Genomic DNA, 115024 nt, shown 5'->3' with positions numbered 1-115024 from the left:
ACCACGTCATGGGCATCCGCAGCGCTGACAAGGATGGTTACGCAGCCGGCGCCGGGGGAGTGTTCCTGCGCGGCCTCATCACCGGCGCGGGCATCATCCTGGCGCTCCTGGCCGCCGTGGCCATCGTCATTTTCAAGTGGTTCGATGTGGCTGTCTTTATCCTCGGACCGCTGCTCTTGGTCGGCGCGGTGTGGGCCGTGCTGGTGGTGGTTTCCAGCACCTGGGACCGCAACGGCAGGCTCCGCGGCTGGCATGACACCGTGGCGAAAACGCTGGTGTTCGACGTCAAGGACGGCCGGAACCCCATCACGTCCGGCGGCATCCAGGGCCCGTACACTTTCGCGCCCCTGGACCTCCCGCCTGTCCAGCAGGTCGCGTCGCCTGTGGCCGGGGCCGCAAAGCCGCCCCAGGTTGTGTCGGCCCAGCAGCCGCCGGTCCAACAACCCGTGCAGCCGTACGCCCCGCAGCCGTACACGGCTCAACCGGCAGCCGCGCCGCCGCCGTTCGCACCCCAGCCGGACGCGCCGCCGTCGTCCACTCCTTTCCAGCCGCATGTCCCGTACGCGGCCCCAGCGGTTCCCGCGCCGGGCGCCCAGTTCCATCCAGATGACGACCTCGACCGCACTCAGATGCGCGGCGGGGCAGCGTATGCAGCGCCCGTCGCCGTACTGCGGATAAAGCTCGACGACGGCCGGGACTTCCAGCTCGACCGCAACGTCCTGTTGGGCAGGAACCCCCTTGGCCAGGCGGGGGAGCAGCAGGCCCAGCTCCTGGCGGTCAGTGATCCCGGCCGCTCGATCTCCAAGACGCACCTCCACCTGCTGACCGACGGTGGCGGCATTTGGGTGACGGACCGGAACTCCACCAACGGCAGCGCCGTCACCACACCGGACGGACGGCGCACCCCACTGCAGCCGGGCGTGCCCGCTTTTGTCAGTCCGGGATCCACTGTCCACTTTGGTGACCGTTCCTTCCACCTAGGACAAGCATGAACTCACAGCCCGCCAGTGACCCAGCTGACGCAGACCACGGAACCGGCCTCAGCATGAGTTACGGCTACGGAACGGACCGCGGGCTGCGCCGGGAATTGAACGAGGATTCCTTCATTGCCTCCGACCCCGTCTTCGCCGTGGCAGACGGCATGGGCGGACACGAAGCCGGCGAGATTGCCAGCGGTATGTGCGTCCGCGCCCTGGCTGCCATGCCACAGCTGGCCACCGGGGAGCGCAGCGTCACGGCGGCAGTCCTCCAGCAATACCTGCTCCGCGCCGACAGTTCCATCCGGGAAGTGACCGGTGCCCGCGCCGGGACCACGCTCACCGGTGCCGTGGTGGTGGAACAGATGGGCATGCCGTACTGGCTGGTCATGAACATCGGGGATTCCCGCACGTACCGGCTGAGCCAAGGGCACTTTGAACAGGTCAGCGTGGACCACTCGGAGGTCCAGGAACTCGTGGATGCCGGTGAAATCACGGCCGAGCAGGCCATGGTCCATCCCCGCCGCCACGTGGTCACCAGGGCGCTGGGCACCGGGGACGAGATCGAAGCTGACTACTGGCTCCTGCCCGTTGAGGAGGGCGACCGGATCATGGTCTGCTCCGACGGACTCAATGGCGAACTCACGGACGAGCACATCTCCAGGATCCTGAGCACCGTGGGCCACCCGCAGGACGCGGTGGATGCCCTGATCCAGGCTGCGCTCCGCAATGGCGGACGGGACAACGTCACCGTCATTGTGGTGGACGCCAGGAACGTCATGAACGACGGCGGCATCGCCACCACTGCGCCCCGCCCCGCCGCTGATGCTGCGGAGGAGGTAACGCTGCCCCGGGGACAGATTGTTGACGCCAGCCGGCCGGCCGGCCAGGACGACGGAAGAGGGGAACACTGACATGGCCACCGCAACATACACCGCGGGCACGTGGCTCGGTGTTGTCCGGGCCAACACGGTGGTCCTGCTGGGGCCCGGGACCCCGCCCGCCCTGGTGCAGTCCCTGTGGGAACTGCTGGAGAATGCCCCGGAAGTCCACGAGTTGCTCCACGCCGTCACCAGCAGCTTCGGCGTTTCCCTGGCGCAGATACCGTCGTTCGGGATGGTGGATTCCGGTGACGCGCTCCGGATCTTCCTCCGCGGCGACCTGGACCTGACCGTACAGCTGCCCGGCGGCCCCGTGGACCTGAACGGGCGGGACGTCACCACCTGGACCGAGCGCCGCCTGGACACCCCCGAGTGGTACCGCCTCACTGCGGCCGGAAACGGCCAGCCCGGGGACGGCCAGGCCGGGGACGTGTTGCCGCTCAGCGAAGGCGTGGTCCTGCTGGAGTCTCTGACAGTGTCGCTCACCGGAATTCCAGTGGACCAGGTGGCGGCTCCGGCTGCCACGCCCGCTGACGTCGAGGCACCCACCGCTGCCGGCGGCGTCGTCCTCGTAGCGGACGCTGAACCGGTCACTGAAACGGCAGCGGAGCCTGACTCCGAACCGGCGCCGGAAGCTGAGCCGGAACCTGAACCTGCGTCTGAACCAGAGCTGCAACATGACCGGGAGGTCTCGGCGGAAACGGTGATGGGGCTCCTGGACGACGACTCCAATTTTGCTGCCGAAGCCCCGGAAACCGGGCCGGACCCGGAGCCGGCCCCGGAACGCACCGCCCATCCTGACCAGGTCCCGGCCCACGAAATGACCGGCAGCTACGACCACCTCTGGGAACGGACTGTTGTCCGCAGCATCGAGGACGCAGCCGTCCGGGACGAACCAGAAGAGGATCACGGAGCCCCCGCGCCACCTGTTGGCGCGTCTCGGGCACCGGTCGATGCGGCACAGGCGAACGCTCCAGGACAGCCGGAGGCAGCGGCCAGCCTGGCTCCTGCCCCGCCTGCCCACGAACCGGCAGGCCCACCTGCCACGCCGCCCACAGCCACGCCGCCTGCGGCCGCCCGGACGATCGGCGGGCTCATCGACTCGGTCCCGTGGCGGACCGGCGGGAGCGCACCTGCTGCCCAGGCTGCGCCGTCGTCCAATCTGCCGGCGTTGATTCTGCCGCCGTCGAACCTGTCCCCGTTGAATCAGCCCCCGTTGAGTCAGCCCCCGGCGGACGTCCGGGCAGAAGTGCACGCAGGGCAGCCGGAAGCAGACCCGGACGCGTTCGATGGTGACCACGACGGCCACACGATCATGAAGAGCGACCTCGCCGGAATGGCCGCGCATCCCGCCCCGGTTCCGGAGCCGGATTCGGCCGTAGGCCCCCTGGTGCTGGCCCGGGTCTGCGGTCGGGGACACGCCAATCCGCCCACCCAGGCGCAGTGCGCTGCCTGCGGCTCGCCGCTGCCCGCCGATGCCGTTCAGGTGGCCAGGCCACGGCTGGGCCGGATGCGGGTCTCGACGGGTGCACTGGTTGACCTTGACCAGTCGCTGGTCATTGGGCGGCAGCCGTCCGTTTCCCGGGTCCAGGGCGGTGTGATGCCGCGGCTGGTCCAGGTGGCCAGCCCCAGCGGCGACATCTCGCGCTCCCACGTGGAAGTGCGGCTCGAAGGCTGGCACGTGATGCTCTGCGACCTGAAGGCCACCAACGGCACGGTCCTGGTCCGCGCGGGCCAGCCGCCCCGCCGCCTGGCCCAGAACGAGATGGCCATCCTGCTCGACGGCGACATCGCCGAATTGGGTGACGACGTCTCACTGCGTTTTGAGGAGATTCTTTGAGTTCCAAACGGCCGGTTGCGCCGCCGCCCCATATTCCGGGGTTTACCTACATCAGCCTGCTCGGCTCCGGCGGGTTCTCGGACGTCTATCTCTACGAACAGGACCGGCCGCGCCGGAAAGTGGCGGTCAAGGTCCTTTTGTCGGATCTGAAGACCGAGGGTGCCCGGCGCAGGTTCGAGTCCGAGGCCAACCTGATGGCCCAGCTCTCCTCCCACCCGTACATTGTGACCATCTTCGAGGCCGAGGTGACCGAGGCCGGTCACTCCTACCTAGCCATGGAGTACTGCTCCAGGCCCAGCCTGGACGTCCGGTACCGCCGTCAGCGCTTCAGCGTTGATGAGGTGCTGGCCGTCGGCATCCAAGTGGCCTCGGCCGTCGAGACCGCCCACCGGGCCGGCATCGCCCACCGGGACATCAAGCCCGCCAACATCCTGGTGACGGACTACAACCGGCCGGCCCTGACGGACTTCGGGATCTCGGGCACGCTGGGCGGTGACGCCGACGAAGACGCCGGGATGTCCATTCCGTGGTCGCCGCCGGAACAGTTCGCGGACGGCCCCGTGGATGGCGTGATGGTGGATGTCTGGGCACTGGGCGCCACGCTGTACACACTGCTGGCCGGCAGGTCGCCGTTCGTGATGCCCGGGACCGATAATTCCCAGCGCGAACTGATCTCGCGGATCACCAGCGCGGCACTGCCGCGCCTGGGCCGGGCCGACGTTCCGGAGTCGCTGGAGCGGGCACTGTCCACGGCAATGGCCAAGGCGGCGGCGTCCCGTTACTCCTCAGCCCACGCGTTTGCCCTCGCCCTGCAGCGGATCCAGGCCGAACTGAACCTTTCGGTCACGCCGTTCGAGGTACTCGAGGAGCAGCAGCTGGAAGAGAACCGCCCCGATGACGGCTTCGAGGAAACCCGCGTCCGCAGTATTGCGGCCATCGATCCGGAGCGGACCGGCAGCGCCCCTACTTTCCCGGCACGCACCCGGCCGCAACGCCCCGGAACCGGTGCGCCGCCGTCGGGCTTTCCGGCCGGCGGATTTCCCCCGGCCGCTACGGCCACGGCAGCACGCCGGCCGCAGGTTCCGGGCAACCTGTTTGCCGGCCAGGACGGCCAACTGGACGACGGCGGCACGCAGGCTGGCAGCAACTCCGCAGGCGAGTGGGCCCACGCCACGATGCTCCGCGGCAGTGCACCGGCCGCCGATTACGGTTCCGCGCCGGACGCAACCGTCCAGCGTCCCGGGCCCCTTCCCGCCCAGGCCGGCCGGCAGACCGGCCTGCCCGGCCGCCGGGCCGGGCGGGCCGATCCGGAGATCGACGCGACGATCAGCCGGCCGGCCCCCGTCACCGAAACCGCCCCCGAGGCGGCGCCCGACCACGGCAGGCGCAACGTGTGGCTCGCCGCCGCGGGCGGAACGCTGCTGGTCCTTGCCATCATTGTCGGAATCGTGCTGGCGTCTTCGGCCCCGGCCCCGGCGCCGAAGGTCGAAGAGACCGGCCAGGTCAGCAAACCCCCGGCGGATGCCCTGGACAACGGGACAGTCCCCGACGTCGCCGATCTGGCGGGGACCGTGGACGCCGCCGGCAAGGCGACGTTCACGTGGACCAATCCGCAGCCGAAGTCGGGCGACGCCTACAAGTGGCGGGTCTATTCGTTGGGCAACCACGGTGAGTACCAGTCCACTGCCGAGCCAACCGCTCAGGTTGCGTTGAATCCGACGGAACCCACCTGTATCCAGGTGATGATCGTCAGGAGTGACGGCGCGTTCTCACCGTTGGAAGAGGACTCGATCGCCTGCATCCGCAAATGACGGCAGAGCAGACCGGAACAGGTAGTGAACGCGGGCACCGCCCGACGAGGAGGCACGGAAAATGGGGGATCTAGCAATAGATTTCTGTGGTGAATGGTACGAACCGTCCGATGAGGAAATCTTCAACATCGGCCGCGAAGGCGACCTTGAGGTGGACGACAACCCGTACCTTCACCGCCAGTTCCTGCAGGTGGCCCGCTACGACGGGATCTGGTGGCTGAGCAACGTGGGCGGGATGCTGTCCGCCACCGTCGCCGACGGTTCGGGCGGGATGCAGGCCTGGCTGTCGCCGGGGGCGCGCATCCCGCTGGTGTTCAGCCACACGAACGTCATTTTCACCGCCGGGCCCACCACCTACGAGTTCGCCGTCCACCTCAAGACGCCGTCCTTCCGCCAGGAATCACGCGAGGACGACAGCAACGGTGATACCACCATCGGCCCCGTGGTCTTCACCGACTCGCAGAAGGCCCTCATCGTGGCCCTTGCCGAACCCATGCTGCGGCGGGAAGGGACCGGATTCAGCGCCATCCCGTCCTCGGCCGCAGCGGCCAAGACCCTGGGCTGGGCACTCACCCGGTTCAACCGGAAGCTCGATAACGTCTGCGACAAACTTGACCGCGTCGGCGTGGTGGGCCTCCGCGGCGGCGGCGGGAAACTGGCCACCAACCGGCGCGCGAGGCTCGTCGAACACGCTGTCACGTCCCACCTGGTCACCCCCGATGATTTGCACTTACTGGAAAAGATGAGGGGCGTGGACGAAGGATGAGGATCCGGCTGACACTCCGCCGGGACCCGGCGGAAACCAAGGACCTGGCCGTCACCGTCGACGGCCTGGCCACGGTGGCGGATATTGCCACGCAGCTTTGGGTAGCGGACCCCGACCGCAAGGGATCGCCGCCACCGGAAAACCTCTCGCTCCGCATCGACGAGGCCTTTGTGGGCGGCGGCATGCGCGGCAGCGTCCTGACCCGCACGGACAACCTCCTGGAATCGGGCCTGCGGCCGGGATCCGTGGTGTCCCTGACCGAGGTCAGCGAACTCTTCAACGCGCCCGGCGCCAACCGCGGACCCGCCGCAGCCACCCTGCGGATCCTTTCCGGGCCCGACGCCGGCCAGGAATTTTCGCTGCCCTCCGGCACCAGCTACATCGGCCGGGACCGGGACGTGGACATCCGGCTCACGGACCCCCTGACCTCCAAACGCCACGCCCGCATCACCGTGGGCGAGGGCGTGGAGATCGTGGACACGAACTCCGCCAACGGCCTCCTGATGGACGGCCTGCCCGTCACCCGGGCCACCCTGAACTCCTCGGACACGGTGACACTGGGGGAGACCACCGTGACCGTGGTGCCGCTGGGCCGCAACCAGGCGGCAGCCCCGACGTCGCCCCTTGTCGATTTCAACCGCTCCCCGCGGGTGGTTCCCCGCTTTGAGGCGCCCAAGCGCGTGCCACCGGCCGGACCCAAACGTCCGGACCACCAGCCGTTCCCGTACATCATGCTGATGGCGCCGCTGCTGATGGGCGGCATCATGTTCGCGGTCACGCGGAACATCCTCTCGGTGGTGTTCATGATGATGATGCCGCTGTTCATTGTGGGTCACTACGTGGACCACAAGATGCAGACCAGGCGCCAGCAGAAGGAACAGCTCAAACAGTTCCGGGAGTCCATGGCTGCGTTCCGGCAGGACATCACCGAACTGCAGCACGTGGAACGCGCGGTCCGCCTGCAGGAAGCACCATCGGTCAGCGACACCGTGGATTCCATCTACAAACTCGGTCCGCTGCTGTGGACCCACCGCCCCGAACACACCGGTTTCCTGGGCCTGCGGTTCGGGCTCGGCACCGGTACATCTCGCATCCTGTTCGAGGAACCCCACAGCAACGACACCGAAGCTGAATTCATGCGCCAGATCCAGGACTGCCTGAAGCAGTTCAAGGACATCGAGGGTGTCCCGGTGGTCTCCCAGCTGCGCACGGCCGGGTCCTTCGGCGTGGCCGGAGCCCGGGGCCTGGTTGACGACGTTGCCCGCGGCATGGTCCTGCAGTTCGTGGGCCTGCACTCGCCGGCCGAGGCCGTGGTGACGGCCATAACGTCGGCGCAATCCCGGCAGCGCTGGGACTGGCTGCAGTGGCTGCCCCACGTGGGCTCCGGCCACAGCCCCCTCAACGGCGACCACCTGGCCGCCGGTTCAGCCAGCGGCTCCTCCCTCGTGGCCAGGCTCGAGGACCTGCTCGACGCACGCGAAGCCACGGCCAAGCGCTCCACCCCCGAACACCGGGGATCCGTGGACCCTGCCAAGGACGAGATCCCGGTCCCGGTGCTGCCGGCGGTCCTGGTCATCGTCGAGGACGACGCTCCGGTGGACCGGGGCAGGCTGACCCGCCTCGCCGAGCGCGGACCGGACTCCGGCGTCCACGTGATGTGGGTGGCCACCGACATCCAGGCACTCCCGGCCGCCTGCCGGGACTTTATGGTGGTTGACGGCGAAAACGGCACCACCACCGGGCAGGTGCGGCTGGGACGGCACACGTATCCCGTGAGCTGCGAAAGCCTTGACGCCGACCTGGCCGCGCAGCTGGCCCGGATGCTGGCGCCCGTGGTGGACGTTGGCAAGCCGGTCAGCGACGACTCCGACCTGCCGCGTGCGGTGTCCTACGCCACCCTGATCGGCAAGGACTTCCTGGACAACCCGCAGGCCGTGGCGGAGCGCTGGGTGGAGAACAATTCCGTCCACGCCTCCGCGGTTCCCAACCGGAAGGACAACGGGACCCTCCGCGCGCTGGTGGGTTCCAAGGGCATCGAGCCGCTCTACTTGGACCTGAAGAACGAGGGCCCGCACGCGCTGGTGGGCGGCACCACCGGCGCCGGCAAATCGGAGTTCCTGCAGTCCTGGGTCATGGGCATGGCCGCCGCCTACAGCCCGGACCGCGTGAGCTTCCTGTTTGTGGATTACAAGGGTGGGGCGGCGTTCGCCGATTGCCTCAGCCTGCCCCACACCGTGGGCCTGGTCACCGACCTCTCCCAGCACCTTGTCCGCCGCGCCCTGACCTCCCTCCGTGCGGAGCTGCACTACCGCGAACACCTGCTGAACCGCAAGAAGGCCAAGGACCTGCTCGGGCTCCAGCGCGAAGCCGACCCGGAGGCACCGCCGTACCTGATCATCGTTGTGGACGAATTCGCGGCGCTGGCCACCGAGGTCCCCGAATTTGTGGACGGTGTGGTGGATGTTGCCGCCCGTGGCCGGTCCCTGGGCCTGCACCTGATCCTGGCCACGCAGCGTCCCGCCGGCGTCATCAAGGACAGCCTGCGCGCAAACACCAACCTCCGGGTCGCCCTGCGCATGGCGGATGAGGATGACGCCACCGACATCCTCGGCGTGCCTGATGCGGCCTACTTCGACCCGTCCATCCCGGGCCGCGGCGCCGCCAAGACCGGGCCCGGCCGTATCCAGGGGTTCCAGACCGGCTATGCCGGCGGCTGGACCACGGAGAAGCCCCAGCGTCCGCAGATCGACATCGTGGAGATGGCCTTCGGGTCAGGGCCCAGCTGGGAGGCGCCCGCCCCCGAGAAGCCCGTCAAGGAAGCTCCGCCCGGCCCCAACGACATCGCCAGGATGACCGCCAATATCGTCAGGGCCGCGGAATCCCTGGCCATCCGGCCGCCGCGCAAACCGTGGCTGGACGAGCTGGCCAAGACGTACGACTTTTCCAAGCTCCCGAACCCCCGGACGGACGAACGGCTGCTGCTGGGTGTGGCGGATGATCCTGCCCGCCAGGAACAGCCCACGGTGTTCTACGAGCCGGACCAGGACGGCAACATGGCAATCTACGGCACGGGCGGCTCCGGAAAATCCGCTGCCCTGCGCGGCATCGCGATTGCCGCCGCTGTCACGCCCCGGGGCGGGCCCGTGCACATCTACGGGATCGATTGCGGTTCCTCCGGGCTGAAGATGCTCGAAGAGCTGCCGCACGTCGGCGAGATCATCAACGGTGACGACGTCGAACGCGTCGGCCGGCTGCTCCGCCTGCTCCGGGACATCGCCGACGAAAGGTCAGCCCGGTTCGCCGAGGTCAGGGCCTCCACCATCGTGGAATACCGGACCCTGGCCAACCGCCCGGACGAGAAGCGGATCTTCGTGCTGCTGGACGGCATATCGGCGTTCCGCGAAACGTACGAATTCAGCCGCCTGTCCGCACTCTGGGACGTCTTCCTGCAGCTGGCCACGGACGGCCGTCCCCTGGGGATCCACTTGGTGGTCACCGGTGACCGGCCGAACGCCGTACCGGCGACACTGCTGGCCTCCATCCAGCGCCGGCTGGTGCTGCGGCTGACGTCCGAGGACGACTACATGTCCATGGACGTCGCCAAGGACGTCCTCACCAGCGCCTCGCCGCCGGGGCGCGGCATGCTGGGCGGCTACGAGGTCCAGCTGGCCGTCCTGGGCGGCAACTCCAACCTGGCGCTGCAGGCCCGTGAAGTCCACAAGCTCAGCCAGGCGATGCTGCGCCAGGGGCTGGAATCGGCACCAAGAATCCAGCGGCTTCCCGAACAGGTGGACCTGGATGTGCTGCCTTCCGGCAGCCCGGACCTGCCCGTCATCGGCGTCGACGACGAAACCCTGCAGCCGGCCGAGATCATGGCCCAGGGACCGCTGCTGCTGGCGGGTCCGCCAGGGGCGGGCAGGACGGTGGCGCTGGTGACCCTGGCCTACGCGCTGCGCCGGTCCAACCCGGACACGGAGCTGGTGTACATCGGCTCCCGCCGGTCCGCGGTGGCGTCGCTGCCGCTCTGGAACCGTTCCGTGGTGGGTGCCGATGACTTGGCCGAGATCATCGAGGACCTCACGGAGCACTCTTCCGGGAACCCCGGGAAGCTGGCGATCTTCATCGAGGGCCTGACCGAGTTCACGGATACCGTGGCGGAATCGGGCGTTTCGCAGCTCGTGACGGCGTCCATCAAGGCCGATCAGTGGGTCATCGGGGAATCGGAAACATCAACCTGGTCCTCCGCCTGGTCGCTGTCGCAGCCCTTCAAATCCGGACGCCGGGGCCTGCTGATCAACCCCGGCGACATCGAAGGGGACAGTCTGCTCAATACGTCGCTGGGCCGCGTCAGCCCGGCTTTCATACCCGGCCGGGGCTACATCGTAGGACGCGGCAAGGCACGCAAACTGCAGATCGCGCTGCCGCCGGAAAACAGGGGCTGAGCCGTTGCTTCCCACGGGCCCGTAAATCCATTGGATTTGCGGGCCCGTGCCGCGTTGTAGGAGACTACCGGAAACACTGTTCGCTGCGGCAGGGGGGTGCCGCGTGCTGTCGAAAAGGTAACCATGATCCGATCCTCATCCGTGCTTCGCGACGTGTCCGCTGCTGCGGCCGCTGCGGTGCTGGCGCTCCTGGTTGGCCTTTCGGCGGCGGTCCCGGCGCAGGCCGAAGACGGCGAACCCACACCGCAGTGGTGCCTGCTGAACTGTGAAACCGCCAGCGCTGAGCCTCAGGATCCGGGCAAGGGCAAACCTGAAGTGCCGCCGGTAGTCCCGTCCCCAGTTGTCCCAACCCAGCCCCCGGCACCGCCGCCCGTGGCGCCAGCACCGGTACCGGTTCCCACCCTCGCCCCGGAACCGAGCGTTTCGCCGACTGAGGAATCGCCGTCGGACGCGCCCAGCACTATCATCCCCAGCCCGCCGTCGTCTGCAACCCCGTCCACGGAATCGAACTGGAACAAGCCAGTCACCAAGTCGGCCAAGCCCACACAGGCCGCCGCCGTTTCCAGGAACGACGGCTCCGGCCTCTTCGGCGGACCCGGCCTGCTGGCCATCATGGCGGGCGTGGTGCTGGTGGGAGTCGCCGGCCTCGCCTTCGCCTGGTGGAGCCGGAACCGCCCCGCCTCACACTGACCTTTGTTATCCGGTGATCGAGCTGGTCGCCGGCCCCGACCTACATGGGGGCTTTCCGTGCCCACCGGGCCCCGCGGCATTTAGCGGCGGGGGCACGGCGGTGCAGTGGGCGTTTGGGCGCAATGTCGGGGCGGTAAGGCAAGATAGGTCTGTGAGCACAGCACCGGTCCCCGCAGAGGAAACAGCAAACAGCACTGAGGAACTAACCGAGCCGGACGCCGTCCCCGCTGGGTCGGTGCGCGAAGAATATGAGAACCTGGCGGACCTGGTCAGGAAGTACCGGTTTGCGTATTACCAGGAGGACGAACCCCTGGTCTCGGACGCTGAATTCGACGAACTGTTCCGGCGCCTGGAGGAGATCGAGGCCCTGCATCCGGAGCTGGTAGCCAATGATTCGCCTACGCAGGAGGTTGGCGGGGAAGTCTCAGCCGCCTTCGCCGCCGTCGAACATCTGCAGCGGATGTACAGCCTCGAGGACGTCTTTTCCTTGGAGGAGCTGGAGGCCTGGATCACCAAAGCCGAGGCCGGCGTCAGCAAGCTGGGGGACACCGCCCAGCTGGCGTGGCTTACTGAACTCAAGATTGACGGCCTCGCGGTCAACCTGTTGTACCGCGACGGGAAACTGGTCCGGGCGGCCACCAGGGGTGACGGAACCACGGGTGAAGACATCACCCACAACGTCCTGACGATCAAGGAAATCCCGACGGAACTGACGGGCACCGGATTTCCCTCAGAGGTGGAAATCCGAGGCGAGGTCTTTATCCCTTCCAAAGCCTTTGCGGAGTTTAATGAGGCCCTGATCGAAGCCGGCAAGGCGCCGCTGGCCAACCCCAGGAATGCCGCCGCCGGTTCGATCAGGCAGAAGGATCCTGCGGAAACTGCCAAGCGTCCGTTGCGGATGTTTGTCCATGGAATTGGTTCGCGCGAAGGGCTTGAGACCCTGAGCCAGTCCCAGACCTACGCCGTGCTGGAAAAGTGGGGACTTCCCGTCAGTCCGTATTTCGAGGTTCTCGGCGGCCTGCCGGAGATCCTTGCCTTCATCAAGCGCTATGGCGAGCAACGGCACAGCCTGATGCACGAAATCGACGGCATCGTTGTCAAGATCGACGACTTCGCCACGCAGCGTGCCCTCGGCTACACCACCCGCGTTCCCCGCTGGGCCGTCGCCTACAAGTACCCGCCGGAAGAAGTCCACACCCGGCTGCTGGACATCCGTGTCCAGGTAGGCCGTACCGGCCGCGTGACCCCGTTCGGGGTGCTGGAGCCGGTGAAGGTGGCTGGTTCCACCGTGGCCCGTGCCACGCTGCACAACCAGGACGTGGTCAAGGCCAAGGGCGTGCTGATCGGCGATGTTGTGGTGCTGCGCAAGGCCGGAGACGTCATCCCGGAGATCGTCGGCCCCGTGTTGGCGCTGCGCAAAGGCCGTGAGGACGAACTGCGCGAGTTCGTGATGCCCGCCGAATGCCCGTCCTGCGGCACGGAGCTCGCCCCCTCCAAGGAGGGCGACATCGACATCCGCTGCCCCAATTCCAGATCCTGCCCCATCCAGCTGACCGAGCGCGTGGCGCACCTGGCCGGCCGCGGTGCCTTCGACATCGAGGCCCTCGGCGGGGAAGCTGCCGTTGCGCTAACTGATCCGGGCGAGCCCAGGCCAGGCCCGCTGGTGAGTGAGTCGGAGCTCTTCTCCCTTACCGCGGCGGACCTGGAGCATGTGCGGATCCTGCGCGAGAAGCGTTCCAAGGGTGTGGGCACCGGCGTCTTCGAGATGGTCCCGTACTTCTGGACAAAGGCAACGGCCAAAACACCGTCCAAGCCCACGGCGAACACTGCGAAGCTCTTCGTGGAACTGGAGAAAGCCAAGACCCAGCCGCTGTGGCGGGTGCTCGTTGCCCTGTCCATCCGGCACGTTGGCCCCCGCGCCTCACGCGCCCTGGCCACCGCATTCGGCACCATGGACGGCATCCGGAACGCCTCCGAGGAGGACCTGGCGCATGTGGATGGCGTGGGGCCAACCATTGCGGCCGCGCTCAAGGAATGGTTTGCCGAGGACTGGCACGTGGAGATCGTTGACCGCTGGGCTGAGGCCGGGGTCCGCATGGCGGATGAGCGGGATGAGTCCACGCCGCGCACGCTGGAAGGGCTGACCATTGTGGTGACCGGCTCCCTGCCGAACTTCAGCCGGGACGAGGCCAAGGAAGCCATCCTCATCCGCGGTGGCAAAGCTGCGGGCTCGGTCTCGAAAAACACCAGTTATGTGGTGGCCGGCGAAAGCGCCGGAACCAAGCTGGACAAAGCCGCACAGCTCGGAATTCCCGTCCTGGACGAGGACGGCTTCCGCGAGCTTCTTGCGAACGGCCCGGCTCCCGCTGCCGAAGTCACGCCCACACCGTCGCCCACAGAACCAGAAGAGGCAGCCGAATGAGCCACCCGGATCTCAACATCGAACTGCTTGCGGTGGCCAGGCAAGCAGCCGCCGCCGGCGCCGCCGTGCTGGCTTCCCGTAATGGCGAGTCTCTGGACGTCAGCAACAAGGGCGACGCCGGCGACTGGGTCACGGCCTTCGATGTCGCCGCGGAGAACGCCGTCCGGGATGCCATCGTGGCCGCCCGGCCACAGGACACCATCACGGGGGAGGAGCACGGCACCACCCGGCCCGCTGCGCCCACCGGTTATCGCTGGTCCATCGACCCGCTGGACGGTACCACCAACTTCATCCGGAACATCGTCTACTACGCCACCTCCGTGGCAGTGGCGGATTCCGACGGCGTCTGGCTGGCCGGCGTCGTCAACGCCCCGGCGCTGGGCCGCGTCTACTACGCTGCCCGCGGCCAGGGTGCGTGGCTGGAAGAAGGCGGCCGGGTGACCCAGCTCCAGGGTCCGGCGCCGGACCGCGCCGGGCAGATCCTCGCCACCGGCTTCAGTTACGACCCCGCCATCCGCGCCGAGCAGGCTGCACTGCTGGGCAGTCTCATGGATGGATTCGCCGACGTCCGGCGGCTGGGCTCAGCGGCGCTGGACCTCTGCCTGGTGGCTGACGGGACCCACGACGCCTACGGCGAACGCGGGCTCAACGAACATGACTTCTCCGCCGGTGCGTTGATTGCCGAGGAAGCCGGTTGCTGGGTCCGGCGTCCCCGGCTGGCCAGTCCGCTGGACGGCGGACCCGCCGACGAGGACAGGCTGGCCGCCTGGACCTGCGCCGGGACCTTGGCGCTGTCCGGCAAGTTTCCGCTGTGACGGTGCTGCGCCACTAACATTGTCAGGTGCAATCGCAAATAACCATCCGACCGGCCGTTGAGGCAGACTTCCAGGCCATCGCCAGGATCACCGTGGACTCGTACCTGGCAGCAGGGTATTTCGACAGCGCGGACCATCCCTATATGCAGCAGATCCAGGATGTTGCCGCACGTGCGGCGAAGGCCACGATCTGGGTTGCCGAGCGGGACCGGCAGGTGGTGGGTTCCGTGACGCTGGCACTGGCAGGTGAACCGTTCGCCGACATCGCCCTGCCGGATGAGCTGGAGTTCCGGATGCTGGTGGTGGATCCGGCGGTGCAGCGCAGCGGCGCAGGCAAGGCCATGGTGGAAGCCATCATTGAGCATGCGAAATCGCTGGAGGGCATCACGGGCGTGGCCCTCACCACCGGCGGGACCTGGGAGAGCGCCCATGGCCTCTACCGGAAGACCGGCTTCAAACGCGTCCCCGAGCGTGACTGGCTGATTCCGGGCACCGACATAAAGCTGCTGGTTTACCGGCTTGACGTCCAGCCAACCTAAAGTGGTGCCGACTCGTTTTCGGCACTGAAAGGCCCACCATGCGCAAAACATTCGGCACCGGCTCCGTCTGGGAGCAGACCCTCGGCTACTCCCGCGCCGTCCAGGTGGACAACACGCTCTACATTTCCGCCACGGCCGCCAGCGGCGAGCACGGCATTGTGGGCGAGGACTTCTACACGCAGACCCAGTACATCCTGCAGAAGCTCGGCGTGGTCCTGGCCGATGCCGGCTTCAGCTTCGAAGACGTGGTCCAGTCCAAGCTGTACCTGACGGACATCAGCAAATGGGAAGAGGCCGGCCGCGCCCACGGCGAAGTCTTCGGCAAGATCCGCCCCACGCTGGCCCTGGTGCACGTCCTGCCCTTCCTTGACCCGAAGATGCTCGTCGAGATCGAGCTCGTGGCCCAGAAGAGCGCCAACTAGGACGCTCCCGCCCGCCTGGCGCGAACTGGCAGCAGATACCCTCAAATCCGCATTTTGAGGGTATTACCTGCCAGTTCGCGCATGAGTGTGTGTTAACTGGCCGGGAGGCTGTAGCGGTGTTCCGGGCGTCCGGTGGTTCCGTAGCGCAGTTGGATGTCGACGGCGCCGTCGTCGGCCAGCGAGGACAGGTACCTTTGCGCCGTGGCCCGGGAAACCCCCACGCGGGTGGCCACTTCCACCGCCGAATACTGTTCGCCGGCAACCAGCGATTCCAAGACCGCGGCCTCGGTGGCGGAGCGGGGTTTGGCCGCCGGCGTCACGTCCCCGGGGATCAGCGCCCGTTTGGCCCGCTCCACGGAGCCCTGGTCCAGGGCCCCGGGCTGGCCCAGGAGCCTGCGGTACCGGGCATACGAACGTAGCTGCTGCGAGAGCGACTCGGCGGTAAAGGGCTTCAACAGGTACCCGAGGGCGCCGCGGCGGAACGCTTTCCGCAGCGACTCGGCGTCCGATGCGGCACTGAGGATCATGGTGTCCACGTCCAGCTGCTGCAGCAGGTCGAGGCCTGAGGCGTCCGGCAGGTAGACATCCAGCAGCACCAGGTCCGGGCGGAGGCTGTGGATCGCCTGCAGCGCCAGGGATGCCGACCCCACCGGCGCCAGCGCCAGGAATCCCGCCACCGAATCCACATACGTTGCGTGCAGCTTGGCCACGTGGAAATCGTCGTCCACAATCAGCACCCTGAAGTCCTCAGGCATCATTGTCCTTTCCAGCTAAATCCTGGGTCCCCGCAGGTGTCCCGGGGGTGGTCCCGGCCGTTGTACGTGGCAGGGAAGCCATAAACACGGCACCGGGTCCGCCCGGTGTCCCCGGCTCCAGCACGCGGACGTCCCCGCCGCGGCGCCGGGCCAGCTTCCGGGCCAGGGCCAGGCCCAGCCCCTGCCCGCCACTCCGTGCGCCACTCTGCCCGCCACTCCGTCCGCCGGCAGCCGCCGGAGCCGGCACTACTGGGCCGGCCGCCGTCGTAAATCCCTCGGCGAAGACCGCTTCCGCGTCCGTCCCGGCGGCCAGCCCGTCGCCGGAATCGGCGACGACGATGTGCAGCGTCCCGCCGTCGTCGTGCGGTTCATCCAGCACCTCGAGCTCCACCCAGCGGTCCGGGGCGGAGCCCGAGACGGCGGCGTTCACCGCGTTGTCGATCAGGTTGCCCAGTACGGTGGTCACGTCTTGCGGCTCGGTGACCTGGCCGCGGACCAGGGTTTCGGGGCCGATCCGCAGCGTCACGCCGCGCTCATCGGCCTCCACGCCCTTGGCGCCCACAAAGGCCTGCAGGTAGGGGTCCTGCAGCAGTTCCGCCTGGTCCACCGGGAACTTCAGGGGCCCCGTGGCGGCGAGCCCGGCCAGGTAGTCGCGGGCCTGCTGGTGCTGACCGATGCTCATCAGGCCGGCGATGGTGTGCAGCTGGTTGGCGAATTCGTGGCGCTGGGCGCGCAGGGCCGTGGACATGGTGCCCACGGCGTCGAGCTGCCGGGTGAGCTGCTGGAGTTCGGTGCGGTCCCGGAGCATCACCACCCAGCCAAGGTCCTCGCTTCGATGCAGGGCCTTGCGCGCGCTGGCCACCAGGACGCTGCCGCCGGCTACCAGCTCGATGGCGTCCGCCTCCGCAGCGTCCGGCCGGGTCAACGCCCTGAGCTGTCCGGGCACCGGAGCGTCGGCCCATGGCGTCCCGGAAAGGTCCGGCTGCTCCAGAAGGCGCTGCGCCGCTGCGTTGAACACGCTGATCCTGCCGTCGGCCGAAACGCCGATGACGCCGTCGTCCACGCCCTGCAAAACGGCAACCTGGTCGTGCACGAGCGTGCTGATTTCCTCGGGCTCCAGCCCCAGCGTCAGGCGCTGGAGCCGGCGCCGCAGCAGGAACGAGGCCAGCACGCCCGCCAACAGCGCACCCGCGGCGGTCAGCCCCACCGGGCCGATGTCGCGGGCAACGCTTTGGCCCACGCTCTCCATGGAGTACCCAACGCTGACCTCGCCCACAACCGTGCCAGCGCCGCGTGCGTAAACAGGAACCTTGGCGCCGGCAGACGGGCCCAGTGTCCCGGTGTTCCTGGTGGTGACCTCCTGGCCGGCGAGGGCCTGGGACGGATCGGTGCTGACCTTCTCGCCCAGCCGGTCCGGATCCGGGTGCGCCAGGCGCAGGCCGGTTTCGTCGGTGATCACCACAAACAGTGCCCCGGTCCGGGTCCGGATCGCCTCGGCGGCTGCCATCAGCGGCCCGGCGCGGAGCACGGCGGGCGGGGGAGTGCCCGCGCCCGCGCTGATCGCCAGCACGTCAGCCTGCACGGAAGGATCCGCGGCGACGGCGCGGGCCAGCGTCAGGGCCTGGTTTTCCGCCTCGCGGCCCACACGTTCGTAGGTCAGCCAGGCGTGGACGGCGGCGCTGAGCAGCACCACCAGCAGGACCACGCCCAGCTGAAGGAGGAGGGTCTGCGTGGAGAACCGCAAAGGCGGTGTGCGTGCAGAACGCGGCACGGTCCTCCCTTCCTCAGGCATTGGCGTGAGCACAATGCGCAAAATGCTTCGAATAAGCAGTATGCCAATCAATTGAGCCAAAGGCACGGCCGTGACCTCCGCCACCCTAATGTCTGTAGCACGCGTCACACTGCGGTGGCGTTGTTCACAAGAAGGAGCCGGCCGTGCTGGTATTACTTGGATTCGCAATGATCGCGGTATTCATGGTGCTGATCATGACGAAGAAGTTGACGCCAGTACTGGCGCTGATCATCGTCCCCACCGTTTTTGGCCTCTTCGCAGGCGCCGGACTGGGTATCGGGGACATGGTCCTGGAGTCGATGAAGTCCATGACGTCCACGGCCGCCCTCCTGATGTTCGCCATCATCTACTTCGGCCTGATGATCGACGTGGGGCTGTTCGACCCGCTGGTGAAGTTCATCCTCCGCAAGCTCGGCAATGACGCCGCAAAGGTGGTGCTCGGCACCGCGATCCTGGCGGCCGCGGTCTCCCTGGACGGCGACGGCTCCACCACCTTCATCCTCACCACCGCGGCCATGCTGCCCGTCTACCTGCGCCTGAAGATGAGCCCCGTTGTCCTCACCTGCGTGGCCGGCCTGGCCAACGGCACCATGAACATCCTGCCGTGGGGCGGTCCCACGGCCCGCGCCGCCACCGCGCTCCACCTGGACGTCAACGACGTTTTTGTCCCGATGATCCCGTCCCTCATCGCCGGCCTGGTAGTGGTCTTCGGCTTCGCCTGGCTGCTGGGCCTGCAGGAACGCAACCGCCTCCGCGCCACCTCACCGGAAATCTGGGGAACTCCGGACACGGTAGAACCCTTCACTGCTGAAAAGTTCGACGGCGGCGCTTCCGACGGCGGTTCGGGAACCGGTCGCGGACGCAAGGGAGCCGGCCCGGCCGGAGTAGCCCCCGCCGTCGGCGGTTCAGTGGCTGTCCTGGAACGCACCGAAACGCTGGTGGACGAACAGGACGGCGGGATGGCCGACACCGCCCTGGACCCCAACCGCTCCACGCTCCGCCCGAAACTGTTCTGGTTCAACCTTGGCCTGACGGTCGCCGTGATGGTGATGCTCGTGGCCGATCTCGTCCCGCTGCCGTTCGTCTTTATGGTCGGGTCGGCCATCGCGCTGGTAGTGAACTTCCCCAACGTCAAGGAACAGGGCGCGCAGCTGGTGGCCCACTCGTCGTCCATCGTGGCCGTGGTGAGCATGGTGATGGCGGCCGCAGTCCTGACCGGTGTCCTGACCGGCACCGGAATGGTGGAGGCCATGTCCGCGTGGCTGGTCCAGATCATCCCGTCCAGCATGGGCCCGTTCATGGCCGTCATCACCGGCGTGCTCAGCATCCCCATGACGTTCTTCATGAGCAACGACGCCTTCTACTTCGGCGTCCTGCCCGTGCTCAGCGAGACCGCCGCACACTACGGGATCAGCGCCGCGGAGATGGCGCGTGCCTCCATCACCGGCCAGCCCTTCCACCTGCAGAGCCCGCTGGTTCCGGCAATCCTGCTGTTGGTTTCGCTGGCCAAGGTGGACCTCGGCGACCACCACAAAAAGGTCCTGTGGCGCACCGCAGTGGTTTCCCTCGTCATGTTGGGTGTGGGAATGCTGACGGGAGCCATCGGGATCGGTTAGTCTGTACCTGCCTGTGGCCGGTCCCCGTGACCGGGACCACGGCACCGAGGTGCCCGTCTGACGCCCGCTGGGGGTCGTCAGACGGGCACTGACGTTTCCCCACTAGACTGGTTCGGAAAACAATCCGAACCTGCAGGGGAGATCCATGGCTGCGATCAACCGTGACGATGTTGCGCACCTCGCGCAGCTCGCTCACATCGAGATGAGTGCTGAAGAGCTGGACAGGATGGCCGGCGAACTCGCCGTCATCGTTGATTCAGTGAAGTCCGTGAGTGAAGCCGCCGGTGATGACGTCCCGGCAACCTCCCACCCGATCCCGCTGACCAACGTGTTCCGCGAGGACGTTGTGGGCCACACTTTCACCGCGGAGCAGGCACTCTCGGGGGCTCCGGATTCCGATGAGAACCGTTTCAAGGTCCCGGCAATCCTGGATGAGGCATAACCATGACTGACACCAACGAACTCATCCGGCTGTCCGCCGCGCGGCTGGCCGGCATGCTGGCCGCGGGCGAGGTCACCTCCGTCGAGGTCACGCAGGCTTACCTGGACCGGATCGCAGCTGTCGACGGCGGCGAACGCGGCGTGAACGCGTTCCTGCACGTCAACACCGAGGAAGCGCTCGCCGTCGCCGCCGAAGTGGACGCCATCCGCGCCGCCGGCGGCGCCGCGGCCGAGGAACTCCACGTCCTCGCCGGCGTGCCGATCGCGGTCAAGGACCTCATCGTCACCATCGGCCAGCCCACCACGGCAGGCTCCAAGATCCTCGAAGGCTGGCACAGCCCCTACGACGCCACGGTGGTCAAGCGCCTCCGCGCCGCCAAAATGCCCATCCTGGGCAAGACCAACCTGGACGAATTCGCCATGGGTTCCTCCACCGAGCACTCCGCCTACGGCCCCACCCGCAACCCCTGGGACCTGGACCGGATTCCGGGCGGTTCCGGCGGCGGCTCGGCTGCGGCCGTTGCTGCTTTTGAGGCCCCGCTGGCGCTCGGCACGGACACCGGCGGATCCATCCGCCAGCCCGGCGCCGTCACCGGCACCGTGGGAGTCAAGCCCACCTACGGCGGTGTTTCCCGTTACGGTGCCATCGCCATGGCTTCCTCGCTGGACCAGATCGGCCCGGTTTCCCGCACCGTCCTGGACTCGGCGCTGCTGCACCAGGTCATCGGCGGGCACGATCCCTTTGACTCCACGTCCCTACCCGACCCCCTGGCAGACCTCGTCGCCGCTGCCCGGGTGGGCAACGTCGAAGGCATGCGGATCGGCATCATCAAGGAACTCCACGGCGAGGGCTACCAGGCCGGCGTCGAGAACCGCTTCAACGAATCCCTGGAACTGCTGAAGCAGGCCGGTGCGGAAATCGTCGAGGTGTCCTGCCCCAACTTCCAGTACGCCCTCGGCGCCTACTACCTGATCATGCCGTCGGAGGCCTCCTCCAACCTGGCAAAGTTCGACGGCGTCCGGTACGGCCTGCGTGTCCTGCCCGAGGACGGGCCCATGACCATCGAACGCGTTATGGGAGCCACCCGCGCCGCAGGCTTCGGCGACGAAGTCAAGCGCCGCATCATCCTGGGCACCTATGCCCTGAGCGCCGGTTACTACGACGCGTACTACGGTTCGGCCCAGAAGGTCCGCACCCTGGTCCAGCGCGACTTCGAGGCCGCGTTCGCGCAGGCCGACGTCCTGATCTCTCCCACGGCGCCCACCACGGCGTTCAAGCTCGGGGAGAAACTGAATGACCCGCTGGCGATGTACCTCAACGACGTCGCCACCATCCCGGCCAACCTGGCCGGCGTGCCCGGACTGACGCTGCCCGGCGGCCTGGCGGACGAGGACGGCCTTCCCGTCGGCATCCAGCTGCTGGCTCCGGCCCGCGAGGATGCCCGGCTCTACCGCGTGGGTGCTGTCCTGGAATCCCTGCTGGAGGCACAGTGGGGCGGCCCGCTCCTGGACCAGGCACCGCCGTTGGTTGAGACCCTTGTTGACGCCAAGGAGGCAAAATAATGAGCACGGACGCAACCCTGAGCTTCGAAGAGGCCATGGAGAAGTACGATCCGGTCCTGGGTTTTGAGGTCCACGTGGAACTCAACACCAAGTCCAAGATGTTCTCCTCCGCGCCCAACGTCTTCGGCGATGAGCCGAACACCAACGTCAACGAGGTGGACCTGGGCATGCCCGGTGTGCTGCCGGTAGTGAACAGGGTCGCGATCGAGTCCTCGATCAAGATCGGCCTTGCCCTGAACTGCAAGATCGCTGAATCCTGCACCTTCGCCCGGAAGCAGTACTTCTATCCGGACACTCCCAAAAACTTCCAGACGTCACAGTACGAGGACCCCATCGCGTACGACGGCTACCTGGACATCGAACTGTCGGACGGGACCATCTTCCGCGTGGAGATCGAGCGCGCCCACATGGAAGAGGACGCCGGAAAGCTGACCCACATGGGCGGGGCCGCCGGCCGCATCCAGGGTGCCGACTACTCGCTGGTGGACTACAACCGTTCCGGCGTTCCGCTGGTGGAGATTGTCACCAAGCCCATCGAGGGTGCGGGTTCCCGCGCCCCGGAGCTGGCCAAGGCCTACGTGGCCGCCGTCCGGGAGATCGTCAAGAACCTTGGCGTGTCGGACGCGAAGATGGAACGCGGCAACGTGCGCTGCGACGCGAACGTTTCGCTGCGCCCGCACGGCCGCGAACGCTTCGGCATCCGCTCCGAAACGAAGAACGTCAACTCGCTGCGCGCCGTCGAACACGCCGTCCGCTACGAAATCCAGCGGCACGCAGCCGTCCTGGATGCCGGCAACCCGATCATCCAGGAAACCCGCCACTGGCACGAGGACACGCGCACCACCACCTCGGGCCGGCCCAAGTCGGACGCCGATGACTACCGCTACTTCCCGGAGCCCGACCTGGTTCCGATCGTTGCGTCCCGCGAATGGGTGGAGGAGCTCCGCGCCACCCTGCCCGAGCCGCCGGCGGCCCGCCGCAAGCGGCTGCAGTCGGACTGGGGCTACTCGGACCTGGAATTCCGCGACGTCGTCAACGCCGGCGTTATGGATGAGATCGAGGAAACCATCGCCGCAGGAGCCTCGGCCTCCGTGGCCCGCAAGTGGTGGATGGGCGAGATCGTTGGCCGCGCCAAGAACGCCGACGTCGATCCCGGCCAGCTGGGCGTCCAGCCCACCACCATCGTGGAGCTGAACCAGCTGGTGGAGAACGGCAAGATCAACAACAAGATGGCCACCGAGGTCCTGGACGGCGTACTCGCCGGCGAAGGCACCCCGGCGGAGATCGTGGCGAAGCGCGGGCTCGCCGTCGTTTCCGACGACGGACCCCTCCTCGAAGCCATCGACGCCGCACTCGCCGCGCAGCCCGACGTCGCGGACAAGATCCGCGCCGGCAAGCTCCAGGCGATCGGCGCCATCGTGGGCGGCGTTATGAAGGCCACCCGCGGGCAGGCCGACGCCGGCCGCGTCAAGGAGCTCATCCTCGAGAAGCTCGGAGTTGAGGGTTAGCCGAGGGCCGAGCCGCAGGCTAAGCCGCCTGATTTAACCCAACTGGGTCGCAGTTAATGCTGTTATGAGCACTCATAACGACATCTACTGCGACCCAGTTGGGCTTTAAGTACTCACTTCCCGCCCGCAAAGTACGCGTGTTCAGTGTGGCCTGCCGGTTCTAGACTGAAGATCCAGGGCGCCGTTGCCCTGCGTGTGCTGTGGGAGGAATGGCCATGTCGGTCCAAGAACCGTTGAGATTCCGCAAAGTCCTGCTGGCCGGCGTCGTAGCGCTGGCGCTGACCGGCACGGGTGTCGCCATCGCCTGGTCCGCCACGGACACGCCGTCCCAGTCGCCGTCCGCCTCCGCGCCGGGGAAGTCGGACAAGGCCCCGGGCCAGGAGAAACCGGCCAAGGCCCAGCGCCCGCAGCACCTGCACAGTGAAAGCGTGGTGAAGAAGGCGGACGGGACGTTCGAAACCGTGCTGGCGCAGCAGGGCACCGTGGAGGCCGTCAGCGAAACCTCGCTCACAGTCAAGAGCGAGGACGGTTTCAGCCAGACCTACGCCGTCAACGCGGAGACCAGGATCATCAAGTTCCCTGCCCCGGCCGCGGACGGTTCGCCGGCAACGGGCGACGACGGCAAACGGCTGAAGCGGTCAGAGGTCACCATCGCGGAAATCGCCACGGGTGAGGCCGTCAGGGTCTCCGGCGTGAAGAACGGTGACAACGCCACCGCCCGGCAGATCGTGGAGGGCGCCGGCACGGGTCCGGGCCTGGGCCTCGGAAAAGGAATGGGCAAGGGGCACGGCCACGCCAAGCGGCTTGCCCCCAAGTAAGTAGCGCCAACTGTCGTTCTGAGCCCTGAAAACGACAGTTAGCGCTACCCAGTTGGGCCTAGCCGCCCTGTTCCACCAGCCCGGTCATGATCGCCTGCAGCGCCTCGCACACAATCATCACCGAGCGGCGCTTCAGGTTCTCCGGCCGGGCCAGGATGTCGATCCTCCGCCGTGTGCTGATGCCCTCCAGCGGCCGCAGCACAATGCCGGGGTTGAGCACGGGCCGCGCCGTATGCCGCGGCAGGAGGCCCACCACACCCCCGGCCGCGACCAGCGCGGCCACGGTGGAGTAGTCGTTGATCCGGTGGACGATGTTCAGTTCCTTGCTGGAGACGGCCGCGACGGCGGACAGGACGTCGGCGGGGGAGTATCCGGTGTGGCTGGTCACCCAAGGTTCGCCCACGACGTCGGCCGCGGTAAGGGTGCCCTGGCGGGCCAAGCGATGGTCAGCCGGCAACGCAACATCCAGCGGTTCGTGCGCCAGCGGAATCACCGCGACCCGCTCCTCCGGCCAGCGCGGGCTGTGGTCCATCCGGTGCGCCAGCACCAGGTCGTAGCGCGCCGTCAGCGCCGGGAAGTCCTGCTGTGCCACGTCCTCGTCGGAAAGCTGGATCCGCGGCTGGCCGGGCGCGTCCAGCATGCGCGCGAGCGGCGCGAACAGCGCCTGGCCCGCGCTGTGGAAACCGCTGATGGTCACGGTGCCCACCGGCGAGCCGTGATAGGCGCCGATGGCTGTCCGGGCGTCCGCCATGGCACTGACGACGGCGGCACCGGCGTCGGCGAGCACCTGCCCGGCCTCGGTCAGCACCAGGTTGCGGCCCTCCTTCCGGGTCAGCGGAACCTCAACATTGCGCTGCAGCAGTGCCAGTTGCTGGGACACCGCGGAGGGCGTGACCATCAGCGTCTCCGCCACCGCCTTCACGCTGCCCAGGGCTCCGAGTTCGCGGAGGATTTCCAGCTGGTGAATATCCATCCGCCCAGTCTATGCATTAGTGAACACTTCATCGTCGATTGAGAGAATTCTGCTTGTGCTAATGCTTCGAAATGGCTCTAATGAAGGGAGACCACACCCGCAGGCCGCGGGTCGCTGCCAACAGTCAGGAAGCCAATGAAGGCACTCTACAAGTCCGGTGCACACGCCGGGTTCGAGCTGGTTGACCGGCCCGAGCCCGAAGCCGGCCCCAACGACGTCAAGATCCGGGTCATGACCACCGGGATCTGCGGCACTGACCTGCACATCCAGTCCTGGGATGCCTGGGCGCAGGGCATGATCGAGGCACCCCTCATCGCAGGCCATGAGTTCTACGGTGAAGTAGTGGAAATCGGCGACGGCGTCCGCGACGTCAAAGTGGGGGACCGCGTATCCGGCGAAGGCCACGTGGTCTGCGGAATCTGCCGGAACTGCCGCGCAGGCCGCCGCCATATGTGCATCCACACCGTCAGCGTCGGTGTACAGCGGGACGGCGCCTTCGCCGAGTACGTGGTCATCCCTGAGACCAACGTCTGGGTCCACCATGACCCCTCCATCACACCGGAACTCGGCGCGATTTTCGATCCGTTCGGCAACGCCGTGCACACCGCCCTCAGCTTCCCGCTGGTGGGCGAGGACGTGCTCATCACCGGGGCAGGACCCATCGGCCTGATGGCCATCGCTGTGGCCCGCCACGCCGGGGCACGCAAGATCGCCATCACCGATGTCTCCAAGCCACGGCTCGAGCTGGCACGCCAGCTCGGCGTGGACCTCACCATCGACGTCTCCACCACGCGCGTCAAGGATGCCCAGCGTGAACTCGGGATGCGTGAGGGCTTCGACATCGGCATGGAAATGTCCGGCCACCCCACCGCCCTGCCTGAGATGATCAACAACATGAACCACGGTGGCCGCATAGCCATGCTCGGCCTGCCCAGCCAGGACATCACCATCGACTGGGGCAAAGTGGTCACTCACATGCTGACCCTGAAGGGCATCTACGGCCGGGAAATGTATGAGACCTGGTACGCCATGAGCGCCATGCTCTCCTCCAACCCCGTGCTGCACGCCGGCATCTCAGCGGTAGTGACGGACAAGCTGCCCGCCGCAGAATGGGAAAAAGGCTTCGCCACCGCCCGCGCCGGCGTCGGCGGAAAAGTTGTCCTCGACTGGACCGAACTCTAAGGAGCACCATGTACACCTCCATCAAGGACCAGCTGCAGGCTGAGCTGGACGACATCCGTACCGCCGGGCTCTTCAAAACCGAACGCAGCATCAACTCCCCGCAGTCCAGCCACATCACAGCAGGGCAGATCGGCCAGCCCGGCGCCACCGTCCTGAACTTCTGCGCCAACAACTACCTGGGCCTCGCGGACCACCCGGACATCATCGCCGCGGCCAAAGCGGCCATGGACTCACGGGGCTTCGGCATGGCCAGCGTCCGCTTCATCTGCGGCACCCAGGACCTGCACCTGGAGCTGGAGGCCCGCGTGTCCAGGTTCCTCGGGACCGAGGACACCATCCTGTTCTCCAGCTGCTTTGACGCCAACGGAGGGGTCTTCGAATCCCTCTTCGGGCCGGAGGATGCCATCATCTCCGATGCCCTGAACCACGCCTCCATCATCGACGGAATCCGGCTCTGCAAGGCCCAGCGGTTCCGCTACGCCAACCAGGACATGGCGGACCTCGAGGCAAAGCTCGTCGAAGCGAAGGATGCGCGGCGCAAGATCATCGTCACCGACGGCGTGTTCTCCATGGACGGCTACCTGGCACCGCTGGAGGCCATCTGCGACCTCGCCGAGAAGCACGACGCCCTGGTGATGGTGGACGATTCCCACGCCGTCGGCTTTATGGGTGCCACCGGTGCCGGAACCCCCGAGCACGCAGGCGTGTCCCAGCGCGTGGACATCTACACCGGAACGTTCGGCAAGGCCCTGGGCGGCGCGTCCGGCGGTTACGTGTCCGGCCGCAGTGAAGTGGTGGCCATGCTCCGCCAGAAAGCGCGCCCGTACCTGTTTTCCAATTCCCTGGCCCCCGCGATCGTCGCCGCCACCGTCAAGGCCCTTGACCTGGTGGAGAATTCCGGTGACCTGCGGACCCGTCTCTTCGAGAACGCCCGGCTGTTCCGCCGCCGGATGACCGAAGAAGGTTTTGAACTCCTCGACGGCGAACATGCGATTGTCCCCGTGATGTTCGGGGACGCCGTAATGGCCGCCAAGGTGGCGGACCAGATGCTCCAGCACGGCGTCTTTGTCACCGCCTTCAGCTTCCCGGTGGTCCCGCGCGGCGCCGCCCGGATCCGCGTGCAGCTTTCAGCATCGCACTCAGCGGACGACGTCGAAGCGTGCGTGCGTGCGTTCGTCGCCAGCCGTGCCGCGGTAGCAGGTTAACCCAGCCGGGTTAACCCAGCGGGGCTAAACCTTACAGAGCAGGACCGGCGCGGCCGCAGGGCAACTCTGCAAGGATGGAGCCATGGCAGCACACTACGACGTCCTGATTGTGGGTGGCGGCATCGCCGGCCTGTCCCTGGCGTCCGCGCTCGCGGGCAGCTGCAGCGTGGCGCTGGTGGAGGCGGAGCAGGAGCTGGCGTACCACACGTCCTCCCGCTCCGCCCGCCAGCTCATTCCCAGTTACGGCCCGGACGTGGTGCGGGAGCTCACGGTCCGGACCCTGGAACTGATCGGGGCCCGGGACGCCCAGCTGCCTGAACCTGTCCTGACGCCGCGAAGTTTTATGCTGATCGGCACGGAGGAATCCGTCCGCGCCGAGAGCAGCGGCCACATGAATGCCATCACGCATGAACGGGCACTGGAGCTGTGCCCTGCGCTGGTGCCCGGGTCTTTCTCCGCCGCAGGCCTGGACACCGGATCCTTCGGCTGCAACGCGCCCCTTTTGCTGGCAGACCACCGCCTGCGGGCTGAGGCCGCCGGCGCCGACATCATCACCGGCGCACGCGTACATTCCGCCCAGCGGCTGGGCTCGGGCTGGGAGGTCGGCGCCGGGCAGGAAGCCTTCGAAGCCGGTGTGCTGGTCAATGCGGCCGGCGCCTGGGCCGATGAAATCGCCGTGATCAGCGGCGTGGAGAAGCTCGGGCTGCAGCCGTACCGGCGCATTGCGGCGATTGTCGACGTCGAACATCCACTGCCAGGGCACAGCCCCATGGTGGCGGCAGCCGACCACACGTTCTATTTCCGCCGGGAGGGCACCGAGGTGCTGATCTCGCCGTCGGAAACGGTGCCCAGCGGACCCGAGGACGCCAGGCCGAGGCCCGGCGATGTCGAGCGGCTGATCGTGAAGCTGAACGAGCTGACCACGTTGGGAATCCGCGGGGTTCGGAGCGCGTGGACGGGGCTCCGGACCGAGGCAGCCGACGGCGTCCCGGTTGCCGGTTTCGACGCCGAGGCCCCCGGGTTTTACTGGCTGGCCGGTCAGGGCGGTTACGGTTTCCAGACGTCATCGGCCATGGCGGAGCTCGCCGCCGCGCAGATCCTGGCCGGACAGGGCACCGGGCGCCGGGCGGCCGCTTTGGCCCACGATCCGGCATCCCGGACAGCGGAGGCGCTGGCCGCCACGCGCTGGTCCGTCCGGCGCTGAACAATGGAACCCATGAGCACCCTGATCACCAACATCGCCGAGCTGATGACCCAGGACCTGGAACACCGCGTCCTTAAGAATGCCGCCGTGGTGGTCGAGGGCGAACGGATCGCCTGGCTCGGTTCCGCCGCGGACGCGCCGGCGGCCGATGACGCCGTGGACGCCGGCGGCCGGGCCGTATTGCCGGGCTGGGTGGATTCGCACACACACCTGGTCTTCGCCGGCGACCGCACGGCGGAGTTCGAGGCGCGGATGGCAGGGGAGTCGTATTCGGCCGGGGGCATCGCCGTCACCATGGACGCCACTCGGCGCGCGTCCGATTTCGACCTCACCCGGCTGGCGATGGCGCGTGTGTCCGAGGCTGTATCGCAGGGCACCACCTACCTCGAAACCAAGACGGGCTACGGGCTGGATATTGAGCACGAGGCCCGGAGTGCCCGGATCGCCTCCACTGTCGTAGACGAGGTCACCTACCTGGGTGCCCACCTTGTCCCCGCGGGCACCGATGCGGAGGCCTACACCGATCTCGTCTGCGGGCCCATGCTTGACGCCGTCCGGCCGTACGTCCGGTGGGCGGACGTGTTCTGCGAGGAAGGCGCCTTCACGGCGGAGCAGTCCCGCCGTGTGCTGGAGGCGTGCCGGGCCGCCGGACTGGGGATCCGCGTCCACGGCAACCAGCTCGGCGAGGGTCCCGGCGTGCAGCTGGCGGTGGAACTAGGGGCAGCCAGCGTGGACCACGTGAACTACCTGTCGTCCCGTGATGTGGCGGTGCTGGCGGAAAGCTGGTCCGGCTGGAATCCGGAGAGCGGCACGGGGGACCGCGGAACCGTGGCAACCTGCCTCCCCGCGTGCGATCTCTCCACCCGGCAGATGCTGGCCCCGGGGCGTGAACTGCTGGACGCCGGCGTGCAGGTGGCGCTGGCCTCCAATTGCAATCCGGGTACCTCGTACACCAGTTCCATGGCGTTCAACGTGGCGACGGCCGTGCTGCAGATGCGCCTGAGCGTCCATGAAGCGGTGCGCGCCGCAACGTATGGGGGTGCGCTGGCGCTGCACCGGGAGGCAGGGCACGACGCCGACGGCGAACGGGCGGTGGGTTCGCTCGCCGTCGGGCATCGTGCGGACCTGCACATGCTGAACGCCCCCTCAGCAACGCATCTCGCTTACCGCCCGGGCATGCCGCTCACGTACGCCGTGTGGCGGGCCGGTGTACGGGCACGCTAAGCAGGGGCCACACTTTGTGATTGCGATGTGATCATTTGTGCCTGTTATGATCAGATAACGTCATATTTTGGTGACTGTTTGACGCTGAGAGGCCCCCATGACCCGCACTGACCGCCTGACGGCCATCCTGGACATTCTCGCCAAGACCGGCCAAGTGGAGGTGGAGGAGATTGTCTCCCAGCTTGCGGTTTCGCCGGCCACGGCGCGGCGGGACCTGGACAGCCTGGCCAAGCGGCGGCTGCTGACCCGCACCCGGGGCGGGGCCACCACCGGCGCCCTGGCCTACGACCTCCCCGGGCGGTACAACCGTGACGACCACGCCGAAGCCAAGGAGCAGATCGCCCAGGCCGCCTCGGCTCTGATTTTTCCCGGCGCTGTGATCGGTCTCTGCGGCGGCACCACCAGCACGGCCCTGGCTCAGATCCTGGCCACGCGCGAGGACCTCAACGCTCCCGGCCACCAGTCCACCCTGACTGTGGTCACCAACGCCATCAACATCGCTGCGCAGTTGGCTGTCCGCCCCAACATCAAAGTCATGGTGACCGGCGGCATCCTGAACCCCCGCTCGTACGAACTCGTGGGACCGTACACCGACATCATCATGCAGAAGGTGGTCATGGACATCGCCTTTATCGGCGTGAACGGCATTGACCCCGAGGTCGGTCCCACCAACACTGGGGAGGGCGAAGCCTCCGTGAATGCCCTGCTGGCCAGCCGGGCCCGGATCTCGTACGTGCTGGCCGACTCCTCCAAAGTGGCCGTCAGAGCCTTCGCCACCATGGACGGCTACGCGTTCACCCGCCTGATCACTGACTCCGGAATCTCCGCCGAGGACAAGGCAGCATTCGAAGCCAATGGCACTGAAGTGATCGTGGCCCCGCACTAGGCGAGCAGCAACAACCCCTAGAAGATCACCGGCGGCGCATCCAGGACGGTCTCGTCCACCCGGCGGTCCACCCACTGGCTGAACGGAATATCGAGTTCGTACTTGCCCAGGTCGGTGCGCAGGAGGGTCCGCACCGCGGCATTGTCCGGGTTGTTGAGCGATTCGAAATACTCCACCGACCAGTGGAACCAGCGCATGCAGAACAGGCGCATGGTGAGCCCGTGGGTCACCAGCAGGGTGTTGGGGGCGTAGTCAGGTTTGGACCAGTGCCGGTACAGCGTCTCCATAAAGGATGAGATCCGGTCGTAGACGTCGGAGCCGGATTCGCCCTCCCGGAACCGGTAGAAGAAATGGCCGTAGGCGTTGCGGAGTTCCTTCTGGTCCTCGATATCGCCGGTGATCTGGAAATTGGCCCAGTCCTGCTCGCGGAGGCGCGGCTCTTCGATCACCCGTTCCGTGAGATTGCCGAGGTTGAGTGCCTTCAGGGTCTGGTGCGCCCGCAGGTACGGCGACACATAAACGCAGACCTGGCGGCCGTCCAGCTCGCGGCGGATCCGTTCCCCGGCCGCCGTGGCCTGCGCCAGGCCCAGGGGAGTCAACGGAATCCGGTAGTCCGGGACCCTGTTGTAGATGGACGTATCGACATTGGCCGCGGACTGGCCGTGCCGGATCATGAAGATTTTCCCTGGCGCGCTCATAAGCCCCAAGCATAGGTGCCGCCAACCCCGGACGCTCTCTCACTTTTGGTGCGTTTTTGGCGAACGCTCTCTCACTTTGGTCAGCCCCAGCGAGCTGGCCACGCCCCAATCAGCGAAGAACCAGAAACTACGGGCAAGATGGAACCATGTTGGTTCCCTCCCGCCGTCGGCTGCGGATTGAAGTCTGGATTGTGCTGGGCCTTTCCCTGGGGCAGTCCGCCGTCTACTCGGTGGTGCAGCTGCTGGACAAGATGACGCGTGCACCGCTGGCCGAAGGCACGTCCACGCTGAACCGGTCACAGAGCCCCCGCGAATACTTCGACCTCACCTACCAGCTGCTGGACATCATTTTCGCCCTCGTGCCCGTGCTGCTGGTCATCTACTTCCTCACGGACCAGCGGCAATCCGGCGCCGGAGTGAGCCCCCAAGGCGGGTCCGCCTTCCGGAAGCTGGGGTTCAACTTCGCCCGGCCGGGCCGTGACCTGCTGCAGGGCTTTGGCCTCGCGGCGCTGATCGGGATCCCGTCGCTGGGCCTCTACGCCGCGGGACGTGCCCTGGGGATCACCACCGCCATCATCCCCAGCGCACTCGACTCGTACTGGTGGACAGTTCCCGTCCTGATCCTGTCCGCCCTGCGGCACGCCGTGGTGGAAGAAGTCATTGTGGTGGGCTACCTCGTGGACCGCTTAGGCAAGTTCGGCTGGAGCATGCCCTTGGCCATCTTCACCAGCTCGATGCTCCGCGGCAGCTACCACCTTTACCAAGGCTTCGGGCCGTTCATCGGCAATGCAGTGATGGGTGTGGTCTTCGCCTGGCTCTACACGAAAACCAAGCGGATTATGCCGCTGGTCATCGCGCATGCGCTGTTGGACATCGTTGCATTCGTTGGCTTCAGCCTCTTTGGCCGGGCTGTGGGCCTGGGGTAAGACGGCCGTGGTTCCCGTGCCGCACAGGTGAACTGAACCGGGTCCGGCCTTAAAAGGATTCGGCCGCCATCGGTGGGTGGCATCATTGGCACCCGCTGATGGCGGCCGAAGCTATTGAACGTGCAATCAGATGGTGACTGCTCCCGTAGCGGTTTCGAAGGTTACGGACAGGATGCCCGGGGTTCCATGCGGAGCCACCCAGTCAACGGCCACATCCTCCAGCGGCTTCTCGACGGGTTCGCCCAGCCATTCCGTCACGCGTTCGGCGGAACCGGCTATGGTCAGGCAGCTCATCTTGACGTTGCTCTCATAGGCGTTGGACGGGTGCAGGGCGGGGTCGCCCTCCCACTTGAGCATGTACGGGACCTGGGGGTCCGCGATCAGGCCCAGGATGCCGATCTGCTTCCAGACCAGCTCGCGGCCGTCCGGGAACTTGCGGTTGCCGTTGACGGCGGCACGGCCCAGGCGGTCTTCGAACGGAGCGAGGTCGTCCACTTCGACGCACCAGCCCATCCAGCCGCCGCCGGCTTCGGACCGGGCCCGGACAGCCTGCCCGAAGGGAGCCTTGTCCGATGCCGGGTGGTTCAGGACCTCCACGACTTCCAGGTACTTATGGCCCGCGAGGGGAATAATCATGTTCCGGGTTCCAAACCGGGGGTGTACGCCACCCTTCACGGCTTCAACGCCGAGGGCGGACGAAATACGTTCGGTGGTGGCAACGAGGCCATCTTGTTCACAGGCGTAAGAGACGTGATCCATGCGCATGCCATCATCTTGGCACTTTGTGATCCGGCTCTCAGCTAAGGGTAGCCTTACCGGATTCCCGTTGCGTCACGAGTGGACATTTCCGGGCGGCCAAGGGCGCGGCGGACCCTGGCAGGGACGCGGCCGGCTGGCCGCAGAAGTGCTCCCGCGAAGTCATAACCAGTCACACGCTTAGCAATAGACCGGGGCGGTTCGTACACTCGAAGCAGGTCATGAGTGCCAGCGACAGCCCCGGCTTGCTGGCCGGCAACCCTCTTTTGCGGTGGGGTGCCCCGGGTGAGGACCTGGCCTGCCGGTCAATTGACGGTGGGCAAGCGCATAGAAAAGGTCCTGCCATGACGATTACGATTTCCCGTACTGCAGCACCCGGAAACGGGGTGGTCCGGTACGCCAGCATCGGCGGACTCGAGCTCGAAGCCGGCGGTTACCTCCCGGAAGTCACCCTCGGCTATGAAACGTGGGGAACCCTCAACGCGGACGGCTCCAACGCCGTCCTGATTGAGCACGCCCTGACCGGAAGCACGCACGTGACCCGCGGCGACAGTGACGAGCCCGGCTGGTGGGAACAGCTGGCCGGACCCGGTGCGCCGGTGGACACGGACCGGTTCTTTGTGGTCTCCATCAACATTGTGGGTGGCTGCTACGGTTCCACCGGGCCGTCCTCGGATGCCCCGGATGGCAAGCCGTGGGGGTCCCGATTCCCTTTGGTAACGCTGCGGGACACCACGGCGGCCGAGGCCAGGCTGGCTGACCAGTTGGGCATCCCGAGCTGGTACGCCGTGCTGGGCGGCTCCATGGGCGGCGCGCGGGCCCTGGAATGGGCGGTCACCTACCCGGAACGGGTTCAGCGGTGCGCCGTTATCTCCATCGGTGCCGCCAGCACCGCCGAACAGATCGCGTTCGCCCAGGCGCAGACGCTCGCCATCCGACAGGACAGCAATTTCAACGACGGCGACTACTACGGCGGTCCGCTGCCGGAGGACGGCCTGGCCCTGGCACGGCGCATCGCCCACATCACCTACCGCTCCGCCGAGGAGTTCCATGGCCGCTTCGGACGTTCGGCCCAGCACCCGGAATCGCCGTTCCAGGCGGCAGCGCTGGGGGAGCGGGGCCGCTACCAGGTGGAAAGCTACCTGGACCACCAGGGCAAAAAGCTGGTGCGGCGCTTTGATGCCAACAGCTACATCGCCATCACCGACGCCCTGATGAGCCACGACGTCTGCCGCGGGCGGGGCTCGCTGAATGAGGCCTTGGGCCGGGCCACCGCCAGGTTCTTCGTGGCTGCGGTGGACAGCGACCGGCTGTACTTCCCGTCCCAGTCCCGTGAACTGGCTGACGCGCTCCCGGGCGACGTGGACGTGCACGTTATTGAGGCCCCGATCGGCCACGACGGCTTCCTGACCGAGATCGGCCAGCTCGGCGTCCAACTCCGAAAGACCTTCCTCGTCTAAGCCCGAACGGACACTTGAGCCCCTTGCTATTAAACGCGAGAGGACACTTGAGCCCCCGGAATCAGGGCCTCAAGTGTCTGTGAGGATTTTAGTGGCTGGTCTGGGACTGGCTGGCAGAGTGGGTATTGGCCGTTCAGCCCCGTGGGATGTGACTCATTAAGTGTTTGGCCCTGCAAGGGGTGTCTTTGAATGGATCTGTCCATCCGCGGGGTGGCGGCCGGTACCACCCGGCCCACCTCGGTAACTTGATCAGAAGGTTGTCCGCCTCTTTGGGGGCGTGGCTCGTCACAGTGTTGTTCCGAAGTGACCTCTACCCGGACTGGTACCGGCCGTGTACGGCCCTGACCATATCCGCGAATAGAGGAAGGTGCCAGAACCGCTATGACTATCGTTGCTCATTCCCGCCCTTTTGTCGTCGGCGTCGATACGCACGCCAAGAACCATGTCTACGCCATCATCACCGGCAACACCGGTGAGCTGACCGCCACCCGGGACTTCCCCACCACCGGGGCCGGCATTACCCGCGCAATCGCCTGGGTCGCGCGCCGCACCGGCGCTGATCTGGCGACCTTGTGGGTGATCGAGGGTGCTGCTTCCTACGGCGCTCTGCTGGCCGGTTCCGTCGACGCCGCCGGCTACACGGTCGCCGAAGCCGCACGCATGGATGCCCGAGCCCATCACGGGGTCGGCAAATCAGATCCGCTCGACGCGCACCGGATCGCCGCAGCCGTCCTGCCCCTGGATGAGCAGCAACTGCGCCAGCCACGGCTGAACGAAGGAGTCCGAGCTGCCCTGCGGATCCTGGTCACCGCACGGGAATCCATGACCACCGACCGTACCCGGGGCGTGAACGCGTTGACCGCCCTGCTCCGGGTCAACGACCTTGGCCTGGATGCGCGCAAACCCTTGACCGGAACCCAGATCACCGAAGCCTCCCGCTGGCGGGCCCGGGAAGAACCGCTGGCTCAGTCCGTTGCCCGCGCCGAAGCAGTCCGGCTGGCCAAACACATCACCGAACTCGACGCGGACATCAAAACCAACAACGACCAAATCACCGGACTGGTCGAAATCAGCGAAGCCGCACCCCTCCTCAAGGAGACCGGGATCGGTCCCGTCACGGCCGCCATCTGCCTGAGCGTCTGGTCCCACCGGGGACGCGTCCATTCCGAGGCCGCCTTCGCGTCCCTGGCCGGAGCCAGCCCTATCCACGCCTCGTCAGGGAACACCGTCCGGCACAGACTCAACCGCGGCGGCGACAGAACCCTGAACAAAGCCCTGCACATCATCGCCCTGAGCCGGATGACCTTCGAGCCCGCCACCATCGACTACGTCCAGAAACGCCAAGCCGAAGGACGAACAAAAAAGGAGATCCGCCGGTGCCTGAAACGCTATCTCGCCCGACGGATCTACCGAATACTCAACGCCGCAAACCCAGACCCCGGCCACGCTTGACAACCATAGAAGGATCCTTTCGCGCTGACTAAGCGATCAGCCGTTCATGATATCGGAGCGGCGCTTCATGTAGTCCTCCATGGCCAGCTCGCCGTTGCTGTACTGCTGGTCGAGTTCGGCCAGCTTGCGGGCACGGTATCCCTGCGGGCCCGACGGCGGCAGGGGAATGCCGGGGGCGGCAGGCTGCTGCGGTGCTTCCGCGCGCTGCTCCGGCACCGGCTGGCCGTTGGGTTGCGGCTGGCCGTACGGCGGGAACTGCTGATCCGCAGAAGGAATCGGCTGCATGGGCGGCAACGGCTGGCTCGGTGGCAGGGGCTGCGGGCTCATGATCTGCCGGAAGCCGCCACTCATGTAATCCTGCTGCGTGTAGCCGTCACGGGGCTGCTTGTTCTGCGGCCCCGGGTACTGATCGCTGCCCGGGTACTGGCCGCCGCCTGGAAACTGCTCGGGGTAGCGCCCGGAAAAGCTCTGCTCCTGGTTCCGTTTGTTCACGGATTTCCGGTACATCCGCATCGCCATCGGTATCACGAACGCCAGAATGATGATCCAGAAAAACAAGCTGTTCACGGTGTAGCGCCTCTCATATGTGTCCTTCCAGCTTAACCCCGGAGCCCACACGCGCGGCCGGGATCCCCAGGAAGGCCCCGTACCGGTCCACGGCGTCCTGCACGGCATCTTCCGTGGCCCGGTCCGCGGCAGCGGACAGACGGATATCAAGCTCACAGCGGCCGGAGAACATGGTGTGCCGCCAGCAGCCGGCCATCCGCCCGTCCAGCAGCACCACATGCATCGGATCCCCGGCGACCGGGAACGCCGGAGCGCTGCCGCCCAGATAGTGCCGGGTTGCCGAATAGCCCATCACGTATTCGTCGTAGCACTGGATCAGATCGATCCGCGGTCCTGCCGCCGGCGTGGCATTGCTGGCCTCCGTGCCGGCCTCCGAACCGCCGTCCGCGCCGGCGTCGAAATAATGCTCGACGCCGTCAATCACCGACGTTGCCAGCGTTTCGGGAGCAGCCGCCAGGGACTGTTGGAGGCCGAGCCGCACGTCGGCCATGGTGAGCCCGGACCAATCGGCGCAGTCCTTGACCGTGGCCGGCCCGCGGCTGGTGAAGTAGCGCCGGACGAGCTCGCTGAGCGCTTCGGTCCGGGTCAGAGGAATGGCCGGGCCGGCAGGGACACGCTCGTCAAAAAGGGCGTAGGTCTGCTTCAGGGCCCCGCCCCTGCTGCGCACTGGCGACCCGCTGGTCAGGATCCCGCTGATCTCGGCGTGCATGATCAGGTAGGCCAGCCCGAAGCCGGTGGCCCCGAACCCTTCGTCCTGCAGCCGCGCGGCCAGCTGTTCGCGGGTCAGGTGTGACCCGCCCCGGACGGCTTCGGCCAGGACCTGTCCGCTCCGGTCAGCGGCGGCGGCATCAATCCCGGTCTGCCGGTACATGCCCGCGTTGCCCTGGTGAAGCCGCGGCGCGGACAAGGCCGTCAGCCAGCGAAGATCCTCGCGGTGCACAAAATGCCAGGTGGGCCGCAGGATATGGGTGCGCAGGATACGACCGTCGGACACCGCCTCCTCCACCTCCGCGGCGGTGGCTACCGCAGCCTCGGCAGCAACCCGATGAGACGGGGCCCCGACGGCAGCTCCAGGACTGCCGGTCCTTTGCGCCAGGCTCCAGCGGGCGTACGGAAACTCCTGCGCCTGGACAGCCAGCAAGTGCCGGACGGCGTCCTCCGGGGAGCCCAGGCCGGGCCCGCGCAGCCGTTGGGCGTGAAGCCGGCGCCGCACCACCTCATCCGGATCCATGCCTGTCCGGGGGAGTTGTCCTTGGGTCACGCCGTGCCGCCGGTCACGCCGGGCCGCCGCTAGCGCCGGGCCTCGGTGGTGCCCAGCGGCCCCTCGCCGGAACCCAACGGAACGCCCGGGCCGAACACAGGCCCCGGCGTCGGACGTTTTGCGGTGATGCCGTCGCCGGAAGAGCGGTGGCGCAGCCGCCGCACCACCCACGGGACAAAGTACTCGCGGGCCCACACCAGGTCCTCGGAGCGGGCTGCCCGCCACGTGGGGACGGGCAGGGGCTTGGGCCGGAGCGGCTCGAGGGTGTGGTTCACGTTCAGCGAATCCAGCACCATGGCGGCGATGGTGTGGTGTCCCAATGGCGAAAAGTGCAGGCGGTCCTCGTCCCACATCTGCGGATCGTTCAGCTGCTTGAGCGACCACATGTCGGCGATGATGGCGTCATGGCGGGCGGCCACGGTGCGCAGGTTCTCGTTGTAGATGGCCACCTTGCTGCGGATCCGTCCCAGGACCGAGGAACCGGTATCCGGGCCGTTGAACAGCACCACCGTGGCACCGCCCATGGCCAGGATCTGGACCACTGAATCAAGTTTTTCGGCGAGGGCGTCGGGGTCGCCGCCGGGCCTGATGAGATCGTTGCCGCCGGCGGAAAGGGTTATCAGGTCCGGCTTCAGCGCCAGGCACGGAGCGAGCTGCTGGTCCACGATCTGCTGCAGGAGCCGGCCGCGGACGGCCAGGTTGGCGTAGGCGAAGTCCGACTGGCCCCGGCCCAGTTCCTCGGCCACCCGGTCGGCCCAGCCGCGGAAGCCGCCGGGGCTGGTGGGGTCGGGGTCGCCGATGCCCTCGGTGAACGAATCTCCCATCGCCACATAGCGGCTCCAGGGGTGGGCTTCCGGGGCCCTGGGCGGGCTCTGCATGGCTTTTGCTTCATTCACGGTCCTATCCTGCCTCCTTGCTCACAAGCTACGCCACCGTAGGTAGTTACCGCCGGGTAACTGTAAGAATGGAAACCATGACTGACGCCCAAGTATTTCCCGCCCCCGTTGTTCTGTGGTCCCGGCCGGAGGACCAGCGCTCCGGAAGGCCGCTGCTGGTGCTGCTGCACGGCTACGGCGCCAACGAACAGGACCTGCTGAGCCTGGCGGATATGCTTCCCGAAGATTTTGTGGTTGCCTCGCTCCGGGCGCCCCTGGCCACGGGCCCCGGGTTTATGTGGTTCCCCCTGACGGCCTCCATCGAATACACGCTCGACGCCGTCAAGGCTGGAGCCGATTACGTGCAGGACTGGATCGACACCGTCAAAGCCGACCACCCGTCCGTGACGCTGCTCGGCTTCTCCATGGGAATGGCGATGGCCACCACGCTGCTCCGGCAGCGCCCCGCTGACTACGCCGCCGTCGTCGGGCTTTCCGGTTTTGTGGTCAACGCGGACGGGGACCCCACGTTCAAGGACGGCGAGCTGGACGGCACGGTGCCGCTCTTCTGGGGCCGCGACCAGCAGGACCCCGTGATCACCCCCGACAAGATCGACTACACCATGGGCTGGGTGCGCGGGCACGTCAAGCTCACCAAGGTCCTCTACACGGGCATGTGGCACGGCATCAACCAGCAGGAAATCGGGCACGTCTCCGAGTTCCTGACGCACGAGGTGCTGAACAAATAAACGTACGACGGCGGCCGGCGGCACAGTGCCGCCGGCCGCTTACGCGGTCCTGGCCGACTGAGGCTGAGCCAGGCCCGTTAGATCAGGCTTCGGGGGCCACAACCTGCACGGTCTGCCCGTTGACGGTGACGGTGTCGCCGTTGTGCAGCTGGCGTCCGCGGCGGTCCTCGATCTCGCCGTTGACCTTGACGAGTCCGTTTTTGATCAGCTCGGCGGCTTCCACGCCGTCCTCCACCAGGCTGGCGAGCTTCAGGAGCTGGCCAAGACGGATCATGCTGTCGCGGATGGGGATCTCTTGAATGTCCTGGTTGCTCATACAAGCAATAATGCCTGACGTAAGGTGAATCCAATGACCCACACCCCACGGCTGCCGCGCTTCGCGGGGCTCCCGCTGGCCGTCGGCGCGGGACTGGCCATTCCCGTCCAGGGCCGGATAAACGGGGCCCTCGGCGTCCGGCTCAACGACGGCATCGCCGCGGCCGTGGTGGGTTTCAGCACCGGCCTGGTGGTGATGATCCTGATCTCCCTGATCCTGCCCAGCGGCCGCGCCGGTCTGGCCAGGATCCTGCCGGCGGTCCGGACCCGGGCTTTCCCGCCCGTGTACGTGCTGGCCGGCGGCATCGGCGCCCTATTTGTCTTCGCGCAGTCCTTCACCGTGGGCATCCTCGGCGTGGCACTGTTTACCGTCGCCGCCGTGACCGGGCAGACCCTGAGCGGGCTGCTGGTGGACCGGCTGGGCATCGGACCGGCCGGCAAGAGGGCAGTGACTCCCATGCGGATCATCGGCTGCGTGCTGACGGTCGCCGCCGTGGCGTGGGCGGTTTCGCCGCGGCTGGCCGGTTCCCCGGGCTCCCCGGGCGCTCCTGCGGACGGTGCAGGCGGGCTGGAAACCTTGATTCTGCCGTTGATCCTCCCTGTCCTAGCCGGGTTCCTGATGAGTTTCCAGCAGGCCATGAACGGGACGGCCACGGTCCACTACGGTTCGCCCGTCGCCGCCACTCTGGTGAATTTCGTGGCCGGCTCCGTGTTCCTGTGGATTGCCTTGGCCATCAAGGTGACTGTATTTGGGCCGGGCAATCCGTTGCCGGCCGAGTGGTGGTACTACCTGGGCGGGCCTATGGGCTGTGTGTTCATCGGCCTGGGTGCGCTGCTGGTCCGCAGCCTGGGCGTGCTGGTGACCGGGCTCGGCATGATCGCCGGACAGCTCCTTGGCTCCCTGGGGCTGGACCTCCTGGTGCCGGCCCCCGGAAGCGTCGTGGCCCCGGCCACCGTCCTGGGCACACTGCTGACGCTGGCCGCCATCATCCTGGCCACACTGCCGTGGCCGCGGGGCGCCTTCCGGAGGCAGGCAGCTTCCGGAGGCAGCGGCCGGTAGGCTAGGACACGCAGTTCTCTGCATCTCGTTCCTTCGCCCGCCCCGCCCGCACCCAGCGGTGATGCACCCACGTGCAGCGGGGCCAGATACCCGCGGACCGCACCCAGCGGCCCTGTAGAAATTGGAGTCCACCATGGCAGCAAAATCCGTACTCGACCAGGTCATTTCCCTTTCCAAGCGAAGGGGTTTTGTGTTCCAGGCCGGTGAAATCTACGGAGGCTCGCGCTCTGCCTGGGACTACGGACCCCTCGGTGCCGAGCTGAAGGAAAACATCAAGCGCCAGTGGTGGCAGTCCATGGTCCGCGGCCGCGAGGACGTGGTGGGCCTGGATTCCTCCGTCATCCTGCCCCGCCAGGTATGGGAAGCCTCCGGCCACGTTGATGTCTTCTCGGACCCGCTCGTGGAGTGCCTCTCCTGCCACAAGCGCTACCGCGCGGACCACCTCGAGGAAGAGTACGAGGAAAAGAAGGGCCGCCCCGCCGAGAACGGCCTGAAGGACATTGCCTGCGTCAACTGCGGCACGCGCGGCGAATGGACCGAACCCCAGGAGTTCTCCGGCCTGCTCAAGACCTTCCTCGGCCCGGTGGCCAGCGACGAAGGCATGCACTATCTGCGCCCCGAAACGGCCCAGGGCATATTCGTGAACTTCAGCAACGTCCTGACCACCTCCCGCAAGAAGCCGCCCTTCGGCATTGGCCAGATCGGCAAGTCCTTCCGCAACGAGATCACACCGGGCAACTTCATCTTCCGCACCCGTGAGTTCGAGCAGATGGAAATGGAGTTCTTCGTCGAGCCCGGCACGGACGAAGAGTGGCACCAGTACTGGATGAAAGAGCGCATGTCCTGGTACACCGGCCTGGGCATCCGGGAAGAGAACCTGCGCTTCTTCGAGCACCCGCTGGACAAGCTCAGCCACTACTCCAAGGGCACCACGGACATCGAATACCGCTTCGGCTTCCAGGGCTCCGAATGGGGCGAGCTCGAAGGCATCGCCAACCGCACCGACTTCGACCTCTCCACGCACTCCAAGGCTTCCGGCCAGGACCTGAGCTACTTCAACCAGGCCACCAACGAGCGCTACACCCCGTACGTGATCGAGCCGGCCGCAGGCCTGACCCGTTCCTTCATGGCGTTCCTGGTGGACGCGTACACCGAGGACGAGGCACCCAACGCCAAGGGCGGCGTCGACGTCCGTACCGTCCTGCGCCTTGACCCGCGCCTGGCCCCCGTCAAGGCTGCGGTGCTGCCGCTGAGCCGCAACGAGGACCTCTCGCCGAAGGCCAAGGACCTGGGCGCGCAGCTGCGCAAGAACTGGAACATCGACTTCGACGACGCCGGCGCGATCGGCCGCCGCTACCGCCGCCAGGATGAGATCGGCACCCCGTTCTGCATCACCGTGGACTTCGACACCCTCGAGGACCAGGCCGTGACCATCCGTGAACGCGACTCCATGAGCCAGGAACGCGTCTCGCTGGACAAGGTGGAAGGCTACCTGGCCGCCCGCCTGATCGGCGCCTGAGCATGGCCATCGAATACCGCGAATGGCGTGAGGGCGATGACCTGACGCTGCTGGAAATCTGGGGTGGCCCGGAGACCGAACAGGCCCGGCAGTTCCGCGGTGCCCTGGCCGTCTCCTCGGCCGGCACGGACGGCGCCCCGTGGCGCCGCTGCATCGTGGCCGAGGACGTCATTGACGGCGTCGGCATTCCGGTGGCGGCGGGCGTGGTTTACGAGGCCTCGCTGCACCCGGAGCGGCTGTGGACCTACATCGAAGTGGCGCGCGATCACCGCCGCGCCGGCATCGGTGCCACGCTCCTGACCATGCTGCGGCGCGAAGCCGGGCAGGCGCCGTCGGGCGTTACCCGGCTGCGCGCGAAGGTGCAGCCGGGCACTCCGGGGGCCGCGTTCGCCGAGGTGTTCGGGCTCGCGCCCATCCAGCGTTCCCGGCTGGTGGTGGTGGAGCCGGGCGCCCTGAAGCTGCCCGTGTTCCCTGCGAAGAACGACGGCGGCGGGCTGGCCAACGACGAAAACGCCGGTTCCGACGTCGTAATGGATCTCGCTACCGGTTCCGTTGAGCTGACCGACGTCGTGGGGCGGTATTACACGTCGATCCACGGCTGGGATTCGCCGGGCGTGCTGTCGGTGGGGCAGGTGCAGAAGCTGTTCCTGGATGATCTCACCGGCGCCCACGGTGCGCTGGTGCTGCGCGCCGAGCCGGGATCTGCCTTTGGTGCCGGGGTTTCCCCCAGCAAGAAGGGCCGGATCCGCGCCTTTGCGGTGAGCTATGCGGAGGCAGCCCAGGACCCGGCGACGGATGCGTCGGCCCAGGGCGCTAAGGCCACGGATGTGTTTGTGGGCCACGAACCCGCGCTGGAGGCAGACGACGCCGCAGCCGCCGTCCGTGACCTGCTCTCGCTCCTCGCGTACCAGCACCCGGTCATGCTGGAACTGGACGATTCAATGACAGCGCTGCGCGCCGCCGTCGAGCCCTTGCTGGAAACCGGCAAGGCGCGCCAGGCGGGTGCCGAAACGCTGATCGTCGCGGACTGACCCCACCACCCCCAACTGGGTCGCAGCAGATGTCGTTACGAGCCGTCATAACGACACCTGTTGCGACCCAGTTTTGTTGGCGGGGAGTTACCGGTGTTTGGGCGGCCACGGGATGAAGCCGCTGGTGGCCTCGACGTATTCCCGGTAACCGGGCCGTCCGGACATCGCCTTTTCCGTCAGGGGCTTCCCGGTCTTCCCGGCGAGCGTCCACACCATCAGTGCCGGGGAAAGGATGGTCAGGATGCCCGGCCAGGAGTCTGCGGCTATGAGGAACAGCCCCGTCCAGATGGCCGCATCGCCGAAATAGTTGGGATGCCGGGTGTACCGCCACAAACCGGTCTCCAGCACTGTGCCGCGGCGGGACGGATCCTTCTTGAAGCGGGCCAGCTGCCAGTCGCCCACGGTCTCGAACACAAACCCCGTCACCCACAGCAGGACGCCGAGCCCGGCCACCCACCCCACAGGCCCGGTGGCGAACATCCCCACCTGCAGCGTCAGGGACACAAAAAACATCACCACGCCCTGCGGCAGGTAGACGCGGCGGAGCGCAAACGCGTTCCTGGATCCGGGCGCCGGGTCCAGCAGGGCCCTGTAACGCGGGTCTTCATGTCCGTCGCGCGCCCGCCAGCCAATATGGCCGCCCAGCCGCAACCCCCAGACCGCCGTCAGCAGAAGCAACAAGGCGCGGCGGGTGTCATCGCCCGATCCGGCCGACAGGAACCAGGACACTACGGCCACCGCAACGAAGCCGGGGCCCCACGCGACGTCCATCACTGAGTGCCGGCCCTGCCGGACGGCCACACCAAACGTCAGCGCCAGGACCGCCAGGACTGCCAGTGCTGTCCAGGGCAACGCCGCGCCGAACGCCGGCCAGGGAAAAGGGCTCACAGGGCCACTTCGGCGGCGGACCCGGGCACCAGCTCAGCCAGCTTGTTCGAGGCCTGGTGTGTGAACCGGATGCGCTCGGCGAAAGCCTTCATCACAAAACCGGTGGCCAGCGTGTGCCACAGCCGGCCGCGGCGGACCATAAAATGACCGGCACCGTGCAGCGAAACATACTGCATGGAGGCTGCTGTCCCGGTGGCTCGGCGCGCAAACGCCAAGGACTGGGACGGGCTGGTCATATGGTCTCCCGTGCCGTGGACAACCAGGACCTTGCGTCCGGCGAGCGGGGTGGCGGGTGTCTCCGGGCTGAGCCACGGGGCCAGCGCCACCACGGCGTCCACCTGCGGATGGTCCGCGGCGGTCACGGCGGTGAGGCCGCCCATGGAGTGCCCCACCAGATACACGGGAACCCCAGGGTGCTGCGCACTGATTTGCTGGAGGGCCCAGCGGGCATCCTGCAATGCGGACCTGTCCGGCCCGTTCCAGCCACGCACGCTGTTCCGCAGGGACCACACCGCCAGCCCGTGGTCCTTCCCGGCACGGTGCAGGTGACGGGCGAACGTGACCATGCGCAGCGGGCTCAGGTGGCGGGCCGCCACGGGCTCATAGCTGTGTGCTTTGCCCCCGTGCAGGACCAGTGCCACGCCCCGCGTTGTCCCGGGGGCCGCCAGCACAGTGAGTGCCGCCTCCCGCCTCGCAGCAGGTTCGTTGGTGTGGAATTCAGTCCTGCGGTCCGTCACGCGTGGTTCCTCCCGGTTCCTGCCATTTACCAACCCTAAGGCGCCGGACGTAGAGTTCAAGGTATGAGGTTCAACTGCTGATGGGCTCCGGTCACACCCACGTCTCAACAGATCATTCGGAGCCGACGGCCCAGGCGATTGCCGCCCGCCGGAAGGCAAACCGCATCCTGGCCGCGGTGCTGGTGCCGCTGACGCTTCTGACCCTGGCGGGAATGGCCATGCTGTGGCCGTCCGGGTCCAAGGACGGCATCTCCCTCGCCAACCCCTATTCGGCGGCGCCCGGCGTGACGTTCGATACGGGCAAGATCCAGAGCGTCGTGGAAGAAAGCTGCATGCAGGGCTCCACCGCCCCCGGCCAATCCCCGGACACCAGCGGCCAGCCCGCCCCCGCCGGCTCCGACTGCATGTTTGCCTTTACGGAACCGGACCAGGGGGGCAGCCCCGTCAAAGTGGTGATCAACCCGGAAGTGGCACAATCCCATGGCGTGAAGCCGGGGGACCAGATCAGGTACCTGAACCTTTCCAACGCCCCGGGCGCCGCGGCGTCGCAGGGGTCCCCGGCCTACATCTTCGTTGACTTCGTCCGGACCCTGCCCATCGTGATCCTGGCGCTCCTCTATGCCCTGGTGGTCATCGCTGTGGCGCGCTGGCGCGGACTCCGGGCACTGCTGGGGCTGGTGGGCGCGTATTTCGTCCTAGCCGGCTTTATGTTGCCCGGGCTGGTGGAGGGCAAACCTCCGCTGCTGCTGGCCCTGGTGGGGTCAACGGTGATCATGATCGGGGTCCTGTATTTTGCCCACGGATTCTCCGCCCGCACATCAACGGCGCTGCTGGGCACCATGTTCGGCCTTGCCATCACGGCGCTGCTGGCGGCCTGGGCCACCGACGCCGCCAACCTCGCCGGAGTGGGCAGCCATGATGCCACCACCCTGATCAATACCTCGGCCAACATCTCCATTTCCGGGGTGATCCTGTGCGGCCTCATCATCTCGGGGCTTGGTGTCCTGAACGACGTCACCATCACGCAATCGTCCGCCGTCTGGGAACTCTACGAGTTGGCTCCCGGCACCAGCGCCCGCAAGCTCTTCACCTCCGCCATGCGGATCGGCCGGGACCACATCGCCTCCACGGTTTACACCATCGCGTTCGCCTACGCCGGCGCAGCCCTGCCCATCCTGATCATTGTGATGCTGTACGACCGGCCGCTGGGGGACACCCTGACCAGCGCCGAACTGTCCGAAGAAGTCATCCGCACGCTCGTCGGCTCCATCGGCCTGGTCCTGGCCATTCCCGTGACCACCCTGATCGCCGTGCTGGTGGTCAAGGCCACCGGCGTCCGGACGGCCGGACAGTCCGCCATCGGCGTCCCGGACGAAGACCGCCGCCCCCACGGCACCTCGGGCGCCGCCGCCATCAACGCGGACGACGTCGACGATACCGGTGCGCTCGCGGCGGCCGCGTTCGAGAGGCGGTCACGGCAGTCCACGGAAGATTCCGCCGATCCTGCCACCACCCGGAGGGGACGCCGGGCAGACCGCGGCTGAACGGGTAGCTGAACGGGCAGCTGAACGACGCCAGGGGACCCAAATGGGCCCGGCGCGCCGATTTGCCCGCCTTTGCGACAATGGACAAGTGACTGTTACCGCAACGCCTCCCGCCCCCAAGCTGGAACTCCCGCCCCTGAAGCTAGGCCCCATCACGGTGGACACGCCCGTGATCCTGGCTCCTATGGCGGGCATCACCAACTCCGCTTTTCGCCGTTTGTGCCGTGAATACGGCGGCGGCCTGTACGTGGCGGAGATGGTCACCTCACGCGCCCTCGTTGAACGCACACCCGAATCACTGCGCATCATCTCCCACGACGACGACGAAAAAGTCCGCTCCGTCCAGCTGTACGGCGTGGACCCGGTGACCGTGGGCGCCGCTGTCCGGATGCTGGTGGAGGAGGACCGTGCTGACCACATCGACCTGAACTTCGGCTGCCCCGTTCCCAAGGTGACCCGGCGCGGCGGCGGCTCCGCCCTGCCCTGGAAGACTGACCTCTTCACGTCGATTGTCCAGACCGCGGTCAAGGAAGCGTCCAAGGGCAATGTCCCGCTCACCATCAAGATGCGCAAGGGCATCGACGATGACCACCTGACGTACCTCGACGCCGGCCGGATCGCCCGCGATGCCGGGGTCGCCGCCGTCGCGCTTCACGGCCGCACCGCGGCGCAGTTCTACTCCGGCCAGGCCGACTGGTCTGCGATCGCCCGCCTGCGCGAAGCCCTGCCGGACATCCCTGTCCTGGGCAACGGCGATATCTGGTCCGCTGAAGATGCCGTCCGCATGGTCCGGGAAACCGGCGTTGACGGCGTGGTGGTGGGCCGCGGCTGCCAGGGCCGCCCGTGGCTCTTCGGTGACCTGATGGCTGCCTTCGAAGGAAGCGACGTCCGCCACAAACCGGACCTGGGCAAGGTCGCCGAGAGCGTCTACCGGCACGCCGAACTGATGGTCGAAACCTTCGGCGACGAGGGCAAGGCCCTGCGGGAGATCCGCAAGCATATCGCCTGGTACTTCAAGGGCTATGTGGTGGGCAGTGAGCTCCGCACCCGGATGACGCTGGTGAACAGCCTTGAGGAACTGCGGGCTGCTTTGGACGAACTGGACTCCGCGTCGCCGTACCCCGGCCTTGACGCCGAGGGCCCCCGCGGCCGCGCCGGCTCGCCGAAAACTCCGGCGCTGCCCAAGGACTGGCTGGAATCCCGTGCGCTGAACGCCGCGCAGTCCCAGGACATCTCCGCCGCGGAACTGGATGTTTCCGGTGGCTGAGACGCGCACCACGGCACAGGCCCTGCCCGGCTACGAGGCCCACGATTCCGCCCGCTGGGTGGAGGAACCGCCCAAAAACAACTACCGCTCCGACTTTGAGCGGGACCGCGCCCGGGTGCTGCACTCTTCCGCCCTGCGCCGCCTCGGCGCGAAAACGCAGGTAGTTGCCCCGGACACCGACGACTTCGTCCGCACCCGCCTGACCCACAGCCTCGAGGTTGCCCAGGTGGGACGGGAACTGGGCCGCGCCCTGGGCTGCGACCCGGACGTGGTGGACACGGCCTGCCTGAGCCATGACCTGGGGCACCCGCCCTTCGGCCACAACGGCGAGTCCGCCCTGAACGAGGTGGCCCATGCCATCGGCGGCTTCGAAGGCAACGCCCAGACCCTCCGGCTCCTCACCCGGCTGGAGCCCAAGGTCCTGGCCACCGACGGGCGCCCGGCCGGCCTGAACCTCACGAGGGCCAGCCTGGATGCGGCGGCGAAATACCCTTGGTCCGCGCTGAACGCGCCGGTCATCCACGGCCAGCGCACCAGCAAGTTCGGCGCCTACGAGGACGATCTGCCCATCTTCAACTGGATCAGGGAGGGTGCGCCGGAACGCCGCTCGTGCCTGGAGGCGCAGGTTATGGACCTGGCCGACGACATTTCCTATTCCGTGCACGACGTCGAGGACGCGATCGTGGCCGGGCACTTCCAGCTGCGCTGGATGGACAACCCGGACCACCGGGCCCGTGTGGTGGGCTACGCCAAGCAGTGGTACCTCCCGCACAACGACCCCGCCGCGATCGATGCCGCCCTTGCCCGGTTGGAAGCCACCGACGTGTGGGTCCGCGAGGCCGACGGCAGCCGCAAGTCCATGGCCGCACTGAAGGACATGACCAGCCAGCTGATCGGCCGGTTCTGCCAGAGCGCCCTGGAGGCCACGCGTGCCGTCTACGGCCCGGAAAACCTCACCCGGTACAGCGCTGAGCTGATGGTCCCGGACGAAACGGTCATGGAGATCGCGGTGATGAAGGGCCTGGCCACCACGTTTGTGATGACCACCGAACACCGCCAGCCCATCTACGAGCGCCAGCGCGAGGTGCTGCACGCCCTGGTTACCGCCCTGAACGCCACGGGCGACCGCCACCTGGAGCCGATGTTCGCGGCCGACTGGCGGGACGCGCCCGACGACGGCGCACGGCTCAGGGTGGTCATCGACCAGGTGGCGTCGCTGACGGACGGCTCGGCGCTGGCTATGTACGAACGGCTCGTGGGGAGCCTGCCGTCGCTGTGGTGACAGACGCCATAGCGACGCGTTCGCTGTCAGACCCCGGGACTAGGATGGCTCTGTGGCTGGCCTGATCAAACGTGAAGACATAGACGAAGTACGCCAGCGCACGGACATCAAGGAAGTGGTTGACGGCTACGTCACGCTTAAGGGTGCCGGGCTGGGGACCTACAAGGGCCTGTGCCCCTTCCACGACGAACGGTCGCCGTCGTTCACCGTGCGCCCCCAGGTGGGCAGGTACCACTGCTTCGGGTGCGGCGAAGACGGGGACGTCATCGCCTTTGTGCAGAAACAGGACCACACCTCATTCCACGAGGCAGTGGAAAAGCTGGCTGCCCGCATCGGGTACGAACTGCGCTATGAGGACGGCGGCACCGGCCCCAACCGTGAGGAAGTGGGCAAGCGCCAGCGCCTCCTGGATGCCCACAAAATCGCCGATGAGTTCTTCCGCGCCCAGCTGCTGACGCCCGGAGCCGCCGAAGGCCGGAACTTCCTGTTCGGCCGTGGCTTTGACCGCGCCGCCTCGGAGCAGTTCGGTGTGGGCTACGCACCGCAGGGCTGGGACGCGCTGCTGAAACACCTCCGCGGCCGCGGCTTCACGGACCAGGAGCTGAAGCTGACGGGCATGTTCTCCGAAGGCAACCGGGGCATCTACGACCGGTTCCGGGGCAGGCTCATCTGGCCCATCCGCGACATCGCCGGCGACACCATCGGCTTCGGCGCCCGCAAGCTGTATGAGGACGACCAGGGCCCCAAGTACCTCAACACCCCCGAAACCACGCTCTACAAGAAGTCCCAGGTGCTCTACGGGATCGACCTCGCCAAGCGCAGCATCGCCAAAGACCGCCAGCTCGTGGTGGTGGAGGGATACACGGACGTGATGGCCTGCCACCTGGCGGGAATTCCGACGGCGGTGGCCACCTGTGGCACGGCGTTCGGCACCGAGCACATTAAGATCGCCCGCCGCCTGCTGTCCGACGACGGCAGCGGGGGAGAGGTCATCTTCACTTTTGACGGTGACGCCGCCGGGCAGAAGGCCGCACTGCGCGCCTTCGAGGAAGACCAGCGCTTTACCGCCCAGACCTATGTGGCGGTGGAGCCCACCGGCGCCGACCCCTGCGACCTGCGCCAAAGCAGGGGCGACGCCGCCGTGCGGGACCTGATCGCCACCCGCCGGCCGCTGTTCGAGTTTGCCATCAAAGCCACGCTCAGGCGCCACAACCTGGACACCGTGGAGGGCCGGGTGGCCGCGCTGCGGGAATCCGCTCCGGTGGTGGCCCAGATCCGCGACGCAGCCATCAGGCCCGAGTATGCCCGGGAACTGGCCGGCTGGCTCGGCATCTCGGTTGAAGACGTCAGCCGGGCTGTGGGCGTCGCCATGAAGCGTGCCGCTCCGGGCGGGCCGGCTGCACCGGGAACGCCCGCCGGTGCCCCGGGCCAGATGGCGTCCGCCCAGTCGGGGGCCGTGCAGGCGGGTTCCGCCCAGGCGGGCGGACCCGGCGTGGCTGCCGGGCCGACGTCGGGCGCTGTCCCTTCCTACCAGCGGCCCGACCCACGGGACCCCGTGGCCTCCATGGAGCGGCAGGCGCTGGAAGTGGCGCTGCAGGAGTCCGCCCTCCTGGGCGGCGGCATCTGGGAGCGCTTCGCGGCGGCACGGTTCGTCACGCCGGCGTTCCAGGCCGTGCACGACGCCATGCGCGCCTCGGGTCCTGGACTTATCGGTGAGCCCCTGCGCTGGGTGGAACAAGTGATGCACGAAGTCCCGGAACCCCTGCGGCCGCTGGTGTCCGAGCTTGCTGTGGTGCCGCTTCCCGCGAGCACTGCTGAAGCAGTCCAGAAGTACTGCAAGGACATTCTGTCCCGGCTGTTCGAGCTCCAGATCACGCGGGTCAAGGCGGACAAGATGGGCCAGCTGCAACGGCTGGATCCGGCAGCGAACCCGGAGGATTTCCAGCGGCTCAACAGGGAACTGATGATGCTGGAAATGGAACGCCGGGCACTGCGCTCGGACGCCTGAAACGCGCCGATTTCACTCCTGATTTCGCTTCCAGCCGGTGTCTTTGTTAGGCTGGTACCCGCTTCATTCCTCCTTAGCTCAATTGGCAGAGCATTCGACTGTTAATCGAAGGGTTGCTGGTTCAAGTCCAGCAGGAGGAGCGCACAATCCCCGTTCCGGGTCTCCGGAACGGGGATTTTTTTATACCCGGGGAGGGTATTTCGTGGTGCGCCGCCGCCGATTTCACATTCCCGGGAAACCTTTGCTAATGTCATACCTGCTTCATTCCTCCTTAGCTCAATTGGCAGAGCATTCGACTGTTAATCGAAGGGTTGCTGGTTCAAGTCCAGCAGGAGGAGCAGACAAACAAAGAATCCCCGTCCTCTCTGTGAGGGCGGGGATTCTTTGCATTCACACAAAGTCCATTTCCACCTGCAGGAACCGCTCAGCCTCGGCTATGGCCGCGCGGAAGGCGTCCTGCTCGGTGGGGTACTTGCGGGGCTCGCGCGGATGCCATTCATGGGGTGCCGAGTACACGCGGACGAAGCCGGAGGCCGGTGGTGCGTAGAAGATCCCGAAGCGCTGCACCGGCCACTCAGGCGAGGTCTCCGGGGCCACCAGGAGGGCGGCGTTGAAGGCGGCATTGAACCACTGCGCGATGGGCCGCCGCCGGTCGTCGGTGAAGAGTCCGGCAGCATAAAGGGCTGCGGACTGCTGTCCGGTTTGGGCGCATAGCCGGTCCCACCACAAGGGCAAGATGCCTGAGTCGCAACGTTGCCATGTGGCCGGGGGCGGCGAGTGGAACTGCCAGCTGGGCACGGATTTATTTTATCGTGGGAAAGCTCCCGGGCGGCAGGGGTTGCCCCTCGCTCGGTGGACCGGGATTTGGCGCCGCGTCCCAACAGCTAGGGACGGTTCCAAGGGCCCGGGTTGACCCGGTACAGCAGGGCAGCACCTGCCAGGGCACCGAGGATGATGCCGATGGCACCGCTGCCGAACACGCGCCCCAGGAAGTAACCTGCGACGCCGCCGAGCACCGCCCCGAGGAACAGTCCCCGGGGGTTGCGGTGCGGTTTGCGTTTTATGGGTTTCATCAGTGGGTCGGCGGGGTTCAGTGGATCGAGGGCACGGTGCGGGGCCTGACGACCAGCCAGAGGCCCGCTATCGCCACCAGTATGCACGCGGCCTGCACGGCGCCCATGGGCGTGGAGCTGGTGATGCCCAGCCACCCCGCCACCGGTGAAACCAGGCCGGCCATCAGGAAGGTCGCGGCACCCAGGAGGGACGCGGCCGTCCCGGCCTGTGCGCCGTGGCTGCTCAGGGCCAGCACCTGCACGCAGGGGAACGTAAAGCCTGCACCCATGATGTAGAACCAGAGCGGAACCATCACGCCCCAGAGCCCCAGGCCGGCCTGGTCAAAGACCACGATCAGCAGGGCCATAAGGAACATCCAGGCCGTGGAACAAGCAAGGATCCATTGCGGCGGGACAGTACGGATGAGCCTGGAGCTGGTCTGGACGCCGGCCACAATGCCCAGGGAATTGATGCCGAACAGCAGGCCGTACTCCTGCGGCGAGAACCCGAAAATGTCCTGGAACAGGAACGGCGACGCGGACAGGTAGGTGAAGAGGCCAGCGAAGTTCATGCCGCCCACCACCAGCAGGCCCACGAAGATCCGGTCCGTAAAAAGAACCTTGTAGCGCTGGCCGGCGGTCATACCGGTCAGGCCGCGCTTCTCCGGTGGCAGTGTTTCGCGGACCAAAACGAGCGCGGCGATGATCACCAGGGTGCCGTAGCCGGCCAGGAACACGAAGATTCCCGGCCAGGGCATCACCAGGAGCAGCTGCGATCCGATCACCGGGGCCAGGATCGGTGCCAGCCCGTTCACCAGGGCCATGCGCGAGAACATCCGGACCATGGCATAGCCGGAGAACAGGTCCCGCACCATTGCCATCGCCACCACACCGCCGCCTGCAGCACCCACGCCCATGAGGACGCGGAAGAGGCCCAGCGTGGAGATATCGGTGGACAGGGCCGCTCCCACGGAGGAGGCGATGTGCAGGGCGGTGGCCAGGATCAGCGGGAGCCGCCGGCCGAACTTGTCGCTGAAGGGGCCCACCACCAGCTGGCCGAGGGCAAAGCCCACGGTGGTGCCGGCCAGGGTCAGCTGGACCTGGGCCTCGGTGACCCCAAGGCTCGCTTCCAGTGCCGGGAACGCAGGCAGATACAGGTCGATCGTGAACGGACCCAACGCGGTGAGGGCGCCGAGGAGGAGGATGTACAACAGTTTCCGGCGGCGGGTCAGCGAATCGCCCGGATTCGAGGGAGTGGTCACGGAGATCAATCCTAGGCCCGGAAGTTCCATCTTTCCGGGGTTGCAGGCGCGCCGTGCGGCCAACCCGGAAGTTTGCCCTGAACCTGAATGATAGTTTTGGGGGCGGGACCGTGCTGCCGCGGGCTCCCACAGCACACCGATGCCGAACCGACCAGGCAGCAGACTACGCAACAAGTTAGGCGGGAACCGATGAGCGGACGTCACACCGGGCGCACCAGCCAGGGATTGCGGATCACCGCGCTGCCCAGGACGCTGAAACTTCTTTTCCGTCTGGCCCCTCGCCAACTCAACGATGAAATCGCCTTCGCCAAAATCGAGCTCAAGCGCAAGGGCATCCAGGTAGGCGTCGCCGCCGCCTTCTTCGCGGTTGCGCTTATTTTTGTGGCTTTCCTGGTGGTTGGCCTGATCGTGGCCGCCATTATGGGCCTGGCCACCATCATGCCGGCGTGGCTCGCCGCGCTGCTCGTCTGCGCCCTGTTTCTGGTCATTGCCGTCATTGGCGGCCTGATCGGCGTCCGCAAATTCAAGCAGGCCATGCCCCTGGTCCCGGCCGAGACCATCCGCGGCATCAAACACGATCTCGGCATCGTCAAGGAAGGCTCGGACTTCAACGCCGCGCTGCTCGATCCGGCCAGCCCGGAGGCCAAGGCCGCCAAGGCTGCCAAGGACGAGGCTGCCGCGAAGGCCAAGGCCGAGAAGGAAGCCAAGGCCGAGGCGCACAAAAAAGAGTTCCCGCAGGCGTCCGAGCCCGAGCTTCACCGCCGCCTGGAACAGCGCCGGCGCCACCTGGCCCAGGTCCGCGACGAACTGGATACCGAGCTCGACATCAAGCCGCAGGCCATGTTCCTGCTGGGCGCTGCCAAGGAAAAACTGGGGGAGGGCAAGGCTGCCGTTGAACATGGCGCTGCCAAGGCCAGCCAAAAGTACGCTGACTTCTCCGGATCCCCGGACGGCGCCGGCCTCCGCTGGAAGCCACTTGCCGCACTTGCAGCCTCCGCAACGATCTTTGTGGTGCTCCTGCGCAGGCTGCTGCGGAACCCCTAACAACACAACACGTCACACTGGGCTCTGAAGTCACACTGGGCTCTAAGGAAGGGGGACGGATTGAGGTTCATCGGCGCTGGTGCGCGGCCCGGCCGCCCCCAGGTTGACCACGACCGCGTCTTTACCATCCCCAACGCCCTGACAGTGCTGCGCTTTATGGGCGTACCACTTTTTGTCTGGCTCGTGCTGGCCCAGAAGGAATACGGGACCGCCGTTGTGGTCCTGGTGGTCATGGCGGGAACCGACTGGATTGATGGCTACGTGGCCCGCCGCTTCGACCAGGCGTCCAAGCTCGGCCGCGTCATGGATCCGCTGGCTGACCGGCTTGCCCTGATCGCGGTGGCGGTCACCCTGGTGATTGCCGGCGTCGTCCATTGGCTGTACCTGGCCGCACTCCTGGTGCCTGACGCCGTGCTCCTGGTGCTGACGCTCTCCTACTTCCGGGGTCACCCGGACCTGCCAGTGAGCCGTGTGGGCAAAGTCCGCACCGGACTCCTGCTCCTGGGCACACCCTTGCTGGTCCTGTCTCGATTGGACACTCCGTTTGCCGGGCCGCTGTACATTGCAGCCTGGATCGTGCTGGGACTTGGGCTCACCGGCCACTGGATTGCCGCGTACAACTATTTCTGGGCCATTCTGCGGAAGGGCCGTCAGCAGTCCCATCACGACGGCGGCACCGCCTGATGGTATGGGTGGCGGTCCTGCTGGCGGTGCTTGGCGCATTCTGCCTTGCCCTGGGTGCGCAGAAGCAGGGGAGCGCCGTCAAAGCCGACACCGGCGGGCTGGCACTGAGTTCAAACGGCTTCCTCCGCCTGCTCCGCAATCCGCGGTGGGTGCTGGGACTTCTGCTGCTGAGCCTCGGGATGGGAATGAACGCGGTGGCCCTGGTCTCCGCGCCGCTGACGGTGGTGCAGCCGATCGGCGCCATTGCGCTGGTCATTACCACCGTGGTGAACGCCCGCGACCAGGACATCACCATCAACCGGGCCACCATGGTGTCCATCGCGGCCTGCGTGACCGGCTCCGCACTCTTTGTCCTGCTCGCCGTCAACGTGACGCAGGAGAACCACCATGTGAGCCAGGAGGACGAGCTCACCATCGTGCTGCTGCTGGCACTGGCCGTCGGCGTGTTCGGCACCCTGGCGGTCATGTTCCGGCACCGGATGAGCGCGTTTGTCTACATCCTCGGCGCCGGCGTCCTGTTCGGCTTTGTCGCGGTGCTGACGCGCATCATCGGCAAGCACCTGCTCGACCCGAACGGGCTGGCGCTGCTCAATGTCCAATGGTATTCGGTGGTGGCCATCGCGGCGGCCGGCGGCCTGGGTTCCTGGTTTGTGCAGAGCGCCTACTCGGGCGGCCCGCCGGACCTTGTCATCGCCGGGCTGACAGTCATCGACCCGATTGTGGGCATCGCCATCGGCATCGTGATCCTGGGCGAGCTGCGCCCGGACGTCCACGCCGTGATGGCGATTGCCATGGCTACGGCTGCTTCGCTTGCTATCGTGGGGGTGATCGCCCTTTCCAGGCACCATCCCGAGGTCACCAAGCGCAGGAAAGATGCGCGGAAGGCGGCGGGCAGGGCGTCCCACTAGCTTGTTACCCAACTCGCGCACTTTCATGACCAGCCGATTCCAAGAGGCCCCGCGCTACCGTGCCGGCGGCCAACCGGTGCGGCCAGCGACAGCTGCCCGTGCCGTGACCTTCAGGAGCTCTTCACGTGACAACGCCCTCTGACCAGCCTCCCCTGACCATCCTGATCGCCGCGGATACGTACCCGCCCCACATCAACGGGGCTGCGCAGTTCAGCTACCGTCTGGCCAACGGCATGAGCGGACGCGGCCACAACGTGCATGTGCTGGCTTGCCGTGCGGACGACGGCGCGAGCTTCACCGAGTTCCGCTCCGAGGCTACCGTGCACCGGCTCCGTTCCCACGGGGTCTTCACCCACGAGTACTTCCGTATCTGCTTCCCCTGGGAAATCAAGAAGGAGATCGGCCTCCTTTTCGATCGGATCAAGCCGGATGTGGTGCACATCCAGAGCCACTACATGATCGGCGAGCACGTCCTCTACGAAGCGGCGAAGCGGGGCATCAGGATCGTGGCCACCAACCACTTCATGCCGGAGAACCTGAACCCGTTCCTGCCGTTCCCGCAGTGGTTCAAGGACATCATCGGCAAGATCTCCTGGAAGGACATGGGCAAGGTCATGGGCCGGGCGGACGTCGTCACCACGCCCACACCGCTGGCCGCCAAGGCCATGCACCAGCACGCGTTCCTGCACAAGGTGCTGCCGCTCTCCAACGGCATTGACTCTGCAGCCTATGAGCTGCAGCCCGGCGAAGTGATCGAACCCCATGCCCACCCGACGGTGGTGTTTGCGGGGCGCCTGGCCGACGAAAAACACGTGGACGTGCTCATCAATGCCGTGTCCAAGACGCCTGCGGAGCTCAACGTCCACCTGGAAATTGTGGGCGGCGGCGAAGTCCGCGCTGCTCTTGAAGCGCAGGCGGAACGGCTCGGACTGGGGGAGCGGGTGAAATTCCTGGGACTGGCCAGCGATGAGGACCTCCGTGAGGCCTACATCAAGGCGGATCTTTTCTGCATGCCGGGGACCGCCGAGCTTCAGTCCCTGGTGACCCTTGAGGCGATGTCTGCCTCCACGCCCGTCCTGTTGGCGGATGCCATGGCCCTGCCGCACCTGGTGCGCGACGGCGAGAACGGCTATCTGTTCACACCCAACGACAGCGACGACCTCGCAGCCAAGATCACGCGGATCCTGCAGCTGCCAGCCGAGGAACGGGCGGCAATGGGCCAGGCAAGCCGGCGGATGGTGGAACCGCACAGCATCGAGGGCACGCTGCAGACCTTCGAGGACCTCTACCGGGGTGCAAGCTACGACGACAAGGCCCTCTGACGCTGGTCTCGCAGTGGCCCGCCCCAGCCTGCCCGGACCCCGGCGCCCTAACTGCGTGGTCCTGATGCCCGCCACTGTTTGCTAGAGTGTTTTTGCCCTGCTGAAGCCGAAGTCCTCCGCGGACCAAGCCGGCAAGGGCAGGGGGCTATAGCTCAGCTGGTTAGAGCGCGGGACTCATAATCCTAAGGTCCTCGGTTCAAGTCCGAGTAGCCCTACCAAGCACGACACTGCAGGAACCAAACCATCGTGGAACCGCGGCTGACGAGAGATCGTCGGCCGCGGTTTCTTTCGTTTTCCCGCAATCTGCGGTATGTTACTGACCAGTAACTTACCGTGCCGCTGAGTCCCGGCCTGTCCTGCCATGGCTGGCCTGTCCGCGCTGCTGATCTTTGCGAGGGAACCAAATGTCCAAAGCCTCTATTGACATCAACAACCTTCCGTACGCCGACGGCGACTTCTTCGCCTTCGAGCAGCTTCTCACCGCCAAGGAGCAGGACCGGCTCGCCGAGATCCGGGGCTTCCTCGCCCGCGAAGTCCGGCCGATTGCCGTGGATTGCTGGAACCGCGGCGAGTTCCCCATGGAGCTCATTCCCAAGCTGGCCGAAATCGACCTGGTGAGTCCGGTCAGGCGCCAGGGCTACTCCAACCTGTTTGCCGGCCTGGTCCATGCCGAGGCCACGCGCGCCGATACCTCCATCGCCACCTTCATGGGCGTGCACGACGGACTGTTTACCGGCTCCATCGAAGCCCTTGCCTCCCAGGAACAGCAGGAGGCGTGGCTCCCGGATATTTATTCGCTGAAGAAGATCGGCGCGTTCGGTCTTACGGAGCCGCTGGGAGGTTCCGACGTAGCCGGCGGCACGCGCACCACAGCACACCGGAACGGCGACACGTGGATCCTCAATGGCGCCAAGCGCTGGATCGGCAACGCTACTTTCTCGGATTGGGTGGTCGTCTACGCCCGGGACCTCGCCGACAACCAGGTCAAGGGTTTCCTCGTGGATACGGCGCTGCCCGGCTTCAGCGCCACCAAGATTGAAAACAAGATCTCCCTTCGGACCGTCCAGAACGCGGACATCGTCCTGGAGAACGTGGTGGTTCCGGACTTCTTCAAGCTGGCGGGCGCCAACAGCTTCCGCGACACCAACAAGGTCTTGAAGGTCACGCGGCTGTCCGTCGGCTGGCAGGCAGTCGGACAGCAGCTGGCAGCCTTTGACGTGGCCCGCCGCTATGCCGTGGAACGCCACCAGTTCGGCCGCCCGCTCGCGTCGTTCCAGCTCGTCCAAAGCCAGCTGGTGCAGATCCTCGGGAATGCCGTGAGCTCCATGGGCATGATGGTCCGGCTTTCCCAGCTGGAGGATGCCGGCCAGGCCAAGGATGAACAGTCCGCCCTGGCCAAGGCATTTACCACCGCCCGGATGCGCGAGAGCGTGGCGATCGGCCGTAGCCTCCTGGGCGGCAACGGCATCGTGACCGACTTCGAGATGGCCAAGATCTTTGCCGACGCGGAAGCCATCTACTCGTATGAGGGAACCCACGAGATCAACACCCTCGTGACCGGCCGCGCCATCACCGGGATCTCGGCGATCGTCTAGAGCCGTCAGCCGTCAGCCGTCAGCCGTCAGCCGTCAGCGCTCGGCGGTCAGCCAGTGTCCAGCCCCAGGGGCAGCAGGATGGACGGGCGGAGGTCGGTGACGAATTCCAGCGGATTGACGTAGGCGTCCCCCTGCCTGACGCCCCAATGGACGCAGGCAAGAGCGCCGCAGTGCCCGGGTTGCAGCGTTCCGATGATCTCGCCCTTCGCCACCACGGCCCCGGCCGTGAGCGGACTTTCGACGGGCTCAAAACTGCTGCGGAGACCGCCCCCGTGATCGATGGTGATCACGGGGCGGTCCACCACTACTCCCACGAAACTGACGGTGCCGGACTCCGGCGAGGTGACCGGGACGCCGTCGTGCGTTGCCTCAAGGTCCACGCCACGGTGCCCGCTCATCCACGGCTTGTCCGGCGGGTCAAAGGCGCGCAGCACCGCGGGCCTGGGGGAGAGCGGCCACTCCCAGGAAGCGCGCGGCGCTGTATCCGCTGGAGCCGCCGCGGCCGGCAATAAGAGCACTGCCGCGAGGGCAACTATTGCTTTCATAAACCCAGCTTTGCGTGCCGGATCCCTCAGTGGGAGTGCGCACCTTGGCCATGTGGAAAACGCCCGGCGAAGGCCCTCAGGTTGTCCTTCGGCTATTGGCTCCTGTTGTACACTTGGTGGAGCAGTTTGCTGTGCCCTCAACGCTTGCGTCGGCACGCCTCATTCAGGAATGCGGGGGAGCAGCAACTGACTACGCGCATCCAGCCCTCCAAATCTAAAGCTTCGGCTTTGTTCGAGGAGGATTGTGCCTCTTGCGGTCAGGGCCTTCGCGGTCCTGATGAGAGTCGCAATGGATGCCAGGAGCACGGCCCGCCTTGGGCCAAGCTAATCAACCGTCAACTATTGGCAGGGTAAGAGGGCCGCAAGGCTTTCTCATGAATGACCTGCCGGAAGGAGCGCCGGCATGCCCGTCGTAACTATGCGCCAGCTGCTTGACAGCGGCGTCCACTTTGGACACCAGACCCGCCGTTGGAACCCGAAGATGAAGCGATTCATCTTCACGGAGCGCAACGGCATCTACATCATTGACCTTCAGCAGTCGCTGTCCTACATCGACCGTGCTTACGAGTTCGTAAAAGCCACCGTTGCACACGGCGGCACCGTACTCTTCGTCGGCACCAAGAAGCAGGCCCAGGAATCCATCGCTGAGCAGGCTACCCGTGTTGGACAGCCTTACGTGAACCAGCGCTGGCTCGGCGGTATGCTGACCAACTTCCAGACCGTTTCCAAGCGCATCCAGCGCATGAAGGAACTGGAAGAGATCGACTTCGACGACGTCGCCGGTTCCGCGTACACCAAGAAGGAACTGCTGCTCCTTCGCCGTGAACTCACCAAGCTGGAAACCAACCTCGGCGGTATCCGCAACCTGACCAAGGCACCTTCCGTGCTCTGGATCGTGGACACCAAGAAGGAACACCTGGCCGTTGACGAAGCCAAGAAGCTGAACATCCCGGTTGTGGCCATCCTGGACACCAACTGCGATCCTGACGAAGTCGACTTCCCGATCCCGGGCAACGACGACGCCATCCGCTCCGTGAACCTGCTGACCCGCGTTGTCGCCGACGCCGTTGCTGAGGGCCTCATCGCCCGCCACAACCGCGCCACGGGCACCACGGAAGCTCCGGAAGAGCCGCTGGCTGAGTGGGAGCGCGAACTCCTCGAAGGCAGCAAGACTGAAGAAGCACCTGCCGCTGAGGCTGCTCCGGCTGCTGAAGAAGCTGCCGCTCCGGCAGCCGAAGAAGCTGCTCCGGTTGCCGAGGAAGCTCCGGCTGCTGCCGAGGCTCCCGCCGCCGACGCTGAGAAGTAACACTAGTAAATCCGGATTCTCCGGCGCTGCCTGCAGCGCCGGAGCACCTGACAGGATGGCGGCTCACCCGGTGAGCCGCTGTCCTGTCGGTCCGTACACCACATACATTTTCTAGACAGAGGGGTTCACATGGCGAACTACACTGCCGCTGATATCAAGGCTCTGCGCGAGCGCACCGGCGCCGGCATGATGGATGTCAAGAAGGCTCTTGACGAAGCCAACGGTGACGCCGAAAAGGCCATCGAGATCATCCGCATCAAGGGCCTCAAGGGCGCTACCAAGCGCGAAGGCCGCTCCACCGCTGAAGGCCTGGTGGCCGCAAAGGTCAGCAACGGCGTCGGCGTGATGATCGAGGTCAACTGCGAGACCGACTTCGTCGCCAAGGCTGACAAGTTCATCCAGCTGGCCGACAAGGTCCTGGCCGTGGCTGTGGAGTCCGGCGCTGCCGACCTCGACACCCTCCTGGCCATCGAAGTTGACGGCAAGCCGCTGTCCGAGGTTGTCGTCGAAGAAGGCGCAATCCTCGGCGAAAAGGTTGTTGTCCGCAAGCTGTCCCGCATTGAGGGCGGCACTGTTGACGCTTACCTGCACAAGACGTCCAAGGATCTCCCGGCCCAGGTCGGCGTCCTGTTCGCTGTTGACGGTGAAGGCGAAGCCGCTGCCACCGCCGCACACGACATTGCAGTGCACATCGCAGCGATGTCCCCGAACTACCTGACCCGCGAAGACGTTCCGTCCGACCTGGTCGAGTCCGAGCGTCGCATCGCCGAAGAGACCGCCAAGGCTGAAGGCAAGCCCGAGGCTGCAATGTCCAAGATTGTGGAAGGCCGCGTTACGGGCTTCTACAAGGGTGAGGTCCTGGTTGACCAGGCTTTCGCCAAGGACGCCAAGAAGTCTGTGGCGCAGGTCCTCGAAGAGGCCGGCGTCAAGGGCACGTCCTTCGCACGTTTCCGCGTCGGCTCCTAGTCGAATCCGCAAAGGGGTGGCCACTTCGGTGGCCGCCCCTTTTGCATGCACCGGCTAAACGTCCGATGAGACCTTTGGCCACCCGGCACGATAACCTTTTTCAGAGTTCACCAACGGGAAGGCACCCATGGAAGCCGTCAATTCTTCAAGCCAGCCAGAGAAAAGCAGGCGCCGCGTCCTCCTGAAGTTGTCGGGCGAGGTCTTCGGCGGCGGCAAGCTGGGCGTTGATCCCGACACCGTGCGCGACGTCGCCAAGCAGATCGCCGCAGCGGTCCCCGAAGTGGAAGTTGCCATCGTCGTCGGCGGAGGCAACTTCTTCCGCGGCGCGGAACTGTCCCAGAGCGGCATGGACCGCTCGCGCGCCGACTACATGGGCATGCTCGGCACCGTCATGAACTGCCTGGCACTGCAGGACTTCCTGGAGCAGGCCGGCGTTGAAACCCGCGTCCAGAGCGCCATCACTATGGGGCAAGTCGCCGAGGCGTACATTCCCCGCCGGGCCATCCGCCACATGGAAAAGGGCCGCGTGGTCATCTTCGGCGCCGGAGCCGGCCTGCCGTACTTCTCCACGGACACAGTGGCCGCCCAGCGCGCCCTGGAGGTCCACGCGGACGTCGTCCTGATGGCCAAGAGCGGCGTGGACGCCGTCTACACCGCGGATCCCAAGAAGGACCCCACTGCCGAGAAGCTGGACACGCTGAGCTACGACGACGCCCTGCGCCGCGACATCAGGGTCATGGACCAGACCGCAATGACCATGTGCAAGGACAACAACCTTTCCATGGTGGTTTTCGGGATGGAAGGCGAAGGGAACGTCACCCGCGCCATCCTGGGCGAAAAGCTCGGTACCCTGGTGACCCCGTAGCTGCAGCTAGGATGATCTGAGCACGGTTCCATGCCCGCAACCGGGCAACAATGGAACCAGGAACCATGAACCAAGATTGTGCAGGGACCCGGTACCCGGACTGCACTGATTTCTGAGGAGAGACAGTGATCGAAGAAACCTTGCTCGAAGCCGAAGAGAAGATGGACAAGGCGGTAGAGGTAGCCAAGGAAGACTTCGCCTCGATCCGCACAGGACGGGCAAACCCGGGCCTTTACAACAAGGTCCTGGTGGACTACTACGGTTCGCCCACCCCGCTGCAGCAGCTTGCCTCCTTCGCCATTCCGGACGCGCGCACTATCCTCATCACGCCGTTCGATAAGACAGCACTGCGCGACATCGAGCGGGCCCTGAGTGATTCCGAGGTGGGCGCCAACCCCTCCAACGACGGCAACGTCATCAGGATCACCATCCCGGACCTGACCCAGGAACGCCGCAAGGAATACGTCAAGATCGTCAAGACCAAGGGCGAGGACGCGAAGATCTCCATCCGCAACATCCGGCGCAAGGCCAAGGAAACGCTGGACAAGCTCGTCAAAGACGGCGAAGCCGGCGAGGACGAAGGCAGCCGCGCCGAAAAGGAACTGGATGGCCTGACCAAATCGCACGTGGACGGCATCGACGAGCTGCTCAAGCGCAAGGAAGCAGAGCTGCTCGAAGTCTGATGAGCCAGGCAGAGCAGGCCCCCACCCAAAGGGCGCGCACCAGGGGGAAACAGTTGCGGAGCAATCCGACGCCCAAGGCCGGCCGGAATCTGCCGGCAGCCATTGTGGTGGGCCTGGCCATGCTGATCGGCGTGCTGGGCGGCCTGGTTTTCCTCCCGCTCGGATTCGTGGCTGTCACCACCGGGTTCGCGGTCTTCGGAGTCTGGGAGATCTTCCGTGCCCTGGAGGCGAACGGGACCAGGATGCCCATCGTCCCGGTCATGGTGGGTACAGTCGCCATGCCATTCGCCGCCTATCTCGGCGGTCTTGAGAGCCTGCTTTTCGCCATGCTCCTGAGCTGCGTGGCAGTCCTCCTCTGGCGTTCCGTGGAGAACCCCGCCGGATCAGCGAACAGCATCTTTGCCGGCGTGTTCACGCTGGGCTGGGTCCCGTTCTTCATCAGTTTCGCCACGTTGCCGCTGCACGCCGTCGGCGTCGCCACCCCGGTGGGTCTCTGGCCTGGCGGAACCGTGCCGCCCGGGGCCTGGCAGGTGGCCGTGATGCTGCTGCTGGTGGTCTCGAACGACACGTTCGGCTACCTCGTGGGCGCATCGCTGGGCAAACACCCCATGGCCCCGAAGATCAGCCCCAAGAAATCATGGGAAGGCTTCGCCGGCTCCATTGCCGGGGCCATGCTGATCGGCGTCCTTGCCAGCATTTTCCTGCTGGGCAAACCCTGGTGGGTGGGTGTGATCCTCGCCGTGGGCGTCGTTGCAGCGTCCACCGCAGGAGACCTGGCCGAGTCGATGGTCAAGCGTGAACTCGGGGTCAAGGACATGAGCAGCATCCTGCCCGGACATGGGGGCGTCATGGACCGCCTGGACTCCATCGTCTTCGCTTGTCCCGTTGCATTTGTGCTGTTCGCCCTGGTTGCGGGCGTCTGACGCGACCCTCTCGGACCATCTCCGCCGGACCGCCGGCAGTGCCAATAGACTGGTGCGTAACCTGACCCAGCTGAAGCAACAAAGGAACAACAGTGGCATTGGACTTTCAACGGAAAATCCCCGCGTCGTTTGAGCGCGTGCGGGGCAACGAATTCGGGTACAACGCCAAACAGGTGGACCAGTTCCTCCAGCGGGCCAGGGTGGCACTCGAGACGCCGAAGGCCGCCATCCACGCCGTCACCAGCGCCGATGTCCGGAGCGTCTCCTTTGACCCGGTCAAGGGAGGCTACGCTGCCGCCGTCGTCGACGCAGCGCTGGACCGGCTCGAAGACGCCTTCGCCCGCCGCGAACGGGACGAACTGATCGCCGCCAAGGGCGAGGATGCCTGGCTGCGGGAGATCGGCAGCCTCTCCGGGATCCTCCGGGGCCGCCTCCACCGGCCTGACGGTGAGCGCTTCCGGCGCCCGTCAAAAAAGAAGGCCCGCAGTTACAACATCCTGGACGTGGACAATCTTTGCTACGACCTGATCGGCTACCTCGAAGAGGACAAGCCGCTCAGCGTGGACAACGTCCGCCGGGTGGTCTTCCGTCCCGCCGTGGGCAAGGACGGTTACGAAGAGACCCAGGTTGATGCCTTCCTGGACCGCGTGGTTGAACTCATGGCGGCCATCGACTGACTGCCCGTTAGCTGGTCACGGGACTCAGCGTTCGGTCACCAACGGCCGTTCGGGAGTGTGCAGCCGGGTCATGACGCGGCTCATGGTCCGCGGAATCCGGTGTTTTGTCCCCCGGGAGACAAGCACCATCACGGCGAAGGCGGCGGGAACCGTCCACGCCGCCGGCTGGGCCAGCCAGAAGGGCGTGCCGGAAGCGCCCAAGACCGTTCCCCACACCATGGCGCCGCCGCAGAGGACGCCGCCGGTCACCATTCCGGCAATGGCGCCGGCATCGGTGAGTCCCCGCCACCAGATGCCCAGCAGGAGCACCGGGCACACAGTGGAGGCGGTAAACGCGAACACCAGGCCCACACTGCCGGCCAGAGCCAGGGAATCAGTCATCACGGCAAATCCCAGCGGGACCACTGCGGAGACGACGGCGGCGAGCCGGAATCCCCGCACGCTGCCGCCCAGGACGTCCTGGCTGATCACGCCAGCCAGCGAGACCACCAAGCCGGAGGTGGTGGACAGGAACGCGGCGAAGGCCCCGGCCACCACCAACGCTGAGAGCAGGTCGCCCGCGGTTCCACCGATCAGCTGCCCCGGCAGCAGGAGAACCACCGCGTCCGCCTGCCCTGACCGGGCGAGTTCGGGCGCGAACATCCGCCCCACCAGCCCGTAGGCGGTGGGAAACAGGTAAAAAACGGAGAGCAGCCCGAGCACGATCAGCGTGGTCCGCCGTGCCGAGTGTCCGTCCGGATTCGTGTAGAAGCGGACCAGGACGTGGGGGAGTCCCAGCGTGCCGAACAGCAGCGCCACCAGCAGCGAGATGTTCTGGTACGGCCCGGCGGGGGCCAGCCCGGTGGGATTCACGACGGCGGGGGCCACGGCGGCGCTCCCGTCACCGGCAAGCGTGAACACGATGAACAGGACGGGCACGGCAAGGGCGGTGAGCTTCAGCCAGAACTGGAACGCCTGCACAAACGTAATGGAGCGCATGCCTCCGGCAACAACGGTCAGGCACACCACAACCACCACGGCCACGGAGCCTACCCAGGCCGGCAGCCCGGTGGTGATCCGGATGGTCAAGGCCGCGCCGTGGAGCTGAGGCACAATGTACAGCCAGCCCACCACAACCACCACCACGCTGGTCACACGGCGGACTGCGCGTGAATCCAGCCTCGCCTCGGTGAAGTCCGGGATCGTGTAGGCGCCGGAGCGGCGCAGCGGTGCGGCAACAAAGAGCAGCAGCATCAGGTAGCCGGCGGTGTAGCCCACGGGAAACCACAGGGCGTCGGTACCGGACAGCAGGATCAGCCCGGCCACGCCCAGGAAACTCGCCGCCGAGAGGTACTCCCCGCCGATGGCAGAGGCGTTCCACCATGGCCTGACGGTCCGGGAAGCCACATAGAAATCGCCGGTGGTCCGGGAAATCCGCAGACCGTAGAACCCGATGGCGGCCGTTGCCAGCGAAACAACAACAAGCGCCACCACACCAACTGCGGGATTCATGAGGTGGTCACTCGTCCCCGGCCAGGTCCCGGTAGCGGGCCTCGTTCCGTGTGGCGGTCCGGATGTACAGCCAAGCGCTGAGGCCGATGACGGGATAGATGCCTGCACCGAGCAGGATCCAGTCGAACGGGATCCCCGCGATCGGGGTCTCGGCGAGTCCCGGTAGGGCTGCCAGCAGCAACGGGAACGCAGACAGGATCAGCATAAAGCCGATGGCCACCACCAGGGCCAGCCGCAGCTGGGAACGGATCAGGGAGCGGACGAAGACCTGCCCCACCTCGGATTCCTCCGCCGCCTCGCGCGACTCCCGGGCCGGCCGGGGTGCCGAGCGCGGAGCGGTGACACGGACCCGGGTCATGCCTGCGGCCGGATCCGGGTGGCTTCCAGTTTTTCCCTGACCGTGGGAAGGTGGCGGCGGCTGATGGGCAGGCCGGCACCGGCCACCGAGACGCTGGGTTTGTCCGCCGTCAGCTTCATGGACTGCACATGCTTCAGCGCCACGAGGTAGGACCGGTGCGTCCGGATAAACCCGGCCTCGGCCCACTGCTGCTCCAGGTCTGCCAGCGGAACCCGGATGAGATAGCTGGCATCCGCGGTGTGCAGCCGGGCGTAGTCGCCCTGCGCCTGGACGTATGTGACGTCGTCGCGCCTGATCATCCTGGTGGTGCCGCCCTGGTCAACGGTGATCATCTCGGGGGCGGTGCCGCCGCCGTCGCGCAGCAGCTCGCTGATCCGTCCCACCGTCCGGGACAGCCGCTCGGCCCGGACGGGCTTAAGGAGGTAGTCCACGGCGGCAAGCTCGAACGCCTCCAGGGCGCAGTCCTCGTCCGCGGTGACAAACACCACCACCGGCGGTTTGCTGCTGCGCGCGATGGCGCGGGCAACATCAAGGCCGGACACGGCGGGCATGTGAATATCCAGGAAGACGACGTCAACCGTTGCGGTGTTCAGGGCCCGCAACGCTTCTGTGCCCGAAATGGCCCGGTGGATGACCCCGATCCGGTCATCCTTTCCCAGGAGATAGGCCAACTCCTCCACGGCGGGTAACTCGTCGTCGGCGACGAGGACATTAATCATGGTCCTACATTAGCCGCCGGAGGCGGCGGGGATCAGACCGCCGGGGTTCAGGCGTCGTGGCCGGGCTGGGACTTGGGCACGCGCATGGTGATCAGCGTTCCCTCGCCCGGGGCCGTCTCGATCACCAGGCCGTGCTGGTCCCCGTAAACCTGCCGGAGCCGGGCGTCCACGTTGCGCAGCCCCACGTGGTCGCCGTCGTGGTGCCCGGCCAGCATCGACTGGAGCTCGGCAGGGTCCATCCCCACGCCGTCGTCCTCTATTGTCACTTCCGCATAGGCGCCCGAATCATTGGCCGTGATGGTGATGTGGCCCGCCCCTTCCTTGGCCTCCAGGCCATGCCTGACGGCGTTCTCCACCAGCGGCTGCAGGCTCAGGAACGGGATGACGGTGCTCAGGACTTCCGGCGCGATCCGCAGGCTGACCTGGACGCGGTCACCGAAACGGGCGCGCTCCAGCAGCAGGTACCGGTCGATGCAGCGCAGTTCCTCCGCCAGCGTGGTGAAGTCACCGTGGCGCCGGAACGAGTACCTCGTAAAATCAGCGAACTCCACCACCAGCTCGCGCGCCCGCTCCGGATCCGTGTTGATGAACGACGCGATCGCGTTCAGCGAGTTGTAGATGAAATGCGGACTGATCTGGGCACGCAGCGCCCGCACTTCGGCTTCCATCAGCAGCGTCCGGGATGCGTCCAGCTCAGCCAGCTCCACCTGGACGGCCACCCAGTCCGCCACTTCGCTGGTGGCACGGACCAGGCCTGCGCCCGCCGCCGGGGCAAACGCCGCCACAACGCCCACCACCCGTGAGCCCGCACGGACCGGCGCGATGACGGCGGCGAAGCTTCCGGAGGCATGGCCCGTCCCCAGGTCCCGCGCCTGGAGCACCGCCGTCCGCCCGCCGATCAGGACGTCCGCAGCCAGTTCCATCAACCGGGGCTTCAGTTCCTCGGCGGCACCGTCCCAGGCCAGCACGCCGGCCGTATCGGTGATGGCCAGCGCATCACAGCCCAGCAAGTTCCTGAGCTGCCGGCTCGCCTTGGCGGCGCCCGCCGGATTGAGGCCCGTACGCAGATGCTGCCCGGCACTCGATGCAGCGTGGAGGGTGTTGTACGTGGCGCGCTCGGCGTCGGTGCCCAGCTCACGGAAGGACCGGAGCAGCTTGATGCCAACGCCGACGACGACGGCGATTGCCAGGGTGATTACCGCAACGGCGGCGGCAGTCAGGAGCGGGGAGTCCGGCATGGTGCCCAGCGTAACGCCGGGTGCCGTTAGTCGCAGCATCGTAACCGTTGAGCGACCGTTCCGGCCATGGCTCTGGAATGCAAGCCTGCCGCACCGCAGAGTGATTGCAGTCACATTGTCCGCATCCTGCCTGCAGGCTGGCCCGTGTGAACCAAGCAAGTCTCAATGAGGAGGAACGATGGGTAACGATGCCCACACTCCGGACGCAGCGGCGTCCGTGGACTTCGAACAGGTCCAGTCGACAGAGCGGTTCCAGGAACTGCGCAAACGTCACCGCAGCTTTGTGTTCCCTATGGCCGTGGCATTCCTGCTGTGGTACTTCGCGTATGTCCTGCTGGCTGACTACGCCGTCGAGTTTATGTCCACCAAAGTGTGGGGCAACATCAACGTCGGCCTGATCCTGGGCCTGCTGCAGTTCGTCTCCACGTTCGCCATCACCGGCTGGTACGTCAGCTACTCCAACCGGAAGCTGGACCCCATCGCGGCGGAGATCCGCAACGAAATCGAAGGCCATGAGTTTGATAAGGACGGCAACATCCTGAGCGGAGTGACCAAATGATCGGGATTGCCACGGCCGTAGACGTTGCCGACCTGAAAGAAACCACGCTGCTCAACATGGGCATCTTCGGGCTGTTCGTCGCCGTCACCATGGTGATTGTGCTGCGGGCCAGCCGGAACAACAAAACCGCGGCGGACTACTACGCTGCCGGCCGCTCGTTCACCGGTTCCCAGAACGGAACGGCCATTGCCGGGGATTACCTGTCGGCCGCATCCTTCCTGGGGATCACCGGCGCCATCGCCATCAACGGCTATGACGGCTTTATGTACTCCATCGGGTTCCTGGTGGCCTGGCTGGTGGCGCTCCTGCTTGTGGCCGAACTCCTCCGGAACACCGGAAAGTTCACCATGGCCGATGTCCTTTCCTTCCGGCTCAAGCAGCGGCCGGTCCGCATCGCGGCGGCCATCTCCACCCTCGCCGTCTGCTTCTTCTACCTGCTCGCGCAGATGGCCGGAGCCGGCAGCCTCATTTCGCTGCTGCTGGGCATCAGCGACTGGGGCGGACAGGCACTGGTGATTATCGTCGTCGGCGCCCTGATGATCATGTACGTCCTGATCGGCGGGATGAAGGGCACCACCTGGGTCCAGATCATCAAGGCGATCCTGCTGATTGCGGGCGCGGCAGTCATGACCTTCTGGGTCCTGGCCATCTACGGCTTCAACGTCTCCAGCCTTCTTGGTGCGGCGGTTGATACCGCCGGCAACCCGGCTGTACTGAACCCCGGCCTGCAGTACGGCAAGACCGAGACCTCCAAGCTGGACTTTATGTCCCTGGGCCTCGCCCTGGTCCTGGGAACGGCTGCCCTGCCCCACGTCCTGATGCGCTTTTACACCGTGCCCACGGCCAAGGAAGCCCGGAAGTCCGTGGTGTGGTCCATCTGGCTGATCGGCCTCTTCTACCTGTTCACCCTGGTGCTGGGTTATGGAGCCGCTGCACTGGTTGGCGCCGAAACCATCAAGTCAGCCCCCGGCGGCGTCAACTCCGCCGCACCCCTGCTGGCCTTCCACCTGGGCGGCCCGCTGCTGCTGGGATTTATCTCCGCCGTAGCCTTCGCCACCATACTCGCCGTGGTGGCCGGGTTGACCATCACCGCCGCAGCCTCCTTTGCCCACGACATCTACGCCAGCGTCATCTCCAAGGGCAAGGCCGACGCCGACACCGAGGTTAAGGTGGCGCGGCGCACCGTCGTGGTCATCGGGGTCATGGCCATCCTGGGCGGTATCTTCGCCAACGGCCAGAATGTGGCCTTCCTCGTGGCGCTCGCCTTCGCAGTCGCGGCGTCGGCTAACCTCCCGACCATCATCTACTCGCTGTTCTGGCGCCGGTTCACCACCCAGGGTGCGGTCTGGAGCATGTACGGCGGCCTGGGCTCGGCCATTGTCCTGATTGCCTTCTCGCCGGTGGTTTCCGGCCTGAAGACCTCCATGATCCCGGGGGCCAACTTCGCCTTCTTCCCCTTGAGCAACCCCGGCATTGTGTCCATCCCGCTGGCGTTCCTGCTCGGCTGGCTGGGTACGGTGCTGGACAAGAAGCGCGAGGACGCGACCAAGCAGGCCGAGATGGAAGTACGCTCCCTGACCGGTGTGGGTGCGGAGAAGGCCGTGGACCACTGACACGCTGAAAGCCGATCCGGCTGACTGATCGTCGCAGCGGATCTTGAACCACAGAAAAGAGTCCCCGGGCCATACGGCACGGGGACTCTTTTCTGCTCTGGTTCCCGGCGCTAGGCCTGGGGCTTGAGCTTGATGTTGATCATTTTCAGCTCGTCGGTGCCTTCGAAACGGTAGACGAGGTCGATCTTCTTGTCGCCGTCGCAGGTGATGAGGCCGGCTACGTCGGCCGCCTTGGTGCCGTTCTCGGTGCTTGCCTTGACTTCGTTGTAGGCAGTCTTGCAGGTGCTGTCCATCTCCAGGGTCTTGATGCCGGCGATGAAGTCCTCCTTGGTCAGCTGCTCATGGAGGGCGGGGTCAAGATAGTCGTCGTAGGCCTTGGAACTGTCGCCGGCAATCACCAGCTTGGTGAAGCTGTCAGCCAGGCCCCGGGCATGATTGGTTGCTCCGTTGACAATGTTGACCAGGATGAGGACACCGACGACCGCCAGCAGCAGGACACCGCCCACAACGCCGAGGATGGTCCACAGCTTCCGGCGGCTTTGCGCCGGGGGCTCTTGTCCGGGCAGGCCGAATGGCCCCTCGGACGAGTATTGCCCGGGTGCACCGTACTGCGCGGTCGGGCGAAACTGCGACGGTGCATCGTATTGCCCCGGCGCACCGTGCTGTGGCGGGTTCCCGGGCAGCGGTGGCGCGCCATGCTCCCCGGGGTTGCCGGGCTGCCCCGTTGGTTGCGCGGGGCGCCCCGTTGGTTGCGCGGGCCAGGCCGCCGGCTGGACCGGCTGGTACGGTCCCTGAGGATTGCTCACGATGGAGCCTTTCCGGCAACGCACTGGCACTGCCTTATTGTTGGGACCCGCTGAACGGCACCCATGGATTCACCTTGGAACAGCCTATAACCCAGCCCGCCGGGGCTGGGTATCGGGGCGGTAATAAGGGGCGCTGGCCCTAAGCGTCTCCGGATCCCCGCTCGAGCAGCGGCTGGATGCGGAACGGGATGAGTTCGCTCATGGCCAGTGCTGTGTCCGTCCTGTCCACTCCATCGCACGCCAGGATTTTCCCGTTGATCCGGAAGAGGTCCTCGGCATCCAGGGCCACTACCCGGAGCAGGAGGTCAGCGGAGCCGGTGAGGCCGTAGCCTTCCAGGATTTCCGGAATGCCGGCGAGGTCATGGGCCAGCTGTCCCAGTTTCTGCTGCTGGACGTGGACGGAAATGAACGCCATGAGCGGATAGCCCAGGGATGCCGGGTTGATACGCCGTTCGAAGGACAGGAAGACGTGCCTCTTCTCCAGCTGGGCCATGCGCGCCTGCACGGTGTTCCGGGACAGCCCCAGCTTCTGGGCCAACGCCACCACTGTCCGCCGGGGGTCGCGGGCCAGGGCCGAAAGCAGCCGCGTGTCTGTGCCATCCAAAGCTTGCATAATGCGCAACGTTAGCACGGTGATGGCAGTGTAAACAGGGCATTATGCGCAGTATTCGCCACGGTGGTTGTACCCATTGAGCATTGTGAGTAGGGTCACAAATATCCGGGGCAACGGCGCCCGGGCGGCCGGCGGCGGGCGGGACCACAAGTCCCCAGGCTCCGGTCAAACGACGTGAGAAGGTTGCGTGCCATCGTGTCTACAGACAGGAACCTGATCCAGCTGATTACCCCGGCAGGGGAGCGGATCAGCCACCCGGAGTTTGACCCTTGGGTGAAGGACATCGGGGATGAGCAATTGTGTTCCCTCTACGAGGACCTGACGGTCATCCGGCGGATCGATGTTGAGGCCACCGCCCTCCAGCGTCAGGGCGAGCTCGGTCTTTGGCCCCCGTTGCTGGGGCAGGAGGCGGCGCAAGTCGGTTCCGGCAGGGCCCTGCGCGTGGACGACTTTGTCTTCTCCAGCTACCGGGAAAACGGCGTGGCGTACTGCCGCGGCGTGGACCTGACGGACATTACGCGGGTGTGGCGTGGCACGGCCTCTTCCGGGTGGGATCCGTACTCCGTGAATATGGCCACCCCGCAGATCATCATCGGCGCGCAGACCCTGCATGCCACCGGTTACGCCATGGGCATCCAGAACGACGGCGCGGACTCGGTGGCGGTGACGTACTTCGGCGACGGTGCCACCAGCGAAGGCGATGTCAACGAGGCCATGGTATTTGCCGCCAGCTTCCAGGCACCCGTGGTCTTCTTCTGCTCGAACAACCACTGGGCAATTTCGGAGCCCGTGCGGTTGCAGTCCCACATTCAGATCGCGGACCGGGCCGCCGGATTCGGCATTCCGAGCCTCCGGGTGGACGGCAATGATGTGCTGGCCGTTATGGCAGCCACGCGCGTGGCATTGGACCGTGCCCGGCACGGTGGCGGACCCACCTTCATCGAAGCGGTCACCTACCGCATGGGACCGCACACCACCGCCGACGATCCCACCCGCTACCGTGACGCCAATGAACTGGAGGACTGGGCTGCCAAGGACCCCATCCTGCGGGTCAAGGCCCTGCTGGAACGCAAAGGACTCCTCACGGATCAGGTCCAGCAGCACGTTCACGACAAGGCGGAGTCAGTCGCCCGCGAAATCCGATCGGGCTGCATCGGCATGCCGGATCCGGAGCCGATGGACATCTTCAAGCACGTGTACAGCGAGCCCAACTCGTGGCTGGACCGGCAGCAGGACCACTACGCCCGTTACCTGGCTTCCTTCGGCGATCCCGCGGGAGCCACCTCAGAAGAAGGTGCACGCTGATGACCCAGATGACCTTTGCCCGCGCCATCAATTCCGGCCTGCGCAAATCCCTCGAAAACGATCCAAAAGTCATCCTCATGGGCGAGGACATCGGTACCCTCGGCGGTGTTTTCCGGGTGACCGACGGCCTCCAGAAGGATTTCGGCACCCACCGTGTGGTGGACACCCCGCTGGCCGAGTCGGCCATCATGGGCACCGCCGTCGGCCTCGCCTACCGCGGTTACCGCCCGGTGGTGGAGATCCAGTTCGACGGCTTTATCTACCCTGCCTTCGACCAGATCGTGAGCCAAGTGGCCAAGCTGCACTACCGCACGCAGGGGGCCGTGAAGATGCCCATCACCATCCGCGTCCCGTTCGGAGGCGGTATCGGCTCACCCGAGCACCACTCCGAGTCGCCAGAGGCGTACTTCACACATACCTCGGGGCTTCGCGTGGTCAGCGTCTCCAACCCGCAGGATGCCCACACCGTGATCCAACAGGCAATCCTGTCCGATGACCCGGTACTGTACTTCGAGCCCAAGCGCCGCTACCACGACAAGGGTGAAGTGGATGAGGGCATCGATCCGCGCACCGCGCTGCCCATGGACTCCGCCCGCGTTGTCACCGAGGGCACGGACGTGACGCTTGTGGCCTACGGGCCGTTGGTGAAGACGGCCAAGGACGCAGCAACCGCAGCCGCCGACGAAGGCATCTCCATCGAGGTCATCGACCTGCGCTCGCTGGCACCCGTGGACTACGCCACCGTTGAAGCATCCGTCCGGAAAACGGGCAGGCTGGTGGTCACCCATGAAGCCGGCCAGTCCGGTGGCCTGGGCGCCGAAGTTGCGGCCAGCATTACCGAGCGGTGCTTCTACCACCTCGAAACCGCCCCCGTCCGTATCACCGGGTTCGATATTCCCTACCCGTACTCCAAGCTCGAAATGCACCATCTGCCCGGCCTGGACCGGATCCTCGACGGCGTGGACCGCGCCCTCGGACGCCCGAACTCCCTCAGCGGGTTGGAAGGATGAGCGCCACCATGATCAAGGAATTCAGGCTCCCGGACCTCGGCGAAGGCCTCACGGAATCAGAAATCCTCAGCTGGAAAGTGGCAGTGGGGGACACGGTGACGCTGAACCAGGTCATCGCCGAGGTGGAAACCGCAAAGGCCGTAGTGGAACTGCCGTCACCTTTCGCGGGCGTGATCACTGCGCTCCATGAAGAGCCGGGAACAATCGTGGAGGTGGGCAAGCCGATCATCTCCTTCGAAGTAGCGGACGACGGCGGCGCCTCACCTTCAGGGGCTGCGCCCACCGGGGCGGCCACTACTGCAGCGGGTACCGCGAAACGCGAGCCGAACCTGGTTGGGTACGGCGCCGTCGTCGAAAGCTCAGGCCGTCCCGCCCGCCGGGCGCGCACCTTCACAACCCCGGCGGTTGAGCCTGTTCGTGCTTCGGTGGTTGAGCCTGTCGAAACCGAGCTCGTCGAAACCGAGCCTGTCAGACCCGAAAACCCTGTGGTTGAGCCTGTCGAAACCGACGCCGCGGAGCGCCCACGCTCCACCCCGCCGGTCCGGAAACTGGCCAAGGACCTCGGCGTCGAGCTGGCCGCGGTCGCGGGCACCGGAGCCGGCGGCCTGATCACGCGGGAGGATGTCCAGAATTTTGTTGGCGGCGGCGAATTGTCGGCACCGGTACGCCATCTTTCCGCCGTGTCCGATTCGGTTTCCCGCGCCGGACTGGCGCCACAGGGTGGGCGGGAAATCAGGACCCCCATCAAGGGTGTCCGCAAGTTCACGGCCGCCGCGATGGTGGCAAGTGCCTTCACGGCTCCCCACGCGACGGAATTCCTCACAGTGGATGTCACGCCCACCATGGACCTGCTGGCCAAGCTGAAGACGAGCCGGGCCTTTTCCGGCTACAAGCTCACACCGCTGACGCTGGTGGCGAAGGCTGTGCTGATCGCGCTGCGGCGGAACCCGTCGCTGAATTCGCGGTGGGAGGAAGCCAGCCAGGAGATCGTGCAGTTCAACTACGTGAACCTGGGCATCGCCGCCGCGACTCCGCGCGGGCTCACCGTGCCGAACATCAAGGACGCGGATACCCTGTCGCTGCTGGAACTCTCCGCAGCCCTGACCGGGCTGACCGAGACGGCACGGGCCGGCAAGACCGCGCCGGCAGACCTGTCCGGCGGCACTATCTCCATCACGAATATCGGGGTCTTCGGCATCGACGCGGGCACTCCCATCCTGAACCCCGGCGAGGCTGCCATCCTGGCCATGGGGGCCGTGCGGAAAATGCCGTGGGAATTCCAGGATGAGGTGGCTTTACGCCAGGTCATGACGCTGAGCCTGTCCTTTGACCATCGCCTGGTGGACGGGGAGCAGGGCTCGCGGTTCCTCGCCGATATTGGGGCCATCCTGGCCGAACCCGGCATGGTGCTCACGATGGTCTAACCCACGGGTTTTTGTCCAGATAATCCGGGTTTCGGGCGTTTGAACCCGCTTTATCTGGACAAACTCCAGGGTCTGGGCCTGCGCAACGTCCTGCGTCATGTCGTGATTCGTAAGTGCGGCCTTGGCCCGCATTAGCGGTGCTGCTGCGGCCCAGCACCGCTAATGCGGGCCAGGGCCGCTCCTATGACCAGAAACCTGCAGGGCCCGCTCTTGAAATCGTGTCCTGGTCAGGGGGCCGGGGGAACGTTCACCGTGAGTGCCGCCAGCGCCATGCTTTCGAGCAGCGGCCGGGCCGTTTTGGGCGCGATCTTGCGTCCGTGGTTCCGCACCGAGTGCGGGGTGGAGTTGATCAGGCCGAACGTAGCGTGGGCCCGCATCCGCAGTTCGACGGCGTCGGTGCCCGGATGCAGCAGCGCCAGGACCTCCACCCAAATCTCCACATAGTTCCGCTGCAGTGCCCGCACCTCGGACTGGTCCTTCTGGCTGAGGTTGCTGAAATCCCGGTCCTGCACCCGGATCACGTCGGGCTTGCCAAGGGCAAACTCCACTTGGAACCCCACCAGCCTGCGGAGCGCTGCGAGCGGGTCCGTGGTCTCGGCAATGACGCGCCGGCCGCCGTCGAGCAGCTCGCGGCTGACGGTAAGCAGCAGGTCTCCCAGCACCGCCTGCTTGCCCTGGAAGTGGCGATAGACGGCCGGGCCGCTGACACCCGCTGCCGCGCCCAGGTCTTCCAGCGATACCCGGTTGAATCCGTGCAGGGCGAAGAGCGCCGCGGCGGCAGTAAGCAGAGCCTGGCGGCGGTTCTCCTTCGCCTGGCTGCGGGGTGTTCCGGCAACGGACTGCGTTGCCGGCGCGGCCCGCGTAGCTGAATCGGGCTGTGCTGCTGAATCCGGCTGGGCTGCCAAAGCCGGTGCGGACGGCTTGACCGGTCGGGTGGTGGGCACGCTTTTCCTCCTAGGAACAGCCGATTCTAACAATGTCCTGTTGTGTTGGACATCACAGTTAATAAAGACTAACCTGAATTCCAGTTATAAAGCATTAACCGAGCTGGCTTTTCCGGCTCTCGCCGGAGCCATGGTGGCTTTCAAAAGATGAGGAACGGACACAGTCGATGGAGACCCTCGCCAGCCGGCTTGATGCCGCAAGTGATGCGTTTGCTGCAAACAACGCTGCCCAGCTCGCGCTGGCCGCCGAGCTCCGGACCAGGCTGGCTGAGGCCGCGTTGGGCGGGCCGGAGAAGTCGCGGGAGCGCCATGTGGGGCGCGGGAAGCTGCTGCCCCGGGAGCGCATTGACCGGCTGCTGGATGATGGCAGCCCGTTCCTGGAGATCGCGCCGCTGGCAGCCAACGGCATGTACAACAACGACTCGCCGGGAGCCGGGGTTATTGCCGGCATCGGCCTGGTCCACGGCCGCCAGGTGCTGGTGATCTCCAACGACGCCACCGTCAAGGGCGGCACCTACTACCCGATGACCGTGAAGAAGCACCTCCGCGCCCAGGAGATAGCGCTGGAGAACCGGCTGCCGTGCATCTATCTGGTGGATTCGGGCGGGGCGTTCCTGCCGAAGCAGGACGAAGTCTTTCCTGACAAGGAACACTTCGGCCGTATTTTCTTCAACCAGGCGAAGATGTCTGCCGCGAAGATCCCGCAGATCGCCTCGGTGATGGGCTCCTGCACGGCAGGTGGGGCTTACGTTCCGGCGATGAGCGATGAGACGGTGATCGTGCGGAACCAGGGCACCATCTTCCTGGGCGGTCCGCCGCTGGTGAAGGCTGCCATCGGGGAGATCGTGACCGCGGAGGAACTGGGCGGCGGTGACGTGCACTCGAAAATCTCCGGCGTTACCGACCACCTGGCGGAGAACGATGAGCATGCCCTGCAGATCGTCCGGGACATCGTCTCCACCCTGCCGAGGCCGGCTGCCCCTGCCTGGGATGTGGACACCGTCGTCGAGCCCGTCGCGGATCCGGCGGAGTTGTACGGCTCCGTCCCCACGGACGTCAACGCGCAGTACGACGTCCACGAGGTCATTGCCCGGCTGGTGGACGGCAGCAGGTTCCACGAGTTCAAGAAGGAGTACGGCACCACCCTGGTCACAGGTTTTGCCAGGCTGCACGGGCACCCGATGGGGATCCTGGCCAACAACGGCGTGCTCTTCAGCGAGTCCTCGCTCAAGGGCGCGCACTTCATCGAACTCTGCGACCAGCGCGGCATTCCGCTTATTTTCCTGCAGAACATTTCCGGGTTCATGGTGGGCAGGGATTCCGAGCAGGGTGGCATCGCCAAAAACGGCGCCAAGATGGTCACCGCCGTCGCCACCGCCCGGGTGCCCAAGCTGACCGTCGTCATCGGCGGGTCCTTCGGCGCCGGCAACTACTCCATGTGCGGGCGGGCGTACTCGCCGCGCTTCCTGTGGATGTGGCCGGCAAGCCGGATTTCGGTGATGGGAGGGAACCAAGCCTCCGGGGTTCTCGCAACCGTCAAGCGTGACCAGTACGAGGCCCGGGGCGAGGAATGGTCCACAGAGGACGAGGAAGCCTTCAAGGCCCCGATCAAACAGCAATACGAGGACCAGGGCAGCCCGTACTATTCCACCGCCCGCCTCTGGGACGACGGCGTGATCGACCCCGCGGATACCCGCACCGTCCTGGGACTGGCGCTCGACGTCGTCTCCCGCACCCCGCTGCCGGAGACCTCCTTCGGCCTTTTCCGGATGTGAGCCAGCCATGACCGTTTCCTTACCCGCCGTTCCTTCCGCAACCCGGCAGCAGCCGCTGTTCAACACCGTGCTGGTCGCCAACCGCGGGGAGATCGCCTGCCGCGTCATCCGCACCCTGCGTGCCCTGGGCATCCGCTCCGTAGCCGTCTACAGCGACGCCGACGCCGGGGCCCGGCACGTACGCGAGGCTGACACCGCCGTGCGGATCGGCCCTGCCGCCGCAGGAGAAAGCTACCTGAAGATCGAGGCGATCCTCCAGGCCTGCCGCGACACCGGCGCCGAGGCCGTCCACCCCGGCTACGGCTTCCTCAGCGAGAACGTCGATTTTGCCCGCGCCCTCGAAGCCGCCGGCATCACCTTCATCGGCCCCGGCGTTGAGTCCCTGAACGTCATGGGCGACAAGATCCGGTCCAAGAACCACGTGGCCGGCTACGGAGTCCCCGTAGTGCCGGGCATCGCCGAACCGGGCATGACTGACGCGCAACTTATGAAGGCCGCGCCCGCCGTCGGGTTCCCGCTGCTCATCAAACCGTCAGCGGGCGGCGGCGGCAAGGGCATGCACATCGTGGAGCGCCACGAGGACCTCGAAGCCACGCTGGCCACCGCCCGCCGCGTCGCCGCGAGCGCCTTCGGCGATGACACCCTTTTCCTAGAACGGCTGGTCCGCACGCCGCGGCACATCGAGGTCCAGGTCCTGGCGGACAACCACGGCAACGTGATCCATCTGGGGGAGCGGGAGTGCTCGCTGCAGCGCCGCCACCAAAAGGTGATTGAGGAAGCGCCATCGCCGCTGCTCGAGTCATTACACGACGGCGGGGCCACCCGGGCCCGGATCGGCGAGGCCGCCTGCCAGGCGGCCCGCAGCGTCCACTACAGCGGCGCGGGAACTGTGGAATTCCTGGTCTCCGACGAAGCCCCTGACGAGTTCTTCTTTATGGAGATGAACACCCGCCTCCAGGTGGAGCACCCGGTGACCGAAATGGTCACCGGCGTGGACCTGGTCGAATGGCAGGTCCGCATCGCCGCCGGTGAGGAATTGACCGTCCGCCAGGCCGACGTCGAACTCAACGGGCACGCCGCCGAAGCCCGCGTCTACGCGGAAATCCCGGAGCGGAACTTCATGCCGTCCACCGGGACCGTGCTCCTGCTGGACGAAATGCCCGATCACGGAGCCGGCATGATCCGAGTGGATTCGGCCCTGCTCGAGGGGCTCGAGATCTCCTCCAGCTACGATCCGATGATCTCCAAAGTCATCGCGTGGGGCCCGGACCGCACCGTTGCCCTGGATACCCTGGACGCGGCACTGGCCGGCTACACAGCCCTTGGCATCGATACGAATGTTGAGTACCTGAGGCTGCTGATCAACGACGACGACGTCCGCGCCGGGCATCTCGACACCGGCCTGATCGAGCGCAAGATGCCGGACTTCGCCTTCCGGCGGATTGACGACGCCGAACTGGTCGCGGCCGCCTTGTACGCCGTTGTGAGCGGGGAACAGGACGGAACGGGGACGCCACCCGGTCCGTGGCAGGCCAGCAACGGCTGGCGGATCGGCGCGCCGGCGCCCCGGCGGATCAGCCTGGGAACGCCCGACGGCGGCATCGCAACAGTGAGTGTCACAGGCCGCGTGGCCGCCGGCCCGGTCCAGGTCTGTGTCGGTGACGGGCCATGGCGGACGGCCTCGCTGCGACTGCCGGGCCGCGGGAGCCTGGTCCTTGCCCTGGACGGCGAAACCACGGACTACTCGGTGGCGCCGGCGGACGCGGGTCCGGTCGACCTCACCCCTGACAACCTGCCCTCAGGAGTTCCCGCGGAACTGTTCCTCGGCAACGGAGGCTGGTCCTGCCGGCTGGAGGCGCTGACGCGGGAGTCTCGGCTTGTCCGGGTTCTCGCCGCCGTCGAGCGCGAGGAAGGCACCGCGGACCCGGAGGTGCGCTCGCCCATGCCCGGCACGGTGGTATCCGTTGCGGTCAGCAACGGCGACACCGTGGAAGCCGGCCAGGTCCTTCTCTCCGTGGAAGCCATGAAGATGGAACACCAGCTCGTGGCAGAGGTGGCCGGCACGGTCCACATCAGCATCAAGGCCGGCCAGCCAGTCAAAGCAGACCAGGTGCTGGCCACCATCCACCCTTCAACCACCGATTCAGACGCAGATTCACTTCAGGATTCCAACACGGAGTCGAACAAGGATTCCAACAAAGACTCCAACAACACAGGCAAGGGAGCCTAGCCATGGCAGATTTTGAGCTCAGCGAGGAATACCAGGACCTCAGCGACACCGTCCGGGATTTCGCGGACAACGTGGTGGCGCCGGTCTCGGCCAAGCACGATGAGGAGCACAGCTTCCCGTACGAGGTGGTGTCCCAGATGGCGGACATGGGCCTGTTCGGGCTGCCGTTCCCGGAAGAGCACGGCGGGATGGGCGGGGACTACTTCGCTTTGGCACTCGCTCTCGAACAGCTGGGCCGGGTGGACCAGTCCGTGGCCATCACGCTGGAAGCAGGCGTCTCCCTCGGCGCAATGCCGGTGTACCGGTTCGGTACCGAGGCCCAGAAAGAGGAGTGGCTCCCGCTGCTGGCCTCGGGCAAGGCGCTCGCCGGCTTCGGACTCACGGAGCCGGAAGCAGGCTCTGACGCCGGCGGGACCAAAACCCACGCCCATCGTGAGAACGGCGACTGGGTGATCAACGGCAACAAGGAATTCATCACCAACTCCGGGACCGACATCACGCGCCTGGTCACGGTCACCGCGGTGACGGGTCAGAAGGAACGCAAGGATGGCAGCCTCAAGAAGCAGATTTCCACCATCCTGGTGCCCACCAACACTGCGGGTTTCAGGGCGGAGAAGGCCTACAACAAGGTGGGCTGGAACGCCTCGGACACGCATCCGCTGACGCTCAAGGACGTCCGGGTTCCGGAAGCGAACCTGCTCGGCGAGGAGGGCCGGGGCTATGCGAACTTCCTCTCCATCCTGGACGAAGGCCGGATTGCCATCGCCGCGCTGGCGACCGGCGCGGCGCAGGGCTGTGTTGACCTGTCGGTGAAGTACGCCAAGGAACGCAGCGCGTTCGGCCACCACATCGGCAAGTACCAGGCCATCTCGTTCAAGATCGCCCGCATGCAGGCCCGGGCCCATACGGCCCGCCTGGCGTACTACGACGCCGCGTCGAGGATGCTGGCGGGGAAGCCGTTCAAGACCCAGGCGGCCATCGCTAAGATGGTCGCAGGCGAGGCGGCCATGGACAACGCGCGGGATGCCACCCAGGTATTCGGCGGCTATGGCTTCATCAACGAATTCACCGTGGCACGCCACTACCGCGACTCCAAGATCCTTGAAGTCGGTGAGGGCACCACGGAGGTCCAGCTGATGCTGATCGCCCGCGAACTCGGACTGTAACAAGCCCGCTGGTCGGGAATGCCACGCGGTGGTCGTGCCTGTCGAGACCCTTGAAAGGACCAACGATGATCAACAAGGTTGTTGCCAGCGCCGAGGAAGCCATTGCGGACATTCCCGACGGCGCGTCGCTCGCTGTGGGAGGGTTCGGCCTCTGCGGAATCCCGGTGGCCTTGATCGATGCCCTGCACCGGCACGGCACGAAGGACCTCGAAACCGTCAGCAACAACTGCGGCGTGGACGACTGGGGGCTGGGCGTCCTGCTCCGTGACGGCAGGATCCGGCGGACTGTCAGTTCCTACGTCGGCGAGAACAAGGAGTTCGCGCGCCAGTACCTGTCCGGTGAGCTTGAGGTGGTCCTCACCCCGCAGGGGACGCTGGCGGAAAAGCTCCGGGCCGGCGGCGCCGGGATCCCCGCTTTCTATACCAAGGCCGGGGTGGGCACACAAGTGTCCGACGGCGGCCTGCCGCAGAAGTACGACGCCGACGGCGGCATCGCCATCGCCTCTTCCCCCAAGGAAGTGCGGACTTTCCACGATGTGGACTACGTCCTGGAGGAATCCCTGACACCCGACTTCGGGCTGGTCCACGCCTGGAAGGGTGACCGTCACGGCAACCTGGTTTTCCACGCCACCGCCATGAACTTCAACCCGCTCTGCGCCATGGCGGGAAGAATCACCATCGCCGAGGTGGAGGAGCTGGTGGAACCGGGGGAGCTGGACCCCGAACACGTCCACACACCCGGCATCTTTGTCCAGCGGGTGGTGGTGGTGCCCGCCGGTGAGAAGCGGATCGAGAAGCGGACCGTCGCCCTTGCCCGGGCCGCCGGAACCGAAAGCGCCACCGAACAGGCAGGAGCGTAGCCATGGAGTCCAGCAGCACGCAGGGAGCGCCTCCCCGCCCCGAAGCCGTACGGCCCGAATACCGGCGTGCCACCGTCGGCCATCCGGAAGGCACCAACCCGGAGGCCAAAGGGTGGACGCGCAACGAACTGGCCGCCCGGGTGGCCCGGGAGCTCAGCAACGGGCAGTACGTCAACCTCGGCATCGGCATGCCCACGCTCATTCCCAACTACATCCCGGCGGGCGTCGAGGTGGTGCTCCACTCGGAGAACGGGATCCTGGGCGTGGGACCGTACCCCAGCGAGGACGCGGTGGATCCGGACCTCATCAACGCCGGCAAGGAAACAGTCACCGTTAACAAGGGGGCCGCGTTCTTCGACTCCGCCTCGTCGTTCGGCATGATCCGCGGCGGGCACGTGGACGTGGCAGTGCTCGGCGCCATGGAAGTGGCGCAGAACGGGGACCTGGCCAACTGGATGATCCCGGGCAAGATGGTCAAAGGCATGGGCGGGGCCATGGACCTGGTCTTCGGCGCCAAGAAGGTGATCGTGATGATGGAACACGTGGACCGCAACGGCAACCCCAAGATCGTGGAGCACTGCTCGCTGCCACTGACCGGCAAGGCCTGCGTGGACCGGATTATCACCGATCTCGCCGTGATCGACGTCGTCACGGAAGGCGGGCGTTCCCGGTTGGTTCTCCGCGAACTGGCCCCCAACGTCTCCGTGGAAGATGTGGCGGCCGCCACCGGCGCCGAGCTGTTCGAAGAGGATCAGGAGCTCACCGTATGAGCGGGGCTTCGGCAGGCTCAACCCCCGACAGTCCGGGCGAAACCACCCCCGCCCCCCGGGTCATCGAGCAGCGCGGCCTGTACTTTGACGAACTCGAAGAAGGCGTTGTCTACGCGCACCGGCCCGGCCGCACCGTAACCGAGGCGGACAACGTCCTGTTCACCACGCTCACCATGAACACCCAGGCCTTGCACCTGGATGCCGCCTGGAGCGCAGGGCAGCCGTTCGGCCAGCGGCTGGTGAACTCCATGTTCACGCTGTCCACCCTGGTGGGGCAGTCAGTCTCCCAGCTCACCCAGGGCACCATCATCGCGCAGCTGGGCCTGACGGACGTCTCCTTCCCGCACCCGCTTTACCACGGGGACACGCTCTACACCGAGACGGTGATCACCGGCAAGCGGCTCTCGGGATCGCGTCCCGGCCAGGGGATTGTGACCATGCAGCACACCGGCCGGAACCAGGACGGCACCGTGGTGGCGCTGGCCACACGGAGCTGCCTGATGTGGACCCGGGCCGCCCATATGGCGCAGTCCTCTGGACAACAGGTGCAGCCTGCGGCGGGAGCTGAAAAGGGGAGCCTGCCGGGCCCCGAAAAGAGGACAATGTCCGTATGACATTTGTGATGGGTCCCGCCCTGCTCTTCTGCCCTGCCGACCGTCCGGAGCGCTTCCCCAAGGCCGCCCAACGCGCCGACGCCGTCATCGTGGACCTCGAGGACGCCGTGGCACCTGCGGACAAGCAACGGGCGCGCGGCGCCATCCTGGCCCAGCTGGGCGCTGCCGGGGACGGGCCCGAACTTGATCCCAGCCGCACCATCATCAGGATCAACCCGGCCGGCACCGACGAGTTCGAGAAGGACCTGCACTGCCTGGCCCACACGCCGTACCGCACTGTGATGCTGGCCAAGGCTGAGAGTGCGGCCCAGCTCGAAGCCCTGGCGGACTACCACGTCATCGCCCTGTGCGAGACCGCCGTCGGGGTCCTGAACGCGCCCGCCATCGCGGCTGCCCCCAACGTGGTGGCACTGATGTGGGGCGCCGAGGACCTCCTGGCTTCCCTTAGCGGTACGTCCAGCAGAGCGGACGACGGCGGCTACCGCGCCGTGGCGCTGCATGCCCGGTCCGCGGTGCTGCTCGCCGCCCGGGCTTTCGGGAAAGAAGCCGTGGATGCCGTGTACGTCAACATCCCGGACCTTGACGGGCTGGCTCTGGAGGCCGCGGATGCCGCAGCGTCAGGATTCGGCTCCAAAGCCTGCATCCATCCCACGCAGGCGGCCGTTGTACGGGGCGCCTACGCCCCGTCCGAGGCCGACGTCGCCGCCGCCACAGAACTGCTTCGGGTCGCGGCTGTTGCCGGATCCGGCGTGTTCCAGCACGGCGGCAAAATGATCGACGGCCCCATCCTCAAGCACGCGGAGGCCACCATCCGCCGGGCAGGCATCAACTCCTAGGGCCACCGGAGCGGGAATCGCCACGGCCGGAATCACCGCCGGCGCCTCCGGGAACCGCCGAGCGAAAGCGGTGGGATGGCCTCATAGAGCGGCATCCGGACCCAGCGCTCGCCCGTCTCCCGGAACTCAGCCCTGGTGGCGAAACGGTACAGGTAGCTGGTGACACGCACCCAGCGCGGCGGATCGCCGTCGAACGGGTCGGCGAGGAGTAGCCGCAGCGTCCGCTGGTCCGCCTCCAGCAGTTTCGTGAGGAACGCGTAAAACCACTCCTCGTGGACGGTTCGCAACGGCAGGAACCACATCAGCCAGTCCAGCCGCAGGTGGTAGGGCGCCCACTGGCGGGGCAGCCGGCGGAGATCTCCGGGTTTGCCCTTAAACGCATATTCGCGCCAGTCTGCTGAGTCCTCAGGTTCTTCGTCCAGGGTGCCGTCCACGACGATCTCGACGCGGTGCTTGGTCACGGTGCCAAACGCGCCGTACGTGTTGACCAGCTGCCAGCGGTTGAAGCTGGCATTCATCAGCTGCCCCTTGGAGAGCAGGTTGCGCACGGGCCAGTAGCTCAGGACTACCAGCAGCATTGTGGCCACCAGGGTGATGGCAAGCCAGTACGGGGGATTGCCGCGGCTGCCTGCCTCAGGATGCCCGTCCAGCGGCAGGAACGGCAAGACGGCGTGGGCCACGGGGTCGCTGACCGCGGCGAAGGCCAGCACAATGGCCATCCAGTTCAGCCACGCGAAGTTGCCGCTGGCCACCAGCCACAGCTGGGTGAAGATGATGATTCCGGCGGCGGCGCTTGCCAGGGGCTGCGGTGCGAAGAGGAAGAACGGCACCACGAGCTGGGCGAAATGGTTCCCCAGGACCTCCAGCCGGTGGAAGGGTTTGGGCAGGAGATGGGCCTGGCGGCTCAGCGGCCCCGGCATCGGCTGCGTTTCATGGTGATAGTAGAGAGCGGTCAGGTCACGCCACTCCCGGCCGCCGCGGATCTTGATCATCCCGGCGCCGAACTCCAGCCGGAACACGAGCCAGGCCATCAGGATCAGGATGGTGCGCGGCGGCTCCGTCTGGTCCGAGCCAAGGAAGGCCACCGTGAACCCGGCCTCCAACAGCAGCATTTCCCAGCCGAAGCCATAAAACGTCTGCCCCACGTTGACGATCGACATGTAAAGCAGCCACAGGGCCAGAAAGGCGATCAGCGGAACCCACGGTGGCCCAAGCTGGGGGATGCCGGCCACCAGGAGGGCGGAAATTGCCAGTCCGGTGAGGCAGACACCACGCAGCAGCCGGTCCGAATAGCGCCAACGGAACAGCGTGGGCCGCCGGCGCGCGCTGAACCCTTCCAGATAGTCCGGAACCGGCAGCAGGCCACGTTCGCCCAGCAGCGCAGGGAACTGGTTCAGGGAGGACAGGAACGCAACGAAGAACAGTGCCGCCACACCTCGCTGCAGCACCTGCCGGGCGAATCCGTACTCCGGCGCATCGAACCAGGAAACCCAGTCCACGCAGTCCACGTTACGCCCGGCGTCGCTGTCCGCCCACTAGGATCGGATGGTGTTTGCATTGGTGCTCATTGCCGTTGTTGCAGGGGCACTGGCCCAGCGGCTGGCCGGCCTCGGATTCGGCCTTCTCGTCTCTCCCGTCCTGGTGGTGCTGCTCGGCCCCTTCGACGGCGTTATGATCATCAACCTGTGCGGCGCAGCCTCATCCCTCCTGATCCTCTCCAGGGTCTGGCGGCATGTGGAGTGGAAGCGCTACTTCGGACTGGCGCTCGCGGCCCTCGCAGGGGTATTGCCGGGTGCGTGGTTGGCCAGCAACGTGGCCGAAGCGCCGCTGGAGATCTGCATCGGCATCCTCCTCATCATCGCCCTGTTGGCTTCGCAGCGGCTGACCCGCAGCTCATGGCGTGCCAGCGGCCCCGTTCCCATGGTCTCCCTCGGCTTCACCAGCGGACTGATGAACGCGGCAGCGGGCGTCGGCGGGCCGGCCATCACCGCGTACGCCATTGCCACGCGGTGGGAGCAGAAGAGTTTCGGCGCCACCCTCCAGCCCTATTTCGTGACCACCGGACTGTCTTCCCTGGTGATCAAGTACGTACTATCCGGTGGACATGTTCCCGGCTTGGATGGCTGGCAATGGCTCAGTATCCTGGCCGCCATGGTGGCGGGAATCATCGCGGGCGATCTGCTGTCCGGCAAGGTCAAACCGGCTGCCGTGCGGCGGATCGTTGTGGCCATCGCCTACATCGGAGCCGTGTCCACGCTGGCCAAGGGTTTCATCGAGCTGGCGGCGGGCTGACCGGACCGCGGGCCAGGTGCGGGCCCGGGTGCGGGATACTTAACCAATGCAGCCTCGCAGAATCGTCATCCTCGGATCCACCGGTTCCATCGGCACCCAGGCGATTGACGTCGTCGACGGCGCCCCGCACCTTTTTGAGGTAGTGGCGCTCAGCGCCGGCGGAAGGAACCTGCAGCTCCTGGCCAGCCAGGCCGTCCACACCGGTGCCGCCGCTGTGGGCATCGCCGCGGGGGATCCGCGGCAGCTGCGGGACCTGATCTCCGAGGCTGCCCGCCTCGCCGGGCGGCAGGACTACCGGCCCGAAATCATCGCCGGCCTGGACGCCTCGGCCCGCATCGCCGCAGTAGAAGCGGACGTGGTGCTCAACGGCATTACCGGCTCCATCGGGCTCGCCCCGACCCTCGCCGCCCTGAAGTCAGGTGCAACGCTGGCGCTGGCCAACAAGGAATCGCTGATCGTAGGCGGAGCGCTCGTCAAGGCTGCCGCCCGCGAGGGGCAGATCGTGCCGGTGGATTCCGAGCACTCAGCGATCGCGCAGTGCCTGCGCTCAGGCTCCGCGGCCGAGGTTGAGAAGCTCATCCTGACGGCGTCCGGAGGGCCGTTCCGCGGCCGGACAAGGGAACAGCTCCACGACGTGACGCCGAAAGAGGCCCTGGCGCACCCCACGTGGGACATGGGGCTGATGGTCACCACCAACTCGGCCACGCTGGTCAACAAGGGCCTTGAGCTCATCGAGGCCCATCTGCTCTTCGACGTGCCGCTGGACCGGATCGACGTTGTGGTCCACCCGCAGTCGGTGGTCCACTCCATGGTCCAGTTCATCGACGGGTCCGTCATCGCCCAGGCGTCCCCGCCGGACATGCGCCTCCCCATTGCGTTAGGGCTGGGCTGGCCGGACAGGGTCCCCAAGGCGGCCTCCCCGTGCGACTGGACCAAAGCCACCAGCTGGACGTTCGAACCGCTGGACACCGTCGCTTTCCCGGCCGTGGACCTGGCCAAGGACGCCGCCAAGCAGGGGAGTACTTTTCCCGCCGTCTTTAATGCGGCAAACGAGGAAGCAGTCATGGCGTTCCACTCGGGACGCATCCGCTTCACCGAAATCGTGGACACCATCGATGCTGTCCTCAGCGAACATTCAGGATCCTCCGTGCTGACGCTGGAGTCGGTACTGGATGCTGAAGACTGGGCACGCACGCGTGCCCACGAACGTTTAGCAGTCAGCAGTCTCTAGGAAGCAGCAGATCCACGCATGAGCCCCGTTCTCCTCTTTATCCTCGGCGTCGTCTTTGTGGCGATCGGCATTGCCGCGTCCATTGCGCTGCACGAAGTGGGGCACCTGGTGCCCGCCAAGCTGTTCAAGGTGCGCGTCACCAAGTACATGATCGGCTTCGGCCCCACCCTGTGGTCCAAGCGGAAGGGCGAAACTGAATACGGCGTGAAAGCGATCCCGCTGGGTGGCTACGTGTCCATGATCGGCATGTATCCGCCCAACAAGGACGACGGAACCGTCCGCCCCTCCAGCACCGGCATGTTCCAGACCCTGGCCACGGAAGCCCGGTCCATGGCACACGAGGAAGTGGGCCCGGAGGACGCAAACCGGGTGTTCTACCGGCTGCCGGTGTGGAAGAAAATCATCGTGATGCTGGGCGGGCCGGCCATGAACCTGCTGATCGGCGTGGTCCTGACCGCCGTCCTGCTGATGGGCTTCGGCATGGCCACGGCCACCACCACCATCGCCGACGTCTCCAAATGCCAGGTGGCGGCCGGCGAGACCGTTGATCCTGATTCCCCGGACTGCCAGCTGACCCCCGCCGCCGCCGCCGGGCTCCTGCCCAACGACGTGGTCACCTCCTTTGACGGGAACGCTGTCACCGGCTGGGACGAGCTGACCGAATGGATCCGGGCCTCCGCGGGCAGGGAAGTCAGCATCACTGTGGAGCGCGACGGCGCGCCCGTCACCACCACGGTGACGCCGGTGCTCTCCGCCCGCCCCGTCGTCGGCGTGGACGGACGCCAGGCAAAGGACGACGCCGGCACCCTCCTGTACCAGGACGTCGGCTTCCTGGGCATCGGCGCGCAGACCGAACTGGTTCCCCAGCCGGCGTCGTCCGTCCTGCCCATGGCGGGCGAAAACATCAAGCAAGTGGCCGGCGTCGTCTTCAATCTGCCCGCCCGGGTGGTGGGCGTTGCCAAGGCGGCCTTCAGCGAGGAAGAGCGCGACCCCAACGGCCCCATCAGCGTGGTGGGCGTGGGGCGCGTGGCCGGTGAAGTGGCGGCCATGGAGGAAGTTCCGATCCAGTCCAGGATTGGCGCCCTGATAGGGCTGCTCGCCGGCTTGAACTTTGCGCTTGCGGTCTTCAACCTGATCCCGCTGCTTCCGCTCGACGGCGGCCATGTGGCCGGAGCGCTGTACGAGGGGGCGCGGCGACGGGTGGCCAAGCTGTTCGGCAAACCGGATCCGGGCGCTTTCGACATCGCCAAACTGCTTCCCGTGACTTACGTGGTGGCCACGTTGCTGATGGGAATGAGTCTGCTACTGATCTATGCCGACATCGTGAAGCCGGTGAACCTGTTCGGCTGACTCCTGCGGACGCCTGGCTGGACGGATGTCCCGGATCTACCATGAAACATGGCCACGTTCGCCGTCCATTCAAAGAGCATCAGCCGCTGGATCAGGGCCGGGTTGTGGGCGCTGCCTGTCTCGTGGCTTGTCACCGCCTGGTCCACGCTGGACCCGCAGCCGGACCAGGCGAAGGACCCGGAGGCGTGGGCCCGTTTTGTCAGCTCCGATGCGTACCAGATCAGCCATCTTTTCGGCAGTACCGCAGGCACCATCCTGGCCCTGTTCGGTTTCTTTGCTTTGGGCTGTTCCATGGCCAACAGCAGGACGGGGCGCCTGGCAATCGCCTCGATGGTCACAGCTGTTGCCGGCACGGCTTTGCTGCTTGTGCCGGCGGTGATTTCCACGTTCGCCACCCCCGCGATCGGAAAGGCATACCTGGGCGGAAACCAGGACGTGATGCAGTTGGAATTCCCGGCGTCCATGACCGGCGCGTTCCTGCTGGGCCTGCTGCTCGCATTCGTTGGTACGGTGCTGCTGGGGATCGCGGTATGGCGTTCCCACGTGCTGCCGCGCTGGGCCGGGGCCCTCTGGGCGGCCGGCGCTGTGGTGTTCTACGTCCTGGGCGTTGTCCTGGGGCAGGCAACTACGGGAAGCAGCCTGCCGTCCCAGGCCGCCGGGGCCGTACTGATGGCAGGCGCCGGTGGGTGGATCGCCTGGAGCGGATCCCGGCAGGCCACGACAGCGCCTGATCATATCAGGTGATTCTCGATAATCAGCCTTTATTGGCTGATATTTAATAATCAGCTATTTTTGATTGATTATTAGTGATCACCTGCGTACGGTTAGGGCATGTACGTACTGACCATCGACCAGCGAGGCAGCACTGCCGACGTCGACCGTGTTCCCGATCTGATCGCCGCACTGCGCAGCCTCACACCGGCGCCCTTCGAACGGTCCGTGGGTGATGAACTCCAGGGTGTGGTGGAACATGCCGAGGACGTAGTGGAGATCGCCTTGTACGCACTCCGGAGCGGGCACTGGTACGTCGGGATCGGGATCGGGGCCGTACAGCTCACCCCGGGCGGAAGCCCCCGGGAAGGTTCCGGGAGCGGCTTTGTGGCGGCGCGAAAGGCCGTGGAACTCGCCAAGGGCTCGGCTGGTCAGGTGCCATTGTCGGTGGTGTCCGGCAGTATTGGCCGTGGACGGGAGATGCCTCCCCACGCCAAGGAGGGAGCCATGACCAGTGCAAATGCCCAGGCGGTGCTTCGCCTGATCGGACGGGTGGTGCAGCAACGCACACCAGCCCAGTGGCGGGTGGTGGACCGGTTGCGCGCGCTCCAGGGCGGCGATGGAAAGCACGGCAGCCAGAAACGCGTGGCCCAGGAACTGGGAATCACGGAGCAGTCGGTGAGCCGTGCTGTGCTCAGGTCCGGCTGGCTTGAGGAATGGGCCGCCAGGCCAGCCGCGGCGATGCTCCTGGACCACGCCCATTCCCAGATTGAAGGAGACCGGTGAACGCACTCTGGATCGCAGTTGCCCTGTTGGTGGCCGGATTCGCAGGATGGCCTGTGACCGCACTGGTGTTCCGGCTCGCCAGGACCATTGACGACAAAGCGGACGCGGCCACCAAGTCGGACCAGGACGCATCAGCCCAGGACCCCTCAGCCGACGTCACGGTAGACACCGTTTCGGAAGCCCCGCGGGCCGGTACGGATCATCACAAAGGCGGGCAAACCGTCGACGGCGAGCTGACCACGGGTGGCGGCCAGCCGCCGTCGGGCGTTCCTCAGGTGGCGCCGCCGCTGCCGGCCCAGCGGATCCTGCGGGGTGGGGCAATCATCGGAGTCCTGGAACGGTTGGGCGTCTGCGTGGCCATCCTGACCGGACAGCCGGTGGCCATTGCCTACATCGTTGCCATCAAGGGCCTGGGCAGGTTCGCCGAATTGAAAGAGACCCCCGTGGCTGCGGAGCGGTTCATCATCGGAACGCTCACTTCCATGCTGTGGGCTGCGGGAACGGCGGCAGTGATCAAGGTAGTGTTCCTGCAGTGAACCGGCCTGTTAGCGTGCCTATGGAAACCTACGGAAGGCCGGCATGATCAAGGCGCAGTTCGAGTCCTTCGATGACCGTTTCGCCGATTGCGGCGGCGACGAATATGTTGAGGTGCTCCACCGGGGCAGCCGCAAGACGGAAGGGCCGGCATACTTTCCGGCCGGCCGCTACCTGGTGTGGAGCGACATCCCGAATGACCGGATGCTTCGTTGGGACGAAACGATAGGCCAGGTCGGCGTGTTCCGGCACGCTTCCGGCTATGCCAACGGCAACACCGTCGACCGTCAGGGCCGGCTCCTGACCTGCGAGCAGGGAAGCCGCCGGGTGACCCGCACCGAACACGACGGCTCCATCACCGTGCTCGCTGACCTCTACGACGGCAAGCGGCTCAACAGCCCCAACGACATCGTGGCCCGCAGCGACGGCTCGATTTGGTTCACTGAACCCCGCTACGGGATCAGTGATGCCTACGAAGGCCACCGCGCCGAATCCGAGATCGGCGCTGACCACGTCTACCGGATCGATCCGAAAACCGGCGACCTGCGGATCGTTGCCGACGACTTCGAACGCCCCAACGGATTGGCTTTCTCCGCCGATGAGCGTCAGCTCTACATCGTGGACAGCCGACGACGACAGATCCGACGATTCGACGTGGCATCGGACCACACCCTCGTGGCAGGTGATGTTTTTGCCTCCGGCTGGTTCGATGGCATCCGCCTGGACCACGCCGGCCGGGTGTGGGCTGCCGCCCAGGACGGCCTGCATTGCTTCCACCCGGACGGCACGCTGCTCGGCAAGTTGCTGCTCCCCGAAGCCTGTTCGAACTTGGTCTTTGGCGGGCAGCGCCGCAACAATCTGTTCATTACGAATTCGGCCGGAGACCTGTACTCCATCCGCGTGACCTTCACCGGTGCCGCGTACCCCGCATAGCCCGTCAGGTTGATCAGATTGAAGGGTCAAACGACGTCCTTGTGGTGCATGGCCATCTCGTCGCCGTTCTCGTCCAGGAACCAGCCTGCTGCCACGCCCGGTGTGGAATCCTGCGTGCGGGCTGGGAGCCCTCGGCATGTCTTCCCGAGCCAGAGGCCGGCGCAGGAAGTCAGCACGAAACAGGCCACCGGGACGCAGAGCGCACCCATTTCGGCGACGCGCGGGCCGGAAGCTTCCTGGATCGCGAAGTAAAGGCCGCCGGCTGCGGCTATTCCCAGGGCGGACCCGGTTTGTTGAATAGTGTTGAGCACTCCGGATGCGGCACCGGCCAGGTCCGGGGCCACCTCGCGCAGGGCGATGTCAACGAGGGGCATGGCCACACAAATGAGTCCGATGCCGGCCAGCGTCAGGGGCGGTACGAGGGTCCAGGGATCCAGGGGGGAGCCGGCCTCTATGGCGAGTCTGACCCACGCCCACGCGAGTGCTTGAACGAGGCCGCCCGTGACGATCAACCCGATTCCGAAGCGCTTGCTCAGCGGCACCGCGACCGCCGAACCGGCCATCGCGCCAACACTGATCGGTAGCAGAACCAACCCAAATGCCAGAGGACTTAGCCCCACTACCTGCTGGAGGTAGAAGGCAAGCACCATCGCGTAACTGCCCGAGCCAAAGGCAAAGAGCAGCTGCACTAGGGCCGATGCCGAGAACGGCCTCACCCCGATCAGCCGGCTTGAGACGAGCGGTGCCCGGTCCAATCGGGTCAGCCGGCGCTCGTGCACGAGGAAGCACGCGAAGAGCAGGCCCGCCGCGGCCATCAGTACCCAGATCCACCAGGCCCACCGGTTCAGGTGTCCTGTGGTCAGCGCGAAAACGAGGATGAAGATTGCGCCGCCCGAGAGCACTGCCCCGGCAACATCCAGGCGATCCCGCTTCGCGTCAACCGACCGCGGAAGGCAAATGAACGCGACAGCCAGTGCGAGCAAACCAACCGGAATATTGATCAGGAAAATGTTCCGCCAGCCCAGTCCAAACGCGTTGGCCGTGACCAGCCAGCCGCCCAGAAGCTGGCCGACCACGGTGCCCAGAACGCTCATCGAGCCGATGGCGGCGTATAAGGGCGCACGCTTTTCTGCCGGGTAGAGCACCTGGACGTAGGCGAGCACCTGCGGGATCATCAACCCTGCCATCGCTCCCTGAACAATCCGGAATCCCACCAGGGACGGACCGCTCCACGCCATGGTTGCGCCGAGCGACGCAACGACGAACCCGGCGAGGCTGAAGGTGAACAGGGCCCGTCGGTCGTATCTGTCTCCGAGGCGCCCGCCCAGCAGGAGGGTCGTCGCGAAAGCGATCATGTAGCCGGCAATTGTCCACTCGAGTTCCACCTGGCCCGCCCCTAGATCGGCCTGGATCGACGGCAGCGCGACGTTCGTGATCATCGTGTCCATCACGTCCATGAACGACGCGCAGAGCAGCGCGGCCATGGCCAGCGGTTGTCTTCTCATGACAAGTATTCCCCTTAGGTGAGTAAATTGTGACGAATCTACTGTGTATTACATGCACAATTAAAACACGATACTGTGACTCCTGTGCACAGTCAGCGAGAAGCCGAGCTAGAGTCACTGCAAATCGCAGCCCTGCCCCACGTGATCAGGCTCGCCTGGGGGCTGGGCGCGGCCACAAACCGCGGCCCGAAGCCCAAATACACCACCGACCGGATCCTGGGCGAGGCGATCCGAATCGCCGACGAAGACGGGCTCGAAGGGCTGTCGATGGCGTCCCTCGCTGCACCGCTTGGCCTCGCAGCCACCGCGTTGTACCGGTACGTCGATTCGAAGGAGACGCTCATCGAGCTGATGGTCGACCGTGCCGTCGGCCACCCGCCGTCGACCGAGCCGTCAAGCGAGTGGAGCCGCGATGCCCGAAACTGGGCCGTCGCCCTGCTCGATGCTTACGTCCGCCACCCGTGGTTGAGCGACGTCGTGGTCACGGGGATGCCCCGTACACCCAACAGCCTGGAGTGGATCGAGTCCCTGCTCAACACTCTTGCCGGCTCGCCGCTGTCCCAATCCGCGCAACTGAGTGCAACGCTGCTGCTTCAGGGGATCGTGCGGAACCATGCGGCGCTGATGCGGAGTGTTTCGTCCGGCGCGAGTGCCGCCGACTCGTTCATGGCACTGCTCCCGGCCCTCGGCGCACGCGCCTACCCCCGACTGACTGCGGAATTGCAACGAGAGTGGAACAACGTCTCAGACGAGTTCGACTTCGCCGTGGCCACCGTGATCCGGGGCCTGGCCGCTCAGGGTTGACGCCCAGCCGTGCCCCGACGCGTATCTCCGGATCGGCGACAGCCCACCCCTGGGGATAGGGTGTCTTTATGACTGTTTTTGCCGTTGAGTATGTGTACGCCGCCGATTCCTCCGCCGTCCGTGATGATCACCGCCCCGCGCACCGAGCCTGGCTGGCGGGTCTGGCGGACGGGGGCCAGCTGCTGACCAGCGGACCCTACGGTGACGGGGCAGGCGCCCTGCTGATCTTCAAGGTCCAGGAAGAAACCCAGCTGAACGATCTCCTCAAGCAGGACCCGTTCGCCGTCGCCGGCACCATTGCCGGGATCCGGACAACCGAGTGGACCCCCGTGATCGGCCTCCTGGCCGCGCACGCCTCCTGATTCCCGGACCCTTTTCACTACCGAAACACCTACCCAAGGAGTCCACGTGACCTCGGTCAGCCTGGGAATGCCGTCAGCACCGCCGCCCGTCCTCGCCCCCCGCCGCAAGACGCGGCAGATCAAGGTGGGTTCCGTCGGGGTCGGTTCGGACTCGCCCATCAGTGTGCAGTCCATGACCACCACGCCCACCACGGACATCAACGCCACCCTGCAGCAGATCGCGGAACTCACCGCCTCCGGTTGCGACATCGTGCGCGTGGCCTGCCCGTCGGCCGATGATGCAGAGGCGCTGCCCATCATCGCTCGCAAGTCCCAGATCCCTGTCATTGCGGACATCCACTTCCAGCCGAAGTATGTCTTCGCGGCGATTGAGGCCGGCTGCGCGGCAGTGCGGGTGAACCCTGGCAATATCCGCAAGTTCGATGACCAGGTCAAGGAAATCGCCCGCGCGGCGAAGGACCACGGGACCTCCATCCGGATCGGCATCAACGCCGGATCGCTGGAGCCCGGCATCCTGAAGAAGTATGGCAAGGCCACCCCCGAGGCACTCGTGGAATCCGCCGTCTGGGAAGCGTCGCTGTTCGAAGAGCACGGTTTCAGCGACTTCAAGATCTCGGTCAAGCACAACGACCCGGTCATTATGGTTGCTGCCTACGAGATGCTGGCTGAGCAGGGCGACTGGCCCCTGCACCTGGGCGTCACTGAAGCCGGCCCCGCCTTCCAGGGCACCATCAAGTCCGCCACAGCCTTCGGGGCGCTCCTGGCCAAGGGCATCGGCGACACCATCAGGGTTTCCCTGTCGGCGCCTCCGGTGGAGGAAATCAAGGTGGGCAACCAGATCCTCCAGTCCCTGAACCTGCGTCCGCGCAAACTGGAAATCGTCTCCTGCCCGTCATGCGGCCGTGCACAGGTGGACGTGTACACCCTTGCGGAACAGGTCACCGCAGGGCTGGAAGGCATGGAAATTCCGCTCCGCGTGGCAGTGATGGGCTGTGTTGTCAACGGACCGGGCGAAGCCCGCGAAGCCGATCTGGGTGTGGCGTCCGGCAATGGCAAGGGGCAGATCTTTGTGAAGGGCCAAGTCATTAAGACTGTGCCTGAGAGCGAGATTGTTGAGACACTGATCGAAGAGGCCATGCGCATAGCTGAAGAGATGGGGGAGGCCGATGGCGAAGATGCTGTCAAGGGTAGCCCCGTGGTTAGCGTCTCATAAGGAGGACGCCGCGCCGGCGGGAACATCCGTCCGGACCCTCGCCGGCGCGGACACCGCTGCCCTGCGGCGCCTGGCGTCGCAGGATCCGGTGGCCAATGTCTTTATCCTGGCGCACCTCCGGGCGGCTGGCTCTGCCGCGCCCACTGCTGGTGGTGCCGGCGTCCTGGGAGTTTTCGACGACGGCATCCTGGTCGGCGCGTGCTGGGCAGGGGCAAACCTGGTCCCGGTCCAGCTTGACCCCGAATTTGCCGGGCTAGTCGCTGCCGCAGCAAGCAATTCCGGCCGCCGATTCGCCTCCGCCTTTGGCCCCGCAGATGCCGTCCTTGCCCTCCATGCTGAGCTGGCTGAACTGGGGCATGCGGCCCACGAGGTGCGGGATGAGCAGCCGCTGATGACGCTGTGCGGTCCGCCGTCGGTGGAGCCGAACGCGGATCTGGGGCTTGGCCGGCTGGCCGATTTTGACCGGATCCTTCCTGCCTGCGCCGCCATGTTCGAAGAGGAAGTGGGCTACTCGCCGTTCCTCGGAGGCAAGGAGTTCTACAGCCGCCGCGTGGAAGGCCTCATCCGGCAAGGCCATTCATTGGCACACGTCAACGACTCCGGCGACGTTGTGTTCAAGGCCGAGCTGGGAGCTGTGACGGCCGACGTCACGCAGATCCAGGGTGTATGGATGAACCCCGGCTACCGCGGACAGGGTCTGAGCGCCGGCTACATGGCTGCCGTGGTGGAGAAGGCGCGCACGCTTGCCCCCGTCACCAGCCTGTATGTCAACGGCTTCAACCTCCGGGCGCGGTCCACGTACGAGCGCGTGGGCTTCCGCCAGGTTGGCACCTTCGCTACGGTTCTGTTCTAGCCGCCAGGTCGCTGGCCTCAGCGTCGCCGCCTTTCAGGCCACCCGCCGCCGGTTCACCCGTCAGCTTTCAGGTCACCCGTCAGGTAATGCTGGACGTTCGGCGCCACGAGCCGCACAACGTCGTCGGGCGAGGCAGACGCGAGCGGTTCCAGCCGCACCACATACCGGACCAGCATCACCCCAACCATCTGCGTGGCCACAAGGTTTCCGCGCATGGCCACTTCTCCGGGCGGGCCGGGGACTCCTGCCATGATCCGGCCGAGGATGGTCCGCTGCACCAGTTCCCGCAGCAGCAACGTCTTGGCCTTGGAGCCGATGGTTCCCCTGAGGAAGGCCACCAGACTGTGCTGGGCCGGGCTCTCCCACAAGCGCAGCACGGCCCGCACGATCGCCTCTGCCCGGTCCTCTGGCAAGTAGCCGTCGACGCCTGCCAGGACCTTCTCCGGGTCGGCCGGCAGTGCCACACTCAGCGCAAAAAGCTCGTCCTTGCCCTTGAAGAAATGGTGGACCATTGCGGGGTCCACGCCGGTTTCCCGGGCGATCTGGCGCAGGCTGGTCCCTTCGAAGCCGTGTTCGGCGAAAAGCCTCCGGGCTGTGTCCAGGATCTGTTCCCTCGACTCGGTGGCCCCGCCGCGCCGGCCCCGCCGTCCCGTACCAGCCGCGCCGCCTCTGGGACCCGGGGCGCCCGCCGGATCATGCTGTCCGTTCACGCGGTCCGCCGCCGCAGGGTCAGGGATGCGAGCACCAGGACCGCCAGGACAATGGCCACGATGACTCCGGCATCCATCCACAGCTGGTCTGTGGGCTCGGTGTTGGCGGCGATCTCCTGCAGTGCATCCACCGAAAAAGTCAGTGGAAGGACATTCGACACAGCCTCGAGGGCCTCGTTCATCCTTTCGCGGGCCACAAAGAGGCCACAGAGCAGGATCTGCGGGACTACCACCACCGGCATGAACTGCACGGCCTGGAATTCCGTCCGGGCGAAGGCCGAACAGAGCAGCCCCAGCGCGACGCCAAGAACCGCATTGATCACGGCAATCATGACCACCAGTCCCGGGCTGCCTTGGATGTCGAGCCCGAAGATCCAGTAGGCGACGGCGGCAGCCACCAGCGACTGCAGGGCGGCCATGATGGAAAATGCCAGCCCGTAGCCGAACAGCAGGTCCGCCTTGTGGATGGGAGTGGTCAGCAGCCGTTCCAGGGTTCCAGAGGTGCGTTCCCGCAGCATCGTGATGGACGTAACCAGGAACATAACCACAAACGGGAAGATCGCCAGCATCATCAGGCCAACCCGGTCAAAAGTCCTGGGCATACCCGGCGGCAGCGTTTCATTCTCATAGAGAAAGTACACGGCGGTGAGCAGCAGCGCAGGGACCACCAGGATCAGCGCGATGCTGCGGTGGTCGTGCCGGAGCTGGTCCAGGACGCGCCGGGTGGTGGCCAATAGCATCAACAGGTTCATGACCGTACCGTCCTTTCGGGGGAACCGCTGGGCACTTCGGCGGTGTCCTGGATGATGTGCAGGAAAGCCTTCTCCAGATCGGCACTGTGCCCGCGTTGACTCAATTCCGCCGGCGTCAGCTGCGCCAGGAGCTTTCCTTCCCGCAGCAGGAGGAGTGATCCGCAATGGCTGGCTTCCTCCATCACATGGCTGGAAACCAGCAGGGTGGTCCCGGACTCGGCCATGGACCGGAAACGGTCCCACAGGTCAGCCCGGAGCACCGGATCAAGGCCCACGGTTGGCTCATCCAGGACCAGCAGGCTCGGGCGAGCCACCAGGGCACAGGCCAACGACACCCGGCTCAGCTGTCCGCCGGAGAGGTCACCGGTTTTCTGCCTGGCCTGCGGATCAAGCCCGACGGCGGCGATCGCCTCTGCGGCCTCGGCGCGGCCCTTGCGGTGCATGGCGCCGAAGTAGCGGACATTGGCTTCGACCGTGAGGTCCGGATACACGCTGGGGGACTGGGTCACGTAACCCACCCGGTGTCGCAGGTCAGGGTGCCCGGCGGGCAGCCCCAGCACTTGGACCGAGCCGGACGTGAGCATCTGGACGCCCATGATGGCCCGCATGAGCGTGGTTTTGCCGCTGCCGGACGGGCCCAGCAGCCCGGTGATCTCGCCTGCCTGGATGGCAAAGTCCAAGCCGCGCAGGACGGTAACCTTTCCCCGTGTGACGTGCAGGGTGGTGGCGGCCACAGCGATGCTGGCTTCCGTGGCGGCCGGGGCGGTAGCTGCTGAATGGGACATTAATGCCTCCGAATGCTGGGAGTCCGCGTTTGAATTCACCAGGTGATGAATTCAAACTAGACCTGCCAAAGGCGGCCGTCAATTACTTCGAATGGAAAAACTCTTGTGGATGTGTCGGCTATCACATATGTTCGATCTAGCTGCGCTGGAGTGGGTGGGCGGTCTCACCAGTCCTCACCAGTACCTAGGCGTCAACGGCCATGGAGCCACGTCCGCATGTAATGACCAGCCGTTTACGGCCAGGGGCTTTGCATGCCGGGCGTGGCTCTATTGCGTCCCGCCCCCGCGGCTCTGGCCCGGCTCAGGTTCCGCCGCCTGGCGTGCCGTGGATAGCCGGTAGATTAGTACCCAGAAGAATTGCCCGGCTCTGCTTTCCAGCAGCTACTCCCCAGAAACGGATAACCCACCCGTGGTCACAAGAATGTCCAAGCTTTTCCTGCGCACCTTGCGTGAAGATCCCGTCGACGCTGAGGTCGCCAGCCACCGGCTCCTGGTCCGGGCCGGCTACATCCGCCGCGCGGCGCCCGGCATCTACACCTGGCTTCCGCTGGGGCTGAGCGTGCTGCGCAAGGTCGAGGCAGTCGTCCGCGAGGAAATGGACGCCATCGGTGCCCAGGAAGTCCACTTCCCGGCGCTGCTGCCGCGCGAGCCCTACGAGGTCACTAACCGCTGGACGGAATACGGCGAGGGTCTGTTCCGGCTCCAGGACCGTAAGGGTGCCGACTACCTGCTGGCCCCCACGCACGAGGAAATGTTCACGCTTCTGGTCAAGGACCTGTACTCGTCCTACAAGGACCTGCCCCTGAGCCTGTATCAGATCCAGAACAAATACCGCGACGAAGCACGCCCCCGCGCGGGCCTGCTGCGCGGCCGCGAGTTCATCATGAAGGATTCCTACTCCTTCGACGTGGACGACGCCGGCCTGGACGCCAGCTACGCCGCCCACCGTGGCGCCTACCTGAAGATCTTTGCGCGCCTGGGCCTGGAAGTCATTCCCGTTGCGGCCACCGCCGGCGCCATGGGTGGGTCCAAGAGCGAAGAGTTCCTGCACCCCACCGAGATCGGCGAAGACACTTTCGTGCGCTCCGCCGGCGGCTATGCAGCCAACGTTGAGGCCGTCACCACCGTTGTTCCGGCCGACATCGACTTCAGCAACGCCCCTGCCGCCGAGGTCCTCGATACCCCGAACACTCCCACCATCGACACGCTGGTTGCCGCGTCCAACGAACTGGCTCCCCGGAGCGAGGCCGACGGCGGCGCGTGGACTGGCGCCGACACCCTCAAGAACGTGGTTCTTGCCGTCACCCTGCCCACTGGTGAGCGCCAGCTTGTGGTCATCGGACTGCCGGGTGACCGCGGCGTTGACTTGAAGCGTGTGGAAGCCAACCTCGGTTCCTTCCTACCCATCGGCGGCGAGATCACGATCGAAGCAGCCAACGACGACGACCTCAAGAAGCAGCCCCTCATCGTCAAGGGCTACCTTGGACCCGGCCTGACGCTGGACCAACCCCTGCTGGGCAGCGAAAGCTCAACCAAGCTCCTCTACCTGGTGGATCCCCGCGTTGTCAGCGGCACGGCCTGGATCACCGGGGCCAACGAAGCCGGAAAGCACGTGTACGGCCTGGTCGCCGGCCGCGACTTCACCTGGGACGGCGTCATCGAGTGCACCGACGTCCGCGAGGGTGACCCGGCCCCGGACGGCTCCGGTCCGCTGGAGACGGCCCGCGGCATCGAAATGGGCCACATCTTCCAGCTGGGCCGCAAGTACGCTGAGGCCCTCGAACTGAAGGTCCTGGACCAGAACGGCAAGCAGGTGGTGGTTACCATGGGCTCCTACGGTGTTGGTGTCACCCGTGCCGTCGCCGCACTGGCCGAATCCAACCACGATGACAAGGGTCTGGTCTGGCCCCGCGCCGTTGCCCCCGCCGATGTCCATGTAGTGGCTGTCGGCCGCGGCGAGGAAATCTTTGCCACCGCCGAGCAGCTGGCCCTGGAACTCGAGGCCGCTGGCCTGGACGTCATCTACGATGACCGGCCGAAGGTCTCCCCGGGCGTAAAGTTCGGCGATGCGGAACTCGTCGGCGTCCCCACCATCCTGGCCGTCGGCCGCGGCCTGGTGGACGGCGTTGTCGAGATCAAGGACCGCCGCAGCGGCGAAGCGGAGAACGTGGCCGTGGACAAGGCCGTTGACTATGTGGTCACCGCCGTCCGCAGCTGACCTGCGGCGGTGATTTCCGGGTTCGAGTCGATCCAGCTCACCACGATCATCCTGATTGTGGTGGCTGGATTTGCTGCCGGCTGGGTGGACGCCGTGGTGGGCGGCGGCGGTCTGCTCCAGCTGCCGGCCATGCTGCTGGTACCCGGGATTACGCCGGTCCAGGCCTTGGCCACCAACAAGATGGGGTCAATTTTCGGCACCGCCACGAGTGCTGTGACGTACTACGGTCGGGTGAAACCGGACCTTCGGACAGCCGTGCCCATGGCGGTGATCGCCCTTGCCGGGAGTTTCGCCGGGGCGGTGCTGGCCGCCACGCTGCCGGCGAGTGTCTTCAAGCCGATCATCGTGGTGGCGCTGGTCGTCGTGGCGCTTTTTACGGCGCTGAAGCCCAACGTCGGTGACCTCACCGTGCTGCGGCACGATGGCCGCACGCACTACGTGGTGGCATGCATGATCGGGGCCGTGATTGGCTTCTATGACGGCCTGATTGGACCGGGCACCGGCTCCTTCCTCATCATCGCGCTCGTCTCGGCGATGGGCTATGCCTTCCTGGAGGCAAGCGCCAAAGCCAAGATCGTGAACATGGCCACGAACGCCGGCGCCCTGCTGTTCTTCCTGCCCCATGGGTCAATCCTCTGGGGTGTCGGGCTGCTGCTGGGCCTGGCCAACATGGCCGGCGGCTACCTGGGCGCGCGGACTGCCGTGAAGCAGGGTAGCCGCTTCATCCGCGTTGTATTCCTGCTGGTGGTGGGCGCCCTGATCATCAAACTCGGCGTCGACGTCTGGCAGGAAAACTTCGCCTGACCGGGTGGCGGAAACCGCGTAGCCTGTATCCGTCGCAGCCCTGCTTGGCCGGGCGTACCATGCAGGTATGTCCGCAGGCGGGGAACCCTATTCGGAAGCGTTGTCAGCCGCGGCCCGTCGCGCCGGTGAGTGGCTGGCGAGCCTGCCGGACAGGCGCGTCGGGCCCGCCCAAAGCGCCCACGATCTCGCGGCTGCCTTCGGCGGACCCCTTCCCGAGCAAGGCATGTCTGCCGCAGCTGTGGTTGACTACCTGGCGGACAAGGCCGAACCGGGGCTGATGGCCATGCCCTCCGGGCGCTTTTTCGGCTGGGTGATCGGCGGAACGCTGCCCGCCGCCCTGGCAGCCGACTGGCTGGTCAGCGCGTGGGACCAGAACGCGGTGCTCCGCGTCTCCGCGCCTGCAATGGCGGCCATCGAGGACGCGGCCGGGCGCTGGCTCGTTGACCTTCTGGGCCTCCCGGACGGATCCGACGTCGGCTTTGTCACCGGAGCCACGATGGCCAACTTCGCCGGGTTGGCCGCCGCCCGCTGGAGCCTGCTCGCCGACGCCGGCTGGGACTTGGAGCGCGACGGGCTATTCGGCGCACCGCTCATCCGCTGTCTCGTCGGACAGGAACGCCACGACTCGGTCGATCTGGCCCTGCGGTATCTGGGGCTGGGGCGGCCAGCAACGGTACCGGCGGATCGGCAGGGCAGGATCCTTCCCGACGAGCTGGACCGGCAGCTGTCCGCAGCCACCGGCCCGGCGCTCGTGTGCCTCCAGGCCGGGAACCTGCACTCGGGAGCCTTCGATCCCTTCATCGAGGCTGTCGCCGTAGCGAAGTCCCACAGCGCCTGGGTCCATGTGGACGGGGCTTTCGGGCTCTGGGCCGCCGCCGTGCCCGAACTTGCCGCGCTTACCGACGGCATGGACTTGGCGGACTCGTGGGCCAGCGACGCGCATAAGACCCTCAATGTTCCCTACGACTGCGGCATAGCAGTGGTCAGGGACGCCGCAGCCTTGCGCTCGGCCATGGGCGTGCATGCCAGCTATCTGATCCGGGCCGCCGACGGTGCGGCCGACCCGCTTGAAAAGGTCCCCGAGCTCTCGCGCCGGGCCCGCGGTGTGCCAGTGTGGGCGGCGCTGAGGTCGCTTGGCCGGGAGGGCGTGGCGCACCAAGTCCGTGAGATGGTGCTGCTCGCCGGTCAACTGGCAGAACAACTCGCCGCACTCGAGGGCATCGAGGTGCTCAACACGGTGGACTATACGCAGGTTTCGCTCGCCTTCGGGGACGATGCCACCACACGCGCCGTGACAGCCCGGGTGATCGAGGACGGCAAGGTCTGGATGTCCGGTTCACGCTGGCAGGGCAGGGATGTCCTGCGCGTCTCGGTCAGTAACTGGAGCACTGACGCGGACGACGTCGGCACTGCCGTCGAGGCGGTCAGCTCCGCTTTGGCGGCTGTGCGGGCAGCGGGCTGACCGCCGGCGAGGCACAGTCCCGCCCGGGAGGCACCCATCGCTCAGCTGTCGCCCTGGCCCGGCTCAGGCAGGGCATGCGCAGAGGGGAGACCATCGAGGGTCCGTCCGGCAAGGGTGCTGGCCACCCAGAGTGACCGGGCCAGATCTCCCTGGTGGCGCGGCAAGGACGCGTAGCAGAGGGCGTTCTCCACTTCGCGTGCCACGGCCCACTGGCGCGCAGCTTCCGCGTCGAGGCCGGCCGCGGCGCTGAAGTCCTGGCACCGCCGCCTCAACCCTCCGGCCGGATCGCTCCGGGGCAGGTCGTCGAGGCGGTTCCACAGCAGCGGTGCCACCGCGAACTCCGGTTCGCCGATCATGGGCTGCGGGTCGATGGCGACAAAGGCCTCCCCGGGCAGCCCTCCGCTGATGGTGTGGGGCCGGGCCAGGATGTTCAGGAAATGCAGGTCCGTATGGACCAGGACATCGCGGCCCGAGCGGCGTCCAACGGCGCCGCGGGTCTGGCAGACTTCCAGGGCCGCCTCCAGTAGCCAGCGCGGGAACGGGCGGCCCTGCTGTTCCCAGTCGGCGGGCAGGTCATCGCTCCATTGTTCGGCCCGCCCGGCGATGTGATCGAACTCCTGCCACTGCGGCCGGCCGTCCGGCACCAGTCCCAACTGCCGCACGGTGCTGCCCCACGCCACCGCCGCTTGATCCAGCGGAAGGGTCTGGAGCGAGGAGTCCGCATTCAGCCGCTCAAGCAGCATGGCGCACGTTCCGGCGTCGGATTCCAACAGCCGGACGGCGCCGGAGCCGCCCCAGAGTGCCAGCGCATGGCGTTCCATCCGTGCCTCATCGTGGGGAAACGCGATTTTGAGCGCCGCCGGTGTCCCGTCCGTCCGGCGGACTGGAATCACCACGCCGCCGTGGCCATGCCACGGGAGCGCACCGGCTTCCAGGTCAACAGTCAGTTCCCAATGCTCCAGCCGCCCCTGCACCAGTCCCGGGAGGGAGGAAAGCCAGGCCCGTCCCGCGCTGCTGTGGCTGTAACGCCCGCTGAGGGCTGGCGGGATCGGCACGCCAATCTGGACACTCACAGGACGCCGCTTGCGCCAAGCAGGTTGCCGATGGAGAACGTGGCAGCCAGGGCCAAAGCCCCGCCCGCCACCACCCTGGCGGCGGCCCGCAGCTTCGAACCGCCGCCGATCCAGGCGCCCAGCGCCCCGGTGGCAGCGAGGGCCGCCAGCACGGCCGCGAACGTCAGGGGGACCCGGATGTTCTCCGGTGGCAGCAGGATGGCGGCCATCGGCAGGATGGCGCCGGTGACGAACGCAATTGCCGAAGCAAAGGCTGCATTCCAGGGGCTCGCAATGTCTGTTTCGTCGATGTTCAGTTCGGCGGAGAGGTGCGCGCCCAGGGCATCGTGGGCCGTCAGCTCCCGCGCTACTTTCCTTGCTGTGTCCAGGCTCAGCCCCTTGCCCTGGTAGATCGCCGCGAGTTCCTCCAGCTCTTCCTCCGGCTGTTCCTGCAGTTCCAGGCGTTCCTTTTCGATCAGGGCCCGCTGGCTGTCCTTCTGGCTGCTGACGGACACGTACTCGCCCAGGGCCATGGATACCGCTCCACCCACCAGGCCGGCCGTGCCGGCGACGAGGATCGGTCCGGACTGCGTGGTGACACCGGCGACGCCCACCACGATTGCGGCGACCGAGACGATGCCGTCATTGGCACCCAGCACGCCGGCTCGCAGCCAGTTCAGGCGCTGAGCGACGTCGTTTTGGTGGGGCTCATTCTCATGAAGGGCGGGGGCGCCGGCACTGTCCATGCCTCCAGCAAAGCATTAGTGCCTGCGCCTGGCCAGTGTGCCGTGCCTTGGCTACGAATTGCCGGGAGTGCTGGTTGTGGAAGTCCCGGGAGTTGATACAGGCTCCGGCAGTGGCGGCAGGAGTGCTTCGTCCAGGACCAGGCCGGGGACCGGGCCTGGCGACGCACGCCAATGGACGGTCCGCCGGGCCGCCGACTGAAGTGCCGAGAGTGCCCATACCCGTTCGCGCCCCTCGCTGAGCGCCACCACGTCGCCTAGTACCGGAAGTGTCCCCGACTCCAGGGTTCCCAGCCCATCTGCAGGGTCGGCCAGGAACGCCTGGCTCAGGACATAGCCGGGCTGCCTCGGGGGTACCGTGGCGCAGCGGGACCTGCCCATGGCCTCCGCTTCGCCCCGGAGGACGCCGTGCTGGGCCAGGAAGATCGACGCCGGTGCAGCGGACCCGGAGTTAAGCCTGGTCAGCGCGGCCTGGTACGCGTAGACCAGTTCCAGCTCGCCCTGCACGGCCGAGGCCAAGGCTGAGCCGAGGTCCACGCCAGTGCTGGCGGCGGGGTCGGCTGCTTCGCTGGCACAGCCGGCTGCTGGAGCCGAAACGGGCAGGGTGTGCGCCGGCGATGCGGGGGAGGAGGGGCCGGAACCCGGAAGTGCAGCCAACGCGATCCCGGTCGCCGAGGCCAGGTCCTCTGCAGCCAGAAGCTGGGCAGTACCGGTCCCGGCGAGAAGGCGGGCCATGCCGCCGTCGGCCGTTTCGGCATCGTGGAGCCGCTGTGTCCCGCTTGCGTGGAGGGCAGCGGCGAAGTCCGCGGTGGTGGACGGCGGCGTGACAGTGGACGGGGCAGGGACGGTGGTCAGCGCCGTGGACGGGGCACGGACGGGGGCAGTAGCCGCGCCGTCCAGGGCAGGATCGCCGGCCGCATCAGCCGGCAGCATCAACGCCCGGGCCTGGACAGTCAGCAAAGTCACAATCCGGGCCAGGGCGGCCGCCTGTGGGGCCGGCGCAGTGGCGCCGGCAGTGCCTTCGAGGTCCAGGCCAGCGGCCCTGAGGGTCAGGGAATCCGCGAACGCGGAGGCCCTTGCCTGCTCGGAAAACGGCGGCGCCGCAGGCGGGGACGGTTCGCGGGGGATGAGCACCAATCCGAGGCTCACCACCAGAAGCGCGGCCAGCGCAAAAACGGCGTACTGGAAATAACGCCTGCGGCGGCCGGTTTCCTGCGTGTCGTCTTTCACAACAGACCATGTTCTCACGCCTGATGCGAATCTTCGTGCACCACTGTGGCTGGAAAATCGTTAGGCTAGTAGTCACAACATCATCTATTGGAAGGCGGCCGGCATCGTGAGTAATGCAGAAGCCACGACTTCATCAGACGCTACCGGAACGGGTACCGCTGTTGCTGCGCCCGCCAACAATCCCGAAGCCGTCAGGCTCCGGGCGCTGCTGGAACCGGCGGTCCAGGCCAACCGCCTGTACCTCGAGGACGTGTCCATCCTGGCCGGTTCACACCGAGTGGTCCACGTGGTGGTTGACCTGCCGCAGGAGGAAACCGGCGGCGTAAACCTCGATGTCATCGCGGACATCTCCAGGGTCCTCTCCGACGTCCTGGACAATGATCCCGCAGACGACGGGCGCCCCTACGACCTCGAGGTTTCCTCCCCGGGCGTCGCGCGTCCCCTCACCGAAGTCCGGCACTGGCACCGCGCCCGGGGCCGGATGGTCAAGGTCAACGTCATCCAGGGCGAAAACGTCACCGGCAGGGTCCAGTCCGTGGACGAGTCCGGCGTCACCATCATCCCGGAGATCGCCGTCAAGAAGGGCATGAAGCCCAAGCAGGGCGAGCCCCAAATTCTTCCTTTCGACAGGATCCGCAACGGAAAAGTCGAGATCGAATTCAGCCACCTCGAAGAAGCTGGTCTGGAACCTGAGCACAATGGACCTTCTGAGGAGGCCTGATGGATATTGACATGAGCGCGCTGAGACTACTGGAGCGTGAGCGCGAAATTCCGCTGGACCTCCTGATCCCCACCATCGAGCAGGCGCTCCTGGTGGCGTACCACAAATCGCCCGGAGCCTTCGAGAAGGCCCGGGCCGAGCTGGACCGCAAGAGCGGCCACGTAACCATCTGGGCCGTGGAGATCGACGACGACGGCGCCCCCATTGGCGAGTTCGAGGACACGCCTGCGGGCTTCGGCCGTATCGCGGCGAGCACCGCACGCCAGATCATCCTGCAGCGCCTGCGCGACGTCGAGGACGACGCCATCCTGGGTGAGTTCAAGGGCCGCGAGGGTGAACTTGTGGCCGGCCTGATCCAGCAGGGCAACAACCCGCACATGATCCAGGTCAACCTGGGTTCGGTGGAGGCCCTGCTGCCGCCGCCCGAACAGGTGCCGGGGGAGAAGTACATCCACGGCAACCGGCTCCGCGCCATCGTTATCGATGTCCACCGCGGCACCAAGGGCCCGTCCGTCACCCTGTCCCGTTCACACCCGGGCCTCGTCCGGAAGCTCTTCGAACTGGAGGTCCCGGAGATCGCGGACCGCTCGGTGGAGATCGTGGCACTGGCCCGCGAGGCCGGCCACCGTACCAAGATCGCGGTCAAGGCCCACACCCAGGGCATCAACGCCAAGGGCGCCTGCATCGGCGAAATGGGTTCCCGCGTCCGCGCCGTTATGACGGAACTGAACGACGAAAAAATCGACATCGTCGACTTCAGCGAGGATCCGGCAACGTTTATTGCCAGTGCACTTTCCCCGTCGCGTGTGAATTCGGTCACCATCGTGGACGAGGCCACCCGCTCCGCGCGTGTGGTGGTCCCGGACTACCAGCTCTCGCTGGCCATCGGCAAAGAGGGTCAGAACGCCCGGCTGGCGGCCAAGCTGACGGGCTGGCGGATCGATATCGTCTCGGACGCTGCCCCTCCGCGCGAAAGCTAATCCGGTTCCGGGGCGGCGGCCGGCGGCGGATGCCTTCGGCCGAAGCCCCGGTTTCGGGCAGAACTGGCCCGAGGGGCTAGAATAGACATGACCGCGCCTAACGGCCGGTATTCGTGTGCCCTGAGAATTCCCGTTCCGCCGATGCGGGTGGGGCCTCAAGGCCGGCAGTTATGAACGTCAGGAAGATACTCACCGTGGCAGAAGTGCTTCACACCGAGGATCAACCGCAGCGTACCTGCATCGGATGCCGGAAAAAGGCTCCGCGGTCTGAGTTACTCCGGCTCGTCGCCGAAGGCAGCGGTTCCACCGCAGTGCTGGTAGACGAACGACGCCGGATGGCTGGCAGGGGTGCATGGCTGCACTCCAGCGAAGCGTGCCTGGCCCTGGCGGTCAAACGGCGAGCATTCGGAAGGGCCCTCAACGGCGCAACCGGGTCCACCGCCGTCGAACGCCGGATCATGGCAGGCAAGCAGGAAGCCGGCCCGTTGCAGGTACCCCTGGTAGCTGCAGCAAAAACCGTCCAACCTGAAAGCGGGTCAGAAAACTGATGGAAACCCGATGAGTTCCCAGCGATGAGTGCGCAACGATGACAACTTTGTTGCGCTCTGCAATGGGCCCTGTAGTTGCACCCGCGGCTGGGGCCCGCAGTAAGAAGTAGACGGTTCGTGCCTGGCTCGGTGCGGACCGAGACAGGAGAAATGTGGCCAAGGTCCGCGTACACGAGCTTGCTAAAGAGCTCGGTATTACTTCCAAAGATGCAGTAACCAAACTGCAGGAACTGGGCGAATTCGTTCGCTCCGCCTCTTCAACCATTGAGGCCCCGGTGGTGCGGAAACTCCGCAACGCCTACCCCGACGCAGCTGCCAAGACCGCAGCTCCGGCAGCCGCGCCCAAGGCGCCTGCCCCGTCGGCCGACACACGACCCGCAGCACCTGCTCCGGGCCCCGCAGCTCCCTCAGCCCCGGCGGCACCAGCTGCTGCGGCTCCGGCTCCGGCTGCACCCGCTCCCGTTTCGGCAGCCCCTTCAGCCCCGGCGGCACCAGCTGCTCCGGCTGCAAGTGCACCGTCCACCGGCGCAAAGCCCGGTGCCCGTCCGGCACCGAAGGCTGAAGCCCCGGCTGCACCGACCCGCTCCGGCGGATCAGCGCAGGGTGGTTCGCAGGGCGGCTCCGCACCGCGTCCCGGCGGTCCTCGTCCGGGCAACAACCCGTTCGCCACGTCCCAGGGCATGCCCCGCGGCCGCGGTGGCGACGGAGAGCGTGCTCCCCGTCCGGGCAACAACCCGTTCGCTCCTTCGCAGGGCATGCCCCGCTCCGGTGGCCGTCCCGACGGCGACCGTCCCGGTGGTCCGCGCCCCGCAGCCGGTGCAGGCGGCCCCCGTCCCGGTGGTCCGCGTCCCGCAGCCGGTGCTGGTGGCCCCCGTCCGGCTGCTGGCTCAGGTGGACCCCGTCCGGGTGCACCCCGTCCCGCGGGTGCCGGTGGAAACCGTCCTACTCCGGGCATGATGCCCAACCGCACTGAGCGTCCCGCACCCGCTGGTGCAGGCCGTCCCGGTGGCGGCGCCCGTGGTCCCGGACGTCCGGGTGGCGCTCCAGGCACCGGTGGCGCACCGGGTGCCGGTGGCGGCGCTCCGGCCGGCGGTGGCTTCGGCAAGGGTGGCCGCGGTCGCGGTGGCACCCAGGGTGCCTTTGGTAAGGGCGGCGCAGGCCGTGGCAAGCAGCGCAAGTCGAAGCGTGCCAAGCGCCAGGAACTCGAGCAGATGAGTGCCCCTTCGCTGGGTGGCGTGAGCGTACCCCGCGGCGACGGCAACACCGTAGTCCGGCTTCGCCGTGGCTCGTCCATCACGGACTTCGCCGACAAGATCGAGGCAAACCCCGCAGCACTGGTGACGGTCCTCTTCCACCTCGGCGAAATGGCCACGGCCACGCAGTCGCTGGATGAGGAGACCTTCGCACTGCTCGGCGAGGAGCTCGGCTACAAGCTCCAGGTTGTCTCGCCGGAGGACGAGGAGCGCGAGCTGCTCTCCGGCTTCGACATCGACTTCGAAGCAGAGCTCGAAGCCGAAGGCGACGACGACCTCGAGGCACGTCCTCCGGTTGTCACCGTCATGGGCCACGTTGACCACGGTAAAACCCGCCTGCTCGATGCCATCCGCAAGTCCGACGTTATGGCGGGCGAGCACGGCGGCATCACGCAGCACATCGGTGCTTACCAGGTCACGCACACCCACGAAGACATCGATCGTAAGATCACCTTCATCGATACTCCGGGCCACGAGGCGTTCACCGCCATGCGTGCCCGTGGTGCGAAGGTCACCGACATCGCCATCCTGGTGGTCGCAGCGGACGACGGCGTAATGCCGCAGACCGTTGAGGCACTCAACCACGCGCAGGCAGCAAATGTGCCGATCGTGGTTGCTGTGAACAAGATCGACAAGGAAGGCGCCAACCCGGAGAAGGTCCGCGGCCAGCTGACCGAGTACGGCCTGGTTCCCGAAGAATACGGTGGCGACACCATGTTCGTGGAGGTCTCTGCCCGCCAGAACCTCAACATTGACGAGCTGCTCGAGGCTGTCCTGCTCACCGCGGACGCTGCCCTGGACATGCGCGCCAACCCGAACAAGGACGCCCGCGGTATCGCGATCGAAGCCAACCTGGACAAGGGCCGCGGTTCCGTGGCCACCGTCCTGGTGCAGTCCGGCACCCTGCGTGTCGGTGACACGATCGTGGCCGGTACGGCTCACGGCCGCGTCCGCGCCATGTTCGACGACGACGGCAGTGTCCTGACCGAGGCCGGCCCGTCCCGCCCCGTGCAGGTTCTGGGTCTGTCCAACGTGCCGCGCGCCGGCGACACCTTCTTTGTGACCGCTGACGAGCGCACCGCCCGCCAGATCGCCGAGAAGCGTGAAGCAGCCGACCGCAACGCCGCCCTCGCCAAGCGCCGCAAGCGCATCAGCCTGGAAGACTTCGACCAGGCGGTGGCCGACGGCAAGATCGACACCCTCAACCTCATCCTCAAGGGTGACGTGTCCGGTGCCGTGGAAGCCCTCGAAGACGCACTGCTCAAGATCGACGTCGGCGAAGGCGTACAACTGCGCGTCATCCACCGCGGCGTTGGTGCCATCACGCAGAACGACGTCAACCTGGCAACGGTCGACAGTGCCGTTATCATCGGCTTCAACGTCAAGCCTGCCGAGCGGGTTGCCGAACTGGCAGACCGCGAAGGCGTGGACATGCGCTTCTACTCCGTCATCTACGCAGCAATCGATGACATCGAGATGGCCCTCAAGGGCATGCTCAAGCCGGAGTACGAAGAGGTCCAGCTGGGCACCGCCGAGGTCCGCGAAGTCTTCCGCTCTTCCAAGTTCGGAAACATCGCCGGTTCCATCGTTCGCTCGGGCATCATCCGACGCAACACGAAGGCCCGCATCAGCCGCGACGGCAAGATCATCGGTGAGAACCTCACCGTTGAGACGCTCAAGCGCTTCAAGGACGACGCCACTGAGGTCCGCACGGACTTCGAGTGTGGTATCGGTCTTGGTTCGTTCAACGACATCACCGAGGGCGACATCATCGAGACCTTCGAGATGCGCGAAAAGCCGCGCGTCTAAGTCGGTTTAGTTCTACAGGGTCGGGGTCGTTGGGTTTTTCCCGGCGGCCCCGCCCCTTCGCCGGACGGTTTTCGATCTTCGATCGCAAACCGACCGGCTCCGATAGGCCCGATGCCACTCCCCGGCCGCCGGAAAAAACCCAACGGGAGTCCGTCGTAGACTCGCCTTTAGTGCGTGGCAATGAATCCAAGTTGAGTGCGACAGTCGCCCAGGTGCCGCCGTCGTACATCCAAATTTTTTAGGAGTGGAAATGGCTGATCCCGCACGGGCTGCCAAGTTGGCGCAGCGGATTAAGGTTGTTGTTGCTGAGGCTTTGGGCCGGAAGGTTAAGGATCCCCGGCTGGAGGGCATTACTGTTACCGATGCCCGGGTGACCAATGATCTGCAGCATGCCACGATCTACTACACCGTTTTCGGCGACCAGGCTGTGCAGGCGGATGCTGCCAAGGGCCTGGAGAAGGCCAAGGGCGTGCTCCGCCAGGAAGTGGGGCGCAACGTTACTGTTCGCCTGACGCCGACGCTGGAATTTGTTGCGGACCAGATCCCCGTCGTTGCCTCGAACCTGGAGGACCTGCTCCGGGCCGCCAAGAAGCGCGACGCCGAGGTGGCTGCGCTGGCCGAAAACGCCAAGCACGCCGGCGACGCCGATCCGTACAAGAGCGACATTCCCGCCGATGTGGAGATCGACGAGGACGACTTCGACGAAGAGGATATTGACCTCACCGACGACGAAGACCTCGACGAAGACGCCAACAAATAGCAAAAGGGGCACACGTGTGCCTCACAAGAAGGCCCGAACCCGCAGTTGGGGTCCGGGCCTTCTTCGTCTGCCGGGCGAAGTCTCCCTGCAGGTTCTACCTGATGTGGGCCTCCAGCACGGTTCCAGTCGGTTGCCCGAAGCTGAAGCCGGCCGTGGCGTAGAGGGTTTCCCCGCTCAGTTCGACGGCCGCGGGTCCATCGACAGCCAGGAACTGTGAAGCCTCACGGGTCCAGGCGTCGATCTTCACAATTTCGTTGCCGAACATCGAGGCTGCGTAGACGTCTCCATGTTCGGATACCGCGATGCCGGTGGGGCTCAGGATGTCATCTGCCCACAGGCGTGTGTGTCCGGTCCACGGGTTGATTCGGAAGACTGCGCCGCGGGCGCCCAGGGACGGATCCTCAGGACCGCCTGGGAGCGAGGAGACATACAGCCAGCCGTCGGGGCCAATCTCCACGTCCGTTGGCACGGGTTCAAACGCGTATTCGTGGCCCACAACACATGCAGGGACTTCGACTGTTCCACCCGCCATATCTATGGGGATCCTAGTGCCGGCAGGGACGACGGCAGGTCGTGGCGGCAAGACAGCGAAAGTCGAGACGTCACCGGAATCAGCATCGACTTTGAGGATGGCATTCATGCCGGCGTCAGCAACGTACACAGTGGACCCCTTGACGGCGGTGGCATAGGGATGGGAATCCACTGCCCCCGTGTACCGGGCGGGTGGGAATGCAGGCCATTGCTGAAGGCACTCAGCTGAGACATCGGAACCGAATCCATACTCCTGGTCGCCGTCCGGATTGTGGGTGCGTTCAAAGCTCGCGAGGTCGGCGATGGTCTCCACGTCACCCGACCAGTCGATGGACTTCAGGTAGCCCTCAAGCGCATCAGGTTTGCCTCCGCCGCCGCCCATGCTCTCCACGAAGTAGGTCGTCCCGTGTCTGGTTTCGACACCGCCAACGTCCCAATCCGCCTTGGTGTAGACGTTGGCGAGTTGGCCGTCATCGTTCACGCGGTCAAGCCGGCCCACAAAATTCTGGGTGACCAGGAAAGAGTCGTCTCTGCCGACGGCGAGGCTCAAGGGTGTGACTAGCCCGTCGGCCAGGATCTTCGGCTCTGGCGATGAAGAGCCAGCCGCGGCCGGCCCGATCGGAATGACTAACGCCGCTGCAGCAAGGCACGCGACCAAGGAAAACTTTTTCTTCATTGCATCCTCCGGAATTGAGGTGCGCCACCCCGCGCGCGGGTCTGGGCAATGAGACCAAAGTAGATATGGAATTAACAGCCCCCGGG

The 115024-nt window shown here is 66.2% G+C and carries 105 protein-coding genes, 3 tRNA genes and 1 riboswitch (1 of these 109 cut by a window edge); of the genes, 77 read left to right on the top strand and 31 right to left on the bottom strand.

All coding sequences use genetic code 11. The annotated features are described in order from the left end of the window. From MUN23_RS02145 to MUN23_RS02095, 11 genes are all read left to right on the top strand, one after another. Positions 1 to 992: the 3' portion of an RDD family protein gene (locus MUN23_RS02145; RefSeq protein ID WP_248761886.1), read on the top strand. 262 nt of this gene lie to the left of the window's left edge; 992 of the gene's 1254 nt are visible here — the last part of the coding sequence; its start codon lies off the left edge, out of view; it ends in the stop codon at positions 990 to 992. Beyond that, positions 989 to 1891, top strand: a complete 903-nt coding sequence (locus MUN23_RS02140) for a PP2C family serine/threonine-protein phosphatase (RefSeq protein ID WP_248761885.1) — start codon at positions 989 to 991, stop codon at positions 1889 to 1891. The genes MUN23_RS02145 and MUN23_RS02140 overlap by 4 nt, the downstream gene beginning before the upstream one ends. Position 1892: 1 nt before the next feature. Then, positions 1893 to 3698, top strand: coding sequence for an FHA domain-containing protein (locus MUN23_RS02135; RefSeq protein ID WP_248761884.1), 1806 nt, complete (start codon positions 1893 to 1895; stop codon positions 3696 to 3698). Next, the gene (locus MUN23_RS02130; RefSeq protein WP_248761883.1) at positions 3695 to 5509 is read left to right on the top strand and encodes a serine/threonine-protein kinase; all 1815 of its coding nucleotides are present in this window, start codon (positions 3695 to 3697) and stop codon (positions 5507 to 5509) included. The genes MUN23_RS02135 and MUN23_RS02130 overlap by 4 nt, the downstream gene beginning before the upstream one ends. Positions 5510 to 5570: 61 nt before the next feature. Continuing rightward, positions 5571 to 6275, top strand: a complete 705-nt coding sequence (locus MUN23_RS02125; protein WP_058929573.1) for a hypothetical protein — start codon at positions 5571 to 5573, stop codon at positions 6273 to 6275. Beyond that, the gene (locus tag MUN23_RS02120) at positions 6272 to 10717 is read left to right on the top strand and encodes an FtsK/SpoIIIE domain-containing protein (protein WP_248761882.1); all 4446 of its coding nucleotides are present in this window, start codon (positions 6272 to 6274) and stop codon (positions 10715 to 10717) included. Before MUN23_RS02125 ends, MUN23_RS02120 begins: the two co-directional genes overlap by 4 nt. A gap of 123 nt (positions 10718 to 10840) precedes the next feature. Beyond that, positions 10841 to 11407 (top strand): hypothetical protein, encoded by a 567-nt coding sequence (locus MUN23_RS02115; RefSeq protein ID WP_248761881.1) that lies wholly within the window; start codon positions 10841 to 10843, stop codon positions 11405 to 11407. 151 nt (positions 11408 to 11558) lie between these two features. After that, the gene (ligA, locus tag MUN23_RS02110) at positions 11559 to 13829 is read left to right on the top strand and encodes an NAD-dependent DNA ligase LigA (RefSeq protein WP_248761880.1); all 2271 of its coding nucleotides are present in this window, start codon (positions 11559 to 11561) and stop codon (positions 13827 to 13829) included. Beyond that, positions 13826 to 14644, top strand: coding sequence for an inositol monophosphatase family protein (locus MUN23_RS02105; RefSeq protein WP_248761879.1), 819 nt, complete (start codon positions 13826 to 13828; stop codon positions 14642 to 14644). The genes ligA and MUN23_RS02105 overlap by 4 nt, the downstream gene beginning before the upstream one ends. Before the next feature lie 26 nt (positions 14645 to 14670). Further along, entirely contained in the window at positions 14671 to 15183 is a 513-nt protein-coding gene (locus tag MUN23_RS02100) for a GNAT family N-acetyltransferase (RefSeq protein ID WP_058929568.1), read from the top strand. Positions 15184 to 15221: 38 nt separating this feature from the next. Then, the gene (locus MUN23_RS02095; protein ID WP_248761877.1) at positions 15222 to 15605 is read left to right on the top strand and encodes a RidA family protein; all 384 of its coding nucleotides are present in this window, start codon (positions 15222 to 15224) and stop codon (positions 15603 to 15605) included. Between the two features lie 92 nt (positions 15606 to 15697). On the opposite strand, the gene MUN23_RS02090 is transcribed toward MUN23_RS02095, so the two are convergent. Further along, positions 15698 to 16360, bottom strand: coding sequence for a response regulator (locus MUN23_RS02090; RefSeq protein WP_058932726.1), 663 nt, complete (start codon positions 16358 to 16360; stop codon positions 15698 to 15700). Continuing rightward, positions 16353 to 18152 (bottom strand): ATP-binding protein, encoded by a 1800-nt coding sequence (locus MUN23_RS02085; protein ID WP_371875964.1) that lies wholly within the window; start codon positions 18150 to 18152, stop codon positions 16353 to 16355. The genes MUN23_RS02090 and MUN23_RS02085 overlap by 8 nt, the downstream gene beginning before the upstream one ends. Positions 18153 to 18295: 143 nt before the next feature. On the opposite strand from MUN23_RS02085, the gene MUN23_RS02080 reads away from it, so the two are divergent. The 5 genes from MUN23_RS02080 to MUN23_RS02060 all read left to right on the top strand — a co-directional run bounded on the left by MUN23_RS02080 (position 18296) and on the right by MUN23_RS02060 (position 24098). Then, a complete protein-coding gene (locus tag MUN23_RS02080; protein WP_248761874.1) occupies positions 18296 to 19768 on the top strand; it encodes a CitMHS family transporter in 1473 nt (490 codons plus the stop codon). A 145-nt stretch (positions 19769 to 19913) separates the two neighbouring features. Continuing rightward, a complete protein-coding gene (gene gatC, locus MUN23_RS02075) occupies positions 19914 to 20210 on the top strand; it encodes an Asp-tRNA(Asn)/Glu-tRNA(Gln) amidotransferase subunit GatC (RefSeq protein WP_056348187.1) in 297 nt (98 codons plus the stop codon). A 2-nt stretch (positions 20211 to 20212) separates the two neighbouring features. Then, positions 20213 to 21772, top strand: coding sequence for an Asp-tRNA(Asn)/Glu-tRNA(Gln) amidotransferase subunit GatA (gene gatA / locus MUN23_RS02070; protein WP_248761873.1), 1560 nt, complete (start codon positions 20213 to 20215; stop codon positions 21770 to 21772). Next, the gene (gene gatB / locus MUN23_RS02065; RefSeq protein WP_248761872.1) at positions 21772 to 23280 is read left to right on the top strand and encodes an Asp-tRNA(Asn)/Glu-tRNA(Gln) amidotransferase subunit GatB; all 1509 of its coding nucleotides are present in this window, start codon (positions 21772 to 21774) and stop codon (positions 23278 to 23280) included. The genes gatA and gatB overlap by 1 nt, the downstream gene beginning before the upstream one ends. 215 nt (positions 23281 to 23495) lie before the next feature. Next, positions 23496 to 24098 carry a hypothetical protein gene (locus tag MUN23_RS02060; RefSeq protein WP_248761871.1) on the top strand — a complete coding sequence of 201 codons (603 nt, stop codon included), beginning with the start codon at positions 23496 to 23498 and terminating at the stop codon, positions 24096 to 24098. Between the two features lie 58 nt (positions 24099 to 24156). On the opposite strand, the gene MUN23_RS02055 is transcribed toward MUN23_RS02060, so the two are convergent. Then, a complete protein-coding gene (locus tag MUN23_RS02055; protein ID WP_248761870.1) occupies positions 24157 to 25071 on the bottom strand; it encodes a LysR family transcriptional regulator in 915 nt (304 codons plus the stop codon). A gap of 135 nt (positions 25072 to 25206) precedes the next feature. On the opposite strand from MUN23_RS02055, the gene tdh reads away from it, so the two are divergent. The 5 genes from tdh to MUN23_RS02030 all read left to right on the top strand — a co-directional run bounded on the left by tdh (position 25207) and on the right by MUN23_RS02030 (position 30772). After that, a complete protein-coding gene (gene tdh, locus MUN23_RS02050; protein ID WP_248761869.1) occupies positions 25207 to 26253 on the top strand; it encodes an L-threonine 3-dehydrogenase in 1047 nt (348 codons plus the stop codon). A gap of 8 nt (positions 26254 to 26261) precedes the next feature. Then, positions 26262 to 27458 carry a glycine C-acetyltransferase gene (locus MUN23_RS02045; protein ID WP_248761868.1) on the top strand — a complete coding sequence of 399 codons (1197 nt, stop codon included), beginning with the start codon at positions 26262 to 26264 and terminating at the stop codon, positions 27456 to 27458. An 82-nt stretch (positions 27459 to 27540) separates the two neighbouring features. Continuing rightward, the gene (locus MUN23_RS02040) at positions 27541 to 28662 is read left to right on the top strand and encodes an FAD-binding oxidoreductase (protein ID WP_248761867.1); all 1122 of its coding nucleotides are present in this window, start codon (positions 27541 to 27543) and stop codon (positions 28660 to 28662) included. A 12-nt stretch (positions 28663 to 28674) separates the two neighbouring features. Further along, complete coding sequence (hutI, locus tag MUN23_RS02035; protein WP_248761865.1) at positions 28675 to 29886, top strand: imidazolonepropionase; 1212 nt, start codon at positions 28675 to 28677, stop codon at positions 29884 to 29886. 97 nt (positions 29887 to 29983) lie between these two features. Further along, positions 29984 to 30772, top strand: a complete 789-nt coding sequence (locus MUN23_RS02030; protein WP_248761863.1) for a DeoR/GlpR family DNA-binding transcription regulator — start codon at positions 29984 to 29986, stop codon at positions 30770 to 30772. 17 nt (positions 30773 to 30789) lie between these two features. On the opposite strand, the gene MUN23_RS02025 is transcribed toward MUN23_RS02030, so the two are convergent. After that, positions 30790 to 31470 (bottom strand): histidine phosphatase family protein, encoded by a 681-nt coding sequence (locus tag MUN23_RS02025; protein WP_248761861.1) that lies wholly within the window; start codon positions 31468 to 31470, stop codon positions 30790 to 30792. 146 nt (positions 31471 to 31616) lie between these two features. On the opposite strand from MUN23_RS02025, the gene MUN23_RS02020 reads away from it, so the two are divergent. Beyond that, complete coding sequence (locus MUN23_RS02020) at positions 31617 to 32396, top strand: CPBP family intramembrane glutamic endopeptidase (protein WP_248761859.1); 780 nt, start codon at positions 31617 to 31619, stop codon at positions 32394 to 32396. Between the two features lie 126 nt (positions 32397 to 32522). On the opposite strand, the gene MUN23_RS02015 is transcribed toward MUN23_RS02020, so the two are convergent. Continuing rightward, positions 32523 to 33161 carry a VOC family protein gene (locus MUN23_RS02015; RefSeq protein WP_056348211.1) on the bottom strand — a complete coding sequence of 213 codons (639 nt, stop codon included), beginning with the start codon at positions 33159 to 33161 and terminating at the stop codon, positions 32523 to 32525. Positions 33162 to 33369: 208 nt separating this feature from the next. Continuing rightward, a riboswitch (SAM riboswitch) is annotated at positions 33370 to 33484 on the top strand. A 12-nt stretch (positions 33485 to 33496) separates the two neighbouring features. Here MUN23_RS02015 and MUN23_RS02010 point away from each other — a divergent pair. Both MUN23_RS02010 and MUN23_RS02005 read left to right on the top strand, forming a co-directional pair. Then, on the top strand, positions 33497 to 34612 hold the full coding sequence (locus MUN23_RS02010) for a homoserine O-acetyltransferase (RefSeq protein ID WP_248761858.1): 1116 nt from the start codon (positions 33497 to 33499) through the stop codon (positions 34610 to 34612). A gap of 381 nt (positions 34613 to 34993) precedes the next feature. Further along, positions 34994 to 36064 (top strand): IS110 family transposase, encoded by a 1071-nt coding sequence (locus MUN23_RS02005; protein WP_248761857.1) that lies wholly within the window; start codon positions 34994 to 34996, stop codon positions 36062 to 36064. Between the two features lie 36 nt (positions 36065 to 36100). On the opposite strand, the gene MUN23_RS02000 is transcribed toward MUN23_RS02005, so the two are convergent. The 3 genes from MUN23_RS02000 to MUN23_RS01990 are packed head-to-tail and all read right to left on the bottom strand — an operon-like array spanning position 36101 to position 38770. Further along, positions 36101 to 36631, bottom strand: coding sequence for a hypothetical protein (locus tag MUN23_RS02000; RefSeq protein ID WP_248761856.1), 531 nt, complete (start codon positions 36629 to 36631; stop codon positions 36101 to 36103). Positions 36632 to 36644: 13 nt separating this feature from the next. After that, a complete protein-coding gene (locus MUN23_RS01995; RefSeq protein ID WP_371875963.1) occupies positions 36645 to 37892 on the bottom strand; it encodes a winged helix DNA-binding domain-containing protein in 1248 nt (415 codons plus the stop codon). A 29-nt stretch (positions 37893 to 37921) separates the two neighbouring features. Then, complete coding sequence (locus MUN23_RS01990) at positions 37922 to 38770, bottom strand: SGNH/GDSL hydrolase family protein (RefSeq protein WP_371876026.1); 849 nt, start codon at positions 38768 to 38770, stop codon at positions 37922 to 37924. Positions 38771 to 38865: 95 nt separating this feature from the next. Between MUN23_RS01990 and MUN23_RS01985 the strand changes: the two genes are divergently transcribed. Then, entirely contained in the window at positions 38866 to 39516 is a 651-nt protein-coding gene (locus tag MUN23_RS01985) for an alpha/beta hydrolase (protein WP_248761854.1), read from the top strand. An 82-nt stretch (positions 39517 to 39598) separates the two neighbouring features. Here MUN23_RS01985 and MUN23_RS01980 read toward each other — a convergent pair whose 3' ends face one another. Continuing rightward, positions 39599 to 39832: an RNA-binding S4 domain-containing protein gene (locus MUN23_RS01980; RefSeq protein ID WP_104063054.1), complete on the bottom strand. Its 234-nt coding sequence runs from the start codon at positions 39830 to 39832 to the stop codon at positions 39599 to 39601. 33 nt (positions 39833 to 39865) lie between these two features. On the opposite strand from MUN23_RS01980, the gene MUN23_RS01975 reads away from it, so the two are divergent. From MUN23_RS01975 to MUN23_RS01965, 3 genes are all read left to right on the top strand, one after another. After that, the gene (locus MUN23_RS01975) at positions 39866 to 40891 is read left to right on the top strand and encodes a DMT family transporter (protein WP_248761853.1); all 1026 of its coding nucleotides are present in this window, start codon (positions 39866 to 39868) and stop codon (positions 40889 to 40891) included. Between the two features lie 133 nt (positions 40892 to 41024). Next, positions 41025 to 42410 (top strand): glycine--tRNA ligase, encoded by a 1386-nt coding sequence (locus MUN23_RS01970; RefSeq protein WP_058929547.1) that lies wholly within the window; start codon positions 41025 to 41027, stop codon positions 42408 to 42410. Positions 42411 to 42412: 2 nt separating this feature from the next. After that, the gene (locus MUN23_RS01965; RefSeq protein ID WP_248761852.1) at positions 42413 to 43441 is read left to right on the top strand and encodes a GNAT family N-acetyltransferase; all 1029 of its coding nucleotides are present in this window, start codon (positions 42413 to 42415) and stop codon (positions 43439 to 43441) included. Between the two features lie 87 nt (positions 43442 to 43528). Here the strand turns inward: MUN23_RS01965 and MUN23_RS01960 are convergent, their stop codons facing one another. Further along, on the bottom strand, positions 43529 to 44329 hold the full coding sequence (locus MUN23_RS01960) for a DUF1295 domain-containing protein (protein WP_248761850.1): 801 nt from the start codon (positions 44327 to 44329) through the stop codon (positions 43529 to 43531). Then, positions 44326 to 45066, bottom strand: coding sequence for an alpha/beta hydrolase (locus MUN23_RS01955; protein ID WP_248761848.1), 741 nt, complete (start codon positions 45064 to 45066; stop codon positions 44326 to 44328). The genes MUN23_RS01960 and MUN23_RS01955 overlap by 4 nt, the downstream gene beginning before the upstream one ends. 80 nt (positions 45067 to 45146) lie before the next feature. Between MUN23_RS01955 and MUN23_RS01950 the strand changes: the two genes are divergently transcribed. The 6 genes from MUN23_RS01950 (at position 45147) to MUN23_RS01925 (ending at position 51505) form a co-directional block, all read left to right on the top strand. Beyond that, entirely contained in the window at positions 45147 to 46610 is a 1464-nt protein-coding gene (locus tag MUN23_RS01950; RefSeq protein WP_248761846.1) for a YibE/F family protein, read from the top strand. A gap of 88 nt (positions 46611 to 46698) precedes the next feature. Continuing rightward, on the top strand, positions 46699 to 47877 hold the full coding sequence (gene dusB, locus MUN23_RS01945) for a tRNA dihydrouridine synthase DusB (RefSeq protein WP_248761844.1): 1179 nt from the start codon (positions 46699 to 46701) through the stop codon (positions 47875 to 47877). Next, positions 47861 to 49159, top strand: a complete 1299-nt coding sequence (locus tag MUN23_RS01940) for a deoxyguanosinetriphosphate triphosphohydrolase (RefSeq protein ID WP_056348248.1) — start codon at positions 47861 to 47863, stop codon at positions 49157 to 49159. Before dusB ends, MUN23_RS01940 begins: the two co-directional genes overlap by 17 nt. 52 nt (positions 49160 to 49211) lie before the next feature. Next, complete coding sequence (dnaG, locus tag MUN23_RS01935) at positions 49212 to 51167, top strand: DNA primase (protein WP_248761842.1); 1956 nt, start codon at positions 49212 to 49214, stop codon at positions 51165 to 51167. A gap of 67 nt (positions 51168 to 51234) precedes the next feature. Continuing rightward, positions 51235 to 51307, top strand: a tRNA-Asn gene (locus tag MUN23_RS01930). Between the two features lie 125 nt (positions 51308 to 51432). Next, positions 51433 to 51505: transfer RNA gene (locus MUN23_RS01925), tRNA-Asn, on the top strand. Between the two features lie 52 nt (positions 51506 to 51557). Here the strand turns inward: MUN23_RS01925 and MUN23_RS01920 are convergent. The 3 genes from MUN23_RS01920 to MUN23_RS01910 form a co-directional block, all read right to left on the bottom strand. Next, positions 51558 to 51965 (bottom strand): hypothetical protein, encoded by a 408-nt coding sequence (locus MUN23_RS01920; RefSeq protein ID WP_248761841.1) that lies wholly within the window; start codon positions 51963 to 51965, stop codon positions 51558 to 51560. Between the two features lie 86 nt (positions 51966 to 52051). Further along, on the bottom strand, positions 52052 to 52231 hold the full coding sequence (locus tag MUN23_RS01915) for a hypothetical protein (RefSeq protein ID WP_248763961.1): 180 nt from the start codon (positions 52229 to 52231) through the stop codon (positions 52052 to 52054). 26 nt (positions 52232 to 52257) lie between these two features. Continuing rightward, complete coding sequence (locus MUN23_RS01910) at positions 52258 to 53481, bottom strand: multidrug effflux MFS transporter (protein ID WP_210412416.1); 1224 nt, start codon at positions 53479 to 53481, stop codon at positions 52258 to 52260. A gap of 189 nt (positions 53482 to 53670) precedes the next feature. Between MUN23_RS01910 and MUN23_RS01905 the strand changes: the two genes are divergently transcribed. From MUN23_RS01905 to MUN23_RS01880, 6 genes are all read left to right on the top strand, one after another. Then, positions 53671 to 54525 (top strand): phage holin family protein, encoded by an 855-nt coding sequence (locus tag MUN23_RS01905; protein ID WP_248761840.1) that lies wholly within the window; start codon positions 53671 to 53673, stop codon positions 54523 to 54525. 60 nt (positions 54526 to 54585) lie between these two features. Further along, positions 54586 to 55209 (top strand): CDP-alcohol phosphatidyltransferase family protein, encoded by a 624-nt coding sequence (locus MUN23_RS01900; protein WP_058929539.1) that lies wholly within the window; start codon positions 54586 to 54588, stop codon positions 55207 to 55209. Then, positions 55209 to 56117, top strand: coding sequence for a DMT family transporter (locus MUN23_RS01895; protein ID WP_248761839.1), 909 nt, complete (start codon positions 55209 to 55211; stop codon positions 56115 to 56117). The genes MUN23_RS01900 and MUN23_RS01895 overlap by 1 nt, the downstream gene beginning before the upstream one ends. Before the next feature lie 125 nt (positions 56118 to 56242). Then, entirely contained in the window at positions 56243 to 57439 is a 1197-nt protein-coding gene (locus MUN23_RS01890) for a glycosyltransferase (protein WP_248761838.1), read from the top strand. A gap of 141 nt (positions 57440 to 57580) precedes the next feature. Beyond that, positions 57581 to 57657 (top strand) — tRNA-Ile (locus MUN23_RS01885). 186 nt (positions 57658 to 57843) lie between these two features. Further along, on the top strand, positions 57844 to 59034 hold the full coding sequence (locus MUN23_RS01880; RefSeq protein WP_248761837.1) for an acyl-CoA dehydrogenase family protein: 1191 nt from the start codon (positions 57844 to 57846) through the stop codon (positions 59032 to 59034). Between the two features lie 47 nt (positions 59035 to 59081). Here MUN23_RS01880 and MUN23_RS01875 read toward each other — a convergent pair whose 3' ends face one another. Next, positions 59082 to 59579, bottom strand: a complete 498-nt coding sequence (locus MUN23_RS01875) for a murein hydrolase activator EnvC (protein ID WP_248761836.1) — start codon at positions 59577 to 59579, stop codon at positions 59082 to 59084. Between the two features lie 403 nt (positions 59580 to 59982). Between MUN23_RS01875 and rpsB the strand changes: the two genes are divergently transcribed. The 6 genes from rpsB to MUN23_RS01845 all read left to right on the top strand — a co-directional run bounded on the left by rpsB (position 59983) and on the right by MUN23_RS01845 (position 64999). Beyond that, positions 59983 to 60885 carry a 30S ribosomal protein S2 gene (gene rpsB, locus MUN23_RS01870; RefSeq protein WP_248761835.1) on the top strand — a complete coding sequence of 301 codons (903 nt, stop codon included), beginning with the start codon at positions 59983 to 59985 and terminating at the stop codon, positions 60883 to 60885. Positions 60886 to 61014: 129 nt separating this feature from the next. Next, complete coding sequence (tsf, locus tag MUN23_RS01865; protein ID WP_056348268.1) at positions 61015 to 61851, top strand: translation elongation factor Ts; 837 nt, start codon at positions 61015 to 61017, stop codon at positions 61849 to 61851. 127 nt (positions 61852 to 61978) lie between these two features. After that, positions 61979 to 62716: a UMP kinase gene (gene pyrH / locus MUN23_RS01860; protein WP_056348271.1), complete on the top strand. Its 738-nt coding sequence runs from the start codon at positions 61979 to 61981 to the stop codon at positions 62714 to 62716. Between the two features lie 125 nt (positions 62717 to 62841). Next, complete coding sequence (gene frr / locus MUN23_RS01855; RefSeq protein ID WP_056348274.1) at positions 62842 to 63399, top strand: ribosome recycling factor; 558 nt, start codon at positions 62842 to 62844, stop codon at positions 63397 to 63399. Next, on the top strand, positions 63399 to 64322 hold the full coding sequence (locus tag MUN23_RS01850; protein WP_248761834.1) for a phosphatidate cytidylyltransferase: 924 nt from the start codon (positions 63399 to 63401) through the stop codon (positions 64320 to 64322). The genes frr and MUN23_RS01850 overlap by 1 nt, the downstream gene beginning before the upstream one ends. A 92-nt stretch (positions 64323 to 64414) precedes the next feature. Further along, a complete protein-coding gene (locus MUN23_RS01845; RefSeq protein ID WP_056348278.1) occupies positions 64415 to 64999 on the top strand; it encodes a DivIVA domain-containing protein in 585 nt (194 codons plus the stop codon). A gap of 24 nt (positions 65000 to 65023) precedes the next feature. Here MUN23_RS01845 and MUN23_RS01840 read toward each other — a convergent pair whose 3' ends face one another. The 4 genes from MUN23_RS01840 to MUN23_RS01825 are packed head-to-tail and all read right to left on the bottom strand — an operon-like array spanning position 65024 to position 68805. Beyond that, the gene (locus tag MUN23_RS01840; protein ID WP_248761832.1) at positions 65024 to 66490 is read right to left on the bottom strand and encodes a cation acetate symporter; all 1467 of its coding nucleotides are present in this window, start codon (positions 66488 to 66490) and stop codon (positions 65024 to 65026) included. A 7-nt stretch (positions 66491 to 66497) separates the two neighbouring features. Beyond that, positions 66498 to 66848 carry a hypothetical protein gene (locus MUN23_RS01835; RefSeq protein ID WP_248761830.1) on the bottom strand — a complete coding sequence of 117 codons (351 nt, stop codon included), beginning with the start codon at positions 66846 to 66848 and terminating at the stop codon, positions 66498 to 66500. Further along, complete coding sequence (locus MUN23_RS01830; RefSeq protein WP_248761829.1) at positions 66845 to 67567, bottom strand: LytTR family DNA-binding domain-containing protein; 723 nt, start codon at positions 67565 to 67567, stop codon at positions 66845 to 66847. The genes MUN23_RS01835 and MUN23_RS01830 overlap by 4 nt, the downstream gene beginning before the upstream one ends. A 47-nt stretch (positions 67568 to 67614) precedes the next feature. Next, positions 67615 to 68805 carry a sensor histidine kinase gene (locus MUN23_RS01825; RefSeq protein ID WP_058932722.1) on the bottom strand — a complete coding sequence of 397 codons (1191 nt, stop codon included), beginning with the start codon at positions 68803 to 68805 and terminating at the stop codon, positions 67615 to 67617. 178 nt (positions 68806 to 68983) lie between these two features. On the opposite strand from MUN23_RS01825, the gene MUN23_RS01820 reads away from it, so the two are divergent. Both MUN23_RS01820 and MUN23_RS01815 read left to right on the top strand, forming a co-directional pair. Continuing rightward, positions 68984 to 69364, top strand: coding sequence for a DUF485 domain-containing protein (locus MUN23_RS01820; RefSeq protein ID WP_104063077.1), 381 nt, complete (start codon positions 68984 to 68986; stop codon positions 69362 to 69364). Then, on the top strand, positions 69361 to 70977 hold the full coding sequence (locus MUN23_RS01815; protein WP_248761828.1) for a cation acetate symporter: 1617 nt from the start codon (positions 69361 to 69363) through the stop codon (positions 70975 to 70977). Before MUN23_RS01820 ends, MUN23_RS01815 begins: the two co-directional genes overlap by 4 nt. Before the next feature lie 110 nt (positions 70978 to 71087). Here MUN23_RS01815 and MUN23_RS01810 read toward each other — a convergent pair whose 3' ends face one another. After that, a complete protein-coding gene (locus tag MUN23_RS01810) occupies positions 71088 to 71783 on the bottom strand; it encodes a hypothetical protein (protein ID WP_248761827.1) in 696 nt (231 codons plus the stop codon). A gap of 139 nt (positions 71784 to 71922) precedes the next feature. Then, on the bottom strand, positions 71923 to 72396 hold the full coding sequence (locus MUN23_RS01805; RefSeq protein WP_248761826.1) for an Lrp/AsnC family transcriptional regulator: 474 nt from the start codon (positions 72394 to 72396) through the stop codon (positions 71923 to 71925). Positions 72397 to 72591: 195 nt separating this feature from the next. Between MUN23_RS01805 and pdhA the strand changes: the two genes are divergently transcribed. Genes pdhA through MUN23_RS01790 form a run of 3 tightly spaced genes read left to right on the top strand, consistent with a single transcriptional unit; the run spans position 72592 to position 76135 of the window. Beyond that, positions 72592 to 73701, top strand: a complete 1110-nt coding sequence (gene pdhA, locus MUN23_RS01800; RefSeq protein WP_248761825.1) for a pyruvate dehydrogenase (acetyl-transferring) E1 component subunit alpha — start codon at positions 72592 to 72594, stop codon at positions 73699 to 73701. Next, positions 73701 to 74711 carry an alpha-ketoacid dehydrogenase subunit beta gene (locus MUN23_RS01795; protein WP_058929524.1) on the top strand — a complete coding sequence of 337 codons (1011 nt, stop codon included), beginning with the start codon at positions 73701 to 73703 and terminating at the stop codon, positions 74709 to 74711. Before pdhA ends, MUN23_RS01795 begins: the two co-directional genes overlap by 1 nt. Positions 74712 to 74719: 8 nt before the next feature. Continuing rightward, positions 74720 to 76135 carry a dihydrolipoamide acetyltransferase family protein gene (locus tag MUN23_RS01790; RefSeq protein ID WP_248761824.1) on the top strand — a complete coding sequence of 472 codons (1416 nt, stop codon included), beginning with the start codon at positions 74720 to 74722 and terminating at the stop codon, positions 76133 to 76135. Between the two features lie 227 nt (positions 76136 to 76362). On the opposite strand, the gene MUN23_RS01785 is transcribed toward MUN23_RS01790, so the two are convergent. Further along, positions 76363 to 77079 carry a TetR/AcrR family transcriptional regulator gene (locus MUN23_RS01785; RefSeq protein WP_305886576.1) on the bottom strand — a complete coding sequence of 239 codons (717 nt, stop codon included), beginning with the start codon at positions 77077 to 77079 and terminating at the stop codon, positions 76363 to 76365. Positions 77080 to 77246: 167 nt separating this feature from the next. Between MUN23_RS01785 and MUN23_RS01780 the strand changes: the two genes are divergently transcribed. The 7 genes from MUN23_RS01780 to MUN23_RS01750 all read left to right on the top strand — a co-directional run bounded on the left by MUN23_RS01780 (position 77247) and on the right by MUN23_RS01750 (position 85330). Continuing rightward, on the top strand, positions 77247 to 78854 hold the full coding sequence (locus MUN23_RS01780) for a carboxyl transferase domain-containing protein (RefSeq protein ID WP_248761823.1): 1608 nt from the start codon (positions 77247 to 77249) through the stop codon (positions 78852 to 78854). Positions 78855 to 78861: 7 nt separating this feature from the next. Further along, positions 78862 to 81084 (top strand): biotin carboxylase N-terminal domain-containing protein, encoded by a 2223-nt coding sequence (locus MUN23_RS01775; protein ID WP_248761821.1) that lies wholly within the window; start codon positions 78862 to 78864, stop codon positions 81082 to 81084. A gap of 2 nt (positions 81085 to 81086) precedes the next feature. Then, entirely contained in the window at positions 81087 to 82250 is a 1164-nt protein-coding gene (locus tag MUN23_RS01770; protein ID WP_248761819.1) for an acyl-CoA dehydrogenase family protein, read from the top strand. Positions 82251 to 82315: 65 nt separating this feature from the next. After that, the gene (locus MUN23_RS01765) at positions 82316 to 83110 is read left to right on the top strand and encodes a CoA transferase subunit A (protein WP_248761817.1); all 795 of its coding nucleotides are present in this window, start codon (positions 82316 to 82318) and stop codon (positions 83108 to 83110) included. A 2-nt stretch (positions 83111 to 83112) separates the two neighbouring features. Further along, complete coding sequence (locus MUN23_RS01760) at positions 83113 to 83880, top strand: CoA transferase subunit B (protein WP_104063090.1); 768 nt, start codon at positions 83113 to 83115, stop codon at positions 83878 to 83880. After that, a complete protein-coding gene (locus tag MUN23_RS01755; protein WP_248761815.1) occupies positions 83877 to 84494 on the top strand; it encodes a MaoC family dehydratase in 618 nt (205 codons plus the stop codon). The genes MUN23_RS01760 and MUN23_RS01755 overlap by 4 nt, the downstream gene beginning before the upstream one ends. Continuing rightward, positions 84491 to 85330 (top strand): CoA ester lyase, encoded by an 840-nt coding sequence (locus tag MUN23_RS01750; RefSeq protein WP_248761814.1) that lies wholly within the window; start codon positions 84491 to 84493, stop codon positions 85328 to 85330. Before MUN23_RS01755 ends, MUN23_RS01750 begins: the two co-directional genes overlap by 4 nt. A 32-nt stretch (positions 85331 to 85362) precedes the next feature. On the opposite strand, the gene MUN23_RS01745 is transcribed toward MUN23_RS01750, so the two are convergent. After that, positions 85363 to 86829 (bottom strand): lipase maturation factor family protein, encoded by a 1467-nt coding sequence (locus MUN23_RS01745; protein WP_248761813.1) that lies wholly within the window; start codon positions 86827 to 86829, stop codon positions 85363 to 85365. A gap of 46 nt (positions 86830 to 86875) precedes the next feature. Here MUN23_RS01745 and MUN23_RS01740 point away from each other — a divergent pair, with 46 nt between their 5' ends. The 7 genes from MUN23_RS01740 (at position 86876) to MUN23_RS01710 (ending at position 93167) form a co-directional block, all read left to right on the top strand. Further along, entirely contained in the window at positions 86876 to 87622 is a 747-nt protein-coding gene (locus tag MUN23_RS01740) for a TSUP family transporter (RefSeq protein ID WP_248761812.1), read from the top strand. Positions 87623 to 87668: 46 nt separating this feature from the next. Further along, positions 87669 to 88853, top strand: coding sequence for a 1-deoxy-D-xylulose-5-phosphate reductoisomerase (dxr, locus tag MUN23_RS01735; protein ID WP_248761811.1), 1185 nt, complete (start codon positions 87669 to 87671; stop codon positions 88851 to 88853). A gap of 18 nt (positions 88854 to 88871) precedes the next feature. Then, complete coding sequence (locus MUN23_RS01730; protein ID WP_248761810.1) at positions 88872 to 90203, top strand: RIP metalloprotease; 1332 nt, start codon at positions 88872 to 88874, stop codon at positions 90201 to 90203. Positions 90204 to 90251: 48 nt separating this feature from the next. After that, a complete protein-coding gene (locus tag MUN23_RS01725; RefSeq protein ID WP_248761809.1) occupies positions 90252 to 90947 on the top strand; it encodes a hypothetical protein in 696 nt (231 codons plus the stop codon). An 87-nt stretch (positions 90948 to 91034) separates the two neighbouring features. Next, positions 91035 to 91700: a MarR family transcriptional regulator gene (locus MUN23_RS01720; RefSeq protein ID WP_248761808.1), complete on the top strand. Its 666-nt coding sequence runs from the start codon at positions 91035 to 91037 to the stop codon at positions 91698 to 91700. Next, positions 91697 to 92236, top strand: coding sequence for a hypothetical protein (locus MUN23_RS01715; protein ID WP_248761806.1), 540 nt, complete (start codon positions 91697 to 91699; stop codon positions 92234 to 92236). Before MUN23_RS01720 ends, MUN23_RS01715 begins: the two co-directional genes overlap by 4 nt. A gap of 43 nt (positions 92237 to 92279) precedes the next feature. Then, positions 92280 to 93167: an SMP-30/gluconolactonase/LRE family protein gene (locus MUN23_RS01710; protein WP_248761804.1), complete on the top strand. Its 888-nt coding sequence runs from the start codon at positions 92280 to 92282 to the stop codon at positions 93165 to 93167. Positions 93168 to 93193: 26 nt separating this feature from the next. On the opposite strand, the gene MUN23_RS01705 is transcribed toward MUN23_RS01710, so the two are convergent. Beyond that, complete coding sequence (locus MUN23_RS01705; protein ID WP_248761803.1) at positions 93194 to 94672, bottom strand: MFS transporter; 1479 nt, start codon at positions 94670 to 94672, stop codon at positions 93194 to 93196. Positions 94673 to 94756: 84 nt separating this feature from the next. Between MUN23_RS01705 and MUN23_RS01700 the strand changes: the two genes are divergently transcribed. The 4 genes from MUN23_RS01700 (at position 94757) to MUN23_RS01685 (ending at position 97904) form a co-directional block, all read left to right on the top strand. Then, positions 94757 to 95476 (top strand): TetR/AcrR family transcriptional regulator, encoded by a 720-nt coding sequence (locus tag MUN23_RS01700; protein WP_248761802.1) that lies wholly within the window; start codon positions 94757 to 94759, stop codon positions 95474 to 95476. Between the two features lie 68 nt (positions 95477 to 95544). Next, a complete protein-coding gene (locus MUN23_RS01695; protein ID WP_248761801.1) occupies positions 95545 to 95838 on the top strand; it encodes a YciI family protein in 294 nt (97 codons plus the stop codon). Between the two features lie 46 nt (positions 95839 to 95884). Beyond that, a complete protein-coding gene (ispG, locus tag MUN23_RS01690; protein ID WP_248761800.1) occupies positions 95885 to 97051 on the top strand; it encodes a flavodoxin-dependent (E)-4-hydroxy-3-methylbut-2-enyl-diphosphate synthase in 1167 nt (388 codons plus the stop codon). Further along, positions 97014 to 97904: a GNAT family N-acetyltransferase gene (locus MUN23_RS01685; RefSeq protein ID WP_248763959.1), complete on the top strand. Its 891-nt coding sequence runs from the start codon at positions 97014 to 97016 to the stop codon at positions 97902 to 97904. Before ispG ends, MUN23_RS01685 begins: the two co-directional genes overlap by 38 nt. A 53-nt stretch (positions 97905 to 97957) precedes the next feature. Here MUN23_RS01685 and MUN23_RS01680 read toward each other — a convergent pair whose 3' ends face one another. The 3 genes from MUN23_RS01680 to MUN23_RS01670 are packed head-to-tail and all read right to left on the bottom strand — an operon-like array spanning position 97958 to position 100151. Next, positions 97958 to 98614, bottom strand: coding sequence for a TetR family transcriptional regulator (locus MUN23_RS01680; protein ID WP_371875962.1), 657 nt, complete (start codon positions 98612 to 98614; stop codon positions 97958 to 97960). After that, positions 98611 to 99354, bottom strand: coding sequence for an ABC transporter permease (locus MUN23_RS01675; protein WP_248763957.1), 744 nt, complete (start codon positions 99352 to 99354; stop codon positions 98611 to 98613). The genes MUN23_RS01680 and MUN23_RS01675 overlap by 4 nt, the downstream gene beginning before the upstream one ends. An 8-nt stretch (positions 99355 to 99362) precedes the next feature. After that, a complete protein-coding gene (locus MUN23_RS01670; RefSeq protein WP_248761799.1) occupies positions 99363 to 100151 on the bottom strand; it encodes an ABC transporter ATP-binding protein in 789 nt (262 codons plus the stop codon). 409 nt (positions 100152 to 100560) lie between these two features. Between MUN23_RS01670 and MUN23_RS01665 the strand changes: the two genes are divergently transcribed. The 3 genes from MUN23_RS01665 to MUN23_RS01655 all read left to right on the top strand — a co-directional run bounded on the left by MUN23_RS01665 (position 100561) and on the right by MUN23_RS01655 (position 104635). After that, a complete protein-coding gene (locus tag MUN23_RS01665) occupies positions 100561 to 102369 on the top strand; it encodes a proline--tRNA ligase (protein ID WP_248761798.1) in 1809 nt (602 codons plus the stop codon). Positions 102370 to 102378: 9 nt separating this feature from the next. Then, positions 102379 to 103173: a TSUP family transporter gene (locus MUN23_RS01660; RefSeq protein WP_248761797.1), complete on the top strand. Its 795-nt coding sequence runs from the start codon at positions 102379 to 102381 to the stop codon at positions 103171 to 103173. Positions 103174 to 103240: 67 nt separating this feature from the next. Next, complete coding sequence (locus MUN23_RS01655; RefSeq protein ID WP_248761796.1) at positions 103241 to 104635, top strand: pyridoxal-dependent decarboxylase; 1395 nt, start codon at positions 103241 to 103243, stop codon at positions 104633 to 104635. A 41-nt stretch (positions 104636 to 104676) separates the two neighbouring features. Here the strand turns inward: MUN23_RS01655 and MUN23_RS01650 are convergent, their stop codons facing one another. Genes MUN23_RS01650 through MUN23_RS01640 form a run of 3 tightly spaced genes read right to left on the bottom strand, consistent with a single transcriptional unit; the run spans position 104677 to position 107660 of the window. Then, complete coding sequence (locus MUN23_RS01650) at positions 104677 to 105708, bottom strand: aminoglycoside phosphotransferase family protein (RefSeq protein ID WP_248761794.1); 1032 nt, start codon at positions 105706 to 105708, stop codon at positions 104677 to 104679. Next, positions 105705 to 106433 (bottom strand): VIT family protein, encoded by a 729-nt coding sequence (locus tag MUN23_RS01645; RefSeq protein WP_248761792.1) that lies wholly within the window; start codon positions 106431 to 106433, stop codon positions 105705 to 105707. The genes MUN23_RS01650 and MUN23_RS01645 overlap by 4 nt, the downstream gene beginning before the upstream one ends. Positions 106434 to 106484: 51 nt before the next feature. Then, the gene (locus MUN23_RS01640; protein ID WP_248761791.1) at positions 106485 to 107660 is read right to left on the bottom strand and encodes a DUF4439 domain-containing protein; all 1176 of its coding nucleotides are present in this window, start codon (positions 107658 to 107660) and stop codon (positions 106485 to 106487) included. 106 nt (positions 107661 to 107766) lie between these two features. On the opposite strand from MUN23_RS01640, the gene rimP reads away from it, so the two are divergent. The 5 genes from rimP (at position 107767) to rbfA (ending at position 113731) form a co-directional block, all read left to right on the top strand. Beyond that, the gene (rimP, locus tag MUN23_RS01635; RefSeq protein WP_248761789.1) at positions 107767 to 108381 is read left to right on the top strand and encodes a ribosome maturation factor RimP; all 615 of its coding nucleotides are present in this window, start codon (positions 107767 to 107769) and stop codon (positions 108379 to 108381) included. Further along, positions 108381 to 109361 carry a transcription termination factor NusA gene (gene nusA, locus MUN23_RS01630; RefSeq protein ID WP_248761788.1) on the top strand — a complete coding sequence of 327 codons (981 nt, stop codon included), beginning with the start codon at positions 108381 to 108383 and terminating at the stop codon, positions 109359 to 109361. Before rimP ends, nusA begins: the two co-directional genes overlap by 1 nt. Before the next feature lie 170 nt (positions 109362 to 109531). Continuing rightward, a complete protein-coding gene (locus tag MUN23_RS01625; RefSeq protein WP_248761787.1) occupies positions 109532 to 109909 on the top strand; it encodes a YlxR family protein in 378 nt (125 codons plus the stop codon). A gap of 152 nt (positions 109910 to 110061) precedes the next feature. Next, on the top strand, positions 110062 to 112971 hold the full coding sequence (gene infB / locus MUN23_RS01620) for a translation initiation factor IF-2 (protein ID WP_248761786.1): 2910 nt from the start codon (positions 110062 to 110064) through the stop codon (positions 112969 to 112971). Positions 112972 to 113221: 250 nt separating this feature from the next. Continuing rightward, complete coding sequence (gene rbfA / locus MUN23_RS01615) at positions 113222 to 113731, top strand: 30S ribosome-binding factor RbfA (RefSeq protein WP_058929497.1); 510 nt, start codon at positions 113222 to 113224, stop codon at positions 113729 to 113731. Between the two features lie 94 nt (positions 113732 to 113825). Here rbfA and MUN23_RS01610 read toward each other — a convergent pair whose 3' ends face one another. Next, positions 113826 to 114938 (bottom strand): ScyD/ScyE family protein, encoded by a 1113-nt coding sequence (locus MUN23_RS01610; protein WP_248761785.1) that lies wholly within the window; start codon positions 114936 to 114938, stop codon positions 113826 to 113828. Positions 114939 to 115024: the final 86 nt, after the last annotated feature.

The organism is Pseudarthrobacter sp. SSS035 (assembly GCF_023273875.1).
Classification (GTDB): domain Bacteria; phylum Actinomycetota; class Actinomycetes; order Actinomycetales; family Micrococcaceae; genus Arthrobacter.
This window is presented reverse-complemented; position numbering and strand designations above follow the sequence as displayed.

Coding starts and splice junctions, on each gene's coding strand:
- MUN23_RS02020 (WP_248761859.1), top strand. CDS start 31,617: ATGTTGGTTCCCTCCCGCCGTCGGCTGCGGATTGAAGTCTGGATTGTG.
- MUN23_RS01835 (WP_248761830.1), bottom strand. CDS start 66,848: ATGACCCGGGTCCGTGTCACCGCTCCGCGCTCGGCACCCCGGCCGGCC.
- nusA (WP_248761788.1), top strand. CDS start 108,381: ATGGATATTGACATGAGCGCGCTGAGACTACTGGAGCGTGAGCGCGAA.
- MUN23_RS01710 (WP_248761804.1), top strand. CDS start 92,280: ATGATCAAGGCGCAGTTCGAGTCCTTCGATGACCGTTTCGCCGATTGC.
- MUN23_RS01875 (WP_248761836.1), bottom strand. CDS start 59,579: ATGAAAGCAATAGTTGCCCTCGCGGCAGTGCTCTTATTGCCGGCCGCG.
- MUN23_RS01755 (WP_248761815.1), top strand. CDS start 83,877: ATGAGCGGGGCTTCGGCAGGCTCAACCCCCGACAGTCCGGGCGAAACC.
- MUN23_RS02135 (WP_248761884.1), top strand. CDS start 1,893: ATGGCCACCGCAACATACACCGCGGGCACGTGGCTCGGTGTTGTCCGG.
- MUN23_RS01610 (WP_248761785.1), bottom strand. CDS start 114,938: ATGAAGAAAAAGTTTTCCTTGGTCGCGTGCCTTGCTGCAGCGGCGTTA.
- MUN23_RS02140 (WP_248761885.1), top strand. CDS start 989: ATGAACTCACAGCCCGCCAGTGACCCAGCTGACGCAGACCACGGAACC.
- MUN23_RS01880 (WP_248761837.1), top strand. CDS start 57,844: ATGTCCAAAGCCTCTATTGACATCAACAACCTTCCGTACGCCGACGGC.
- MUN23_RS01645 (WP_248761792.1), bottom strand. CDS start 106,433: ATGGACAGTGCCGGCGCCCCCGCCCTTCATGAGAATGAGCCCCACCAA.
- MUN23_RS02055 (WP_248761870.1), bottom strand. CDS start 25,071: ATGGATATTCACCAGCTGGAAATCCTCCGCGAACTCGGAGCCCTGGGC.
- MUN23_RS02040 (WP_248761867.1), top strand. CDS start 27,541: ATGGCAGCACACTACGACGTCCTGATTGTGGGTGGCGGCATCGCCGGC.
- MUN23_RS01850 (WP_248761834.1), top strand. CDS start 63,399: ATGAGCCAGGCAGAGCAGGCCCCCACCCAAAGGGCGCGCACCAGGGGG.
- gatC (WP_056348187.1), top strand. CDS start 19,914: ATGGCTGCGATCAACCGTGACGATGTTGCGCACCTCGCGCAGCTCGCT.
- MUN23_RS02115 (WP_248761881.1), top strand. CDS start 10,841: ATGATCCGATCCTCATCCGTGCTTCGCGACGTGTCCGCTGCTGCGGCC.
- MUN23_RS01760 (WP_104063090.1), top strand. CDS start 83,113: ATGGAGTCCAGCAGCACGCAGGGAGCGCCTCCCCGCCCCGAAGCCGTA.
- MUN23_RS01695 (WP_248761801.1), top strand. CDS start 95,545: ATGACTGTTTTTGCCGTTGAGTATGTGTACGCCGCCGATTCCTCCGCC.
- gatA (WP_248761873.1), top strand. CDS start 20,213: ATGACTGACACCAACGAACTCATCCGGCTGTCCGCCGCGCGGCTGGCC.
- MUN23_RS01840 (WP_248761832.1), bottom strand. CDS start 66,490: ATGAATCCCGCAGTTGGTGTGGTGGCGCTTGTTGTTGTTTCGCTGGCA.
- MUN23_RS01765 (WP_248761817.1), top strand. CDS start 82,316: ATGATCAACAAGGTTGTTGCCAGCGCCGAGGAAGCCATTGCGGACATT.
- MUN23_RS01795 (WP_058929524.1), top strand. CDS start 73,701: ATGACCCAGATGACCTTTGCCCGCGCCATCAATTCCGGCCTGCGCAAA.
- MUN23_RS02105 (WP_248761879.1), top strand. CDS start 13,826: ATGAGCCACCCGGATCTCAACATCGAACTGCTTGCGGTGGCCAGGCAA.
- MUN23_RS01775 (WP_248761821.1), top strand. CDS start 78,862: ATGACCGTTTCCTTACCCGCCGTTCCTTCCGCAACCCGGCAGCAGCCG.
- MUN23_RS01770 (WP_248761819.1), top strand. CDS start 81,087: ATGGCAGATTTTGAGCTCAGCGAGGAATACCAGGACCTCAGCGACACC.
- MUN23_RS02060 (WP_248761871.1), top strand. CDS start 23,496: ATGTCGGTCCAAGAACCGTTGAGATTCCGCAAAGTCCTGCTGGCCGGC.
- MUN23_RS02030 (WP_248761863.1), top strand. CDS start 29,984: ATGACCCGCACTGACCGCCTGACGGCCATCCTGGACATTCTCGCCAAG.
- MUN23_RS01750 (WP_248761814.1), top strand. CDS start 84,491: ATGACATTTGTGATGGGTCCCGCCCTGCTCTTCTGCCCTGCCGACCGT.
- MUN23_RS01965 (WP_248761852.1), top strand. CDS start 42,413: ATGGCCATCGAATACCGCGAATGGCGTGAGGGCGATGACCTGACGCTG.
- MUN23_RS02010 (WP_248761858.1), top strand. CDS start 33,497: ATGACGATTACGATTTCCCGTACTGCAGCACCCGGAAACGGGGTGGTC.
- MUN23_RS02085 (WP_371875964.1), bottom strand. CDS start 18,152: ATGCCTGAGGAAGGGAGGACCGTGCCGCGTTCTGCACGCACACCGCCT.
- MUN23_RS01985 (WP_248761854.1), top strand. CDS start 38,866: ATGACTGACGCCCAAGTATTTCCCGCCCCCGTTGTTCTGTGGTCCCGG.
- MUN23_RS01990 (WP_371876026.1), bottom strand. CDS start 38,770: ATGCAGAGCCCGCCCAGGGCCCCGGAAGCCCACCCCTGGAGCCGCTAT.
- MUN23_RS01790 (WP_248761824.1), top strand. CDS start 74,720: ATGATCAAGGAATTCAGGCTCCCGGACCTCGGCGAAGGCCTCACGGAA.
- MUN23_RS01655 (WP_248761796.1), top strand. CDS start 103,241: ATGTCCGCAGGCGGGGAACCCTATTCGGAAGCGTTGTCAGCCGCGGCC.
- MUN23_RS01780 (WP_248761823.1), top strand. CDS start 77,247: ATGGAGACCCTCGCCAGCCGGCTTGATGCCGCAAGTGATGCGTTTGCT.
- MUN23_RS01975 (WP_248761853.1), top strand. CDS start 39,866: ATGACCCACACCCCACGGCTGCCGCGCTTCGCGGGGCTCCCGCTGGCC.
- hutI (WP_248761865.1), top strand. CDS start 28,675: ATGAGCACCCTGATCACCAACATCGCCGAGCTGATGACCCAGGACCTG.
- tsf (WP_056348268.1), top strand. CDS start 61,015: ATGGCGAACTACACTGCCGCTGATATCAAGGCTCTGCGCGAGCGCACC.
- MUN23_RS01940 (WP_056348248.1), top strand. CDS start 47,861: ATGTTTCCGGTGGCTGAGACGCGCACCACGGCACAGGCCCTGCCCGGC.
- MUN23_RS02015 (WP_056348211.1), bottom strand. CDS start 33,161: ATGCGCATGGATCACGTCTCTTACGCCTGTGAACAAGATGGCCTCGTT.
- tdh (WP_248761869.1), top strand. CDS start 25,207: ATGAAGGCACTCTACAAGTCCGGTGCACACGCCGGGTTCGAGCTGGTT.
- dxr (WP_248761811.1), top strand. CDS start 87,669: ATGCAGCCTCGCAGAATCGTCATCCTCGGATCCACCGGTTCCATCGGC.
- MUN23_RS01825 (WP_058932722.1), bottom strand. CDS start 68,805: ATGCCGGACTCCCCGCTCCTGACTGCCGCCGCCGTTGCGGTAATCACC.
- MUN23_RS01675 (WP_248763957.1), bottom strand. CDS start 99,354: ATGCTATTGGCCACCACCCGGCGCGTCCTGGACCAGCTCCGGCACGAC.
- MUN23_RS02005 (WP_248761857.1), top strand. CDS start 34,994: ATGACTATCGTTGCTCATTCCCGCCCTTTTGTCGTCGGCGTCGATACG.
- MUN23_RS01980 (WP_104063054.1), bottom strand. CDS start 39,832: ATGAGCAACCAGGACATTCAAGAGATCCCCATCCGCGACAGCATGATC.
- MUN23_RS01820 (WP_104063077.1), top strand. CDS start 68,984: ATGGGTAACGATGCCCACACTCCGGACGCAGCGGCGTCCGTGGACTTC.
- MUN23_RS01950 (WP_248761846.1), top strand. CDS start 45,147: ATGGGCTCCGGTCACACCCACGTCTCAACAGATCATTCGGAGCCGACG.
- MUN23_RS02090 (WP_058932726.1), bottom strand. CDS start 16,360: ATGCCTGAGGACTTCAGGGTGCTGATTGTGGACGACGATTTCCACGTG.
- MUN23_RS01805 (WP_248761826.1), bottom strand. CDS start 72,396: ATGCAAGCTTTGGATGGCACAGACACGCGGCTGCTTTCGGCCCTGGCC.
- pyrH (WP_056348271.1), top strand. CDS start 61,979: ATGGAAGCCGTCAATTCTTCAAGCCAGCCAGAGAAAAGCAGGCGCCGC.
- gatB (WP_248761872.1), top strand. CDS start 21,772: ATGAGCACGGACGCAACCCTGAGCTTCGAAGAGGCCATGGAGAAGTAC.
- MUN23_RS02095 (WP_248761877.1), top strand. CDS start 15,222: ATGCGCAAAACATTCGGCACCGGCTCCGTCTGGGAGCAGACCCTCGGC.
- MUN23_RS01830 (WP_248761829.1), bottom strand. CDS start 67,567: ATGATTAATGTCCTCGTCGCCGACGACGAGTTACCCGCCGTGGAGGAG.
- MUN23_RS02045 (WP_248761868.1), top strand. CDS start 26,262: ATGTACACCTCCATCAAGGACCAGCTGCAGGCTGAGCTGGACGACATC.
- MUN23_RS01895 (WP_248761839.1), top strand. CDS start 55,209: ATGGTATGGGTGGCGGTCCTGCTGGCGGTGCTTGGCGCATTCTGCCTT.
- MUN23_RS01970 (WP_058929547.1), top strand. CDS start 41,025: ATGGCAGCAAAATCCGTACTCGACCAGGTCATTTCCCTTTCCAAGCGA.
- rbfA (WP_058929497.1), top strand. CDS start 113,222: ATGGCTGATCCCGCACGGGCTGCCAAGTTGGCGCAGCGGATTAAGGTT.
- MUN23_RS01705 (WP_248761803.1), bottom strand. CDS start 94,672: ATGAGAAGACAACCGCTGGCCATGGCCGCGCTGCTCTGCGCGTCGTTC.
- MUN23_RS01730 (WP_248761810.1), top strand. CDS start 88,872: ATGAGCCCCGTTCTCCTCTTTATCCTCGGCGTCGTCTTTGTGGCGATC.
- MUN23_RS01685 (WP_248763959.1), top strand. CDS start 97,014: ATGCTGTCAAGGGTAGCCCCGTGGTTAGCGTCTCATAAGGAGGACGCC.
- MUN23_RS01720 (WP_248761808.1), top strand. CDS start 91,035: ATGTACGTACTGACCATCGACCAGCGAGGCAGCACTGCCGACGTCGAC.
- MUN23_RS01905 (WP_248761840.1), top strand. CDS start 53,671: ATGAGCGGACGTCACACCGGGCGCACCAGCCAGGGATTGCGGATCACC.
- MUN23_RS02120 (WP_248761882.1), top strand. CDS start 6,272: ATGAGGATCCGGCTGACACTCCGCCGGGACCCGGCGGAAACCAAGGAC.
- MUN23_RS01815 (WP_248761828.1), top strand. CDS start 69,361: ATGATCGGGATTGCCACGGCCGTAGACGTTGCCGACCTGAAAGAAACC.
- rpsB (WP_248761835.1), top strand. CDS start 59,983: ATGCCCGTCGTAACTATGCGCCAGCTGCTTGACAGCGGCGTCCACTTT.
- MUN23_RS01670 (WP_248761799.1), bottom strand. CDS start 100,151: ATGTCCCATTCAGCAGCTACCGCCCCGGCCGCCACGGAAGCCAGCATC.
- MUN23_RS01740 (WP_248761812.1), top strand. CDS start 86,876: ATGGTGTTTGCATTGGTGCTCATTGCCGTTGTTGCAGGGGCACTGGCC.
- MUN23_RS01725 (WP_248761809.1), top strand. CDS start 90,252: ATGGCCACGTTCGCCGTCCATTCAAAGAGCATCAGCCGCTGGATCAGG.
- MUN23_RS02025 (WP_248761861.1), bottom strand. CDS start 31,470: ATGAGCGCGCCAGGGAAAATCTTCATGATCCGGCACGGCCAGTCCGCG.
- MUN23_RS01625 (WP_248761787.1), top strand. CDS start 109,532: ATGAACGTCAGGAAGATACTCACCGTGGCAGAAGTGCTTCACACCGAG.
- MUN23_RS02125 (WP_058929573.1), top strand. CDS start 5,571: ATGGGGGATCTAGCAATAGATTTCTGTGGTGAATGGTACGAACCGTCC.